The sequence below is a fragment of the Pirellulales bacterium genome (genome assembly GCA_019636335.1).
Classification (GTDB): domain Bacteria; phylum Planctomycetota; class Planctomycetia; order Pirellulales; family JAEUIK01; genus JAHBXR01.
The window spans coordinates 1-115,343 of sequence record JAHBXR010000020.1; the positions used below are offsets into that span (position 1 = coordinate 1).

General features: G+C 63.8%; 89 protein-coding genes and 1 CRISPR repeat array (1 of these 90 running past the window's edge). Of the genes, 45 read left to right on the plus strand and 44 right to left on the minus strand.

Annotated features, from left to right (window positions below; all coding sequences use genetic code 11):
* Window positions 1-8: 8 nt before the first annotated feature.
* From KF708_18075 to KF708_18095, 5 genes are all read right to left on the minus strand, one after another.
* Window positions 9-1,262 carry a tetratricopeptide repeat protein gene (locus KF708_18075; protein ID MBX3414600.1) on the minus strand — a complete coding sequence of 418 codons (1,254 nt, stop codon included), beginning with the start codon at window positions 1,260-1,262 and terminating at the stop codon, window positions 9-11.
* Window positions 1,263-1,317: 55 nt separating this feature from the next.
* Complete coding sequence (locus KF708_18080) at window positions 1,318-2,613, minus strand: tetratricopeptide repeat protein (protein MBX3414601.1); 1,296 nt, start codon at window positions 2,611-2,613, stop codon at window positions 1,318-1,320.
* The gene (locus tag KF708_18085) at window positions 2,610-3,953 is read right to left on the minus strand and encodes an AAA family ATPase (GenBank protein MBX3414602.1); all 1,344 of its coding nucleotides are present in this window, start codon (window positions 3,951-3,953) and stop codon (window positions 2,610-2,612) included. Before KF708_18085 ends, KF708_18080 begins: the two co-directional genes overlap by 4 nt.
* A gap of 296 nt (window positions 3,954-4,249) precedes the next feature.
* Window positions 4,250-5,170 carry a carbon-nitrogen hydrolase family protein gene (locus KF708_18090; protein ID MBX3414603.1) on the minus strand — a complete coding sequence of 307 codons (921 nt, stop codon included), beginning with the start codon at window positions 5,168-5,170 and terminating at the stop codon, window positions 4,250-4,252.
* Complete coding sequence (locus KF708_18095; GenBank protein ID MBX3414604.1) at window positions 5,170-7,167, minus strand: hypothetical protein; 1,998 nt, start codon at window positions 7,165-7,167, stop codon at window positions 5,170-5,172. The genes KF708_18090 and KF708_18095 overlap by 1 nt, the downstream gene beginning before the upstream one ends.
* Before the next feature lie 197 nt (window positions 7,168-7,364).
* Here KF708_18095 and KF708_18100 point away from each other — a divergent pair, with 197 nt between their 5' ends.
* From KF708_18100 to KF708_18125, 6 genes are all read left to right on the plus strand, one after another.
* The gene (locus KF708_18100; GenBank protein MBX3414605.1) at window positions 7,365-8,165 is read left to right on the plus strand and encodes a dienelactone hydrolase family protein; all 801 of its coding nucleotides are present in this window, start codon (window positions 7,365-7,367) and stop codon (window positions 8,163-8,165) included.
* Complete coding sequence (locus tag KF708_18105; protein ID MBX3414606.1) at window positions 8,162-9,244, plus strand: saccharopine dehydrogenase NADP-binding domain-containing protein; 1,083 nt, start codon at window positions 8,162-8,164, stop codon at window positions 9,242-9,244. The genes KF708_18100 and KF708_18105 overlap by 4 nt, the downstream gene beginning before the upstream one ends.
* A 51-nt stretch (window positions 9,245-9,295) precedes the next feature.
* Complete coding sequence (locus KF708_18110) at window positions 9,296-10,480, plus strand: exo-alpha-sialidase (protein ID MBX3414607.1); 1,185 nt, start codon at window positions 9,296-9,298, stop codon at window positions 10,478-10,480.
* 10 nt (window positions 10,481-10,490) lie between these two features.
* Complete coding sequence (locus KF708_18115; protein MBX3414608.1) at window positions 10,491-11,780, plus strand: polysaccharide pyruvyl transferase family protein; 1,290 nt, start codon at window positions 10,491-10,493, stop codon at window positions 11,778-11,780.
* Window positions 11,777-12,766: a hypothetical protein gene (locus KF708_18120; protein ID MBX3414609.1), complete on the plus strand. Its 990-nt coding sequence runs from the start codon at window positions 11,777-11,779 to the stop codon at window positions 12,764-12,766. The genes KF708_18115 and KF708_18120 overlap by 4 nt, the downstream gene beginning before the upstream one ends.
* A 243-nt stretch (window positions 12,767-13,009) precedes the next feature.
* Window positions 13,010-14,200, plus strand: a complete 1,191-nt coding sequence (locus tag KF708_18125) for an acyl-CoA dehydrogenase family protein (protein MBX3414610.1) — start codon at window positions 13,010-13,012, stop codon at window positions 14,198-14,200.
* A 213-nt stretch (window positions 14,201-14,413) separates the two neighbouring features.
* Here the strand turns inward: KF708_18125 and KF708_18130 are convergent, their stop codons facing one another.
* Window positions 14,414-15,157 (minus strand): hypothetical protein, encoded by a 744-nt coding sequence (locus KF708_18130; GenBank protein MBX3414611.1) that lies wholly within the window; start codon window positions 15,155-15,157, stop codon window positions 14,414-14,416.
* A gap of 573 nt (window positions 15,158-15,730) precedes the next feature.
* Complete coding sequence (locus tag KF708_18135) at window positions 15,731-16,186, minus strand: hemerythrin domain-containing protein (GenBank protein ID MBX3414612.1); 456 nt, start codon at window positions 16,184-16,186, stop codon at window positions 15,731-15,733.
* A 285-nt stretch (window positions 16,187-16,471) separates the two neighbouring features.
* On the opposite strand from KF708_18135, the gene rpsR reads away from it, so the two are divergent.
* The 3 genes from rpsR to KF708_18150 all read left to right on the plus strand — a co-directional run bounded on the left by rpsR (window position 16,472) and on the right by KF708_18150 (window position 18,656).
* A complete protein-coding gene (gene rpsR / locus KF708_18140) occupies window positions 16,472-16,747 on the plus strand; it encodes a 30S ribosomal protein S18 (GenBank protein ID MBX3414613.1) in 276 nt (91 codons plus the stop codon).
* A 249-nt stretch (window positions 16,748-16,996) separates the two neighbouring features.
* Entirely contained in the window at window positions 16,997-18,079 is a 1,083-nt protein-coding gene (prfB, locus tag KF708_18145) for a peptide chain release factor 2 (protein ID MBX3414614.1), read from the plus strand.
* A gap of 4 nt (window positions 18,080-18,083) precedes the next feature.
* On the plus strand, window positions 18,084-18,656 hold the full coding sequence (locus tag KF708_18150) for a hypothetical protein (GenBank protein MBX3414615.1): 573 nt from the start codon (window positions 18,084-18,086) through the stop codon (window positions 18,654-18,656).
* A 37-nt stretch (window positions 18,657-18,693) separates the two neighbouring features.
* On the opposite strand, the gene KF708_18155 is transcribed toward KF708_18150, so the two are convergent.
* Window positions 18,694-18,918 carry a hypothetical protein gene (locus tag KF708_18155; protein ID MBX3414616.1) on the minus strand — a complete coding sequence of 75 codons (225 nt, stop codon included), beginning with the start codon at window positions 18,916-18,918 and terminating at the stop codon, window positions 18,694-18,696.
* 366 nt (window positions 18,919-19,284) lie between these two features.
* Between KF708_18155 and KF708_18160 the strand changes: the two genes are divergently transcribed.
* Window positions 19,285-21,012, plus strand: coding sequence for a glycosyltransferase family 39 protein (locus KF708_18160; GenBank protein MBX3414617.1), 1,728 nt, complete (start codon window positions 19,285-19,287; stop codon window positions 21,010-21,012).
* 377 nt (window positions 21,013-21,389) lie between these two features.
* Window positions 21,390-22,286 (plus strand): DUF1559 domain-containing protein, encoded by an 897-nt coding sequence (locus KF708_18165; protein MBX3414618.1) that lies wholly within the window; start codon window positions 21,390-21,392, stop codon window positions 22,284-22,286.
* A 57-nt stretch (window positions 22,287-22,343) separates the two neighbouring features.
* Here KF708_18165 and KF708_18170 read toward each other — a convergent pair whose 3' ends face one another.
* The 4 genes from KF708_18170 to KF708_18185 form a co-directional block, all read right to left on the minus strand.
* A complete protein-coding gene (locus KF708_18170; protein ID MBX3414619.1) occupies window positions 22,344-23,774 on the minus strand; it encodes a sulfatase in 1,431 nt (476 codons plus the stop codon).
* 70 nt (window positions 23,775-23,844) lie between these two features.
* The gene (locus KF708_18175) at window positions 23,845-24,351 is read right to left on the minus strand and encodes a hypothetical protein (GenBank protein MBX3414620.1); all 507 of its coding nucleotides are present in this window, start codon (window positions 24,349-24,351) and stop codon (window positions 23,845-23,847) included.
* Between the two features lie 150 nt (window positions 24,352-24,501).
* Window positions 24,502-24,888, minus strand: a complete 387-nt coding sequence (locus tag KF708_18180) for a hypothetical protein (protein MBX3414621.1) — start codon at window positions 24,886-24,888, stop codon at window positions 24,502-24,504.
* Between the two features lie 93 nt (window positions 24,889-24,981).
* Window positions 24,982-26,409, minus strand: a complete 1,428-nt coding sequence (locus KF708_18185; GenBank protein ID MBX3414622.1) for a DUF1501 domain-containing protein — start codon at window positions 26,407-26,409, stop codon at window positions 24,982-24,984.
* A gap of 310 nt (window positions 26,410-26,719) precedes the next feature.
* On the opposite strand from KF708_18185, the gene KF708_18190 reads away from it, so the two are divergent.
* Window positions 26,720-27,082: a response regulator gene (locus KF708_18190; protein ID MBX3414623.1), complete on the plus strand. Its 363-nt coding sequence runs from the start codon at window positions 26,720-26,722 to the stop codon at window positions 27,080-27,082.
* A 107-nt stretch (window positions 27,083-27,189) separates the two neighbouring features.
* Here the strand turns inward: KF708_18190 and KF708_18195 are convergent, their stop codons facing one another.
* Entirely contained in the window at window positions 27,190-27,891 is a 702-nt protein-coding gene (locus KF708_18195) for a hypothetical protein (GenBank protein ID MBX3414624.1), read from the minus strand.
* Between the two features lie 414 nt (window positions 27,892-28,305).
* On the opposite strand from KF708_18195, the gene KF708_18200 reads away from it, so the two are divergent.
* Window positions 28,306-28,935, plus strand: a complete 630-nt coding sequence (locus KF708_18200) for a tetratricopeptide repeat protein (GenBank protein MBX3414625.1) — start codon at window positions 28,306-28,308, stop codon at window positions 28,933-28,935.
* Between the two features lie 73 nt (window positions 28,936-29,008).
* Here KF708_18200 and KF708_18205 read toward each other — a convergent pair whose 3' ends face one another.
* From KF708_18205 to ispG, 4 genes are all read right to left on the minus strand, one after another.
* A complete protein-coding gene (locus tag KF708_18205; protein ID MBX3414626.1) occupies window positions 29,009-29,377 on the minus strand; it encodes a helix-turn-helix transcriptional regulator in 369 nt (122 codons plus the stop codon).
* A 149-nt stretch (window positions 29,378-29,526) separates the two neighbouring features.
* On the minus strand, window positions 29,527-29,997 hold the full coding sequence (locus KF708_18210) for a hypothetical protein (GenBank protein ID MBX3414627.1): 471 nt from the start codon (window positions 29,995-29,997) through the stop codon (window positions 29,527-29,529).
* Window positions 29,998-30,174: 177 nt separating this feature from the next.
* The gene (locus KF708_18215) at window positions 30,175-31,977 is read right to left on the minus strand and encodes a hypothetical protein (GenBank protein MBX3414628.1); all 1,803 of its coding nucleotides are present in this window, start codon (window positions 31,975-31,977) and stop codon (window positions 30,175-30,177) included.
* A 298-nt stretch (window positions 31,978-32,275) separates the two neighbouring features.
* Entirely contained in the window at window positions 32,276-33,424 is a 1,149-nt protein-coding gene (gene ispG / locus KF708_18220) for a (E)-4-hydroxy-3-methylbut-2-enyl-diphosphate synthase (GenBank protein MBX3414629.1), read from the minus strand.
* Between the two features lie 311 nt (window positions 33,425-33,735).
* On the opposite strand from ispG, the gene KF708_18225 reads away from it, so the two are divergent.
* The gene (locus tag KF708_18225) at window positions 33,736-37,209 is read left to right on the plus strand and encodes a HEAT repeat domain-containing protein (GenBank protein ID MBX3414630.1); all 3,474 of its coding nucleotides are present in this window, start codon (window positions 33,736-33,738) and stop codon (window positions 37,207-37,209) included.
* Between the two features lie 144 nt (window positions 37,210-37,353).
* On the opposite strand, the gene bioD is transcribed toward KF708_18225, so the two are convergent.
* The gene (gene bioD / locus KF708_18230) at window positions 37,354-38,052 is read right to left on the minus strand and encodes a dethiobiotin synthase (protein MBX3414631.1); all 699 of its coding nucleotides are present in this window, start codon (window positions 38,050-38,052) and stop codon (window positions 37,354-37,356) included.
* 132 nt (window positions 38,053-38,184) lie between these two features.
* On the opposite strand from bioD, the gene KF708_18235 reads away from it, so the two are divergent.
* The 3 genes from KF708_18235 (at window position 38,185) to KF708_18245 (ending at window position 40,756) form a co-directional block, all read left to right on the plus strand.
* The gene (locus tag KF708_18235; protein ID MBX3414632.1) at window positions 38,185-39,093 is read left to right on the plus strand and encodes a carbon-nitrogen hydrolase; all 909 of its coding nucleotides are present in this window, start codon (window positions 38,185-38,187) and stop codon (window positions 39,091-39,093) included.
* A 9-nt stretch (window positions 39,094-39,102) separates the two neighbouring features.
* Window positions 39,103-40,137 (plus strand): agmatine deiminase family protein, encoded by a 1,035-nt coding sequence (locus tag KF708_18240; GenBank protein MBX3414633.1) that lies wholly within the window; start codon window positions 39,103-39,105, stop codon window positions 40,135-40,137.
* A gap of 313 nt (window positions 40,138-40,450) precedes the next feature.
* Complete coding sequence (locus KF708_18245) at window positions 40,451-40,756, plus strand: hypothetical protein (GenBank protein MBX3414634.1); 306 nt, start codon at window positions 40,451-40,453, stop codon at window positions 40,754-40,756.
* Between the two features lie 289 nt (window positions 40,757-41,045).
* Here KF708_18245 and KF708_18250 read toward each other — a convergent pair whose 3' ends face one another.
* From KF708_18250 to ispH, 3 genes are all read right to left on the minus strand, one after another.
* Window positions 41,046-42,842, minus strand: a complete 1,797-nt coding sequence (locus KF708_18250) for a 50S ribosome-binding GTPase (protein MBX3414635.1) — start codon at window positions 42,840-42,842, stop codon at window positions 41,046-41,048.
* A gap of 118 nt (window positions 42,843-42,960) precedes the next feature.
* A complete protein-coding gene (locus KF708_18255; protein MBX3414636.1) occupies window positions 42,961-44,094 on the minus strand; it encodes a mandelate racemase/muconate lactonizing enzyme family protein in 1,134 nt (377 codons plus the stop codon).
* 7 nt (window positions 44,095-44,101) lie between these two features.
* The gene (gene ispH / locus KF708_18260; protein MBX3414637.1) at window positions 44,102-45,040 is read right to left on the minus strand and encodes a 4-hydroxy-3-methylbut-2-enyl diphosphate reductase; all 939 of its coding nucleotides are present in this window, start codon (window positions 45,038-45,040) and stop codon (window positions 44,102-44,104) included.
* 447 nt (window positions 45,041-45,487) lie between these two features.
* On the opposite strand from ispH, the gene KF708_18265 reads away from it, so the two are divergent.
* Entirely contained in the window at window positions 45,488-46,084 is a 597-nt protein-coding gene (locus KF708_18265) for a HupE/UreJ family protein (protein MBX3414638.1), read from the plus strand.
* Window positions 46,085-46,167: 83 nt separating this feature from the next.
* Here KF708_18265 and KF708_18270 read toward each other — a convergent pair whose 3' ends face one another.
* Together KF708_18270 and KF708_18275 are read right to left on the minus strand one after the other, a co-directional pair.
* Window positions 46,168-47,019: a hypothetical protein gene (locus KF708_18270; GenBank protein MBX3414639.1), complete on the minus strand. Its 852-nt coding sequence runs from the start codon at window positions 47,017-47,019 to the stop codon at window positions 46,168-46,170.
* A 223-nt stretch (window positions 47,020-47,242) separates the two neighbouring features.
* Window positions 47,243-49,450, minus strand: a complete 2,208-nt coding sequence (locus tag KF708_18275) for a glycosyltransferase family 39 protein (protein ID MBX3414640.1) — start codon at window positions 49,448-49,450, stop codon at window positions 47,243-47,245.
* Between the two features lie 177 nt (window positions 49,451-49,627).
* Between KF708_18275 and KF708_18280 the strand changes: the two genes are divergently transcribed.
* Window positions 49,628-50,647, plus strand: coding sequence for a dihydrodipicolinate synthase family protein (locus tag KF708_18280; protein MBX3414641.1), 1,020 nt, complete (start codon window positions 49,628-49,630; stop codon window positions 50,645-50,647).
* A gap of 251 nt (window positions 50,648-50,898) precedes the next feature.
* Here KF708_18280 and KF708_18285 read toward each other — a convergent pair whose 3' ends face one another.
* The 5 genes from KF708_18285 to KF708_18305 form a co-directional block, all read right to left on the minus strand.
* Window positions 50,899-52,347: a hypothetical protein gene (locus tag KF708_18285; GenBank protein MBX3414642.1), complete on the minus strand. Its 1,449-nt coding sequence runs from the start codon at window positions 52,345-52,347 to the stop codon at window positions 50,899-50,901.
* 117 nt (window positions 52,348-52,464) lie between these two features.
* Window positions 52,465-53,046: a response regulator gene (locus KF708_18290; GenBank protein ID MBX3414643.1), complete on the minus strand. Its 582-nt coding sequence runs from the start codon at window positions 53,044-53,046 to the stop codon at window positions 52,465-52,467.
* A gap of 464 nt (window positions 53,047-53,510) precedes the next feature.
* A complete protein-coding gene (gene mnmG / locus KF708_18295) occupies window positions 53,511-55,334 on the minus strand; it encodes a tRNA uridine-5-carboxymethylaminomethyl(34) synthesis enzyme MnmG (protein ID MBX3414644.1) in 1,824 nt (607 codons plus the stop codon).
* 216 nt (window positions 55,335-55,550) lie between these two features.
* Entirely contained in the window at window positions 55,551-57,350 is a 1,800-nt protein-coding gene (locus tag KF708_18300) for a DEAD/DEAH box helicase (protein ID MBX3414645.1), read from the minus strand.
* Complete coding sequence (locus KF708_18305; protein MBX3414646.1) at window positions 57,350-57,880, minus strand: hypothetical protein; 531 nt, start codon at window positions 57,878-57,880, stop codon at window positions 57,350-57,352. The genes KF708_18300 and KF708_18305 overlap by 1 nt, the downstream gene beginning before the upstream one ends.
* A gap of 364 nt (window positions 57,881-58,244) precedes the next feature.
* Between KF708_18305 and KF708_18310 the strand changes: the two genes are divergently transcribed.
* From KF708_18310 to KF708_18345, 8 genes are all read left to right on the plus strand, one after another.
* On the plus strand, window positions 58,245-58,715 hold the full coding sequence (locus KF708_18310) for a hypothetical protein (GenBank protein MBX3414647.1): 471 nt from the start codon (window positions 58,245-58,247) through the stop codon (window positions 58,713-58,715).
* Window positions 58,716-59,083: 368 nt separating this feature from the next.
* Window positions 59,084-60,550, plus strand: coding sequence for a PQQ-binding-like beta-propeller repeat protein (locus tag KF708_18315; GenBank protein ID MBX3414648.1), 1,467 nt, complete (start codon window positions 59,084-59,086; stop codon window positions 60,548-60,550).
* 111 nt (window positions 60,551-60,661) lie between these two features.
* A complete protein-coding gene (locus tag KF708_18320) occupies window positions 60,662-61,582 on the plus strand; it encodes an alpha/beta fold hydrolase (protein MBX3414649.1) in 921 nt (306 codons plus the stop codon).
* 344 nt (window positions 61,583-61,926) lie between these two features.
* Entirely contained in the window at window positions 61,927-63,351 is a 1,425-nt protein-coding gene (locus tag KF708_18325; protein ID MBX3414650.1) for a hypothetical protein, read from the plus strand.
* 45 nt (window positions 63,352-63,396) lie between these two features.
* The gene (locus KF708_18330) at window positions 63,397-64,098 is read left to right on the plus strand and encodes a hypothetical protein (GenBank protein ID MBX3414651.1); all 702 of its coding nucleotides are present in this window, start codon (window positions 63,397-63,399) and stop codon (window positions 64,096-64,098) included.
* A gap of 586 nt (window positions 64,099-64,684) precedes the next feature.
* Complete coding sequence (locus tag KF708_18335; protein MBX3414652.1) at window positions 64,685-65,236, plus strand: hypothetical protein; 552 nt, start codon at window positions 64,685-64,687, stop codon at window positions 65,234-65,236.
* A 227-nt stretch (window positions 65,237-65,463) separates the two neighbouring features.
* Window positions 65,464-67,365 (plus strand): M48 family metalloprotease, encoded by a 1,902-nt coding sequence (locus KF708_18340; protein MBX3414653.1) that lies wholly within the window; start codon window positions 65,464-65,466, stop codon window positions 67,363-67,365.
* Between the two features lie 96 nt (window positions 67,366-67,461).
* The gene (locus KF708_18345; GenBank protein ID MBX3414654.1) at window positions 67,462-68,022 is read left to right on the plus strand and encodes a hypothetical protein; all 561 of its coding nucleotides are present in this window, start codon (window positions 67,462-67,464) and stop codon (window positions 68,020-68,022) included.
* A 329-nt stretch (window positions 68,023-68,351) separates the two neighbouring features.
* Window positions 68,352-71,350: direct repeats of the CRISPR family, unit length 36 nt; unit sequence GTTGCGGATTGGTCGCAGGCCGGGATCAGGTACACT.
* 49 nt (window positions 71,351-71,399) lie between these two features.
* Here the strand turns inward: KF708_18345 and cas2 are convergent.
* The 5 genes from cas2 to KF708_18370 all read right to left on the minus strand — a co-directional run bounded on the left by cas2 (window position 71,400) and on the right by KF708_18370 (window position 77,991).
* Window positions 71,400-71,705 carry a CRISPR-associated endonuclease Cas2 gene (gene cas2 / locus KF708_18350; protein ID MBX3414655.1) on the minus strand — a complete coding sequence of 102 codons (306 nt, stop codon included), beginning with the start codon at window positions 71,703-71,705 and terminating at the stop codon, window positions 71,400-71,402.
* A gap of 14 nt (window positions 71,706-71,719) precedes the next feature.
* A complete protein-coding gene (gene cas1, locus KF708_18355; GenBank protein ID MBX3414656.1) occupies window positions 71,720-72,640 on the minus strand; it encodes a type II CRISPR-associated endonuclease Cas1 in 921 nt (306 codons plus the stop codon).
* Between the two features lie 97 nt (window positions 72,641-72,737).
* Entirely contained in the window at window positions 72,738-75,899 is a 3,162-nt protein-coding gene (cas9, locus tag KF708_18360) for a type II CRISPR RNA-guided endonuclease Cas9 (GenBank protein MBX3414657.1), read from the minus strand.
* Between the two features lie 205 nt (window positions 75,900-76,104).
* A complete protein-coding gene (locus tag KF708_18365) occupies window positions 76,105-76,938 on the minus strand; it encodes a helix-turn-helix transcriptional regulator (GenBank protein MBX3414658.1) in 834 nt (277 codons plus the stop codon).
* Between the two features lie 495 nt (window positions 76,939-77,433).
* The gene (locus KF708_18370; GenBank protein ID MBX3414659.1) at window positions 77,434-77,991 is read right to left on the minus strand and encodes a hypothetical protein; all 558 of its coding nucleotides are present in this window, start codon (window positions 77,989-77,991) and stop codon (window positions 77,434-77,436) included.
* Window positions 77,992-78,333: 342 nt separating this feature from the next.
* Here KF708_18370 and KF708_18375 point away from each other — a divergent pair, with 342 nt between their 5' ends.
* On the plus strand, window positions 78,334-83,853 hold the full coding sequence (locus KF708_18375; protein ID MBX3414660.1) for a CHAT domain-containing protein: 5,520 nt from the start codon (window positions 78,334-78,336) through the stop codon (window positions 83,851-83,853).
* An 80-nt stretch (window positions 83,854-83,933) separates the two neighbouring features.
* On the opposite strand, the gene KF708_18380 is transcribed toward KF708_18375, so the two are convergent.
* From KF708_18380 to KF708_18390, 3 genes are read right to left on the minus strand one after another with little or no spacing between them, the layout of a single operon-like run.
* The gene (locus KF708_18380; protein ID MBX3414661.1) at window positions 83,934-84,647 is read right to left on the minus strand and encodes a pyridoxine 5'-phosphate synthase; all 714 of its coding nucleotides are present in this window, start codon (window positions 84,645-84,647) and stop codon (window positions 83,934-83,936) included.
* Window positions 84,583-85,842, minus strand: coding sequence for an amidohydrolase family protein (locus KF708_18385; protein ID MBX3414662.1), 1,260 nt, complete (start codon window positions 85,840-85,842; stop codon window positions 84,583-84,585). The genes KF708_18380 and KF708_18385 overlap by 65 nt, the downstream gene beginning before the upstream one ends.
* 16 nt (window positions 85,843-85,858) lie before the next feature.
* Complete coding sequence (locus KF708_18390) at window positions 85,859-86,350, minus strand: DUF1569 domain-containing protein (protein ID MBX3414663.1); 492 nt, start codon at window positions 86,348-86,350, stop codon at window positions 85,859-85,861.
* 325 nt (window positions 86,351-86,675) lie between these two features.
* On the opposite strand from KF708_18390, the gene KF708_18395 reads away from it, so the two are divergent.
* Window positions 86,676-87,002 carry a calmodulin-binding protein gene (locus KF708_18395; GenBank protein ID MBX3414664.1) on the plus strand — a complete coding sequence of 109 codons (327 nt, stop codon included), beginning with the start codon at window positions 86,676-86,678 and terminating at the stop codon, window positions 87,000-87,002.
* Between the two features lie 63 nt (window positions 87,003-87,065).
* Here KF708_18395 and KF708_18400 read toward each other — a convergent pair whose 3' ends face one another.
* Window positions 87,066-88,259, minus strand: a complete 1,194-nt coding sequence (locus tag KF708_18400) for a M20 family metallopeptidase (GenBank protein MBX3414665.1) — start codon at window positions 88,257-88,259, stop codon at window positions 87,066-87,068.
* A 777-nt stretch (window positions 88,260-89,036) separates the two neighbouring features.
* On the opposite strand from KF708_18400, the gene KF708_18405 reads away from it, so the two are divergent.
* Complete coding sequence (locus KF708_18405; GenBank protein ID MBX3414666.1) at window positions 89,037-89,687, plus strand: hypothetical protein; 651 nt, start codon at window positions 89,037-89,039, stop codon at window positions 89,685-89,687.
* Between the two features lie 120 nt (window positions 89,688-89,807).
* On the opposite strand, the gene KF708_18410 is transcribed toward KF708_18405, so the two are convergent.
* Window positions 89,808-92,300, minus strand: coding sequence for a DUF1549 domain-containing protein (locus KF708_18410; protein ID MBX3414667.1), 2,493 nt, complete (start codon window positions 92,298-92,300; stop codon window positions 89,808-89,810).
* 35 nt (window positions 92,301-92,335) lie between these two features.
* On the minus strand, window positions 92,336-93,787 hold the full coding sequence (locus KF708_18415; GenBank protein MBX3414668.1) for a PD40 domain-containing protein: 1,452 nt from the start codon (window positions 93,785-93,787) through the stop codon (window positions 92,336-92,338).
* 469 nt (window positions 93,788-94,256) lie between these two features.
* On the opposite strand from KF708_18415, the gene KF708_18420 reads away from it, so the two are divergent.
* From KF708_18420 to KF708_18430, 3 genes are all read left to right on the plus strand, one after another.
* Window positions 94,257-94,646 (plus strand): hypothetical protein, encoded by a 390-nt coding sequence (locus KF708_18420; GenBank protein ID MBX3414669.1) that lies wholly within the window; start codon window positions 94,257-94,259, stop codon window positions 94,644-94,646.
* 288 nt (window positions 94,647-94,934) lie between these two features.
* A complete protein-coding gene (locus KF708_18425) occupies window positions 94,935-96,179 on the plus strand; it encodes a hypothetical protein (GenBank protein ID MBX3414670.1) in 1,245 nt (414 codons plus the stop codon).
* A 189-nt stretch (window positions 96,180-96,368) separates the two neighbouring features.
* A complete protein-coding gene (locus KF708_18430; protein ID MBX3414671.1) occupies window positions 96,369-98,225 on the plus strand; it encodes a redoxin domain-containing protein in 1,857 nt (618 codons plus the stop codon).
* A 121-nt stretch (window positions 98,226-98,346) separates the two neighbouring features.
* On the opposite strand, the gene KF708_18435 is transcribed toward KF708_18430, so the two are convergent.
* Window positions 98,347-98,712, minus strand: coding sequence for a hypothetical protein (locus tag KF708_18435; GenBank protein ID MBX3414672.1), 366 nt, complete (start codon window positions 98,710-98,712; stop codon window positions 98,347-98,349).
* Between the two features lie 126 nt (window positions 98,713-98,838).
* On the opposite strand from KF708_18435, the gene KF708_18440 reads away from it, so the two are divergent.
* Window positions 98,839-99,897 (plus strand): 3-isopropylmalate dehydrogenase, encoded by a 1,059-nt coding sequence (locus KF708_18440; GenBank protein ID MBX3414673.1) that lies wholly within the window; start codon window positions 98,839-98,841, stop codon window positions 99,895-99,897.
* 307 nt (window positions 99,898-100,204) lie between these two features.
* On the opposite strand, the gene KF708_18445 is transcribed toward KF708_18440, so the two are convergent.
* Both KF708_18445 and KF708_18450 read right to left on the minus strand, forming a co-directional pair.
* On the minus strand, window positions 100,205-100,831 hold the full coding sequence (locus KF708_18445; protein ID MBX3414674.1) for an HAD family phosphatase: 627 nt from the start codon (window positions 100,829-100,831) through the stop codon (window positions 100,205-100,207).
* Window positions 100,832-100,960: 129 nt separating this feature from the next.
* A complete protein-coding gene (locus tag KF708_18450; GenBank protein MBX3414675.1) occupies window positions 100,961-102,889 on the minus strand; it encodes a VCBS repeat-containing protein in 1,929 nt (642 codons plus the stop codon).
* A gap of 343 nt (window positions 102,890-103,232) precedes the next feature.
* On the opposite strand from KF708_18450, the gene KF708_18455 reads away from it, so the two are divergent.
* The gene (locus KF708_18455; GenBank protein MBX3414676.1) at window positions 103,233-103,475 is read left to right on the plus strand and encodes a hypothetical protein; all 243 of its coding nucleotides are present in this window, start codon (window positions 103,233-103,235) and stop codon (window positions 103,473-103,475) included.
* A gap of 394 nt (window positions 103,476-103,869) precedes the next feature.
* Here KF708_18455 and KF708_18460 read toward each other — a convergent pair whose 3' ends face one another.
* Both KF708_18460 and KF708_18465 read right to left on the minus strand, forming a co-directional pair.
* Entirely contained in the window at window positions 103,870-104,163 is a 294-nt protein-coding gene (locus tag KF708_18460) for a hypothetical protein (GenBank protein ID MBX3414677.1), read from the minus strand.
* A gap of 287 nt (window positions 104,164-104,450) precedes the next feature.
* Window positions 104,451-104,693: a carbon storage regulator gene (locus KF708_18465; protein ID MBX3414678.1), complete on the minus strand. Its 243-nt coding sequence runs from the start codon at window positions 104,691-104,693 to the stop codon at window positions 104,451-104,453.
* Between the two features lie 358 nt (window positions 104,694-105,051).
* On the opposite strand from KF708_18465, the gene KF708_18470 reads away from it, so the two are divergent.
* From KF708_18470 to KF708_18515, 10 genes are all read left to right on the plus strand, one after another.
* Window positions 105,052-106,695: a Do family serine endopeptidase gene (locus tag KF708_18470; protein MBX3414679.1), complete on the plus strand. Its 1,644-nt coding sequence runs from the start codon at window positions 105,052-105,054 to the stop codon at window positions 106,693-106,695.
* Between the two features lie 456 nt (window positions 106,696-107,151).
* Window positions 107,152-107,571: a PIN domain-containing protein gene (locus tag KF708_18475; GenBank protein MBX3414680.1), complete on the plus strand. Its 420-nt coding sequence runs from the start codon at window positions 107,152-107,154 to the stop codon at window positions 107,569-107,571.
* Between the two features lie 459 nt (window positions 107,572-108,030).
* Window positions 108,031-109,008, plus strand: a complete 978-nt coding sequence (gene gnd, locus KF708_18480; protein MBX3414681.1) for a decarboxylating 6-phosphogluconate dehydrogenase — start codon at window positions 108,031-108,033, stop codon at window positions 109,006-109,008.
* A 90-nt stretch (window positions 109,009-109,098) separates the two neighbouring features.
* Window positions 109,099-110,655 (plus strand): glucose-6-phosphate dehydrogenase, encoded by a 1,557-nt coding sequence (zwf, locus tag KF708_18485; protein MBX3414682.1) that lies wholly within the window; start codon window positions 109,099-109,101, stop codon window positions 110,653-110,655.
* Between the two features lie 92 nt (window positions 110,656-110,747).
* Window positions 110,748-112,022 carry an RNA polymerase sigma factor gene (locus KF708_18490; GenBank protein ID MBX3414683.1) on the plus strand — a complete coding sequence of 425 codons (1,275 nt, stop codon included), beginning with the start codon at window positions 110,748-110,750 and terminating at the stop codon, window positions 112,020-112,022.
* A 226-nt stretch (window positions 112,023-112,248) separates the two neighbouring features.
* Complete coding sequence (locus KF708_18495) at window positions 112,249-113,016, plus strand: hypothetical protein (GenBank protein MBX3414684.1); 768 nt, start codon at window positions 112,249-112,251, stop codon at window positions 113,014-113,016.
* Window positions 113,017-113,124: 108 nt separating this feature from the next.
* Window positions 113,125-113,559, plus strand: a complete 435-nt coding sequence (locus KF708_18500) for a VOC family protein (protein MBX3414685.1) — start codon at window positions 113,125-113,127, stop codon at window positions 113,557-113,559.
* 47 nt (window positions 113,560-113,606) lie between these two features.
* Complete coding sequence (locus KF708_18505) at window positions 113,607-113,996, plus strand: DoxX family protein (GenBank protein MBX3414686.1); 390 nt, start codon at window positions 113,607-113,609, stop codon at window positions 113,994-113,996.
* Between the two features lie 37 nt (window positions 113,997-114,033).
* Window positions 114,034-114,918 (plus strand): GyrI-like domain-containing protein, encoded by an 885-nt coding sequence (locus KF708_18510; GenBank protein ID MBX3414687.1) that lies wholly within the window; start codon window positions 114,034-114,036, stop codon window positions 114,916-114,918.
* A gap of 383 nt (window positions 114,919-115,301) precedes the next feature.
* Window positions 115,302-115,343, plus strand: the start of a protein-coding gene (locus KF708_18515) for a glycosyltransferase (GenBank protein MBX3414688.1). It continues 2,028 nt past the right edge of the window; 42 of the gene's 2,070 nt are visible here — the first part of the coding sequence; the start codon lies at window positions 115,302-115,304; its stop codon lies off the right edge, out of view.

Here is a 115,343-nt window from a genome sequence, read left to right on the forward strand (position 1 = left end):
ATGAAGATTTACCGCTTGATACGCGGACTACTCCCCAGAATTGCCAAGAAAAACAGCCCCATCATACTGAGCTTGAGCAGATTGAAACTTGCCTCCTGTACGTCCTTGCGTTCTTGCGGTGACATTTCCACGGTTGGCGCGATGCCTTCGACCACGATGCTGGCGACAGCGAACAAGGAAAGCAACGCCGTCGCAACGGCAAGGTCACCGCGGCGCGACTTCGGCTGAATTCGATATACAGCCTTTGCGTTGATCACGAGCATAAGAAACAGAAGCATTGACATCGCGCACAACGCTAAACCGGTGAGCATGCCGAAGATAGCCGAGAGCAGCGCGCCGCCGAGGAAGAACGCCGCCCAATTTGACATCGCGAATTCATCCGGCGAGAGGACCAGTCGGCCATCCGGATGAAAGCGAAGAAACAAGTTTGAAATGGGCTCGCCCGCCCAGGCAAGGTAAAGACCAACCACCGCCACAACGGCTGCGTACACTCCAAAGTCTTGCCAATCTGTGAAGCCCACCACGACCAAGCAAATGATGGCAAACAAGAGAGGCAAAGCTGCCGCAATCAGGCCGCGTCGACTTGGCTTCGCACGACTTGCGTGATGTTGGAATATTAACAATGCTCGGTAGGGCCAGTGTTTGGCTTTGAGCGATTCTACAATCCCTTGACGAGCGTTGTCGTTCATGGGATCGAGCCGTAGAGCCTCGCGAAAATGGACGAGTGCTTCGTCGTCGTGTCCTTCGAGCAACTGCGCCCAACCGCGTACGCTGTGCGCGACCGAACTGTCTGGCGCGTAAGTGAGAGTCTCACGTGTCGCATCGCTCGCGCCAGTGACATCTCCAAGTTGTGTCAGACATGCAGCGCGTAGGTTTGCACATTCTTTGTTGTGCGGATCGCACTCCAAACCTCGCTCAGCAGCGTTCAATGCGTCCTGCCAGTTTCCGCGGTTGATATCGATCATGGCAGCCAGGCCGTAATTCATCGCGTTCGTGGGATCGAGTCGTAAGGCCTCGCGCAGAGACGGTATGGCCTCCTGAAACCTTCCCTGCTCGCAGAGTACGAACGACACCATAAAATGCGCGTAAGGAAAGTCGGGCGCCAACTGTACCGCCGATTTTGCCATTTCGTTCGCTTGGACGAATGCTTCGCGCTTCGTCAGGCACAACGCGAGCAGTGCGTGCGCCAGCGGATCGTCTGGGACATCTGCCAGCGCGAGCGCGAGTTGCTCTTCCGCCAACGTAAAACGCTGGCGAGACATGAGTATGTGCGCGCGCTCGAGGTATGTGCCCGTCATAAGTCACCCGCTGGCTCGCCTAGCGCCGCTCCTCCGTCGAGGCACTGACGTTGGCGACCCAGGTGAAGCCCAGCACACCGAAGCCCCCCAGGGTTGCCAGCACGATCGCGATCTTCTCGAAGCCTTCGGCCGCTTGGGGCGAGATCGCCGCGAATTCGGCCGTCAGCTCCGCTGCCGCGGCGCCGAGGCCCACGATCGCCAGGGCGAACGCCACGCTTCCCATCAGCCAGCGGCGGATGCCGGTGGCCGTCAGGTAGACCATCGACACCACCAGCACGAGGGCCAGGCACACGCCGGTCAGGATCAGAAACCCGATCGACCAGCACGCCAACGCCGCGAGGCCGGAAAGGACCGCGCCGACGAGAAAGGCCGCCACCCAGTTCGAGGCGACCGTCTCATCGCGCGAAAGCGCGTAGCGGCCGTAGCGGTTGAACCGTAGAAAAACATTCGACAACGGAATTCCCGTCCAGGTGAAGTACACGACGAGCGCGTAGGCGACGCCGAGCAAAACGCCCAGCGGCGCCAGGCCGGGAATCGATTCGGCGGCAGAGCGCACGATGCGCACGCCCACGACCAGTCCGATCACGAAGACCCAGCGTAGCGCCTTCGTCATGCGTCCCATGTGATAGTAGTAATTGAGCAACAGGCGATAGGGCCAGTAGCGCGCCTTCATGGCATGCACCATGCCTGCTCGTGCGGAGTCGCTCGTCGGATCGAGGCGCAGCGCCTCGCGAAAGTGCTCGAGCGCCTCTTTGTGATAGCCTTGCGTCAGCAGCGTCCAGCCGCGCGTGGCGTGGGTAATCGCGCTGTCGGGCGATTGATGCAGGGCCGCTCCTGTCGCGGCGGCCGCCTGATCGAACTTGCCCAACTGCACGAGCGACATCGAGCGCAGGCTCGCGCATTGTTCGTGGTGGGGATCGCAGGCCAGCCCCCGCTCGGCTGCTTCGAGAGCCCCTTGCCAACGGTCGAGGTGATATTCAATGGCGGCGTGCAGACCGTGGAACTCGGCCGCAGTGGGATCGAGACGTTGCGCCTCGGCCAGGGGCGCCAGGGCCTCCTTGTAGCGCCGGCGCTCGTAGAGCACGAGGGCCTGGATATAGTGCGTATACGCGATATCCGGACCCAGGTGGACGGCCGTGCGCGCCAACTGCGTGGCCTCTTTGTAGTCCTCTCGCTTAAGGACGCACAGCGCCAGTAGCGCCTGCGCAATGGCATCGCTGGGCGTTTCGGCCAGCGCCAGCCGCAACTGTTCTTCCGCCAGAGCGTAGCGGTCCTGCCCCAAGAGCAGCGTGGCTCGTTCGCGATGGATGCTCATAACTTCAGGTACTTGAGAATGTCGTCGTAAATGCCTCCCTGGTTCGAGTAGAGGGCATAGTTCCGCGCCGTGGCGAACCACTCCGCCGTGCTGGGGCGCACCCGTTTGGCGGCGGCGAGCAGGTCTTTCGTCGAGAGTGGCCGCGGCGCGCCGCCGCGCACGGCTGCGTGCAGAATCTCTTCGATCGCCAGATCGAGCGTGTTCTTGAGATCGGCGCCCGAGAAACCGTCGGTCTTGCGAGCGACGGCATCGTAGTCGATATCGCCCAGCGGCTTGCCGCGGCACAGCACGCGCAAGATACCGGCCCGCGCCGCGGCATCGGGAGGAGGCACGAAGACGATCCGGTCGAAGCGTCCCGGCCGGCGAAAGGCATTGTCGAGGTGCCAGGGGGCGTTCGTCGCGCCGAGAATCAACACGCCGTCATTCGACGAATCGACGCCATCCAACTCAGCGAGAAACTGGTTGATGAGTTGCCGGCCCGCGCTTTGCCGCATATCGGTGCGGCTGGCTCCCAGGGCGTCGATCTCGTCGAAGAAAAGGACGCAGGGCTGCTGGCGACGCGCGCGCTCGAACAACTCGTGCAGGTTGCGTTCGCTATTGCCGAACCACATCTCGAGCACGTCGTTGATACCAACGGCGAGAAATTCGGCCTTGATCTCTCCCGCCGTCGCGCGGGCCAGGTATGTCTTTCCACAGCCCGGCGGTCCGTACATCAAGATGCCGCCGCCGACGGGCTTGCCATAGGCGCGGAACATCTCGGCATGTTCGATCGGGTAGATGATCTTCAGCCGGATCTCTTCCTTCAGGGGCTCCATGCCACCGACGTCGTTGAAATTGATCTGCGGACGCTCGGCTACCCGCTCGATCGACGACGCGGCGTCGGTGTCGCGCCCCAGGCGAATGCGGCCGTCGGCGAGTTCATCCTCGGGCTGGGCATCGATGCCGAGCTGCGCGGCGAGCTCTTCATCACGCGCGGTCGGGTCGACCTGTTGCGCCTGGCGGTAGTGCGTCACGGCGCGCTGAACATCCCCTTCGCTCAAGAGGAACCGGGCATAGAGCAGGTGCGCCGCGGCGGGGGGCTGCGGCAGCTTCAGCAAGTCTTCGACGATGACCAGCGCGTGCGAGTGCTTGCCTTGCTGATTGAATGCCCGGGCCAGCCCCAGCTTGAGCCCGGCATCGTTCGGCGAGGTTCCGAGCGCGGCGCGATACTCGACCTCGGCCTCATCGCCGCGCCCCAGGCCCAGCAAGCTTTCAGCAAGATGCTGCCGGAGCGGGACATTATCGGGCGAAACACTCACCGCCGCGCGCAAGGCACGAATCGCATCGTCGGACGTGGCCATCGTTTACCCCATTTTCGCGACGCGTGGCTCAGGCGAGTTACGCGTCGCGGCTCGTTGGTGCCAAACAGAGTTGAGCCATCATTCTCGGCGAGCAACAAGGTGGGGGCAAGTTTTTTGCCGGGGCCTGCTCGAAGGGCCTGCACGTCGAAGAGGCGATGGGCACCAAAGCAAAGTCCACAGATCCTCTTGTTGCTGCGCAACACCGACGATGGTGCGACTTGTTGTCCTATCAGTGTCAGATCGCGCCGCACCATCGTCGCTGCTACCCCACCCGGTGTGGACGACTTGTAATCTGCTTACTCTTCGATGATGCGGACGCGCTCGATTCCCGCGCGCCACCAGTCGGCGAGCGTGCCGCGGTCGAGGCTTAATCGCGCTTGTTTGCCCGTTGCTCTTTCGAGTTCGAGCGTGCCGAGGAGGACGTCTTCGCCGAAGAGGCTCGCCTCGCCGATCAGATTGCCATCCGGGGCGATGAGGCGGCTTTGCCCGTGCGAGCCGGTGGCGTCCTCGTTGGCCGGCGCGTTGGCGTGGACGATGTAGACCGTGTTCTCGACGGCGCGAGCCTGAATCTGCGCGCGATACGGGGCGAGCTTCGACTCCTGCTTCAAGCCTGATTCGTGCGACAGGTAGAACACGACGCGCGAGCCCGCCAGCACCGGCAGACGCACGAGCTCGGGATAACGCTCGTCGTGGCAGATGATGATCGAGGCTGGAATGCCGTCGATCTTGAAGACCGAGAGGTGATCGCCCGCCGTGGGCCACGACTCGGCAAGCTGCAGCTTGTGGTAGCGCTCGATCACCTTACCCGTGGGAGCGAGGACGACGGCGGAGTTGTAGAGCTTATCGCCGTCGCGCCAGGGCGTACCGATGATGGCGTAGATCTCGTGCCTGCGGCAGGACTCGGCCACCTGGCGTTCGGCATCAGCGAGTTGTTCGGGAGTAAAGGCCCGCATCGTCTGGGCGTCGAAGTAGCCGGTCAGTGCGCACTCGGGAAAGACCGCGACGCGGGCGCCCGCCTTGGCCGCGCGGGCGAGATAACCATCGATCGCGCGCAGGTTGGCTGCCAGGTCGCGCGAAGAGCGCATCTGCACGGCGGCCACGCGGAGTGTTGTCGGCATCGTCGCCGCTACCGCAGCAGGTTCTTCACCCCGTAACCGTGGCGTCCAGGTGGCGACGACGATCAAAAGCAACACAATCGGTCGGAGTCGATGGCTCATCAGTCACCCGCCTCGAGCGCCGTGGGCGAAGTGGACTTGCGATAGATTACCTGGCACGGCTTGGCCAGCTCGATGAAGTCGTGGATGTCGCCTTGCGCGAAGAGGCCGAAGCAGAAGAGCTCAGGATATTTATCGACCGACCAGTTGTTGTCGATGATTTCGCGCAGGCTGACGAGCGCCGTGGAGAGCTCGAGTTGCTTCGGCCGTTCGCTTTCGTCGCCGGCGGCCACGGCCACGACGGCGCTCAGACCGATCCGCGGACCGACGGTGATGAGACGCTCGACCGGCGCGCCAAACTTCTGGCTCGCCCAGCGCGAGACCGCCTGGAGCTGATCGGCCTGCACGCCCAGGGGGCGCGAGCCGACCGACGAGACGAGCAGCGCGAAGAGGAAACCGCGGTCTTCGATCTTCGACTCGCCGAGATAAAACGGGTCGACCGCCAGGACACGCTGGTCGTCGTCGAGCAGACGATGGATCTGGTCGGTCATTTCCGCGCGACCTGTGTCGGCGGCGACGAGCGCGGTGCTCTTCGGCTCGCCGCGCGAGAGCTCGACCACCGGCACGGTCCAGTCCTCGGCCAGCACGATGCGCCAGAACCGAGCCTGCGTTGTGCCCAGCGTTTGCTCGCCGACCAGTTCAGCCTGGGGCATGTAGTCGTTCAGACGAGCCGTGCGCGCGAGCGTTGCCGGGGTGAGCTTGGGTTGCACCGGACCATCGCTGAACGGATCCTCGATCCCTTCCATCAAGTTCTTGGCCAGCTTGTGGAAGTCGAGATTCTCTTCGGGCAAGGACACGGCCAATTCTTCAGCGGACTTTACTTCGCTCTCGGAATCGATCTCCGCAGCGTTGAACGCAGGGTCGCCCGCGTAAAAATGATCGCCGAGCATCTGGTAGAAGGCCTCACGGTTCTCGCGCTCGAAGTTGTGCGTGCCGGGCACATGGTTCACGTGCGAGCGCAATCGCGAGCCGACCCCCGCCCGTTCGAAGATCGGGCTGGCCGATTCCAACAGCGGCGGCAGCGCGTGCCCCGAGGCAAAGCAGCAATCGTCCTTCGCGTTGAAGGTGAGCAGCGTCGGCCGCGGCGCACGCAGGGCCGTCAGATGGGTGTAATCGGCCAATTGAGCAAGATCGGTGGGCGTTTGTTCCGAATCGCCCAGGTCGGAAAAGAACTGCACGCGTGTCTTGTAGCTCGAGTAGCCGGCGACTGGATTCGAGAGCGTGACGCGGCGATCGAGCGCGCTGAAGAGGATGGTCTGCCAGCCGCCGCCCGAGAGGCCCGCCATCGCCACGCGATCGACGTCGGCATGCGGATGATCGAGGAGTAGATCGAGGGCGCGTTCGATGGCGAGGTAGAAGGGAGCAAGTCCGCTCACGCCGCAGAGGTCGAGCTGATTCATGCGGTAGTGAACGAAGCCCTCGCCCTGGAGCTGCCCCATGTTCAGCCATTCGACGTTCAGCGCGAGCATGCCACGCTGGGCCAGGTTGATGCAGCGGATTTGTTTATAGGGGGCGGCTTTGCCTTTGCTGTCGTGGCCGTTCACGTTGAGCACGACCGGCACGCGCCCCGTCAGGTTTTCCGGCTCGTAGAGCAAGGCGGGAATCCACAGGCCGGGCAAGGCCTCGTAACGCAGCTTGCGAATCTTGTAGCCGGGGCCGCCGGCGATCGTGTCGAACCATTCGATCTTGCGCGCGGGACTGCGCCAGTCGGCGGGGACCCCTCGAAAGACGATCTCGGCCAGCACGCGCTCGCGCAGCGTTTCAGCCTCGCGCTGCCAGTTGCTCCACGAGGTCTGGGGCGGCAAGGTGGCGATGCGCCGCTCGCAGTACCTCTGCACCTCGCGCAGCGATTGATCCTCGTCGAGGATCGGCCGCGCGAGCAGGGTCCGCACGTCGGTAGCGGGATCGGCAGGCTCATCGGCCACGACCCAGGCGCTGGCAGAGAACAACAAAGAAAACACGATCGGGGCGAAACGATAACGCCACGAGAATTGGTACATCGTTTGTTCCTCAAGTGCCATGTGCGAAGGCCGGCCGGGTCGAAGGCCACCATCGCCGGAAAACAAGCTCGGTTCAAGTGCCGGCTACCGGAAATCCAGACACTGGCACTAGGCCTCGCGGTGGCACACAATATTCCGCAGGCAAAGCGGCCCACCAATTACGAATCCAGTCACATGCTCGCACGAGGAGTCCGACGGTGGTGAACTATCTGGCCTGGGGTCTATTGGCGCTCGTCGTGGGGGCGGATCCCACGGAGGAGGCCGTTGCGCGGTTCGAAGAGCGCGAGATCAAGTTCACCGGAGGCGAGTATACCGACGAGGTGTTTCGCTATCGCGTGCTGAAGCCCGAGCGGATCGAGCCGGGCAAAAAGTATCCCGTGGTGCTCTTTCTCCACGGGGCGGGAGAACGGGGAAGCGACAATCGCAAGCAATTGGCGTATCTGCCTGAGTGGATGTCGGACGAGGAGCATCGCGAGAAGTATCCTTGCTTCCTCGTCGCGCCGCAATGTCGCACGAATCGATGGTGGATCAACCCGAATCAATTTCTCTCCACCAAGGGGGAGATCGTCCCGCTGAGCACTCAACTCGAGGCGGCCTTGACGGCGTTCAAGCAGGTGCTGGCCGACGAGCCGATCGATCGGGAGCGCATTTACCTGACGGGCATCTCGATGGGAGGGTTTGGCTCGTGGGCCGTCGCGGGCGAGTATCCGCGGAGCTTTGCCGCCGTAGCGCCGATCTGCGGCGGCGGGCGAACGCAACAGGCCGAGAAGCTGGTCGGTGTGCCGCTGTGGGCCTTCCACGGCGATGCCGACCCCGTGGTGCCGGTCGCGAGAACGCGGATGTTGATCGAAGCGCTGCGCGCGGCGGGAGGAGATCCGAAATACACGGAGTTCCCCGGTGTGGCGCACGACAGTTGGACGCCGGCCTATACTGACCCGACGGGGCTGATCCCCTGGATGTTCGAGCAGAAGAGCGACAAGCTGGAACCGTTGCCGTGAATAAAACACAACCGATGATCTACGGCGCCTCGGGATATACGGGGCGGTTGATTGCGCGCGAGGCGGTGCGGCGCGGGCTGCGGCCGATTCTTGCCGGGCGTAGCCTCGAGTCGTTCGCGGCGCTGGCGAAGGAACTCGATTGCCCGACCCGCGTCTTTTCGCTCGACCGGCCGGAGGAGATCGCCGGCGCGCTGGGCGATGTGGCGGCGGTGGCCCACTGCGCGGGGCCCTTCAGCGCGACGGCCCGCCCGATGATGGACGCCTGCATCGCCTCGCAAACCCATTACCTCGACATCACCGGCGAGATCGACGTGATCGAAGCGGGGCACGAACTGCACGAGCGCGCCGCCGCGGCCGGCATCGCCCTGATGCCCGCCGTCGGCTTCGATGTCGTGCCGAGCGATTGCCTGGCCGCCACGCTGGCGGCCGAATTGCCGAATGCCACGTTGCTGCAGCTCGCGTTCACTGGCACAGGGGGCTTCAGTCCCGGCACGGCCAAGACGATGGTCGAAGGGTTGCCCCACGGAGGCAAGGCACGCATTAACGGCAAGCTCGAGCGTGTGCCGCCGGCCTGGAAGACGCGCGAGATTCCCTTCCGCACCGGCACGCAGACGGGCGTGACGATTCCCTGGGGGGATGTCGCGTCGGCCTACTATTCGACCGGCATTCCGAACATCGAGGTGTACCTGTCCGATCCTGGGTTCAAGCCGAAGCATATGCACCGGCTGCGCTGGCTGATGCCCTTGTTGGGGATCGGGCTCGTGCAGCGTTTCTTGAAGCGCTTCATCGAGAAGCGCGTGCCGGGGCCGTCGGACCGCGCGCGGGAAAACAGTCGCTCGTCCCTCTGGGGGCGCGTGGAAGATGCCCAAGGCAAGGCCGTCGAGGCGACGCTCGAGACGCTCGGGGGCTATCCGCTGACCGTGCTGACCACCGTGACGGTGTTGGAGAAGGTGCTCGCCGGCGAAGGCCCGCGCGGGTATGCGACGCCGGCGATGGCCTTTGGCAAGGATTTTATTCTGACGATGCCGGCGACCGATCTCCGCATCGAGCGGGCAGCTCAGGCGACGGCTCATCCCTGATTCGCTCGCACGTTCATTCACCGAAACCATCAACTCGATCAGATAATTACCATGCAAAGTCCGCGCTGCTTGTTCTTCTTGTTCTTCATTTCATTCGTTGGCGCCACCGGGCAGGGGGACGAGCCGATCTACCGCGACGAGATGATCTTTCCGCTCCATCCGAAGCACAACCACGCGCCCGGCATCGTGGAATATCCGAACGGCGATTTGTTGGTTTCGTGGTATCGCGGTTCGGGAGAGCGCTCGGCCGACGACGTGGCGGTGTATGGTTCGCGGTTGAAGCAGGGAGAGAGCACCTGGAGCGAGGCGGAGTTGCTCGTCGATACGCCGAACTTTCCCGACTGCAATACGGCCATGATGATCGACCGCGAGAAGCGGTTGTGGCTCGTCTGGCCGGTGGTGATCGCCAACACCTGGGAGACGTGCCTGACGCAGGTGCTGCTGTCGAGCGACTACGAAGGGCCGGGCATGCCGAAGTGGGACGAGCGCAGCTCGGTCTTTCTGAGCCCGCCGAATTTCAAGGAGCGGATGCTGGCGCGACTCGAAGAGCGCCTGGCCGAGAGCGAAAAGCCGAGCGAGCACGAAACGCTCTTCGCCAACCACGTGCGCAAGACGCTGGAAGATAAGGTCACCCACCGCCTGGGCTGGCAGCCGCGCTGCAAACCGGTCGAGCTGGCGAGCGGACGGATTCTGCTGCCGCTGTACACCGATACCTACTCGGTGTCGCTCATGGCGATCAGCGACGACCATGGAAAGACCTGGTATGCCAGCGAGCCGTTGGCCGGCTTCGGCAACATTCAGCCCGCGGTCTTGCAGCGCCACGACGGCACACTGGTGGCCTACATGCGCGAAAACGGCCCGCTCAATAAGATCCGCGTCTGCGAGTCGCCGGATGAAGGGCTCACGTGGGGGCCGGTAGGGACGATCGACCTGCCGAATCCCGGCTCGGGGCTCGATGCCGTGCGGCTGGCGAACGGACATTGGCTGCTGATCTACAACGACACGGTCGAGGGGCGCTCGAGCTTGGCGGTGTCGATCTCGGACGACGAGGGAAAGACGTGGCGTTGGACGCGGCATCTCGAGCAGCAAGAGGCGGGCTCGTACCACTATCCGGCGGTCATTCAGGGAGCCGACGGCATGATCCATTTCGTCTACAGCTATTTCGCCGGGAAGGATGCCGGCAAGACCATGAAGCACGTGGCGGCCAACGAGGCCTGGGTGCAAGCTGGAGATTGAGAACAGGCACATGAGCAATACACGAGCGCGGTGGGCGATTCCCCGGCGGACGTTTCTGGGAGCGGCCTGCGCGGCGGCCTTGAGCTCGCGCGCCTGGGCCCGCAACGCGCGCACGCCACGCATCCTGCTGCGCTCGTCGTGGCAAACGGTCAACATCGGCGACATCGCGCATACGCCGGGGGTACTCGCGCTTATCGAGAAGCACCTGCCCGAGGCCGAGGTGCGTCTCTGGCCGAGCAAGCTGGACAACGGCGTCGACCAGTTGCTGCTCGAACGTTTTCCGCGCTTGCAGATCGTGGCCAGCGCCGACGATCTGAAAGCCGCCTTCGACGAGTGCGACTTGCTGTTGCACGGCTCGGGACCGTTTCTGGTGGCCGAGCGTGACGTGGTGCGCTGGTCGGAAGGGACGGGCAAGCCGTATGGCGTCTTCGGTATCACGTTTTCCGAACGCAATTACACGACGAAGCCGCTGGCTCCGGAGGCGATCGCCAAGACGATCGACGTGCTGAGCGCGGCGCGCTTCGTGTACTTCCGCGATTCGGTATCGCTCGAACTGGCCAAGGAAAAAGGCTGCACGTCGCCGGTCATGGAGTTCGGGCCGGATGGCGCCTTTGCGACCGATCTCCGCGACGATCGGCGCGCCGACGAGTTTCTGCGGCAGCACGAGTTGGAGCGGGGCAAGTTTCTCTGCTGCATTCCCCGGCTGCGGTATACGCCGTACTGGACGATTCCCAGCCGCAAGACTTCCTTCGACGAAGTGAAGCACGCGCACAACGAGGAATACAAGGAGCGCGATCACGCGCCACTGCGCGAGGCGATCGTGGCCGTCGTGCGCGAGACCGACATGAAGGTGTTGCTCTGCCCTGAAGACCAGACGCAAATGTCGATCGGCAAGGAACTGCTGCTCGATCGTCTGCCGGCCGACGTGCAGGCGCGCGTCGCCTGGCGCCCCGACTATTGGCTGACGGCCGAGGCCCGCAGCACCTTCCTCCGGAGCGCAGGCCTCTTCGGTCACGAGATGCACAGCCCGATCATGTGTATCGGGGGGGGCGTGCCGGCGATCGTCTGCCGCTGGAGCGAGCAGACGAGCAAGGGCATCATGTGGCGCGACATCGGCCTGGGGGACTGGCTGTTCGACATGGATCAGCCGGACGAGGTGGCGCGTATCGTGCCCACGGTTCTATCGTTGGCCAAGGATCCGGCCGCGGCGCGGGAGAAAGCGGCTCGTGCCCAGGCATTTGTCGAAACGCGCCAACGGGCGATGACCGATACGTTGGCCCAACAGTTGAGTTCCGCGTGACGACCTCTCGACGTTGGTTACGTACGTTTGCGGCGGCGCTGGTATTCTTGACGCCGATGACGAATGTCTCGCGTTGTAGCGCTATGGAAGAGGCGATCCGCTCTGTGGCGGAGACGCCCGGGCTGGTCGCGTTCTGGACCTTCGGCGAACCGGCGGGAGAGCCGCGATTGTCGACGGGAACGGCGCAGGCTCATCCGCTCGAAGAGGTGCATGGGCCCATCGCTCGCGTCGCCGGAGGGCCCTATTCCGGCTATGCGGCCGAGCTCAACGGCAAGCAGTATTTGCGCATTCCCTACGCCGAGACGGGAATGCTCAATATCTCGGGCCCTCGGGCGCAGGTCAGCATGTTTGCCGTGGTGCGCATCGTGAACCTGCGCCAGAGTCGGACCATCGCCGGCATGTGGAGCGAGGGGGAAGGCGCTCACGACGACACCGGCACGCGACAATACGCGATGTTGATGAACATGCCGACCTATGGTGGTCGCGAACAGCTTACGCCGCACATCTCGAGCGAGGGAGGCGTCACGCGGCGAGCCGATGGCAGCGCCTTCCCCTGGTGCGCCGACTACGCCGCTACTCGAGAGAAGGTGCCGACGGACCAGTGGTGTACGCTCGGCATGACGTACGACTCGAAGTACATCCGCGCTTACATCAACGGCAAGCTCGACGTCCGGCCGCTCGACGCCCGGGCCGACCGGCGCGAGGATCGCTACTTCACGCACGAAGGACCCGACGGAGGCGACCGCGGCATGAATCCCTATTACCACGGCCGGGGCATCTTTCGGTACGATCCCGCGCGCCACGCACGGACGAAACCACAGGGTGGATCCGACTTTATCGTGGGGGCTCGCTACGCCGTGGGGAGCATGACGCGCGAGGCGACCCAGGGACGCTTCGGCGGATTGGCGGTCTTCGATCGTGCCCTCTCGGACGACCAGATGCGGCGCCTGCACGAGGCGGCCGATCTCTCCTCGCTCGAAAAGTAATCGGACGAGTTGGACGCCGAGGAGGGTTGGGCTGGCGTCCACTCAAAATGCCTCCCTGCTCTGCCGTTCGGCGGCTGGACAGGAGTGGTCCCGGCGACATGTTTCACCGTGGTTAGAGCCGCGGAAATCGTTCGCCCGCGAACCAAATCCGCGTTATGATGAGCCGTCGCGCAGGTGCTTTGTGGGCTGGCGCGATCGAGCGCTCAACCCGACACGATTCTCTTTTGCCGACGGATTACTCTCATGCTTCAGCAGGCGGGTCCTTCCTCTTCGTCTCCCTTTACCGCCGAACATCAGGCCTTTCGCCAGTCGTTGCGGAAGTTCATCGACCAGGAGATCAATCCCCACGTCGACCAGTGGGAGAAGGCCGAGATCTTTCCGGCCCACGAGGTCTTCAAGAAGATGGGAGACCTGGGCTTCCTCGGCGTGAGTTTTCCCGAGGAGTACGGCGGCCAGGGACTCGACTACTGGTACAACGTCGTGCTCTGCGAGGAGTTGGCCGGCATCCACTGCGGCGGCATTCCCATGGCGATTGCCGTGCAGAGCGACATGTCGACGCCGGCGCTCAACGATTTCGGCTCGCACGAGCTGAAGAAGAAGTTTCTCGAGCCGGCGCTGCGGGGTGAGATGGTCACCTCGATTGCCGTCACCGAGCCGGGATCCGGCTCGGACGTGGCCTCGATCAAGACGCGGGCCGAATCGGACGGCGACGACTACGTCATCAACGGCAGCAAGCTCTACATCACCAACGGCACTCAGGCCGACTGGGTCTGTCTGCTCGCGCGGACCGAGCCGGGCACCAGTTATCGCGGCATGTCGCTGATTATCGTCGAGACGAATCGGCCCGGCTTCGTGGTCAGCCGCAAGCTCGAAAAGATGGGCAACCACTCGAGCGACACGGCCGAACTGGCCTTCGATAACGTCCGGGTGCCGAAGAGCAATCGCATCGGCGACGAGGGAATGGGCTTCATCTATCAGATGCTGCAATTCCAGAAGGAACGCCTGGTCAGCGCCATCATGGCGTATCGTGGAGCCGAGCGCATCATCCACATGACCATCGACTACTGCCGCGAGCGGCAAACCTTTGGCCGCCCGCTGATCGACAACCAGTGGATCCACTTCAAATTGTCGGAATTGATTACCGAGGTGGAGCACCTGCGGCAGATGAGCCACCATTGCGTTCGCAAATTGATGGCGGGCGAAGATTTCACCCGCGAGGCCTCGATGGCCAAGCTCAAGGCCGGGCGGCTGGTCCGCGAAACGGCCGATACCTGCATGCAGTTCCACGGCGGCATGGGCTACATGGAAGAGTATCCCATGGCGCGCTACTACCGCGACTCGCGACTGATCTCGATCGGCGGCGGCGCGGACGAGGTAATGCTGGGCATCATCGCCAAGTACGAAGGCATCCTGCCGGGCAAGAAACGGGACTGAGCTTGCGAGAGACGAGGATGAGCGGCGCGCGAGGACGCCCGCTCTCACCGGTTATTGCTTTCTGACGGGCAACGCCAGCATGTATCGTAGGCGGCGTGTGTCACGTCTCATTGTCCGCGTGAGACAGCGTGGTGATTCAACGAACAAGGCCACGGCGGAAGGACCGCCGTGGCCTTGATTGATTTGAAACCAGCCAAGCCGGCTGCATCGGTCTTAGACAGCCGATGGCTTACGGCAGCGGCGCGAGACGAACAGGCCGACGACGGCCGCCATGCCCCACACCAGGAACGACGCCGGTTCGGGGACGCCCGAGGTCGTGCCGATGAAGTCGATGCGGAAGTCGTGCGCGAGCTGAGCATCGAAGAAGAAGTTCAACGAATCGATACTCGACATGTCCACGCCGCCGATGCCGGCAAAGCCCGGGAAGCCGAAGAACACCGACTGAGCACCGGGGGACGTGAGCAACTGCGTCAGCGAGGCGACGTTCGAGCCATCGCTGAGCGTGACGGTGACGGGCAAATCGACGCCACCGGCGTGATCGAAGAGCAGGAAGTCGATCGTGATGCCGGTTTCGGCGCTGAAGTTGGCATTCAGTCCGCCGGGGATGCCGCCAGCGTTATAGAGCAGGTTCAGGCTGCCATCGGCACCGGCCGACGAGGCATAGTCGAGCAGGCTGGGCGGAGTGGGAACGACAGTCGTTGTGACCGTATCAAGACCCGGGACGGCGAACGAGTCCCCCGTCACTGTGGTATTACGCACGCCACCGATGGTGTTCGTCGTGGGAATGCCGAGTTCGTTGTTGACCGTGCTGCCGACCGTGGTGCGGGTGACCGGCCAGACGCCCGTCACGACATCGAAATCGTCGATGATGACGGCGGCCTGAGCAGAGGAAACCCCTAGGATTCCTGCGAGAAGCAGCAGTGCTGCGAAGATCGGAAAACGGGCGCTAGTACGCATGGTGTGAGCCCTGCCTTGTTGAGCGTGTGAGGTAGGCCGTCCGTCTGCCACGGAGGGAATCTGTTCCGGGGTTGGCGTTCAATGAACACCGGTGAGCGACAGACTGCTACTCCGTTGCAAGTCGTGTGCCGCGGGGCGGTCGAAGGCCTCTTCCAAACCGCCCTATCGGGTACTGCCCAGGTATAGCAACGCTGTACCGATTCGTCCACCCTAAATGTAGACGTAATTGCGTGCCCAACTCGGCGCAAGCCTAGGAGTTGCCGACAATTATTCACCCGCGTGGTAAAAGGCCGCAAAAAACCGCTTTTTTTGATTAGTAACGTGAACAGGTGCAAAGTGCATGTAAATGAAAGTGAACAATGCTGGTGCGTCGTGCTAGCTGAAGTCTGCTCGGCGGCCCACCACGGATCGAGTCGAGCCGATCTTTTTCGTCCAAGAACAAACAACAAATTTCGCGAAAAAAACTTGGCGCGGAGCTGCGCCTTTTAGCGGGCCTTGCCCAGGGACCGGGCAGGTAAGATCCCTAGATGACCGGTGCAATTTCTCTCGGCGCACGAGAGTTCCACGCCGCGATCAGCCTTCGCCCCCGAGGTCTTCGGTAAAGACCTCCATCAGCAGGTCGATTTCTTTCTGGTCGTGCTCATCGAGCAGGGCGAGAAGTACGGCGAGGCGTTCGCAGACGTCGGTGAAACGATCCGAATCGTGGGCGTCCTCTCCTTCGAGCGACGGCATCACCTCGGCCAACCGGCGACGAATTTGGGCATGATCCTCGGCCAGGCCTTCGACCTTGGTGGTCCAGTTGGGCTTTTGCTCGCGCACGGCGTCCATGTAGCCCCCGTCCTCCTCGAGCCCCATCATCCGCTCGAGATGCCGCTGGAGCGATTGGGCCGTAAAGCGGACGCTGGAGATCTTGCGGTTCAGCCCGACTTCGCTGGCCTGCCAATCGAGGCACAGGCGGAGCGCCGCCTTCACATGTTGCAGGATGCGGTGTTCGACGAGGGCCTGTTCGGCGATCGAGATGGCGTCCATGGCGACGGCTCCTGGCAAGCAGGTGGCGGCACTCCTGCCCGAGAATTCAGGCGATCGAAGGTACCGCGGCCCGGCGGGGCTTCCAGTTCAATTCTAGCTGCGCGGCGGGGTAAGGCCCGGAGAAAACGCACTGGCCTGAGAAGCGGACCATTTGGCCACGGGGCGCTTGGCCCCCGTGGCGCCATTTGCTATGCTGAGGGGCCCTCTACTTGTCGCGAGGGTTCTAGTAGTTCGAGACCATTTGCTTGCCGTGCGATCGCACGATCGGCCGGCGGAAGGACACTGATGGCATTCCGAAAACCGACCAAGTCGGTCGCCAAGAAGCGTTCGCGCAACGCGGCGCGTAGCAAGAAGAAGGACCCGGTCTTTGTCGATGGCGTACGTCCCCGGCCGATGTACGTGGACTACAAGGATCTCGAGTTGCTGGGCAAGCTGACCAGCCGTCATGGCCGCTTGGTGAGCCGCCGCAAGAGCGGTTGCACCGCCGTGAGCCAGAACGCGGTCGCCAAGGCGATCAAGCGGGCACGCTTCATGGCCCTCTTGCCGTACGTGGCCGATTGAGCCGCCGCACGCCTTCGAAAAGCATTCCATGCCCATGCTCGCTTTGCGCGGTGTGGGCATTGTTTGTTTTGATCCGCGGGGTTGGCCACGCTACGTGGGTGGCGCGACCGATGCTAACTATAAAGTTCAACGCGGCGATGCCCCTGTCGTGGTGTTGCCTTCGCCTGTTTGTCTTTGGGCCGGTTCGCCACGCTGCGAACGTCTCGGGCCCACCGATGGAGTATCCCGACATGGATAAGGAATTGAGCGATCGTTCCGAAGCGATCCAGCAGCGGATCCTCCAGCTTCGAGACTCTCTTTGACTACGCGGGCAAGCAATCCGCGGCGGCCACGATCGAAGCGCAGATGACGGTGGCGGGGTTTTGGGATAATCCCGAGCGTGCCCAGGAGGTCGTCGGCCAGCTCAAGGCGGTGAACGCCATCCTCAAGCCGCTCGCCAAGCTCGTGAGCAGCGCCGAGGATTTGCAGGTGCTGGCCGAGATGGCCGAGGAAGATCAAGGGGCCGCTGGCGAGCTCGCCAGCGAATTGGATCGCCTCGAGCTCGAGGTCGACGATCTCGAGCTCAAGTCGTTGCTCAACGGTCCGCACGACGCCAACAACGCGATCATGACGATCAACGCCCGCGACGGTGGCACCGACGCCAACGACTGGGCCGAGATGCTGCTGCGAATGTACATCCAGTGGGCGGAAGACGCCGGCTACACCGTCGAGATTCTCGATCGTCAGGATAACGACGAGGCGGGCATCAACAGCGCCAGCCTGGCGATTCGTGGCCCCATGGCCTATGGCTATCTCAAGGGAGAGACGGGCATGCACCGGCTGGTGCGGATCAGCCCCTTCAACGCCGAAGGCAAGCGGCAGACCAGCTTCTCGGCCGTCGACGTTTCGCCCGAGGTGGCGGAGTCGGGCGAGATCGAGATCCGCGACGATGACATCCGCGAGGATGTCTTCCGCGCCAGCGGCGCCGGTGGCCAGCACGTCAACAAGACGTCGAGCGCCGTGCGTTTGACCCACCTGCCGACCGGCATCGTCGTGCAGTGTCAGAACGAGCGCAGCCAACATAAGAATCGCGCCATGGCGCTCAAGATGTTGCGAGCACGGTTGGCACGCATTGAAGAAGAAAAGCGCGAGGCCGAGCAGGCGGCGAAGTACAACGAACGTCCGAAAATTGGCTTTGGCTCGCAGATTCGGGACTATTTCCAGCATCCCGATCAGCGGATCAAGGACAAACGGACGAATTTCGCCGCGACAAACTTCCAGGATGTGATGGATGGTCACATTCAGGGGTTTCTCGATGCGTTTCTCCGTTGGCGGCTGCATGGCGAAGGATAGCGCGGTGAACGGAGAAACGGTGCTCACGGCCGGTCGCTGGCAGGTCGCCTTCATGCGCCGGGGCGATCGCTTCGGGCACGAGATACGCTGGCTCGCCCCCCCCGCTGCGCCACGCGTGCTGTTGGTATCTCGCGAAGGGGCTGCCGAGGAGGATTGGCCCGCGAGCCCACCGCTGCAAGAGCTGCATCTCGAACAGCGCGGCGATGATCTGAGCGTCGCGCTGTTGGTGGGCATGGCGGGGACCAGCCATTGGTCGCTCGTCGTCGAGGCCCACGCCCGCGAGGAACGCCTGGTGTTCGACGCCGCCTGTCGCTTGCGCGCCGCGCCGGCGCACCTCGGCTCGCACTACCGGCTGTCTGCGGACCAAGAGCTTGCCGCGCGGGTCCACGGCCGGGAATTTCGGCTCTCGGGCGGGGGGCCAGCCTGGTCGCTGGTGAGCGAACCGCTCCACGACGCCCCCGAAGTGTCGCTCGTCTACGACGAGGCGCGGCGCGAGTTGGCGCTACCGCTGGCAGGTGGAGAAATCGCCCGGCCGCAAACGTGGTGCTGGCGTTATCGGCTGCAATTGCACGCTTGAAACCAGAGCCTCCGTCACACGTGGCACGCCGGCGCGATTAGCGTGTACGGGCCTGTTCCTGTTGCCGCCGCATTTCCTCACCGAATTCGCGCTGCTCTTTGAGCATCGCTTCGAAGCGACGTTCGCGGTTCTTGGCGCGCTCTTCCTTCAGTTCGGCAGCGCGTTCTTTCTCCTTCCGCTTGCGGATCTCGGCGGCGGTTTCTTGCGGCGCGCAGCCGGCAAAAGTCACCACGCACAGAAGCAGCCAAAGGAGATTTCGCATGGTTGTCTGCACATCCGTTCCAGGGTTCGAGATCGTGGGTAGCGCCTCGTCTGGCCGTCGGGCGCCGCTTCAAAACTGCTAGCACGACTGCGGCGCGAGCAAGCCGGCCTCGCAGGCTGCCGTAGCGAGCAGCCAGGGCCATAGTCTTTTCAGTGTAGTTGCCTCTTGCAGGGGCCGCAAATGAGCGCGGACCGGCCTTTCGGCGCGGAATGCTAGCGGACAAACGGCCCCCCCCCGACGCCGCGGGTCGATTGATCTTGACCCCTGCGGGGTGGCTTGCGACCATCCGCCGCGCGAAATCTCGGGCGACGTAAGTCGCTTTCCACGCGGGCGCTTGCCGCATCTCTTGGGGAGCTTTTCAGGGCTATGAAGTCGAGCGTTGATGGCATGGCGGACGTTGCCGGCGGAGGGCGCTGGTGGGGCGAGTTGGAATTCGGCCTGCTCCTGCTGCTGGTCGTGGCGATCTACTTCACGCGCATCTCCGACCTGAGCGTGCGAGGCGAAGAGCCGCGCCGCGCGCGGGTCGCCGTCGAGATGCTCGAGTCGGGAGACTGGCTCATCCCGCGCCAACAGGGACTCCCCTTCTTGAGCCGTCCGCCGCTGGGAAGTTGGGTCATCGCCTGGGCCGGCATGCTGCACGGCGAGATCGATACGTTTGCCACACGCTTTCCAAGCCTTTTGGCGACCCTGCTAACCGCCTGCCTGGTGTACTGGTATGGTCGCACGTTCATGTCGGCCACGGGCGCGCTCGCCTCGGGAGTAGCGTACGCCACCTTTGGACAGATCCTGCAGATCGGCCGCCTGGCCGAGACCGAGGCCACGTTCACGCTGCTCGTCGCGATGTCGATGTTGATCTGGCACTACGGTTACATGCGCGGCTGGAACTCGGCGCTGGCGTTTAGCGCCGGGTATGTACTGGCAGCGCTCGGGGCCTTGGCGAAAGGGCCCCAGGCGCCGGTCTACTTCGCCGGCTCGGTCGTGATCTACCTGCTCGTCGTGCGGCGCGACTGGCGCACGCTGCTGGGCTGGGGGCACTTTGTCGGCCTCGGAGCGTTCGCCGTCGTGCTGGGCGCGTGGCAGGTTCCGATGTGGCGCGAGCTGGGGACCGACGCTGTGTGGGCCGTGTGGAATGGCGACGTGAAGATGCGCTTCGCCGATATGAGCTGGACGACGATCGTCCTGCACCTGGTGACCTATCCGCTCGAGATCCTCGGCTGCACGGCCCCCTGGTCGGTCTTCTTGCTGGTCTATACGAAGCGCTCGTTCCGCGGCAACCTGGGCCCGGCGCTGCCCTCTGTGTTGTTCCTCGTGACGTGCCTGGCGGTGACGTTCCCCAGTTGCTGGCTGACGCCCGGCGCGCGCGGACGGTACTTCATGCCGATGTACCCCTGCCTGGCGCTGCTCTGCGGGCTTGCCGTCGAGCGCTGCGCCGCCGTGGCCCGCGACTACGAATGGCAGCGCCTGTGGAAGGTTTTCCTGGGGGGCTTCGCGGGTTTGATGGTGCTGGGGGCGCTCGTCATCGCCGGCGCGTCGCTCTTCGGCACGTCGAACGAGACCCCGCTCGCGCAGCCGGCGGCGTGGGCCGTGGTATTTGTGGTGGCATCTCTGTCTACGGCGGTCGTTTGTATCGTGGCACTACGACGCCACGACGCGATGAGTGGCCGGCAAGGCATTGTTGCCGTCGGGCTTTATGTAGGGCTCATATTCACGATCGTCGTGCTGAACGAGGCGATCGTAGCGAGCGAGGATACCGCGGGCTCGGTGGCGCGACTGAAGCACGAGTTGCCCGGCGACGTCGAGCTGGTGAGCCTGGGGCAGATTCACCACAACTTTGCCTTTCACTACCGCCAGCGGATCCCGGTCGTCTCGCGGCCGGAGACGAGTGCCGACGTGCCGGCCGAGGTCGATTTCTTCTGCATCAATCAGAACGGCGGCGAGCAAATCGAATTGCCCTTTGCCTGGGAGCCAGTGGCAACCATCGTCTGCGACCGCCGCCGCCGCGACGATCCGCAAGAGCTGGTGATCGTGGGACGCCGCATGGCTAGCGAACGGGCCGAGGTAGAAACGGCCACGCGGCCGACGAATGCACGATGATTTCGTCGTGACTTCCCGTATCAACTCGCGAAGCCCCACAGGGGCGGTATAAGACAGCCCTGGGGAATGTTGGCGAGTGGACCAATCATCAAGCCCTGAAAGGGCGTGACAAAACCACACTGCGTGTGGCGCCGACGTTCGTTCTGTGGCCCCCTTTCTGGACTCGGGTATGGGGTTGGTGTTTGCGTGAATGGGCTCCCCCGGGCGTTGCCCGGGACTTGCTTGTTTGGCCCCTGCGCGGCGGTTTTCTGCCGTCGTCGCGTTACCTTGTTCGACGCAGTACGTCGGCGGACTCCTTCCAGCTAGGATGGAGATCGAGAGGGCGCATTCGTCGCCCTGCGATGCGTCGAGGCCGCAAGTGATCGTGGGTGGCCATCATGAGCAACGACGATTTCAAGTCGCCGGCACCGCGACGCCGCATCCAGTTCGGCCTGTGGGAGCTATTCGTGGCCGTCTCGGCGGTGGCCGTGTTTCTCGCACTTTGGAATCAAGTCGGCTGGCTGGCCCCCTGGTTCGCGCCGGCGCTGGCGTGCTGTGCCGCGGCGTTTTTGTTCCGGCGCGCATGGGTACATTGGTTGTTGGCTGCATTCGCATCTCTGTTTCTAGGGGTGCTGTTTCTTCCAGCGGTACAAAGTCGCGGTCCAGCTCCGATGTCGATGTGCAGGAACAATCTCAAGCAATTGGGCCTTGCGCTGTACAACTATCACGAGCATTTCGGATGCTATCCGCCCGCGTATGTCGCCGATGCGCAAGGCCGCCCCATGCATAGCTGGCGGGCCTTGTTGCTGCCGTTTTTTGAAGGGGGCGATTTGGCGACGAAGTATCGTTTCGATGAACCCTGGGATGGGCCCAACAATCGACGACTGCACCACACGGTGCCCATCCTGCTGCAATGTCCCTCGCGCACCGATCGCCGAAACACCTCCGACTACTTGGCGGTCATGGGTCCGGGCACGATGTGGCCCGGCAGCGAGCCGTTTCGAGCCGAGCAGATCACCGACGACCCCTCGCAGACGATCATGCTCGTCGAGGTGGCAAACTCGGATGTGATCTGGTGCGAGCCGCGAGACTTGCACATCAGCCAGATGTCGCCACGTGTCAATCCGCGGCAGGGGCAAGGAATCTCGAGCCACCATGCCGAAAGGGCACTGGTCGTTATGTCGGACGCATCCGCCGTAACGCTGTACGACACCATCACTCCGGAAAACCTTCGCGCGCTGCTCTCACCCAGCGGCGGAGAAGCAATCGATTGGCACGGAATGGATCAGCCATGAGGGCGTTCGAGAACTCCCTGCATGGCTTGTCGTCTCATCATCCGCGAAAAGCTTGCGTTACTTGCTTTTGCCGTTCTCGCGCGTCTCGGCCAGCAATACCTTCAATTCGCTCACCGTCGCCGCGTGCTCGGGATTCTCGGCCAGATTGTCATTCTCGCCGGGGTCGCTTTCGTGGTCGTACAGTTCGCGACCCGCGCGGCCTTCGTCCCATTCGATGTAGCGCCAGCGATCCGTGCGGATGCTGTAGCCCAACACGTCCGGTCGCTGAGGCTCGCGTCTGCTCGTCCGTCCGTGCGTGACTTGCGTGAGCGCCGCTTTACGCGCGGGGAGTTGCGGATCGTCGAGCTGCGCACGCACGCTGCGGCCGTCGACTTTCTTCGGCGCGGGCAATCCGCACAATTCGGCCAGTGTCGGATAGAGATCGACCAACTCGACGAGCGCCGTCGAAGGCGTGCCCCGCACCTTCGTGCCCGGCGCCGCGATGATAAACGGCACGCGAGCCGATTGCTCGAACAGCGACCTCTTTTGCCACAGGCCGTGTTCTCCCAGATGGTAGCCGTGGTCGGCCATGAAGACGATCACCGTGTTCTCGGCCAGGCCCAAGCGATCGACGGCGTCGAGCACCTTGCCCACCTGGGCATCCATGAAGGTGGTGGCGGCATGATAGGCCTGAATCGCATGTCGGCGCTGGTCGTCGGTCATGGCAGCCTCCTCGCGTTTGATCGTCAGCGCCGCGGGAGGCACGTCGGCGCGATCCTCTTCGGTGTTCACCGGTAGCTCGATGTCGGACGTGGGATACATCTCGAAGTAGCGATGCGGCGCGACGTAGGGCGTGTGGGGACGATAGAAACCCATCGCGAGAAAGAACGGCTCGTCCCGGTGCGCTTCGAGTTCCTTCACCATCGCGGCGGCGCCGATGGCGTCGGTCTGCTCCTCGTCCGTCCCGTCGGCCGAAAGCCAGCTCAGCGTGCCGCCGAACTGCCCCGGGACAAGGGTGAAGATCTGATCCTCATCGTCCCGATCGCGGCCGCGCGGATTGGTCACCTTTTCCCAAGAAGGAGGATCGTCGAGACCATCGGTGCCGATCTGCGTCGGCACGCCGTAGTGGTAGAGCTTGCCCACCCGGGCCACGTAGTAGCCGTGGTGGCGAAAGTGCTGCGGCAGCGTGACCAGGTCGGGATCGACCTGGCGGAAATGCGTTTGATTCTCGCGCACGCCCGTGTGATCGGGCCGACGGCCGGTGAGGAACGAAGCCCGGCTCGGGTTGCAGAGCGGGTATTGGCAGTACGCGCGGTCGAAACGTACGCCGCGCGCCGCCAGCCGATCGATGTTCGGCGACTTCACCAGCGGATCGCCGTAGCACCCCAGCCTGGTGTTCAGGTCGTCCGAGACGATCAACAGCACGTTGAGCTTGGGCTTTTCATCGGCGGCGCCCGCGAAGGACGCGAGATTCACGAGTAAAAGCGTCGACCAAAATGCGTATCGCATGCTGCACTTTTTTTGAAGGGGATGCCGTTTCGTAAAGATGTTTCCGCTCGTCACGCACGGGGTGCGCCACCTACTTGTCCTGGCGCCCCTCGGCATCGATCGCTTTGCGGGCCGCGATGATCGGCGCGGGATCGACGCGCCAGGCGCCTTTCACCAGGTAGATGCGCTGCGCCAGCGGATCGCCTTTCATGCGCAGCACGGCGCGGTCTTCGCCGATCCAGTCTTCCGCCACGACGATCTGCTTGCCATCAGGCGTTTGGAATTCGTCTCCCGGCTTCAGCCGCTCGATGGGAAAACCCTCGATATCCTTGCGCAGCATCGGCAGCACTTCGGGAGGAACCTGGCTCCCCAAGAGCCAGCGGAATTCGTCGGGCTTCGTTTCGAGCGTGACCTGCTTCAGTTCGTCCGCATTGCTGGTCATCACCCCCAGCATGAAGCGCCGCAGTGCCTCCTCGGCAGTCTTGGCCCCCTTCGCAGCAGAAGCGGGCCTGGGCGGGTCAACGGCAATCAACGTGCGGTCGGCGAATGCGAACAAGAGATAAGCGCAAGCAAAAGCGATGCGAGAGAAGTAAGGCATCCGTTCCTTCCGTTTCGTTGAGCGAGCGTTGTGCCCGTCGTGTCGTCGTGGTTCCTTCCACCGAATTCTCACCACGACGGCACTACGACACGACGTGTGGTCGAAGATCGTCACGCAAGGAGTGCGTGAACTACAAGATGCAAAGCAGAATCAATCAGTCGTAACGAAACCGGTCGCTCGAGTGTACCACGAGCGCCCCTCGCGCACCCATCGTTCTTGAAACTCTATAGTCTTGCCCGACCTCACGTGGCAGACGCTTTTGCCGATCGAGAAGTCTCGATCCTCGTAGAGCGGGCTAGGCTCGTTCTCGTGACTTTCGACATCGACTGACAGCAGATCTAGCCTGCCACTCTTTTCACGGAATCGTTTGGCGGAATCAATATATTGCAGCAGCGTGACCGAAGTGGCGCGGTCACGGATCCGCGGATCGATCATTTGATAGCACTTCTCGAACTGCTCATCATTCAGCAGGTCAAAGAAACGCCGAATGCGTCGCTCGACGGCAGCGGCAGTGTTGCTTGACGGCTTCGTGCTCATGGTCGTGAGGAGCGATGCGGATTGAACCATTTCCCAAAGAAAGATTGGCACTTGCTTGCCCCAAGCAGTCCAAGACGGTCGAGTTGTACCAACCTACCCCACCAACTCCGCGATCGGCATGCCCCCTTCGGTCACGATCGGCGTGGGCCTTCCTTGCGGGCTCATCCAGTGGCCATTGAGGTCGATGTCGAGGAAGCGGAAGACCGTGGCTGCCAGATCTTGCGGCGTAATAAGGCGCTCGATGATGCCGTAACCGCGGGCGTCGGTCGCGCCCACGACCTGGCCGTGCGGCAGGCCACCCCCGGCGGCGAGCATCGACATGCAGTTGGTCCAATGGCCGCGGCCGGCGGTCTTCGTCATCACCGGTGTGCGACCGAACTCCCCCAGCATGAGCACGAGCGTGCTGTCGAGCAGTCCGCGCTCTTCGAGATCCGTGATCAGCGCGTAGAGCGTCTGGTCGATCGTGGGCAACAGCGGCTTGAGCCCCTTCTCGATGCCTCCCCATTTCACTTCGTCGCCGTGGTGATCGAAGTAACCCCACGCGCCGCTCACAAGCGTAAAGGTGACGCCCGCCTCGACCATGCGCCGTGCGAGCAGCGCCTTTTCGCCCACGCTCGTGCGGCCGTAGGCGTCGCGCAGCTCGTTCTTTTCCTCGTCGAGGTTGAAAGCCTTCTGCACCTTGCCCGACAGGACCATGTCGAACGCCTGCTGATGGTAGTCGTCGAGGCGCTCGAGCGTGTGCTGCGTATCGAGATCGCGCCGTAGGCGATCGAGCTGCACGCGCAGATCATGACGATTCTGCAAACGCTCGACGGTGGCACCCTTGGGCAGGTTGAAGCGCCCGGCAAGCTCGGTGCCTTTCACCGGTTCATAGCGCGAGCCCATGTGCCCGGCGCCCCACACGTCGGCAACCCAGGAATCGGCCAGGCCGACGAACGGTGGCATACTGGGATCGTTCGCGCCGCGGAACTTCGCCACGATCGAACCCATCGAGGGGTATCCATCGCCATCGCGACCGTCGTCGGTGCGGCGCGCGAGCGGGTTGCCCGCCTGCATGGTGATCGGCGTATGGTTGCTGGCGCTGCAGTCGATCGAGCGGAGCACGGTCAGCTTGTCGGCGATGCTCGCCTGCAGGGGCAGATGCTCGCTGAAGCGCACGCCGGGCAGCTTCGTGGGAATGGTGCCGAAGGGCCCGCGGATCTCGGCCGGGGCATCGGGCTTGGGGTCCCACATATCGAGATGGCTCGGCCCGCCCGAGAGCCAGAACATGATGACCGAAGTTTTTTGAGTCGCGCGCGTGGCAGAACTCGCACCTTGCAAGGCACTTTCGGGCGAAGCGGCCCATGCGCGGCCGCGCAACACGTCGGCCAGAGACAATCCCGCGATACCCGCCAGCCCCGTCTGCAAGAACCAGCGTCGCGAACCGACGCGGATCAGGTCATTCGCCCGTGGGGCGAAGAGGGACGTGAGGCCATGGCATGCGTGTTCGCTCGTGTGCGTGTCTCGATCGGGACCGGCCATCGTCAAGGTTCCTCACCAAAGCTGGGCAGACATATCGACCTTCGCCGATGGGTTCTGATTCTAGACGATTTCCCGTGGCCCGGGCAAACCGAAACCGCCGGCCGATCCACCTTGAAAAGTCAACGTGGCACAGGCTGACGTTACGCTTGCCTCGGGTGATTCCTGCCTGATCGGACTCGCGAGCGTGCTGTTTGAACCGCGGATTTGTGGCCAATTTGACACGTCGTCACCGCGACCTAGGGTTCTGCTGAAGTCGGCCAGTGCCGCGGGCCAAAGCGCCTGCCGCGCCGCCATCCTCGAGATCGCACCCATGAGCAAGAAGGCCCTCGTCGCCGACGATTCGATCACGATGCAGAAGATTCTCATCCGCTCGCTACAGTCGATCGGCGTGCCTGCGGCCGTCGAAGCGGCCGATGGCAACGAAGCCGTCGCCCTCTTCAAGCCGGGCGAGTTCGACATGGTGCTCACCGACTGGAATATGCCGGGTAAATCCGGGCTCGAAGTCATTCAGGAGATTCGCGCCCAGGACAAGCACGTTCCCATCATCATGGTCACCACCGAGGCCGAAAAAGGCCGCGTGCTCAAGGCCATCGAGGCGGGCGTCTCCGACTATCTCGTACAACCATTCACGGCCGATACTCTGCGAGAAAAACTCGCCAGGCATGGCTGCTGACGTCCGAGCGCGCCGCATGGGAGGCGGCCGTTCGGTGACCCAAGGACGGGTGAGAACAAGCCCACAGGCCGTGCGGAGTCGAACGACCCGCGCGGCCTGTGGCATTTCTAACGCAGTGAATTCGCCGGCGCGGCAACCGGCTCTACTGCAAGCGGCACGATCTCGATGCCGCGTCCTTCGTCGATAGAGCGCCAAGTGAGATCGAACGGCGCCAAGAGCAGCGTCAATCGCTCGGCCAGGAGGAGCGGGGGAAGTTCGACGGCGGGCCAGAGATCGTGCGGAACGTTTTCTCCTCCGGCGAGAGAAATTTTTTCGCGACCCGCTAACTCGGCCAAGACCGTACGGGGCTCCGCCAACTCGGGCCAGACGAGCGTCATCCGGCGCGACCACGCCCGGGCCTGGGGAGGCCTCAGTCGTCGGGCGGCCGCCACCTGGCGTCCCAATTCAGCCTCGACGCGTTCCGCCGTCGCGGGGGGTACGATGTAAAGTACCGGCCCCACGTTGACCACCTCGAGGCCAAGCTCCCGCGCCACGTCGGCGACGATCTCTCCCGGCTTGGCCCCCTCTCGTGTCAGCGTAACAGATCGCTCGGGATCGATGCGTCGATCGAGCACGATCGCCTCGCCGCTGCTCTGCGAGAGCCCCTGCATGGCGCGGCGCAACGGAACTCCTGACCACTGCACGTTCAGACGCACTTCGCCGCCGCGCGACCCCGCCGCGCTCCGTGTCGTGGCGGCGCTGCGTTGCGCCGCGGGGGGCACCGCCACGATGGGCCGCGACCCTTCCATCACGCTTGCCACCAGTACCATCGCCAGCACGATCCTCGTCGCTGAAACGCGCCGCAATGTGATTTGTACGACGCGGTGACAGCACCTCGACTGAGCGCCTGTAAAGAGGACTTTACGCGCGGGAGGTGACGCCAGTTCGTGTGAGTCTGTCGAGCGATTTCTCAGAAAATTCACGCTTTGTTGTTGTCTTGCGCGGCGTGCTGCGCTGAATGCCGATTCGTGTGCTGCGCGGGTATACGATCGCGCGGGATCAAATGTTTGATTCGCGCGATTTTTCATTTGCCGACCTCGCAAGTCTGGTTAAACTCGTACCTATGCTCGTCAGGTCGAAGCAATCGTGCGGTTTCTGCCGCCGTGGGGGATCGACCTGAACATCTCTTGTTTCCGCTTCCTGGAGCTACGAGCGTGAGTGTTTCTCGTCGCAGGCCGGTCTTGGTGTCTCTCTACCAAGCGTACCTGAAGGATCAGGATTCCGCAGCCTTCATCAAACGCGTGGCCGAGCGTTATACGGTCGGTTCGCTTTCGCGCCTGGCGTCGCATTCGCGCCGCTCGGTCCGTCGAGCGGCGGTGTTGGCGCTCGGCTTTCTGGGAGATTGGGAAGTCAACAGCGTGCTGGGCGCGGCGTTGCGCGATCGCGATCGCATGGTGCGCTATCTCGCGGCGAACAGCATCCGCTCGGTCTGGCGTCGCCAGGGGAGCGAGGTGCAACGCCAGCAATTGCGGATCGTCGTGCGGTTGAACAGCTCGCGCCAGTATGCCGAAGCGATCGCCCGCGCGACGGAGCTCCTGCGTTCCGCCCCCTGGATGGCCGAAGCGTGGAATCAGCGCGCCATCGCCGCCTATCAAACGGGCCGCTACGTCGACGCCCTGCGCGATTGCCACGAAGCGCTCGAGCTGAATCCTTACCATTTCGACGCCGCTACCGGCATGGCGCAGTGCTACCTGCGCATGGGCATGCAACAAGAGGCCCTCACGTCCTTGTCGCGCGCCTTGAAGCTCAACCCCGATCTCGAAGCGGTCCGTCAAGGCATCGCGCGCCTGAAACGCGCCCTCGAACGCGGCTAATGCTGCGTCACAGCCAAGATTGCGGATAGCTCGAGAGGCGGCGGCTCCACCAGGTATTCCGACTGGGCAGGTGTCATTGTTGCGCGACGACGGCGATTTCGATGCGGTGACCAATGGCCTCGGCATAGCGCCGGAGCGTCTCGATCGTGGGATTGGGTCCGTCCATGTTTTCCAGGCGCGACAGGTTACCGCGAGTCATGCCGGTTCTGTCGGCTACGACCGACAGCGGAATGCCGAGCCGCTGTCGCAGTTCCTTGAGGTGGCCGACGATCTGACTTAGCTCGCGCCGCTCGCGCAGGGCGATCAGGCCCAACGCACGATTCGCCGCCATGCCCGCTTTTTCCTCCTCGATCGCGCGGCGCAAATATCGACGACTCTCCTCCGTGGCCGGGCGAACGATCCGCCCCCCCCGCCCCTCCTGCAGAGTTCGCTTCTTGGCCATGTCAATCCTCCAGGACGTAAGCGGTGACGGGATACACGGTCACTTCGTCGATCCACTCGTCCCCCTCGAAACGAGGGACGGCAGCTCCACCTGATCGACCTGAGCTCGTTCGTCGGCGAGTCGCCGATGTCGTCAGCCGCGAACGAGGGCTATTTCAACGCCGGGGGAGGCGACGGGGCGGGGCTGCCCTCCGGTTCCACGGCAGGCGCCGCGGCGGGCAGGGCCGGTATCTTCTGGCAATCCTGGCAGCAGCGATCGCAACGGTACTCGACCGTCCACTCGATCTTTGGCACCTTGCGCTTCACTTCTTTCTTCACCGGCACGTGCCGCGTCTTCACCTTGGCACAGGTCGGCTGCCAGAGGTCGAAGCTGTAGCAGCCGCATTCATCCTTGCCGCACTTCGTGCAGCATTTCTTGCTGGGGCCGGGAATACAGATGTCTTCGCACTTGCAGTCCCAACAGACCTTGGTGATCTCCTTCTCGACCACCTTGGGGACACACACACGACGCACACAGCAGCTCGCGCCGCAGTGATCGCAGCACCCGTCGCCGGCCAGCACGTGCGAGATGGAAGGAACGATCATCGCGATAACAATCGCGGCAGTAGTGATGGCGCGCATGGGTCCTTCCTGCTGATTCCATCCAAGACGGGCGGGGCCGGCCTATGTTCTGTTTCGACCAAACGCTCGCGACGGGCCGGTCTGGCAGCCTCGAAAACGCTTCCTGCTCCACTTTACGGCCGTACGCGATCGCTACAGTTGTTGCACTTTCACACCGGACGCCCCCCGCGACGCGTATTAGAACTCGACCTGGAACCGTGCCGCAAAGATATCGAACGGCGCCACACCCACGGTCGGGTAGTCGGGCATGCTGTGAATCCAGTTGAACTGCACGCGCGTGAAACGGTTCCACCACCAGTTGAGACCGATGGTACTCTCGTTCACGATGCCGGGATTCGGCGACGGCGGTGGACCGACGCTGTTCGAGAGCTGATTGACCGGTAGGATCTTGCCGGTTTCCAGATCCAGGTACGACCAGCGGAACGTGACTTCCCACGCGCCCCAGCCACACATCCGCGCGTGGCGGCCGAGTCCGAAGAAATCGGTGTAGGGCGTGACGTTGTAATCCAGCACGCCCGCCTGCTTCAGATAACGGACGCTCTCTCCGGTAAGGAAGTAACCGCACTGGAAATAGGCGCCGTGATAGAAAATGGCCGATCCGGTGAGCTGATCGACAACCGATCCCTGCCACTCCGTTTGGAAGTGGGCAGGCCCGTAGTTCCCCGCGAGCTCGGTGTGGAACATGTTGTAATTGTTCGCCCGGATGCGGCCTGAATCGACGATGAAGGGAGTTCCCGCCGCGGTCAAACCACCCCCCGCGGGATCGCCCACGAAGAACTCGGGAATGGCACGGGCCTGGTAGGTGCTGGCGTTGGAGCCGGTGCCGTTGTTGCCTCCCAACTCGCTGAAGTTGTAACCGCCGCCGACGTGCAACAGGTAACGACCTTCGGACGGTTCGTCGTAATACAGCAAATGGGTCACGCGGCCGACGACCGAGATACCACCACGGTCGCCGATCTGCGTGCCGAAACGCGTGTCCCCCAGCGTGCTGTACGTTGTGTCGGTGCCATTCCAGAAAGTGAGGCCCGTGCCGTAGACGCTATACGCCCAGGAGGTAAGCTCGTCGTCGCTCATGGCGTAGGCCATGATGCCCACGCGACGGAACGGATCGAGCGCCTGGAAACCGACCGATCGCTCGAGAAAATCCAAGTGTCGAATACTGGTCCAGCATTCCATGCTCGTCGGCTGGCGGAATTGACCAATGCGCACCGTGCCCAAGAAAGGCACTTCGCTCTGCTCTCCCCAAATGTCCACGAGACTCGGGCGTCCCAAGGCACCGAAGTCGACTTCGATCGTGTAGCCGGTGAAGTCCGTCAGTTGGCCCAATGCCAAGAGACGCGCACGACGAAAGCCCAAACCGTCTTGCATGTCGCCCAGCTCGGCGCGGCTGGCGGCGCTTTGGCTGAACAACCCTTCGTCGAGCTGCATGAAGCCACTCAACTTGATCAAGGGGAGCAGGTCGTTTGGCTTGCCCCCCATCGCCTCGAGCTGCTTTTCAGCCTGCCGCAAGCGCAGTTCGAGGTTACCCGCCTGCACGGGGTCGTAAATCGGCGTGGGCAGGCTCGAGTCGCTGCCAGAGTCGTCGATGTCTTCCGGTGGGGGCGGGGCCGAGAAACCGCTCGGGGGCGAAGCCGCCACGCCGGGCGCGGGCTGAAACACCGCCATCTGCATAGAACTCGGCGCGCCGGTCGTTCCCGGTGCCTGTCCTGCCAGGCCAGGCACCGGGGGAACGACGGCCACAGGTTGGCGGCTCGACGTCTCTTCCGCCTGGGGCAGATGAGCCATCGGCGCCGATGGCGGCACCCATGCCTGATGGACCCGGCCCGGAGCCACGCTCCCGGAGGGCAACGGCGAGGCCGCCGTGGGCTGCCCCAGCACCGCTGTCGGCGTTTGTTGGGCCACCGCCACGTTCGGCAAGCCGGCCGCGATCAGGACCCAGGCAAGGCGTCGTACGACCGAATTCTTAAAATGGACTCGCATTGGAGTATCTGGCTGCTCCCAGAGAGTGCGACGATCGGGCGACGGCGCTGTTACAGCTAGCATGACGCTCATCTACGGCGCAATCGTTCAGGCTCCGATTACCCTTCTTATCGGCAGTCCACGCCCAACCGACACGACCCCTACCGCTAAATAATGCGTAAGGATTCCCCCCTGAACGGAAATCGATCAGCGGGCGCCGGCGCGCGTCCGCCCGCTGGGGGTGTCAACACCAGGGAACAGGCGACAACCACGTCTCGAGCCGCGGCAAGCCAGGCACGCGTAGCGGGAGATCGCGAAATCAGACCGCCGAGCGCTCGGCGATCAACGAGTCGAGCTCGCTGCGCAAGCGAGGCAGAATCGCGTCGTAGGGAAACGCGCCGAGCTCCTCGCTACCCCGTTTGAGATTCACAAAGTTCGGGCCGCACCAAAGCCCGAGATCGGCGTCGTCGGTTTCGCCCGGCCCATTCACGCGGCAACCCATCACGGCGATCGTGATGGCATGATCGGCGGCGTAACGGGTCATTTCCTTGACCTGTTGCGCCAGTTCGACGAAAGCCTCGTTCTCGACGCGCGAGCAACTGGGGCAACTGATGATGTTGAGCGTCGAGAGGCCATAATCGACCACGCTGCGCACGCGGCCCAGGGCGATATCGGCCAGGATCTGCCGCCCCGCGGCGATCTCTTCTCCCTTGCGAGCATTGGGCACGGTGAGCGAGACGCGAATCGTGTCGCCAATGCCGCGCGAGATCAACTGCTCGAAGGCGATGCGCGTCTTGAGGATGCCGTCGGGCGGCATGCCCGCCTCGGTCACGCCCAGGTGCAAAGGGATGTCGGGACGCGTTTCGGCAAAACGCCGGTTCGCTTCGACCACCTTCCTGGGATCGGAATCTTTGAGCGAGACGCAGTAGCGCGTGAAGCCGATCTCGTCGAGCAGCGTGCAATGAGCCCAGGCACTCTCGAGCATCGGCGAGATGGAATCCTCGGCCGGAAACTTTTCCTTCATCGCCGGATCGACCGACCCGCAATTCACCCCCACGCGAATCGAGCAATCGTGCTGCGCGGCGATATCGGCCAGGTAGCGCACCTTGTCCTGCCACGGCTTCTCGCGCTCGTGGTGATAGAGGTGTCCCGGGTTGTAGCGAATCTTGTCGACGTGCGGAGCCACCAGCTCCGCCATGCGGTAGTTCTCTTGCAGATCGACCGAAAGATTGGCCGACGTGCGGGCACGAATGCCGGTCAGCGCCGCGGCGTCCTTCGGGTTGTCGACCGCGATGCGCACCACGTCGGCGCCCGCCGCGACGAGATCCGCCACCTGAGCGGCCGTGGCCTCCACGTCGCGCGTGGGGGTGGCGGTCATGCTCTGCACGGCAACGGGATACCCCGCGCCAACCGTGACGGTGCCAATCTTCACGGCGCGCGTCGGATTACGAGGCAGATCGACCAAGATCTTAGCTCCCGGAGAACTTCACCATCGGAACGCTTGTGTCCTATTCTTGGCGACCGGCCAGTCTTTGACAACGGCACCTCGCAGGCCGAACGTAGAGCCGCCCCCGCGTTCAGTTTACAATCGCACCCAACAAGTGGCCCCGGCTGCTACCCCACCGCTTGAGCACTTTTCCCTGCAGAGTAGCGTCTATACCACGAACCGCAATCGGTGCGGCCCAGATCACACGTCACAATCAAGATGGCGAAATTCCCCACTAGCCCACGACCGAGAGCAAACCGCGCATGCCCATGATCTCGTCTCGACACCGACTCGTGACTCTCGTCTCTCTGGCCGTCGCGTGCCTGGCGTCAACTGCCCAGGCCCAACTTCCGCCAGAAGAAGAATTGGCCGCTCTCCGGCCTGCCGCGGGCTTGGAAGTCACCCTTTTCGCCTCCGAACCGTTGCTGACGAATCCCTCGGCGATCGACATCGATACTGAGGGACGCGTCTGGGTGGCCGAGATCGAATTCTATCGCAAGGACGCCAAGACCCCTCCGGCCGACAAAATCAAGGTCATCGAGGATACCGATGGCGACGGCCGCGCCGATCGAGCCACCATCTTCGCCGAAGGCCTCTTCTGCCCCATGAGCATCTGCGTCGCCGGTCCGCGCGTCTTCGTCGCCACCAGCCCCGACCTGTGGATGTACGAGGATCTCGACGGCGACCTCAAGGCCGACGGTCCGCCCAAGAAACTCCTCACCGGCTTTGGTGGCAGAAACCACGATCACGGCGCGCACAGTCTCGTGCTGGGACCCGATCACAAGTGGTGGATGTCGCACGGCGACGAAGGTTTCGATGTCACGGGCACGGATGGCTCGCACATCAAGTTCCCATGGGGGGCCGTCCTGCGCGGCGAGCTCGACGGCTCGCAGCTCGAAACCGTGGCCGTGAATTTTCGCAATCCGTACGAAGTCTGCGTCAGCTCGTTCGGCGAAGCGTACTTGAGCGATAACGACAACGACGGCAACTTCAGCACCCGCATCTGCTGGATCCTCGACGGCGGCGACTACGGCTGGTTCGGCAAGCCGCCGGAGCGCGTGCCGGCCGAGATCCCTTTTTCTTCCGGCTGGCATTTTCGCGCCTTTCAACCGGGTTTCGTGCCGGGCACGATCGTCACTGGCTTCGGCTCCCCCTGCGGCATTTGCTTCTACGAGGGAGACGCCTTCGGCGCGTCGTTGAAGAACGCCCCGCTGCATGCCGACGCCGGCCCGCGCGAGGTTCGCCGCTATCCGCACGAACCGCAAGGCTACGGACAGCGCGGTTCGACCGAGTTGCTGCTGACGAGCCAGGGAGACGATTACTTCCGCCCCGACGACGTGTGCGCGGCCCCCGACGGCAGCCTGTATGTCTCCGACTGGTACGACGGCGGCGTCGGCGGGCATGCCTACAACGATCCGCACCGCGGACGCATCTTTCGCCTGACACCCCAGGGTGCGAAGCCGGCGCGGCGCGAGAAGCCCGGTCCCTACCACAACTGCGCCGAGGCCCTCGTCGCGCTCGCCAGCCCCAACCTGGCGACGCAGTTCCTGGCGCGCGAGCGTCTGTTGGCCGAACCCGAAGCGAGCGTGCCGTTGCTCGCGGAGCTGTCCAAGAATGCGGAAGACCCCAACGTGCGTGCGCGTGCGCTGTGGATGCTCGATCGCATTGGGGGCTCGGCGCGTGGCGTCGTGCTCGCCCATCTGACGAACGAGGATCCCTCGTTTCGCGCCCTGGCCGTGCGCATCTTGCGACGTCACGGCGCCGAGTACGCCGCACAGATTCTGCCACTGGCCAACGATGCTTCGCCGCAAGCAAAGCGTGAAGTGCTGCTGGCGATCGCGAACATCGACACGTCCGCCGCGCTCGAGGCGCTCGCCACCCTCGCCGAAGAATACGACGGTGGGGACCGTTATCTGCTCGAGGCGATCCATATCGCGGCGAAGGATCGCAAACGTGCGCTCTACGACGAACTGGTGCGCCGCCAGGCGACCTCGGTCGATCGGATGCCTCTCTTCGCCTTGCTCGATCCCGTGGCAACCGGCGAGCTGCAGGCGCGGCAACTGGCCGACGCCGGACTGTCGCGTGCCGACCGGCAGCGCGTGTTGCAGGCGCTCGGCACGAACGCCTCGCTCGATAGCGCCCGTAGCGTGCTGCGGTTCGTGGCCGATCGTGCGGCCGATGCCGAACTGCGCCGGCTGGCACTCGCGCTGGTCGCCGCGAACCTGGGGGGCATCTGGCGCGACCTGGCCGAAGACGACGAACTGCCCCACCAATTGGCGCCCCTCGTGGCGGACGCCGAGCTGCAGGAATCGGCCCTGGCGCTGGTCGAGGCGCGCTCGCTCGCCTCGCTCGCCCCCCAAGTGCTGACACTGGCCGCGGACGCCGACGCCCCCTCCCGCGCGCGAAGCCGGGCCATCGAAATCCTCGCCCGCTTGCGCCCCGAGGGCGTGGCCCCCTCGCTCGCACCACTCGTCGACGACCGCGATGCGGACGTGCGTCGCGCGGCCGTCGTGGCGCTGGTCGACCTGCAAGATTGGGCAACCATCGAGAAGCTGCTGTCGGCCAATACGACCGATGAATCCTCCACCGATGCCATCGCGCGTGAGGCCGCCGTCCAGCGGCTGACCTCTTCCACCGGGGGCGCCTTGTGGTTGCTGCGTGCGATCGACGCCCACAAGCTCGACGCCAAACTTCAAACGCAGGCGATTGCCCGCGCCATCGATCACCCCGACGCGAACGTCCGCGTCCTCTTCGAGCGTTTCCTGCCCGAGGGAGAGCGACCGCAGCGCTTGGGCGAGGCGATCCGCGCGCAGGATATCCTGGCGCTGGCGGGGCATGCCGAGCGCGGTCGCGACATTTTCTTCCAGAGCACCGCCGCCCGCTGCAAGGATTGCCATACCGTGCGAGGGCAAGGGGGCTCGCTGGGGCCCGACCTGAGCCAGATCGGGCGCAAGTATGAGCGTGCCACCTTGCTCGAAACGATCCTCGATCCCTCCAAGGCGATCGCGCCGGAGTACGTCCCGCACGTCGTCGAGACCTCGGGGGGGCAACTGTATGCAGGCTTCGTCGTCGAGCGATCCGACAAGCAAGTCGTGCTCAAGGATGCCGAAGATCGGCTGGTACGCATTGCGGCCAAAGAAGTCGAAGCGATCGAGCCGCAATCGAAGTCGGTGATGCCCGAGTTGATCTTGCGCGACGTCACGGCACAAGACGCCGCCGATTTACTCGCGTTTCTCACCAGTTTGAAAGACGCCGTGCAGGAAGTATCTCGCTTTCGACAACTCGGTCCCTTCCCGCGCGGGCAGGGGAGCGCGCAGGATCACGATTTCGGACCCGAGTCGTCGCTGGCGGCGCCCGATCTCGCCGCGAGCTATTCCGGCGTCAACAAGCAGCCCGTCGCCTGGGAGGTCGTTTCGGCCGAGCCCCTCGAGGGCCATCTGGCGTTCGACCAGGTGAAGCATGCCGCCGCCCACGGCAAGCGCGGCACGCGGGTCGTGAACTACTATCTCGTCTTCGCCGATAGCCCTGTCGAGCAAGAGGTAAAGCTGCTCTTGGGCAGCGACGATAGTTGTCGCTGCTGGGTCGGCGGGCGCGAAGTGCATCGCCACGACGGCTCCCGCGCCCTCACGCCAGCACAAGACGAAGTGACGACCAAACTCGCCCAGGGCCGCAACGCCATCGTGGTCAAAGTCGAGAACGTCGACGGACCAGGAGGAGTATCGCTGGCTATCGCAGCACCGCAACCGGTGGAACTGCGCACGGAATGACGTCCTACTCCGCTCCGCTAACGACCTCAGGGCGCCCAACGGAAGCCCGGAAAACGTGGTAGCATCCGACGGGACACGGCTGCTTGTCGAGAAGTACGACGTACTGTTGTCGCACCGTAAAGCTGAGTGGCAACGCGATTCGGTTTACCGCGCCACGCCAGCCAGCCCAGCCCAGTCGACTTCGCGGTCGAACTCGTTGGCGCCGAATTGCACCTCGGCCAGGATGGGAGGTACCGCCCGCGCGGCCAGCTCCTTGGCGTTCGTCTCGACGCTGCGATCGCCAGCACCGTTACCGGTACGGTTGAGCACGATCCCCGCCACCTCGAGTCCCTCGCGGTAGGTCGCCGCGGCGATCAAGGTCTGCAGCGTCTGGTTGATTGTGCCCAGGCAGTTCTTCGCCACCACGATGAGCGGAAAGCCGAAGTCGTTCGCCAGATCGGCCACATAGTCGGAGTCGGAGAGAGGGGACATCAGCCCGCCTGCTCCCTCGACGACCACCACGTCGTACCCGTCACGCCAGGGATCGAGCCCCGAGCGCAGCAAGTCGGTGTCGATCTCCTGCCCCGCGGCCCGCGCGGCGATGTGGGGGGCCAAAGGCTCGGTGAAGCATTGCGGGCAGACCTGTTCGAGCCGACCTGGCCGGCCGGCGGCCTCCCACAGCGCGATCGCGTCATCGGCCAGCAGTTGGCTCCCCTCGGCGCGGCAGCCGCTAGCGGCCGGCTTGTAGACGCCGACGGAATAGCCCGCTTCGAACAAGCACCGCGCGATCATCGCCGCGACGTAGGTCTTGCCGACGGCGGTATCGGTGCCGGTGACGAAAAGTCCTCGAACTGGCTTGGTCATCGTGCCGCTTCTCCCTTCCGCGTCACCCGTGAGCCGAGGGCGCCACAGGGAGGCCCGGATGAAAATGCTGGCGCTGCCAACCAGAGAGGCTCATTGTCCGCGCGGACGGCAATAAGGTAGCATCAGCTTCGTATGACGACAAAAGAAAAACAACCTGCCCCGCGTCCTGCCGTGTCCGGCGATAAAGTCACGGTAGCGCTCGTGCAGATGACCTGTGTCGAGGCGAAGCAGCCCAACATTGACAAGGCCGTGCGCCGCATCGTCGAGGCTGCCGCCGCCGGCGCGAATATCGTCTGCCTGCAAGAACTTTTCGCCGGGCAGTACCCCTGCCAGACCGAAGACCATCGCCGCTTCGACGAGGCCGAAACCATTCCCGGCCCGCAGACCGAGGCCCTCTCGGCCGCGGCCCGCGACGCCGGAGTCGTCGTCGTCGGTTCGATCTTCGAGCGGCGCGCGCCCGGCCTGTTCCACAACACGGCCGTCGTCTTCAATGCCGATGGCTCGCAGGCCGGCGTCTATCGCAAAATGCACATTCCCGACGATCCCCTTTACTACGAGAAGTTCTACTTCACGCCGGGCGATCTCGGGTTCCGCAGCTTCGACACCCACTACGGCCGCCTGGGAGTCTGCGTCTGCTGGGATCAATGGTATCCCGAAGGAGCCCGGCTTACGGCCATGACCGGCGCGCAGATCTTGTTCTATCCCACCGCCATCGGCTGGCACCCCAGCGAGAAAGCCGAGTTCGGCGCCAGCCAGCACTCGGCCTGGGAAACCATGATGCGTAGCCACGCCATTGCCAACGGCGTCTTCGTCGCAGCGCCGAATCGCACCGGCATCGAAGGGAACATCGAATTCTGGGGCGCCTCGTTCGTGGCCGATCCGAACGGCAACGTGCTGGCCCGCGCCTCGCACGACGCCGAGGAGACGTTGCTCGTCGAGTGCAACCTGGCGCAGATCGAGGTGGTGCGCACGCATTGGCCCTTCCTGCGCGATCGGCGCATCGACGCCTACGGCGATCTCACGCGGCGCTATCTCGACTGAGGATTCTCGATGAGCGACGCTACGCCCGCCGCGCTCGGCTACCGCATGCCCGCCGAATGGGAGCCGCACGCCGCGACCTGGCTTTCGTGGCCCCACAACCGCGAGAGCTGGCCCGGCAAGTTCGATCCGGTGCCGCCGATCTGGGGGCAACTCGTCCGCGCGCTCGCCCCCGGCGAGCACGTCCACATCCTCGCCGGCCGCCCCGACGTCATGGCCGACGCCCGCCAGCATGTAGGCGATATCTCCAACGTCACGCTGCACGACATCAAAACCAACGATGCCTGGATGCGCGATCACGGGCCGACCTTTCTCGTTGGCCCGACTGGTTCGCCCCCCGCGCTTGTCGATTGGGAGTACAACGCCTGGGGGGGCAAGTATCCCCCCTTCGACGACGACAACCGCGTTCCGCGCCAGATCGCCGAGATCACCGGTCGCCGCCGCTACGCCCCGGGCATCATCCTCGAAGGGGGCGCCATCGACGTCGATGGCCGCGGCACGCTGCTGACCACCGAGCAATGCCTGCTGAATCCGAATCGCAATCCGCACCTTTCGCGGCAAGAGATCGAGCAGTACCTGGCCGACTATCTCGCGGTGCGGCGCGTGCTGTGGCTGGCCGGGGGCATTGCCGGCGACGACACCGACGGCCACATCGACGAGTTGGCCCGCTTCGTGAAGCCGGGTGTGGTGGTCGCCGCCTACGAAGCGGACAAATCGAGCGACAACTATCAGGCGCTGGCCGACAACTGGGAACGACTGCAAACGTTCGAGGACGTCGACGGAAAAAAACTCGAGGTGCTTCCCCTCCAGCAACCCGCGCCGGCCTACTACAACGATCAACGCCTGCCCGGCAGCTACTGCAACTTCTACATCGGCAACCGCGTGGTGGTGGTGCCGCAGTACGACGACCCCGCCGACGCCCCGGCGCTTGAAACGCTAAGCCGGCTCTTCCCCGACCGCCAGGTACTCGGCATCCGCGCGGTCGATCTCGTCTGGGGACTCGGTGCGTTCCACTGCATCACGCAGCAAGAACCGCGACTGCCCTAGATTCAACTCGTCAACAAGCAGCATGGCGCTTCTCGGCAGAAGGAGCGTCACAGACGTATGTCATAGATTGCTTCGAGTTTCTTCAGCGAGGTCGTTCGTCGCAACTGGCATCGCCACAATGGCATGCAACAACCAGGAGCGACGTAACTCGCTGTTGTCGATTGACTTACGCCACTGTGACAGATAACATTTTGACACAAGTCAAGTTTCTCTTGATATGGAGTCGAGGAGTCCGCTAGGACTCCGATTCTTTTTTCACGTTCCGACAAGGTCGGCGACCATTCACTAGTCCGGCTCGCGCACAATGGCTGACATGAATGAAATTCGCTTGGACTTGAACGTAATCGTCTATTGGGAAGACGAGTGGTGGATCGCCCATTGCCTTGAACTGGATCTTCCAGCAGAAGGCTCTAGCCCTGAAGAGGCAATGGAATCTCTGATGGGACTGATCATGCTGCAAGTCACGACCGCGCTTGCTGAAGGAAATATAGAATCGGTATATGCGCCTGCTCCAGCCGAGCTTTGGCGTATGTTTTCGATCGCGCGCGACATGAATATTTCCTTGACTCCATCGCAGCCGATTCACCGAGTAAACGCCCGCGAGTTGACGCTGGCATAGTCGGTTATGGACAAGACGCTTCGATACCGAGACCTGCTTGCAATTCTCAAGCGCTATGGGGTCCAGGAGTCTGCCTCCCGAGGCAAGGGTTCTGAGCGAATGCTGAGCCGCATGGTATCTGGACAAAAGCGCAGCATTCCCACCAAATGCCACAATGAATCCGATCAGAAGCCCAAGGCGGTGATAAAGGCGATCCGCCGACGCCTCGGATTAACTGCCGCGGACGGGGTGTCTGATAAGGATTTCTACGGCGATTAGCCGTCTTGACATCAACACATCACGCCGTGTGTTAGGCAATCTTATGTCCCAATCGCTCCGTGGGCTCGGCCACTTTGGCGCGCAGCGCCCCCACGCGGGCCTCCAGGCGTTCGAGTTCGTGGCTGAAGTGTGCCGCGGCGCGGCATGGGTCGTCGTAGTCGGCGAAGAGGGCCGACATCGCGCCGGCCGACATCCATTTCTCCGCCAGCTCGTTCACCGCCCCTTTCAAACCGCGCCGCAGGCGGCTCGTGTAGGCCCACAACAGCAGGGCGCACCACAGCACGAGCCACAACCCCGACGCCATGAGAAAATCGATGCCGAAGACCGGCACTGGCTCCGGCGCGAGCCACGAGTCATAGAAGAAATTTCGTCCCAGCCGGTACAAGAGCACGCCGAGCATGGCCAGCAGCAACAGCTCGTACCTTGCCCGCGTGAACCAGCCGATGTGCTTGTTCGCCAGGCGGCGCACCGTTTCCTGCAAATCGTTCGAGGCCCGCGCGGCGAACGATTCACCCGCCACGACCGCTTCGCGCGCCAGCCGGTCGCTCGACTCGTGTCGCACGGTGAGCTCCGCCTCGGCCGCATAACCGTCGAGAATGATCGACGCCGTGCGCAGTTCCCCGGAGCACCACTCCCAAGCCGCGGCACGGCGCACCGCCTCGTTCGCGCGTTTCGAGCTTTGAAGCTGGCGCAGCGCCTGCGCGCCGGCCACCGTGCCCCATAGCGCCATCTGCGCCGGCGTTCGCGCGCGCATCAATACAGCCCCCGAGATCAGCCCTCCCAGTCCTTGATACGCCCGCAGCAGAAGCGAGAAGGGACTGTACCCCCAGCGCGACGTCACCTCGGCCAGCAGGCGGTTCTCCCACTGGCGCCGGCTCGACAGCAGCTCGTCGCGCATCCGCGCGGAGAGAACCGCCGCCAGTCGTCCGCGCTGCTCGACGAGCGCCTCTTCCACGGCGCCGAGCGCCGGCCGTGCCGCCTCGAGCCGCGCGCGACAGGTGGAGAGCGTCTCGTGCGTGAGATCGAGAAAGTTCGCCCGGCGGATGCGATTCCCCGCCGCGCCGGCAAGCTGCCGCGTCAGCAGATCGACCAGCCGCGCGAACTCGCCGCGCGGCGCGATCCCCCCCTGTGCGTCGGCCAGCGCCTGTGGCGAATCGACGAAGAAGATCTCCCCCGTCTCGTAGTCCTTCGCCAGCAGTTGCCGCAGATCGTCGCGCACGTCGGCGTCGGTATCGGCGTGCGTCACGACGAACACGAGCCTTGCCCCCGGCGCCGCCGCGGCCAGCTCTTCGAGCACCCGCGCGCTGCGATACTTCTGCTGCGTCGTCGTCACCAACAGCACGTCGCAGTGGGGCAGGATCTCGCGCAGCCGCGCCAGATTCGTCCCGCGCGATTCGGCGTCTTCGGTCGTGTCGGGATCGGGACAATCCACCACCACGAGATCCCGCAGCGCGGGTAGGTCGCGCGTCACGACATCGACCGAGGCCGGATCGATCCCCAACAGCTCGGGCCGCAGATCGTTGCGGCAGACCAGCGTCGGACGGCGCGTCGTCGGGCGCTCGCGTCCCGCGCGCACCACCTCGGCCCCCACCAGCGCGTTGACCAGCGTGCTCTTGCCGGTCCCCGTGCCGCCGAGCGTGGCTACCACCAGCGGGGCCTCGAGCCGCAATCGCAACGAGCTCGCCCGTTCCGACAATCGCGCCACCAGCGCCGCCGAGCGCCGCGCCGGCCCCCAGGCCGGCGCCCCTTCTCCCCACTGGCGCAGCTCCGCCGCCAGCGAGTCGATCTCGGCCAAGAGCTCCAGATGTGCCAGTTCGCCGTCGTGCATGGGGCAGTGGTTAGTGGTCAGGGGACAGTGACTAGCCTAGCAACAACCGTTCAATGAGTCGGCGGTGAAAACGAACAACTGGCCACTGACCCCTGCCCCTAGCCACTGCCACTCTACCTCACCCCAGCGACCACCGTTCGAGCTTGTCGCGATCGACCGAAATGCCCAACCCCGGCCGCAGCGGCACGGTCATCATCCCGTCGACCGTTTCGAGTGGCTCGGCGAGCAAGTCGTTGCCGCCGGAACGGTAAGCCGATTCGTTGCCGATCACGAACGACGGGGTCGCGGCGGCCAATTGCAGCGACGCGGCCAGGGCAATACCTCCGCGCGAACCCACGGCCAGCGACGCCGCGAGCCCCGCCGCCTCGGCCACGGCCGCCGCGCGCCGCGCGGCAAGCAGGCCCCCCATGCGATCGGCGCACACGACGATCCCGTCGATCGCCGAGCCGCACACCAGGTCGTGTACCTGCCGCGAGCCCCCGGCGCCGATCGTGGCCGCCAAAGGAAGCGACACCTGGGCGCGCAATTCCACCAGCGATTCGACCGTGCCGTCAGCCAGCGGATCGAGACAATAGCGCGCTCCGGCACTGGCGAGCGCCGCGCACAATTCGCTGGCACGCGCGATGTCGTAGCCCTCTTCGGCATCGAAACGCCATTCGAGGCGATCTCCCGCCGACGAACGCATCGCCGCGATGCTGGCCAGATCTTCTTCCAGCACGCCAGACGAGGTCACGATCTGCACGTGGAACCCCTGATCGGCCAGCTCGCGCGAAAGCTGCGCCGTTCGCTCCGGTGGACCCATGGGCAATCGCGCCGCCAGCGGCACTCGACCCCGATACACGCCCCCCCACAGGTGCGCGAGGGGTTGTCCCGCCGCCTGCCCCACCAGATCCCACGAGGCGATTTCGACCGCGGCCCGCAAGGCGGGGCTGTCGAGCGTATCGAGCTCCACCAGCGAAGCGATGTCGAAGATGCTTCGCCCGGCCAGGATCGGCAGCAAGGCGTCGCGCCGCGAAGCGAGTTCTCCCGCGCGCCAGGGGAGCACCGCCTCTCCCCAGCCTTCCTGCCCGGCATCGCACGCCAGCCGCACCACTACCGCACGGCTGGCGGGCGCCAGTCCGAAGGCGGGCAACTCGACGAGAAAGAAATCGAGATCGGCCAGACGGATCTCGCGCGTCCGTTCCGGCCAGGTGTTCCAATGCGCCGCCACGCGACGTCCTCCCGACGAATGTGGCGGTTGCTGCGCGGTCACGTCCGCCTCATGCCGAAGGCAACGCCGTTCGCAACTCGCGCGGAAGCTGGAAATGCACGCTTTCTTCGCGCACGCTGCGAGTCTCGATCGTCGCGCCGAATCGTTTTCGCAAGAACTCGAGGCAATCTTCCACCACGATCTCCGGCGCGCTCGCACCGGCGGTCACTAGCACCGTCTCGTCGCCGCGGAACCACGCCAGATCGATATCGGCCGCGCCATCCACCAGGTACGCCGGCACCCCCGACTCGCGCGCCAGCTCGGCCAATCGCTGGCTGTTCGAGCTGTTCTGACTGCCGACGACAATCACCACCTGCGCTTCCCGCGCCAGCAGCCGCACCGCCTCTTGCCGGTTCTGCGTGGCGTAGCAAATGTCTTCCTTCGGTGGACCGACAATCTGCGGAAAACGTTCGCGCAATCGATCGATGATGCGATTCGCGTCATCGATCGACAACGTCGTCTGCGTCAGGTAGGCCAGCTTCGGGCAATCCTCCAACTCGAGCCGATCCACGTCCGCGGGCGATTCGACCAGCAGGATCGCCTCCGGCGCTTCGCCCATCGTGCCGATCACCTCGTCGTGCCCCTCGTGACCGATCAGCAATATCGTGTAACCATCGCGCGCGAAACGCAGCGCCTCGTGATGCACCTTGGTCACCAGCGGGCACGTGGCGTCGATCGTGCGCAGGTTGCGCTCGGCGGCTACTTCCCGAATCTGGGGCGACACGCCATGCGCCGAATAGAGCAACCGCGCCCCGTGCGGCACCTCGCTCAAAGCGTTCACGAACGTCACTCCCTCGCGCAGAAATCGATCCACCACGTACTTGTTATGCACGATCTCGTGATAGACATAGAGCGGCGTGCCGAAAAGCCGCAGCGCCAACTCCAGGCTCTCGATCGCCATGTTCACCCCAGCGCAAAAGCCCCGGGGAGCCGCCAGCAAAACTCTCATCGACGCCACGCGGGGCGGATTCGTGGTAGGTGCGGCGTGTGCCACGGAATGTTCCTCGGACGAGTGGCCAAACTCCGCCAACAGACGACCCCCCGTCACGTCGGCAGAACCCGCGGGCAGACCGCCTAGCGCGGCCGGCGAATCTTCTCCAGGCATCATAAGGGCTCGCGCCGGTGGGGGGTAGCCACAGGCCCGTTCGCCCAGCATCGAAGGGGTGCGAATCTCGTGGTTCGGCATGTTCATAAGGCAAGCTGGCCAAACGTTAAAAACGGCGGCCCCTCTCTCCCCTTAACCGCTGATGGGCAAACCGCATAACCGCTTCTCTGGCTCCGTTCCAACCAGCTCTCGCCCCTGTCGTGCAAAGCTGAAAACGGGCCGCTATACTGCCGGGTATAGTTGTAGTAACAGCCAACCTGCCCGACCGCCTCCCACACGGAGACCGCCGCGATGTCCGCTCGTACCTTGCTGGCCCTGCCGCTTGTCGCCCTGCTGTTCCTGGTCGCTCTGTCGCAGCCGGCGCTGGCCCATCCCGGTCACGCGGGACATGAGTTCGCCGATGGCTGGTGGCACCCGCTGCTGGGCGCCGATCACCTGCTGGCGATGGTCGCCGTCGGCCTGCTGGCGGTACGCTTGGGTGGCCCCGGCCTGTGGCTCATGCCGGCCGCCTTCCTGGCCAGTATGCTTGCCGGCGGACTGTTGGCCAGCGCCGGCGTCTCCATCCCCGGCATCGAGTGGGGCATCATGGCCTCGGTCCTCGTGCTCGGCCTGCTCGTCGCGGCCACGCGAGCCGTGCCGCTGTGGATCGGCGCCCTGCTGGTCGGCCTCTTTGCCGCCTGCCACGGTTATGCCCATGCCGCCGAAATGGTCGAAGGGGGCTCCCTCGGCTCCTACGCCGCCGGGTTCCTGCTCGCCACCGCCACGCTGCACGCGGCCGGAATCGTCGTCGGCATGCTGATGGCCAAGAAGATCAATCTCGGCGCCGTCCGCTGGTCGGGCGCCGCCATCGCCGCCGCCAGCGTCGCCCTCATCTTCGGCCTCCTGTAGGTCAGGTACGCCGTACCTGACAATCTACCGAGTTGGCCACGTCGAACATTGTCAGGTACGCGCGTACCTGACCTACAGGCCGATCAAAACTCCACTAGCTGTGCCACCAACCCTGTAAGAAACTTCGCCAAACGGTCGGCCGCGGTGAGCGAGCGTTCCTGCCAGGCGAACATCTCTTTCACCGAACCTGGGCGATTCCACACGGCTCCAACCAGCCCTCCCGCGCGACGCACGCCTCCCTGCGTGCGGCTCAACCGCAGCAGTTCGTCGGGCAGACGATCCTCCACCTCGTCGAGCACCACGCGCACGGCGAGAAACTTCGTCCCCGCCGCGCGGCACGCCTCCCCCACGGCGTACGTCTCGCAATCGACCGATAGCGCCTGATGCCGCTCGCCGAGCGTGCGCTTCTCGGCCGGCGTGTCGGCGATGCGATCGATCGTCAGCATGCGCCCCCGCTGCGCCTTGCGCCCCGTCAGCCATTCCGCCATGCCGGCCGGCAGTTCAATCGTCAGCATTCCCCCCGCTTCGTCGACCACGCTTTCGGCCACGACGAGGTCGCCGCGCTGCAGCTCCGCTACGAGTCCGCCGGAGAGCCCCGCCGAAACGATCCACTCCGGCCGATGCCCCGCGATCAACAACTCCGTCGCACGTCGGGCCCGCTCCATGCCCATGCCCGAGTCGACGAGCATCACATGCCGCCCGCGCAAGCCACCTTGCCGCGCGACCAGTCCGGCCGATTCGATCCGCACGACACCGTCGAGCCGATCTTCCATGGCGCCGCGCTCGACCGGCAGCGCAAAGACGAGGCCCACATCGCAAGCGCGTTCGCGCGGCAGGCCGTCGTCCTGTGCTCCCTGCGTGCGCGCCACCTCCTCGTACAGCCGCTCTTTCGCGGTCTTGACGATCCAGTTGCGCACCATCGATTGCCAGAACATGAAAGATCCACGCTGGTCAGGCACGCGCGTGCCCGACAAAAACGGAGTGCGTTATAACGAAACGGCCCTACGACGGACAAATCCAATCACAACCCGAAGCGTCAGCGAGGGAATTCCTGGAAAGAATATCGAGCAAAGTGCTCCCTCGCCGACGCTTCGGGTTAGGATTCCACGAAAAGCGCAACTTCAACAAGCATCCGAGGGGGAATCACTTCACCGACTTTCACCGAGAAGTCGCCCCCTTCCGACGTTCGCCAGGCAACGGCCGCACCGGGTAGATCCCCACGCCCGACTCGCTGAACTCCTTTACCGGTGTCCCCAAGATCCCGCGTGCGATGAGAAACTCGAATACCGCCGGCTCGACGAACTCGCTGTAACCATAGTTACCCGGCGAGCGGTAGCGCGCGATCTCGTTCCAGTTCACATAGATGAAAGCGAACTTCGCCGCCAGTTCCTTGTGCAGCCGTTCAAGCTCCTCTTCCGACCGCGACTCGTATGCTGCGCGGGCCAGCGTCTCCCAGGCATTGTCGTCGAACGCCGTGTTGTAAACCACCGACGGCGCGAGATCGAACACGGCGGCATCCCCCACCGAAAGCACCCCTTGGCCCGGCTGGCGCTGCTCGTTGACGTACGCGATCCACGGCGGCACGCGTTGCGGATCGACGCGCAGCTCCGCCAGCGGCGCGAAGTAGCGATTGTCGCCACACGCGCCCGAGGTAATCACCACGAAGTTCGCCACCAGTCCCATCGCCAGCAAGAGAGCGATCGAACGTCGCCACAACACCGATCCATTCCAGGTCCCCCCCGCGCCAGCCAAAAGTGCCGCCACCGGCAACGCCGGCAGCCAGAACCGATCGATCCGGTGCGTCCAGAGCCACCACGCCGCCAAGACAAATGCCAGGTACATCGCCAGCGGCGCGACCGGCCACTCTCGACGCCGCCACACCAGCGCCGCCACCACCAGCGGCAATACCAGCGGGCTCAACCACGTGCTGCGCAGCGCGAGGTCTCCCGCGCGGGCAACCACATCGTTCGGCGCAAAGTTCGGCGGATCGTGCGCCTCGCTCCACTGACGATCCTTGTCCTCCGTCCGTGTCGCGCCGCCGAAGACTCGATAGAGCAGGGGATAAGTGGGATTGCCCGCCAGCACCCAATTCTTCGCCAACCAGGGTCCACACGCCACCGCCGCCGCCAGGGCGAACAGCAAGAGGGGCCGCCAGCAACGCGCGCGTTCCGCCAGCACGATCCACACCGTCAACGGCGCCACCACGAACAACATCGCCGGGTACTTCACCGCCACGGCGCTGCCGGCCAGAAAGCCGGCCAACAATATCCAGCAAGAAACTTCCGCCCCCGGTTGCGACTCGGCGCGCGCCTGGCGCCACCGCAGCGTCGCATCGATGGCCAGCAACCAGAAGAATGCCGATGCCCCTTCGATCAATCCACTGGTCGAGACAAGCGCGATCCAGGGAGTCGAAAGAAACACCAACGCCGCCACGATGCCGGCGCCGGTCGAAAACCAACGTCGCCCCAAGGCCACCAGCGCCAGCGCCGTCAGGGGCGTATAGAGCGCGATGGCGGTCTTCCCCACCAGCCCCCCCTGGTACCAGTCATCGGTCACCACCATGCCGACGAGCGCCAGCATCTCGCTTCCCAGCGGCATGTTCGCATATACGTTGTGCGGCAGGAACGAGACACGCTGCGACAAGTAAAACTCTTTGACCGCTTCGAGATGGTACTCACGCACGTCGAACTCGACCGGCGGTAGCATCCCCCCCCAGACGATCACCCCAACAAACGGCACGGCGCACCACAACCAACGCGCGCGAGGCCACGAAGTGCGCGAAACGGGTTGCCTGTCGGTACTCGCACGACCTTGCCGCCACGCAACGACCGCCGCTGCCAGCACGACCGCCACGGCCGGCGCGACGAACAGCAACCCGCGCGCGGCCAAGCCTCCGGCCAGCCCCACGCACAGCGTGTAGAGCGAGACCAGGCTCGCGCCCACCCCCAGCGAGTACACGGCCAACTCCAGCGCGTCGAGCCGCGCCGCCATCCTCACCGCACGCAACGCCAGCCATCCCACCGCGCCCGCCACCAACCAGATCGACAGCGCCAAGGACAACACGCTCACGCGATCCGCCAGTCGCCACGCCCCTTCCTCCCCCAGCCAGCTTCCCCACCACAACTCGGGCACCAACAAGAGCTGCAGAAACTGATACCGCTGCCAGGGCGTTCCAGTCTGGGCCGAAAGCTCCGGCAGTTCCACACCGTAGAAGGCCAGCAGGTAAAGGGCCGTGCAGGCCAGAAAGATCCACACGCCCACCCCCGCCGTCAGGGTCGTCGGCGCCCCATCGTCCCCCTGTCCGCTTCCCGCGCGCGAGCCATCCCCCGCACCGGCCCGTCGTTCGCGAGAAGTCGCTCGTTTCACGCTGTCCTGCTCGTCCAAGGCCGCTATTTTGCACTGCGAGGGTAGAAGTCCCGCCCCCCACGGCGGGGCGGTACAAGCTATGTTATCCTGACGGCTTGCGCCGGCGTCGCGTTCCGACCACGCGCCGGCCCAGCCCTGACAAACCACCACCATAACGCAAACCGAACGCAACAGGCGATGGCCGAACGAGACAAGCTCCGCGGGATCTTCACCCCCAACCTCGTGCCGCTCGACCGGCGCGGCGACATCAACGAGCCCGAGCTGCGCCGCTATACCGATTGGCTCATCGAGCGCGGCGTCCACGGCCTCTACCCGAACGGCTCGACCGGCGAGTTCACCCGCTTTACGCCCGAAGAACGCCGCCGCATCATCGCCATCATGGCCGATCAGAATCGGGGCCGCGTGCCGATCCTGGCCGGCGCCGCCGAAGCCAACGTCCGCGAGACCCTCGCGGCCTGCGAATACTACCACAGCCTCGGCGTGCGCGCGGTCGCCATCGTTTCGCCCTTCTACTACCGGCTCAGCCCCGAGGGGGTCTACGCCTACTTCAAAGAGATCGGCGACCACACCCCGATCGACGTCACGCTCTACAACATTCCCATGTTCGCCTCCCCCATCGACGTCCCCACCGTGCGGCGACTGGCCGAGGAATGCCCCAAGATCGTGGCCATCAAAGACTCCTCGGGCGACCTGCCGCACATGATCCGCATGATCCAGGCGGTGCGCCCCATCCGACCCGAGTTCAGCTTCCTCACCGGCTGGGACGCCGCCCTCATGCCGATGCTGCTCGTCGGCTGCGACGGCGGCACGAACGCCACCAGCGGCATCGTCCCCGAGATCACCCGCAAGCTTTACGAGCTGACCCTCGCGCTAAAGCTCGACCAGGCCCGCGAACTGCAGTATCGCCTCGTAACCCTCTTCGACGCGATGCTCTACTCGGCTGACTTCCCCGAAGGCTTCCGCGCGGCGCTGCGGCTGCGGGGCTTCGACACCGGCGAAGGACGCCAGCCACTCTCCTCCTCGCAGCAGATCGATCTCAACCTGCTCGCCCGCACGCTGCAATGCCTGCTCGCCGAGCAAGGCTACACCGACGAGCCGATTGGCGGCTGCTCACCCCTGACGGCCGGCGTCGACGCCGCCCAAGTCGGCCGCATCGTCCGCGAAGTCCTCGCCGAGCTCGAACGCCGCCGCGGGTAGCGCCACCCAACCCCCACCCGATCGACAACCGTCGCAGCCGGGTAGCACCGATCATTTTGCGGTGCGAGTTCGCCCACTTGATCGACAACCGTCGCAAAATGGTCGGTGTTGCGCAGCAATAAGAGGATCAGTGTTGTACGGCGCTCGGTAACCTCAACGGCGACACGGTCCTCTTGTCGCCGCGCGACACGGACGATTTTCCGACTACAAATCGGCCCAAGTGGCGGCCTGCTCGCCGAAAATCATCCGTGTCACCCCCTGGGAATGACTCCGGTTTGCCGCACAGGCAGCGTCAGGCGGACGATCGTGCCCGCACCCGGCGCGCTCTCCACGTCAACGCGGCCGCCGTGGTTCGTCACGATCCGCCAACATTTCGACAGCCCCAGTCCGAGCCCGCGTCCGGCGCCTCGGCCCGAATAAAACGGATCGAACAGGTGCCGCCGCACCTCGGGCGTAAGGCCTGGTCCGTCGTCGCGCACGACGATCTCGAGCGATGCCTCCCCCGCCTCCGATCGCGCGGCGCATTGCACCTCGATACGCCCCTCCGAGCCGATCGCCTCCAGCGCGTTCGTCACCACGGCCCGCACGGCCACCTGCACCTGCGTGGCGTCGACCTCGGCGAAGAGCTCGTCGTCGCTGGCCGAAAAATCGAGCGTAATGCGCCGCTCGTCGGCCAACGTCTGCAAACCAGAGATCGCCTCGCGCACCAGGGCCACCACGTCACAGTCGGCCGGGCGCGGTTGGGCAGGCCGGGCAAAGTGCATCAAGTCGGCGATCATCTCGTGGACGCGCAGCGCCTGCCGATTGATCACCGCCAGTTCGCGGCGCCGCTCGGCGTCGTGTTCCTCGCGCAAAAAGAGCTGCGCGCGCCCCGAGATCACCGCCAGCGGCGGATTGAACTCGTGCCCGGCGCCGGCCGCCAGTTCCGCCAGCGCCTCGAGCTTCTCCGTTTCCAGCATCTCGGCGAAACGCGCCTCCAGCGCGGCCAGACGCGCCACGCGATCGGCCACGCTCGCCAACCGCGCGGCCTCGGCGGCACTCGCCAACCGCCAGCGTTTGGAGTTCCGACCCGCGGTCGTCCGATGCGCGGCGTTGCTCGCGCGTGCCTCGACCAGCGCACGCCGCACGAGCCCCACCAGCGGCGCTTCGTCGCTGGAATTCGCTTCGCGCTCACTCAGCCCGACGACGAGCTGCCGCAGCCAGGCGGGCAGCGCCGCACACGTGCGAGCCTCGCGCCCGGCTCCGCACAAGGTAAACCAGGTCTCCGTACCCGACAGCAGTCCCGCCAAACGTGCCTGCTCGCCACGAGTTCCGTCAATCTTTCTAGCCAGACGCAACGAGTGTTCCGCCACGTGCGATGCCCGCTCTGCCAGTCGCGCCATCCGACGCGCGATCGTTCGCTCGATCTCGGTCGCCGCGGCAGCGTAGTCCTCTGATGGCAACAGTGCCGGCAGTCTCGGCGCAAGCCACGCGGCCAGGGCCTCGGCGGTCGTTAGATCATCGCTGCCGGCCCGGGCCGCTTGGCAGCAGACCCACAGTGCCAGCGGCGCCTCGCACCGCAAAACAGATACCAACCCCTCCGCGCGAGCTTCCATCGCTTCGACGAGCAGCGCATCGACCAACCCCGTGGCGGCCTGCTGCGAAAGAGGCAGCCGCACCCGAGCACCGGCCAGTTCGATCGGAGGAAGCACGTGCATCACGGCGATGGTTTCTCTAACAGCCCGACTCAAGAAAAAAGGCGGCATCGGGTCAGCCGCTTGTCGCGCCGACCCGATGCCGCCTTGGCAACTTTTTTCATCAGTTACTCGCGACGCGAGCTAGCTGGCCGAGAAGGTCTCGACCTCGAGCAACTGGCAGATCCGATCGACCAGCGTCTCGACCTCGAACGGCTTCGGCAGGAAATCGTTCGCGCCAGATGCCTTGAGCTCGTCGATCTTGTCTTCCTCGACCATGCCCGAGATGCAGATGATCCGCACGTCGTCCATCGTCTTGTCGCTGCGGACGCGCTGGCAGACTTCCTTGCCGTTGATATCCGGCAGCATCACGTCGAGCACGAGCAGGTCGGGATGATAGTCCTTGACCATCATGCCGGCGTCGAAGCCGTTGTTCACGCTGCGCACCTCGAAACGGCCGTCCCGCTCCAGCACGTCGACGATCAGTTCGACCAGCTCTTCGTCGTCGTCGACGATCAGAATCTTGCGCTTCCCGCTTTCCAACGCGTCGGTCGGAATGCCGTTGTCGCGCATGAACAGAAACAACTGGTCACGCGGAATGCGGCGGAAACGACTCCCCGGGACGCGAAATCCCTTCAACTGCCCCGAGTCGAAACAGCGGATAATCGTTTGTTGGCTGACTTTGCAGATCTTGGCTGCTTCGCCCGTGGTGAAGACGGTCTTCATGGTTCCTAACCACCCCTCTCCCTAGCCGATGGCAAGGTTCGAGTTTGCGGGACCGCGGGTCGGCTCTCTCCGCAAGAGCACGCTGCCGGTCGCCAGAATCCTCCGTGTCGCTTGCGGGCCTGTCCTATCCCGCAACGCCCCTTGTCCGTAAACCTTTCACTCCCCGAACGTTTTGCATTCGGTAGGCATATCCGGTTCTTCCAAAATTACCGAACTTGCCATCGCGAGGAATTATAGCCATCCCCAACCTTGAGTCAAGATTAGTATTTTCGCCGCAAAACAAAACTATTTAACGACTTGCGGCATTCCGACACAACCGTGCGACCGCCCACCCAAAAATTCTTCCAGAGGCACCAAGAACGCTCGAATTCCCTATTTTTTCCCGGCTTAGGGTGTCAACATCCTTTTGCGCCGGCCCCCGAAAGAGGTTTGCGCCTGGCGCAAGCCTCCCCTACGCTCGACAATCACTTACCGTCGAGGTGTACCATGAGCAGGGCCAGATCGGCCGGGGTGATGCCGCTGATGCGCCCCGCCTGCGCCATGTCGCGCGGCCGCACGCGCGAAAGCTTCTCCCGCGCTTCCGCCCGCAGTTGACCCAGCTTCGCATAGTCGAGCGACTCTGGAATCCGCCGCGCCGCCAACCGGCGCTGCCGCTCGATATCGACCTCCTGACGCGCCACGTAGCCGGCGTACTTCACGTCGTAGGTCACCTGCCTTGCCACGTCGGCCGGCACGCGCGCCAACTCGGGCAGCCACGCCACGAGATCCTCCCAGGCGATCTCCTGCCGCCGCAGCCAGCGCTCGAGCGGCACCTGTTCGTGCCGCGAGGTTGCCAACAATTCCCTGATCGGGCCGATCTGCGCCTCCTTCGCCACCAGCCGCTCCCAGCGTTCCACCTCGACCAGCCCCAGCCGCTGGCCGAGCGGCGTCAAACGGCGATCGGCATTGTCCTGCCGCAACAAGAGGCGGTATTCAGCGCGACTGGTGAACATGCGGTAGGGCTCGTCGACGCCGCGCGTCACGAGGTCGTCGATCAACACGCCGATGTACGCCTCGTCGCGCGACAACACAAAGGGCTCGCCTCCGCCGAGCTTGAGCGCGGCGTTCGCTCCCGCCATCAAACCTTGCGCGCCCGCCTCCTCATAACCCGTCGTGCCGTTGATCTGACCGGCCAGGTACAGCCCCTCGACCCCCTTCGCCTCGAGCGTCGGCCAAAGCTGCTCGGGCGGGGCGAAGTCGTATTCCACCGCATAGCCGTAACGCATGATCTCGGCACGCTCGAGCCCCGGCACCAGGCGAATGATCGTGTCTTGCACGTCGCGCGGCAGGCTCGTCGAGATGCCGTTGACGTACACCTCGTGCGTGGCGCGTCCCTCCGGCTCGAGAAACAACTGGTGCCGGTCCTTCTCCGCGAACCGCACCACCTTGTCTTCGATCGAAGGGCAATAGCGCGGACCGCTCGAGCGAATCTGCCCGCTATACATCGGCGCCCGCGCCAGGTTGGCGCGAATCACCTCGTGGACCGCTTCGTTCGTAAAAGTGATCCAGCAGGGCATCTGCTCCTGCTCGATCGCGCGGGTCATGAACGAGAACGGCTCGGGCCGCTCGTCCCCCGGCTGAATCTCCGTGCGGCTGTAGTCGATCGTGCGCCCGTTCAAACGCGGCGGCGTCCCCGTCTTGAAGCGCGCGAGCTGAAAGCCCAACCGCACGAGCGCCCCACTCAAGCCGGCGCTCGTCCCTTCCCCCGCGCGTCCCCCCGGTGTCTTCGCCTCCCCCGTGTGCATCAGCGCCTGCAAGAACGTGCCCGTCGTCAGTACGACGGCTCGTGCCCCATACACGGCATCCCCCCGCACGCGCACGCCCGTGATTCGCGGCCGCGCGCCGGGCAACTCCTCGACGAGCAGATCCTCGGCTAACTCTTGCCGCAGCACGAGCCCCGGCTGCGACTCGACGATCCGCTTAATCTCTTGCTGATAGGCCTTCTTGTCCGCCTGCGCCCGCGGACTGTGCATCGCCGGTCCCTTGCTCTCGTTGAGCATGCGGAACTGGATGCCGGTGGCGTCGATCGCGCGCCCCATGGCGCCGCCGAGCGCGTCGATCTCGCGCACGATCTGCCCCTTCGCCACGCCGCCGATGGCCGGATTGCAGCTCATCTGGCCGACCGTGTCGCAGTTGGTCGTCAGCAGGGCAACCTTCGCCCCCAACCGCGCAGCAGCCAGCGCCGCCTCAACCCCGGCATGACCGGCGCCGATCACAATCACGTCGAATTCGTAGCGCGAAGGGACCATGCCGCCATGATAGAAGTGCCGCGAGCAGCTCGCCAAGCCCCAATGAGTGGCCGGAAAAGGCTTTTAACGCCAAGACGCAGAGACGCCAAGAATCCAGGCACAGTTAGAAGCGCCAACTATGCGACCGTTGGGAGCACGCCAGCGCGAGCACTCTGCTCTGCGCCTTGGCGTCTCCGCGTCATTGCGTTGAAAAAGGCGCTAATGCAGTCTTCCGCATCACGCTGCGTCGGGCACGACGGGCGCCGGGGAGACTTCGCCACCCGGGCAGCGCAGGCGGAAGAGGCCGAAGATTTCCTGGCGGTTCATGCCCATTTCGGTCTGCGGTCCGGTTTCCGAGAAGAGCGTGTCGAAGATCTCCCGCTTCTGCCGCAGGATCTGATCGATCCGCTCTTCGATCGTCGCCAGCGTCAAAAACCGGCTCACCGTCACCTGCCCCGCCACGCCGATGCGATGCGCGCGGTTGATCGCCTGATCTTCCACGGCCGGATTCCACCAACGGTCGAACAGGAACACGTAGTTGCAGAACTGCAGGTTCAAACCGACGCCGCCGGCGCCATAGCTGAGCAGCAACACATGCCGGCGCGGATCGTTGCGGAACTCCTCGAGAATGCCCTCTCGCTTCGCCGACGGCACGCGCCCATGAAACTGCAAGGGATGGAAACGCTTGAGCCGCTCGGCGAGCGTCTCGAGCACGCTCACCCACTGGCTGAAGACGATCGCCTTCTGTCCACTCGCCGCCACCTCCTCGAGATCGGCCGACAACCGCTCGAGCTTCGCGCTGTCCCCCGTGGCCGGGTCGAAGTTGCAGATCTGCTTCAAACGCAGAATCAGCTCCAACACGTGCTGGATCGAGGCGCTCTCCCCCATCTCGGTGAGACGCACGATCCCCTCTTCTTCCGCCAGCCGATACGACTCGCGCTGCGCGGGACTCAGTTCCAGCTCCGCGTCGCGGAACAACTTCGGCGGCAGATCCTTGAGCACCTGATCCTTCGTGCGGCGCAACACGTAGTCGCGCGCCAACCGCCCCATCCGCCGCAGCTTCATCCCATCCGACAGGTAGCCGGGCGAAAGAAACTCGAAGATGCCCACCAGGTCTTCGGCGCTGTTCTCGACCGGCGTGCCGGTCAGCGCCCAGCTTCGTCGCCGCGGAATCGCCCGCACGGTCTGCGCCGTGCTGCTCGAACGGTTCTTAATCCGCTGCGATTCGTCGAGCACGACGAGATCGAAGTGCAGGTTGCCCGAGGTGACGAGCTCCTCGTCGCGCAGCAGCAGTTCGTAGTTGGCGATCTTGATCGGCGTATCGTTCAAGCGCCATTGCCAGTGCCGGCGATGCCGGTCCCCCGACACCACCACCAGCGGCAACTCGGGCGCCCACAGCTTGAACTCACGCTGCCAGTTCGCCACCAGCGGCTTGGGGCAGACGAGCAGGATGTTGTTCACCTCCCCCGAGTGCAGCAGCAGCCGCATCGCCGTGATCGACTGCATCGTCTTGCCCAACCCCATCTCGTCGGCCAGCACCGCCGTGTAGCGCGGGTAGAGAAAGGCGATCCCTTCGAGCTGATAAGGAAACGGCGGAAACGGCAGCTCGAGTGCGTGCCGCTGCATCCACACCTCGAGCGGCGGCTGCAGCAGGTAGTGCAGTCGATCCTCGAGCTTCACCAGGTCCCCCGGCGGACGCACGCGCGTGTAGGGCCCGCGCGCGGAAAGGGGCTCACCGGCCTCCAGCGGCGCCGCCGGAGTCGCAAAGCTGGGAAGCACCCCCGACTTGTTCTCCGCCGGCACGGCGAACTGAAAGCTCGACAATTGCAGACGCGGTGCGCCCAGCGGCAGGCTGATGACCGTCGGGCGCGGCGCCGAGAAAATCCCACGCATGCGCTCCGCGGCGCCGTGCGCGGTGATCGACGTCACGACCTGCGCCGACCCCGTCAACTTCTGCGAGAACACCTCGAGACCCGCCGGCGCGGCGCGCCAACTCGAAACCACCACGCCCGGGTCGCTCGTTTCGCCGTACGACATCAGGCGGCTCGCTTCGCTTCGAGAAGCGCCTCGCGAATGCGGGCAAACGGTTCGACGAGATCGAACTGCTCGGCCAGCGGCTCGAGCCGCGCGGCGAGCTGCGCCGCGTCGTCGCGGCCGTGCAGACGGCACGTCCGCAAGCGATGACGCCCGAATCGTACGACGCCCGATGCCGCCTCCTGCTCCCGGGCGGGCGCGTCGTTCGTGAACTCGACGAGCGCGACGGGCACCGAGGTGAATTCCCGCACCGCCAACATCGGCTCGGCATCGGTGCAGATGAGTAGCACCTCGGTGGTTGCCTTGCGCACCAGTGCTTGGCCGATCTGTTCGCCATAGAGATAAGGAGCCAGCGTCGGGCCGTACAGAATCTGCTGCGCGCGGTTCGGCTTGATCGGCGCCGTGCAATGAAATTCCAAGGGACGCCCGACCGCGTTCAGAACCAGGTAGCCGCCGAACAACCCCTGCTCGTCGTCCGCGACGACGGTCAGAAATCCAAGACCGGCCGGCCGAGTCGCGGCGCTCGTCGTCATGTGTACTTTGGTTCCCAGGTGCGAAAGCGGGCGAGAAGGGCCGTGGTGCCGGATCGTCCCCAGCACGCGGCCACTCCCTTGGCCGCCGGCGCCCGTTCCCAAGTAGCATCGGGCATCGCAGTTAGCGACTTGAACCGGCCGGCCTGAGGAACCACCGCTAGCATTGCCCGCACGACAGCAGACGGCAGCGCTAAGTCGTTATCCGACACCGCACGAGGCCGCCTGCCGCCGCCGCCCCTTCTACCGGTCCCCCATTTTCAAGGCGCGATTGCTGGACAGCGGCGCGCGCAAGTGCCTATACTGAAGGTCTATCTGGCAGGTGCCGGAAAGCTGAAAACGGCTAGCAGGCTGGGATTCTAAGAAGATGGCGTCGAATCAGAATTCGCCCGTTTCGTTGTTCACGCAGGTCGACATCACCCCCACCAGTCAGTCGGGGCATACCGCTCCCTTCGAGACCGAGGCCGTCCCCCTGCTGCGTCAGCTTCTCGAGGCCCAAGACCGCCAGAACGAGTTGCTCGAAGAGCTCGTGCAGCAACTCAGTTCGGCCCAGCGCCAGCGCAATGCCGAGCTGAACCAGTGGAAGCAGGCCAATCCGCGCCTGGCGCGCGATTGCCGCTTGGCCGCCGACACGCTTAGCCGCGTGCAGACCGAGTTCCTGGCCACCATGACCGACGAGATCAAGCAGAACGCCGACGCCCTGCTCGAAGGGGAGTTCATGCTCAACGAGTTCGTCGATCGCTTCGGACCGCGTCTCGCCCACCTGAACGGCGCCCTGCAGGTCCTCACGCAACTCAGCAGCGCCCCCAACCAGCCCGAGCAAACCGACCGCTCGTAGCGTCGTGGCTGGTTGTCGTTTCACTTCCCACGACGCCATCTCCATGCGCCGCAGACCAGGCAACTGGCAAAAGTGGCACAGGCCGCCGGCCCGTGCAGGAAGCCAACATCCAGCGCTGCTGCCTTAGAGCAATTCAACATCGATCAGCTCCCGTAGGTCAGGTACGCCGTACCTGACACTCCTCGACGTAGCCAACTCGGTAGATTGTCAGGTACGCGCGTACCTGACGTACATCTGTTGGCCCGCGCCATGGAATACAATAGTGGCACGGCGCACGCTCGCGCAACGGCAATTCGATTCTGGAATCATCACGTGATCGCATGTATCGCTGTTTGACTCGGCAGCTCGTTGAACGATTCGCTTTCGCTGTGCTATTGCTCGCGGCATCGGTTTCGACCGGTGCCAGTGCCGACGAACTTCTCTCCCACGCCTGGCCCATGTGGGGCGGCACCCCCGCGCGCAACATGGCGAGCCCCTCGGCGCACGATCTCCCCACGCAGTGGGACACCAGCTCCGGCGAGAACATCCGCTGGACGACCGATCTCGGCTCCTTCTCCTATGGCAATCCCGTCGTCGCCGGCGAGCGGATCTTCGTCGGCACGAACAACGCCAGGCCGCGCGATCCCGAGATCCAGGGAGATCGCGGCGTCCTGATGTGCTTCAGCACCGCGGACGGCAAGTTCCTCTGGCAGGCCACCTACGAGAAGCTTGCCACGGGCGAGGCACAGGACTGGCCCCTGCAGGGGCTCTGCTCGAGCCCGGCCGTCGATGGCGAGCTCGTCTACTATGTCACGAACCGCGCCGAGGTCGTCGCCGCCGACGTCGCCGGATTCACCGACGGCGAGAATGACGGTCCGATCACTGACGAAGCGCGGCAGGGCCCCCACGATGCCGACATCGTCTGGCGCTACGACATGATCGCCGAGTTGGGCGTCAGCCCCCGCTTCATGGCCTCGTCGAATCCGCTCGTCGTCGGCGATCTCGTCTACGTCGGCACGTCGAACGGTTTCAGCGGCGACCGCGCCGAGGCCGACGCGCCGGAAGCACCCAGCTTTCTCGCGCTCGACAAGCGCACGGGCAAGTTCGTCTGGGGCGAAGGCGCCCTCGAGGGTCCCGCCAGCCGCGTCGCGCAGACCGCGATCCTCGAAGGACAATGGTCGAGTCCCGCACTCGGCACGCTGTCGACCAGCGCGGGCGTTCTCGCGCCGCAGGTCTACTTCGGCGGTGGCGATGGCTGGCTCTACGCGCTCGATCCCGCCAGCGGCGCGCTCGCCTGGAAATTCGACGGCAACCCCCAGGATGCCCGTTGGCAACCCGGCGGCAGCGGCACGCGCAACTACATCGTCGGCACGCCGGTATTCCATGCGGGACGCGTCTACGTCGCGATGGGGATCGATCCCGAGCATGGCGGCGGGCCCGGTGCCCTGCACGCCATCGACGCCGGCGGCTCGGGCGACGTCACCGCGCAAGGCGCCGTGTGGAGTCTCGGCCCCAAGCAGTTTGGCCGTTCCATCTCGACCGTGGCCATTCATGACGACATCGTCTACGCCGCCGATCTCGACGGCTTTCTCCACGCGCTCGATCTCGCCACCGGCGAAGAGCTATGGCAGCACGACATGCTGGCCGGCGTGTGGGGCTCGCCCTATGTGGCCGACGGCCACGTCTATCTCGGCGACGAAGATGGTGAAATCGCCGTGCTGAAAGCCGCCCGCAAGCTGGAAGTCGTCGCCGAAAACACCCTCGAAGACTCTGTCTACGGCACGCCGATCGCCATCGGCAAGACCATGTACATCACCACCCGCAGCCGCCTCTACGCCCTCGAGAGGCAAAAGTAGGTCAGGTACCCCGTACCTGACAAAGTCAGATCATGCGGCCCTGTAGTCACCACGCGCGCAGAAGAGCGCGTTAAAAACTCCGCCCCGTTTCCGCGCGAGCGAATTCGAGCCATGCAAGTCGATCTCGTCCACATCACCACCGCCGACGGCCTGCGACTTGCCGGCGCGCTCCAGGTTCCACCCCCGATCAGCGATGCCGCGCCGCCGACACGACCCGCGCTCGATGCCATCGTCTGCGTCCACGGCACGGGCAGCAACTTCTACGCCTCGACCCTCATGGAGACGATCGCCGCGCGCCTCGTCGAGCTGGGCATCGCTGCGCTGCGCGTCAACACGCGCGGCCACGACGGCATCAGCACCACCAGTGGCCGCACCGGCCCCGTCCGCGGCGGCGCCGCCTACGAACGCGTCGCCGATTGCCGCTTCGATCTCGCCGCCTGGGTCGCGCTCCTGGTCGAGCGCGGCTACGAGCGCGTCGGCCTGCTGGGGCACAGCCTGGGCGGACTCAAGTGCATCTACGCGCTCGCGCAGTCCGCGAACGACGATCGCCAGAACTCGAACGATCGCTCTCCGCTCGACGACGTGCGCGCGCTCGTGGCCATTTCGCCGCCGCGTTTATCGCACTCCGTTTTCCGCGCGAGCGCGCACGGCACAGAATTTTCCGCCGCGTTCGATGCCGCGCAGGCGCTCGTCGATGCCGGACGTGGCGACACGTTGATCGAGTCGACCTTCCCGCTGCCGTATGTCGTCTCGGCCGCCGGCTATGTCGACAAGTACGGTCCTCACGAACGTTACCAGATACTCCATCTGCTGGCCGGCGTGAGCTTGCCGACGTTGATCCTCTACGGCAGCGAAGAGGTCGCGCGGAACATCGCCTTCGCCGGCGTGCCCGAGGCCATCGAGGCCCTGCCACCTCCGCACGATCACCGCCAGGTGGGCGTCATCGCCGGGGGAGACCATTTCTACGCCGGCGTCCGTAGCGAATTGCTCGGCCGGCTCGAACGCTGGCTCCGCCGTCTGTCGCTCCCATGAGGTCGGGGCTACCACCCCTGCCATTCTCGGCATGCCACCCTACACCGTGAACCCTTTGATATTGCGGTCAAGCAGCGGGGGTAGCAGACGATTTTCCGGGGCGGCGCTGCCAACAGACCGGGCCCGAGTCGGAAAATCGTCCGTGTCGCGCAGCGACAAGAGGATCAAGGATCGGCAGGCTACTTCTCTCCCTCGTTCGCGCCGCACCCAGCGCATCGCGATGCGTGGCAAGTTACCATGACGCTATCCTGCCTCGCCCCCGACCCGCCCCCCCGGCGCGGACCCACCCCAGGAGGATTCTCATGCGTTGGCTCCTAACGGCCGCACTCGCGCTCGCGTGCCAGATGTCGGTCGGCTTCGCGCCCCTCACGGCACGAGCTGCTGACGATACGCTTTCGCTCGGCACGCGCCGCGAGCTCTTCGTCGATGCTTCGCGCATCGAGCGGCTCGACCGTGTGGCACTCAAGCTGCACGAGCCCTGTCACGCCGGCGCGGCCCTCGCCTTCGACCATCCCTGGGAAGGTCCCTTCTGCGGCTACGTCACCCTCTTTCGCGATGGCGACAAGTTCCGCATGTACTACCGCGGCATGCACGAGGCAGACGCCGATGGCTCGCCGGGCGAAACCACCTGTTACGCCGAAAGCACCGACGGCATCCATTGGGAAAAACCCAACCTCGGCCTCTTCGAAGTGCAAGGCACCCGCGAGAACAACGTCGTGCTGGCCGACGCCGCGCCGGCCACACATAACTTCGCCCCCTTTCTCGATACCCGGCCCGACGTACCCGCCGACGAGCGTTACAAGGCGCTGGGGGGCACCGCGCAGAGCGGCCTGATCGCCTACGTCTCGGCCGACGGTCTGCGCTGGCGCCCCCTCCAGGCCGATCCCGTCTTCCAAGACAGCGGTTGGGTCTTCGACTCGCAGAACAACGCCTGCTGGTCCGAGGCCGAGCAGTGCTACGTCCTCTACTATCGCAAGTCGCCCGAAAAAGTCCGCTCGATCGCCCGCGCCACGAGTCCCGATTTTCGTTCCTGGACCGCCGGCGAGATGATGGACTTCGGCCCCGCGCCGGTCGAGCATCTCTACACGAACCAGACGCAGCCCTACCACCGGGCGCCGCAATACTACATCGGCGTGGCGGCCCGCTTCCTGCCCGGCCGGCAGGTAATCACCGCCGAAGAGGCCCAGCAGATCGGCGTCAACCCGAAGTACTTCGGCGATGTCTCCGACGCCGTGCTCCTCACCAGCCGCGGCGGGCTGCGGTACGACCGCGCCTTCGCCGAAGCGTTCGTCCGACCTGGCCCCGGCCTCGAGAATTGGGTCTCGCGCACCAACTACCCGGCGCGGGGCATCCTCGACACCGGCCCCCACGAAATGTCCCTCTACGTGCAAAAGAACTACGGTCAGCCCACCGCCCGACTCGACCGCTACACGCTTCGACCCGACGGTTTTATCTCGGCCCATGCCCCCTACGCGGGCGGCGAGCTGGTGACCAAACCTTTCACGTTCGGCGGGACGGACGAGATCCAAGCCTTGCGTCTGAACTTCGCCACGTCGGCCGCCGGGGGGATCAAGGTCGAACTGCAAGATGCCGCCGGCAAGCCGATTCCTGGCTTCACCCTCGACGAATCGATCGAGCTGGTGGGCGACGACCTCGACCGCGCGGTAAGCTGGAAATCGAGCCCGCAGCTCCACAAGCTCGCCGGCCAACCGGTCCGCCTGCGATTCGTCATGCACGACGCCGACCTGTACGCGTTCCAGTTCCGCTAGAGTGGCCAGTGCAATGCTCCCTAACCCCTGACCACTATTCCCTGAATGCAACCTCTCACCTGCCAGTACTGCCGCCAGCGTTTCACCCCCACGCCGTGGGAAGAGCCGGTGACGTGCCCGCACTGTGGCGAGGAGCTCACGAGCGAGGCGGCCACCGACACCATGCGCACGGTGGCGCGCGTCTCGAATCTCGCCGAGGTGGGATACTTCGAAGAAGTGCTGCAGGCGGCCGGCATCGAGACCAAGATTCTCGAGCACGACGACTACAACGCCGTCAGTGGCGACTGGAGCCGTACCTACGTCTTGCGCGTCGACCAGCAGCGGGCCGATGAGGCGGTCACGCTGCTCGAACGCGCGCTCGCGGCAACCACCGACGTGGACGACACCGAACGCATCCGGCCGGCCAACACACCAGGCCGTTTCACCTCGGCCGGCATCATCGCCCTGCTCGGCGGGGCCTTCCTGGTGCTCCTCTATATCGGCGCGGACCACCGCCGCGATCTGCTCGAAGGGGTGCGACTCCCCGAAGAACAAGCCGCCGGCCCGCGCCCCGCCCTCTGGCGTGCGCTCGCCGAAGAGCAAACGCCCCTCAGTTCCCCCCTCGACGGCAAGCGTCCCCGCCGACGAATCTACTACGACCAGGAAGGGGACATCATCCTGCTCGAAGAAGATCGCGACGGCGACGGCCGCATCGATCGCACCCGCGGCTTCCGCGGCGCCGGAGTCGTCTTCGACCGAGACTGGTAAAAGCACGTCCGTATGCTCGGCGAACTTTCGTCGCCCTCAGCGCCTGCGAGATGGGGCTCGGCGATCTGCGCATCGGCGAGCGCGTCACCTACCGCTACGCCGGACGCGACTTCCGCCTGACCGACGTCGCCAGGCGCCTTTTGACCCCCGTCCTTGCATGATCGTCATGCTCGGACCTCTCCCGACCCCGAAAATCCCCCCAATCCGGGCCGCGGCCTCGCTGACTCCGCTCCGCGCTGCTAACGACCCCAGGGCGCCCAGCGGAAGCCCGGAAAACGTGGTAGCATCATCCCTGAACCAGGCTCTTTAGCCGCGCGGACAGCAATAAATGCTGGAAAATCCACCCGCCGCGTCGTAACCTCTGGAAGTGGGGGTCCTTCCCCCGTACCGCACAATCGGCAGCCTCGAAACCGGCAGACAGCCCGCTGCCAGACCTCCGCGGCCCGTGCGCCCCCCGTCGCGCCCGAGCCCCGTAGGAATCGCGGAAGCGTGGAACTTTTTGCGCCCCGTCGTCGTCCCAAACTGGCGAAGGCGACGACGTTCGGCGCCAGCATCGCAGTCAGAACTACACGTGGAGAACTGGAAGATGCCTAACAAAAAGAAACAACGCCTGTCGACCGTCGTGCTCCTGGCGAGCACGCTGGGCGCCCTGCCCGCCCTCGCGGACGAACCGGTCCCAACCAGTTTCACGCTCGAGGAAATCGTCGTCGAACCGCGCGAAAACCCCACCGTCGAACAGCCCGCCAACCGTGCCGAGCTCGGCCGCCGCGGACAGGGAGACAAGGTCAACCGGCTCAAGATCAGCGGCGCGCCCAAGGCGGCCCTCGCCCCCCCCAGCGCCGCTTTCAACAAGCAGGCCCTCGCCGCCGGTGCTCGCGTCGAACCCCTCAACACCGAAAACAAATCGAGCATCGCCGCCGGCGCTGCCGACGGCCGCACGACCAAGGTGCAAAACCTGAACGCCAACCGCAAGACGGCCCTCACCGACAAAGACGCCGGCAAGATCAACAAGCTCAACACGAAGAAGCTCCAAAGCCGCCTCCTCTCGGACAGGTCCCCTGAGAAGTCGGCCGAACTCGCCCCCAACGAAGCGGCCGCCGTACGCGATAATCCCGCTCAGGCCACCGCCAAACAGTAACCAAAAGCTGTAACTCAGTGGCACAGGCCGCCCGCCTGTGCGGACAGATGATCTCGGGTGGCACCGACGATTTCGCGTGGGCAGACTCTCCGCCAGCAAAACGATCAGAGTCGCGAAATCGTCGGCGTTGCCACCCAACGGCAGGGCACGTGCCGAGCCAGCGGCACGCCGACCCCCCAGCAACGGCTTCCACGCAAACAACGCCCGATCGATCGAGGAACCCTTCGATGTCCGCCCTACGCAACAACCTTATGCTCGCGCGAACGCTCGCCGCCGCCACGGTGCTGTGCGGCCTGCTCCTCGTGGCCCCTCCGGCCCGCGCCGAAATCAGTGAGTCCGATCAGAAGCTGGTCCAGGATGTCTGGGCCCGCCTGCTCGCCGTGGCCGAGCCCCCCGAAGGCTTCGCCTGGCCCCCCACGATCGAAATCGTCGAGAACAAAGATTGCAACGCCTACGCGACGATTCGCCCATCGAAAGAAGGGGACGACCCCAACCTCCGCTATCCGATTTCCGTGGTCTTCACCGGCATGCTCGATCAGATCATCCAGGGGGACCCCGATCGGCTCGCCTTCATCCTCGGTCACGAGCTTTCGCACATCACGTGCGGCCACGTCGTCACCCCCAGCACAGGCAAGCCCAAGTTCATCGAGATCGTCTACACCCGCATCGACGAGAACGAGGCCGACGTCGAAGGGGCCAAGCTCATGGTCAAGGCCGGCTACTCCCTGCCCAGGGGGATCAAGGGCATTCAGCGCATCATCGAGCTTGGCTTGGAGTACACCTCCTTCGAAGGTCTCAGCGTCGACCACCCCTCGTGGAAAGACCGCCTCGTCCTCATCGACGGCGAACAGTCGAAGATCTGGAAGAGCATGAGCGCCTTCGAGAATGGCAATATCTTCCTCGCCACCGAAAACTATCCCATGGCCGAGTCCTGTTTCCGCTTCGTTATCAAGGATTTTCCCAACTGCTACGAAGCCTGGGCCAATCTCGGCTACGCACTCCTCATGCAATACTGCGATGGCCTCGAGGAAGAAGACCTCCGCAGCTTCGCCGTCGGCCAGATTCTTGTCGGTGGCTTTTACTCACGTCCCAATTCTCTCTCTGCCGGTCTGCGCGGACCCGACTCGGAAGTCTGGTTCGAGGCCATCGGCGCCCTGCGAGAAGCCCTCCGTCTCAAGCCCGACCTCACGCTCGCCAAGGCCAACCTGGGCGTCGCCTACCTCGTCTGCCCCGATGGCAAGGATGTCGGCAACGCCACCCGCTTCCTCACCGAGGCCGCCAGCGACGCCATGAAGGACGACTCGCTCGATCCCCTCATGCGGGCCGCCATCCTGCTCAACGCCGGCGTCGTCGATCTCGCCGGCGGCAACGCCACCGACGGCGAATCGAAGTTCACCGAAGTCGAAAAGCTGGGCAAGGAGCTTCCCGGAGGCAGGCCCGCCACCACCACGGCGCTGGCCACCGCGCTGCAATACAACCGCGCCACCATGCTCATGGCCTCCCCCAACGTCGATCAGCGCCGCCGCGCCCTCGACGAGTGGGAGCTGTACCTCCGCTCGGCCACCCCCGCCTCGGCCTGGTGGGCCCTGGGTTACGACAGCTACGCCAAGCTCTGCAAGGAACTGAACGCCACTCCCAAGACCAAGGACGAACTGCAAAAGGCCGGCAAGGAAAGCTTCCGCCTCGTCGTCTCCGTGCCGCTCGCCTCGGGCGAAACGATCGACCTCGGCAATCCGGTCCAAGCCGAACTCGCCAAGCTCGGCGAACCAGAAACCCTCCCCATCGCCCCGCGCCGTGGCAAGCTCATGCGATATCGCTACAACGATCTCGGCCTCGAGGTGCTCGGGCTCGAAGACGTCATCGCCGTGCGACTCAGCGGCCCGAACGCCCCCGAGCTGCCCCTGCGTGGCTCCGGCCTCACCGGCGGCAAAAAGTCGATCAAGATCGGCATGACCAAAGACGATCTCGAAAAGCTTCTCGCCGGCCAGGACTACGACTTCCGCGAGCTCGACGATCCCGAAAAATCCTACCGCTTTTATCGGAACCTGGGGCTCGCCGTCCGCATCGAAGGAGGCAAGGTGGTCGAGCTCGTCGTCGCCCAGATTCCCCAGCGCGATCGCCAGACCTGATCCCCCCAGCCCACGTACGTTCGAGAACGATCCATCGATCCCATCACCAGATTTGTTGACTCCCGTTCAACACCATCCGCAGAAGGAACACGAACCATGTCTCGCTTCATCCGTCGCAGCTTGCTCGCCCTGACCGCCGTCGCCCTGTTGAGCACCGCCGGGCTGTCGGTCGCCCAGGCTCAACCCAAGAACCCCAACGACGCCGCCGCCCCGGCCGCCTCGGCCGGTCCGTCGCTCGAGCAACTGCTCGACGCCGCCGGCTTCGCCTACTCGAAGCAAACCTTCGACGACGGCAACGTCGCCTACCGCATCACGGTCGAGGCCAACGGCGAAGTCTCCATCGTGGTCGCCAGCGAGCGCACCATGGGCTGGAAAGATTCCAAGGGGAACGACGTGAAGCTCGTCTACATCTGGACCACCATCACGCCGGTGGCCGACGGGGTCGAGCTGCCCGCTTCCATGCTCAAGCGCATCGCCGAGCTGAACGATCAGTACCTCATCGGCGGCGTCAGCGCCCCGAAGGGAGGCGTCTACTACTGCAACTCGTTCTGGCTCCGCACGGCCGACCCCGAAATCCTCGCCGACGAACTCGTCCTGGCCCACAACTCCCGCCTCAGCCTCCGCAAGGAACTCCTCCCCTACATGAGCGAGAACTAGTAGCCGTAGTGACAATAAAGTAGGTCAGGTACGCCGTACCTGGCAAACAACCAGGCAAAGTCCACCAAACGCCCGGGCACGAAAAAAATCGCCCCGGGCGTTTGCCTGCGCGTAGGCAATTTGAACAACACCGCGGACGAGTAGCCGGGTAGCACCGATCACCTTGCGGAAAAAGTCCTCCCTCGGAAACCACCCCCAGTCGCAAGAGGGTCGGTGTCGCGCAGCGACCAGAGGAACGCGGGACTGCTTGATCGAACGTTCGACAGAACGCGTAGGTCACGCACCCATGTGCGTGACAATGTAAACGATTGCTCGTGGTAGAGGGATTGGTTGCGGATTGGTCGCAGGCCGGGATCAGGTACACTCCGTGCCCCAGCTCGTGGCACGCCACGGCGTTGCGGATTGGTCGCAGGCCGGGATCAGGTACACTTCGAAGGAGGTTGGAGAAAAACTACTTGACGTTGCGGATTGGTCGCAGGCCGGGATCAGGTACACTTGGGCGAATCTGGTCCGCAAACCCAACCACGTTGCGGATTGGTCGCAGGCCGGGATCAGGTACACTGCATGCCGCCGAAACGGCAGCCGGTCCTACGTTGCGGATTGGTCGCAGGCCGGGATCAGGTACACTCCCGCGGCTCGGTCCCCGCCGATGAGTTGTGTTGCGGATTGGTCGCAGGCCGGGATCAGGTACACTCTTTAGCCTGGCTGGGACAGTTGATTGAAGTTGCGGATTGGTCGCAGGCCGGGATCAGGTACACTCTGTAACAACAATTGCGCTGGGTTTAACGGGTTGCGGATTGGTCGCAGGCCGGGATCAGGTACACTTGGTCTGCATATCCAAGAGTGCATCGATGTGTTGCGGATTGGTCGCAGGCCGGGATCAGGTACACTATCGGCTTGATTCCGTTCGTCCTGCTGCTGGTTGCGGATTGGTCGCAGGCCGGGATCAGGTACACTCGTGAACGTGAAGTTCGACGTCCACGCATCGTTGCGGATTGGTCGCAGGCCGGGATCAGGTACACTTACCCCTGGCTGTGGTGTTCGTAGGGTTCTGTTGCGGATTGGTCGCAGGCCGGGATCAGGTACACTCGACCTTTTTTGATCCAGTCAGCACTTTGAGTTGCGGATTGGTCGCAGGCCGGGATCAGGTACACTGCCGAGCGCGACGAGGATCACCCCCGACAGGTTGCGGATTGGTCGCAGGCCGGGATCAGGTACACTGCTCTCCGGAGTAGGTCATTGGTGGGAGGAGTTGCGGATTGGTCGCAGGCCGGGATCAGGTACACTCGTGTAGGTACACTCCCCCTCCTCGCTGCCGTTGCGGATTGGTCGCAGGCCGGGATCAGGTACACTGAAGAGGTTGGCGAAGATGCCACAGGCTCTGTTGCGGATTGGTCGCAGGCCGGGATCAGGTACACTATCGCCGGTCGCGCCGATCCATAGTCGAAGGTTGCGGATTGGTCGCAGGCCGGGATCAGGTACACTGCAGCAGCCAGACGCTGTCTCAAGTCGCTGTTGCGGATTGGTCGCAGGCCGGGATCAGGTACACTTGGATGGTGCCGTCGCAGACGATCATTTGAGTTGCGGATTGGTCGCAGGCCGGGATCAGGTACACTACAGCGAGTATGGCGGCATGTTGACGGTAGGTTGCGGATTGGTCGCAGGCCGGGATCAGGTACACTCGAGTCGGCCGGCGCGCACGAACACGGCCGGTTGCGGATTGGTCGCAGGCCGGGATCAGGTACACTGAAGACGACCCTCTTCCGCCGGCTGCTCACGTTGCGGATTGGTCGCAGGCCGGGATCAGGTACACTTTGCTGCCGCCAAGGTGCGCCGCGACTTGGGTTGCGGATTGGTCGCAGGCCGGGATCAGGTACACTCCAGGGCAGCAGCTTCACGTCGCAGGTCGGTTGCGGATTGGTCGCAGGCCGGGATCAGGTACACTCGACCTGTTTGCCGACCATGTCGCGGGCAGGTTGCGGATTGGTCGCAGGCCGGGATCAGGTACACTGAGTGCCACAAAACACACACCGGGTCCGTGGTTGCGGATTGGTCGCAGGCCGGGATCAGGTACACTACACCGCTCCAGCAGGCTGCTATCCGTCTGTTGCGGATTGGTCGCAGGCCGGGATCAGGTACACTCGGCGTCGCCTCGAGCGTGCGCGCCGGCCTGTTGCGGATTGGTCGCAGGCCGGGATCAGGTACACTCTTAGGCATACGTCCAAGCAACTGCCTAGCGTTGCGGATTGGTCGCAGGCCGGGATCAGGTACACTTTCCGCCAGAAAATTGACTTACAATAGAAGGTTGCGGATTGGTCGCAGGCCGGGATCAGGTACACTCTTGTCGACGATACGCTCGCCATTTACCACGTTGCGGATTGGTCGCAGGCCGGGATCAGGTACACTGCGGAGTGCCCGGCATGGTGACGGTCGGCGTTGCGGATTGGTCGCAGGCCGGGATCAGGTACACTCGATCTGGCCAACCTGCGGGTGCTTGTTGGTTGCGGATTGGTCGCAGGCCGGGATCAGGTACACTCAAGCGATCATCGCGGGTACGTCAAGTTCGGTTGCGGATTGGTCGCAGGCCGGGATCAGGTACACTCCGCCCGATTCCACGTGCGTCGTGGGAGAGGTTGCGGATTGGTCGCAGGCCGGGATCAGGTACACTGAAACGCGGGTCACGGTCGTGACCTTGTGTGTTGCGGATTGGTCGCAGGCCGGGATCAGGTACACTGATTGCCCTGCTCAAGGGCTTCGGCGTGCCGTTGCGGATTGGTCGCAGGCCGGGATCAGGTACACTTCCGTGCCTCTCATGTCGCTGTTTGCCGTGGTTGCGGATTGGTCGCAGGCCGGGATCAGGTACACTGTATGTCTTGGCCCGCATTCTTGGCCTCCTGTTGCGGATTGGTCGCAGGCCGGGATCAGGTACACTGCGCTGGCCGTGCGGGGCCGTCACGCCGCGGTTGCGGATTGGTCGCAGGCCGGGATCAGGTACACTACGCCGAATAAATCGAAGAACTCCTCCTCGGTTGCGGATTGGTCGCAGGCCGGGATCAGGTACACTGGATCGTCGGCAGCGTGTGGCTCGTCCACTGTTGCGGATTGGTCGCAGGCCGGGATCAGGTACACTGGTGAAGATCGAGGCGGGGGTGCCACTCAGGTTGCGGATTGGTCGCAGGCCGGGATCAGGTACACTACAGCGGCGAAGCCGCGCCATCCGTCTCGTGTTGCGGATTGGTCGCAGGCCGGGATCAGGTACACTTCCGTGCCTCTCATGTCGCTGTTTGCCGTGGTTGCGGATTGGTCGCAGGCCGGGATCAGGTACACTCCTTGTCCTGCAAACACCATGACAGCCACGAGTTGCGATCGTTCGGCCGTCAGAAAAGCTGCAACTGAGCGGGCGCAGTCTCGGGCGCACGGCGGATTTTCCCCCAGAAAATCCGCATCCGCTCAAACTGCTTGTCCGTGATGGTGAGAATCCGTACCTCGCCGTCCGGGGGCACTCGACGCTCGACTCGGTACGTATGCACATCCGCATTCTCCTGGCTTGCGCAATGCCGCAAGTAAATTGAGTATTGCATCTGTGTGAACCCGTCTTCAAGCAGATCCTTCCGAAAGCGCGCGTAATTCCGCCGCGCCTTCTTCGTATCGACAGGCAGATCGAACATCACCACCAACCACATGCAACGATATCCGCTTATTCGCACGCGCGCGGAATCTCCAACTGGAGCGATTTCGATTCGTACGACCGCACTAGCGAACCAACATAACGGTGCAGCGCCACCATGAGTGGCCCCTCGACTCCCGCCGACGACGACATCGGCAGCGTCAACAGTTCCAAAAGCGCTGCCTTGGTGGGTTGGTCCAATTCATTCTGACCTGCCCAGTACAACTCGCGGACGCGCTCGTCCACGATCGGTCGTAGCGGCTCGATCAAGTCGTCTGCTAGGCAGAAGGCGTTCGCGCGGTGGCGATGTTGAATCCCCAGCGCCGGCAACAATCCCGCCGCCACGAGCGCGCGTGCTAGCGCGGCGCGCAGGATGGCATAGCCATAGTTCAGCAGGGCATTCGGCGAAGCTCCGTCGCGGAGGCGCCGAAATCGTTCGTCCGTCACCCGGGCCTGCGGATCCTCGCTCAAGAGCCAGTGTTGCCAATACACACGCGCGGCCTGCGCCTCACGCAGCGTGCCATCGCCTGAACGCACTTCATCGGCGAACGCCAGTAACTTGCGTTGTGCGATCGGCGTGCCGGCAAGATTCTCCGCCTGCGCGCGAATCTTCGCCGCGACGATCTGCTGCCAGAGACGCTTCTTCAGGGGGCGACTGACCGAGACCTGCAAATCGACACGCCACACGACCTCGGCGTGATCCGCCAAGGGTAACAGAATGCCGGCGGGCAAGTGGTCGTGCCCGCAAATCACGACGGCTGCGTCCGACTCCATGAGCGCCCGCAATGCGCCGTGCGAGTACGTCGTGGCGGGATGGTCTACCACCACCACGCCGACGTCCTCGCACGCCACGCGCCCAACGACTTCACCGTCGCGCTTGAGCAGCAATTGACGATGCTCCGTCGCGAGGTGGACCGGAGCCGAGGATATTTCGATCGTGTGCTTGATCACCGCCGGCGCCCCTCAAGAGAGAAGGAACGCCTCCGTGCAGAGTAGATCCAAAATGTCTACCCATAAAGTATACGTTGTGACGATCTCATGTGCCACTTTAATCGTTGGCCCAACGAATCTGCCCCCGTGGATCCACGATCACTTTTCTTGCCCCTTGTAAGCTATTGGCTGTCTTGCCGATATCCTTTCGCTTTGCGCCTGGCCGAGCGTCCATTGCATCCACCACGTGAATACGCTTCTGCGTCGTAACCATTGTGGTTACGAGGACGAGTCTTTTCTTTCCCAAGAACTCAGTCAACATCAAGTCACCTTTGCAGAGGGACATGACGAAACGCGATTGAGGGTTTTCTGGATCATGGCGTTGGACAAGTGCTTCATGACGCCTGATACGGCGCGCGGCATCAAGCATAGTTACGTATTTAGCGTACCATCGTATCTTTTTGCCGGTCACATCCTCGAAGATGCATACATGATGCACGCTTCCGGGTTTGACGAGCTTTTTTCCTGCGATGAGTGGGACCATTGATTCGTCGCGCTTCGTAAGTCGCACACGCCGAACAGGGATGCGCTTCTCAGCGTTTAACCAAAGCGGTTCGCGCCAAACATCAGCAGGGATCTTGTCTCCTCCCCGACCTGGAACGACTCCGAATTGTGCTAGGCGTTCGACAATCCGTTGCTGGACTATCGGATCACGAATGTCTGCGATCATAGAGGCAGTTAGGGCTGTAAGATCTTTGCGCACGGAGACCTCACCCGGTTTGGCCGTCGGTCCATAGATCGTGTCCTCGTGCAACACGCCAGCCACCTTACGCCGCACCCGATGCGAGACGTTAACGTCTCGGACTGCCTGCTCGACACTGCGCCGAAACTGCGGCCAGGGCTCCATGCCCACCGACCCCGGCTGTGCTTCGTCCGTCCCGAGATACGACGCCAATTGTTGCAACCGCGAACGGTTCATCAGCGCAATTACCACGGCGTCGATGGCATGATGCCGGTGGTCCAGACGATTTTTCTCGCCGGGTGGTAGCTCCAGGGCTTCGTGCCACGCGGGGCTGTCCTCCATCTCTCGCAGAATCGTGTCGAGCCCCCACAGTCGGCGGAGTGTGGCCGTGTGTTGCCCCTTGGGACAAATTACATCCGCTCCCAACGGTCGCACGTACTCCGCAACCTGCGAAGTAATGTACGTCGTGTCGACGTACTGTCGCGCAAAGAAATCCTCCAAGTCGAGATCCCGCTGTGTAAAACGCTTGAACTTCGGATACGGGAGCTTCTTGGCACGCTGCTCTACCTGCTCGAACTTTTCAGGGTTGCTCGCGGCGAGCCATTCGTACGGCGTGCGATTGCCTTTCGCATCGCGATGCACCCCCTGACTGTTTTCCGCGCGGAAGCAGACCACTTTGTTCATCAACGAGTTATCGAGACTTCGTTGACGAGGCAAGATATGATCGATATCGATCTCGCCGCCGAATAGCTGCGAGACGCTGATCAAGCGACCGCTGTAGATACAGACCTTGTCTTGCTCCTCCCACAGCAAATAGCGATCAATGGCATCTCGCGTCGGCTTGTAACCCAGCTCGCGAATGCGCTCCGCGGCTCCATCGCGCAGCTTCTCACGGTCACGCATCTCCTTCGTTCGCTCCTGTCGCTGCCGTGCCGTGCCGCGCACCTCGCGCGCCAGCTCAACGTGAATTCTCGTAAGCCGATGCCCACGCCGGTAAACGAGATCTCGTAGGATCGCATTCACCACCTTGCGCACCTCGTGGAGCGCCTGTCGCACCAACGGATTCGTAATATTAGGTGGATGAGGGAGTTCTGCCTGCTTCTGCTGCGCTCGATCCCAGGGCATGAGGTAGCCAGCCTCGCGCAACGCACACGGTTCGTTCTCATCGCGCGACGAGAGCGGCAATCCTCGTTCGACGTGCGGCAATAGTCGCTTAATAGCGTGCAAGCTATAGCTGGCGTAACCCTCGGGCAGCGCCACGTCGAGCAGGTCGGCTGCTTTGACCGGATCCAGGTCACCTTGGCGCAGAAGATGTCGCAAGCGATCCTCGTCGGCATCGATGATCGCGGCCACGATACGATCTTTCAGGCCTTCGTCGAGCTTTTGCCAGGTCTTCCCCAGCGCCTTGGGCTTCGACAATGCATCGTCCGACTGCATTCCCAATAGCTTCGACCGTCCGCCTCGCTCGAGATTGAAGAAAATCGATTCCGGTTGATCGAAGAGTTTCTTGCGAATCGCGTCGAAGCTGCGCTCCTTCGCGCTCGACAGATACTTGACTAATTGCGCGCGTTCCTCCGTGCTCAGCGCCCGCTCGAGCCCCGTACTAGCGTCGAGAATTCGCAAGTTGTTCACTTCCAGGTACAGCCGAAACCGCTGCGCGCGCCGATCCGCGCGCGCACAGCGCGGGAGCCTCCCCGTCTCGTCCAGCTCGCAGCGGCCGATCAGGCTCGGAGACGGCTTGTGCAGGGGGCGTTGGAAGAAAATCGCTCGCTGCACTTTCTCACGCAAGACGTCCGTCAGCAGATCAGAGTAGTACGCTGATTGCGCCTGCCAAATGGCCTTGAACTCTCGCTCATACATGTCACGCCGTGTATGCCGGCCGCGCAAACGCACTTGATGCTGCTGCCCTGCGTTCGTCCCACGTAGGTCGTGCAGATACTGTCCCAATGTCTTTCCGTCTAGTTCAGCCTCGAGATCGCTGATCTCCTTCAGCATGTCGGACGTTTCTTTGGCACGCTCTTTATCGGCCTTCCGATTCGAGAGAAATCCTCGGCGCTGCGCCAGGTGCAATAATACTCGCCCGAGTTCATCGTGCGTCAGACGTTCGGAAAGGGCCTTCGCTCGCAGAAAGTACGGGTCCGCTGCTTGGAAGGCCTGCTGCTCCCATGCAACTCGATCCATATGCTCGCGAGGGTAGATGGCGCTTAGTGGCAGCAATCCAGCAGCCACAAGCAATCGACGTAGTAGCCGCTTGCGTCGCGCTCGTCGCGCAATCTGTCTGCGAGCTGCTCGCGCAAGACGTCGTTGTGCGTTCTTGGAAAGCTCGGTGCCTTTGGTGTCGCGATCAACACCTTCGGGGAAAACGCGGACACCGCAACCGTGAATCTCTCCCCCTTGCTCGTCGATCAGCGCCCAACCTACCGACGTCGGTCCCAAATCCAATCCAAGCGTGAGATCGCTCATTTGCCCCTCCAAAATGCACTCAAAGTCGTGATGATGAAAAATGCCGCCCTGTAGCTTGAAACATGATCGTACCACAGCTAAACTCGTTGACAGTGTACCTGATCTCGGCCTGCGATTCTTTTCGCAACAAAGATGACTCGCCTTCGGGCGGGAACATTCGCAGGCAACGCCCCACGGGGCGACCGCCGTAGCTCGTGTCAACGATCTGCGGCTTTTTTTGTTGCGCTATCTTGTAACGTGAGTAGTGTGCCACGCTCTGGAAATAGTATTGTCCCCCACCTCAAAACTTCCCAATCCACCCCCAGCGCAGCCGCTCCAACCTCGTCCCATCCAGATAACACTGCCCGCGCCGCCCACGGCGCCGCTCCGACCTCACCAGTCCCGCACGCTCCAGCACCGCCACGTGCTTTCGCACCGTCTCGTGACCGCGCCCCACGGCTCGGGCTAACTGCGCCACCGTCTGCCCTCGCTCCTCATACAAAGCATCCAGCATCCGCCGCCGCGTCCTGCTCGCCAGCGCCAGGAACACCTCATCCAGTTCCCGCTCCCATCGCTCCTCCCCCTCTGCCCCCTCGGCTTCTCTCCCCTCTGGCTCCGCGACGTCACTCTCCTCCCGCTCCTCGGCCTCTGGCTCCTCAGCACCGGAATCCCAGGTCTCCTCCCCCGCGCTGCGATCCTCGTACGCAGCACGTTTCCCCTTCCTCTTTCTTCGGCGCCGCCCCACAACATCCCCCGTCGCATTCCTCTCCCTCTCCTCCTCACCTGATCTCCCGCTCACCTCTCTCGCGCCAAGCGCGCCGCTCTCCGCTCGGTCAGCCCGGACGTGCCGCATCAAGAGATCCCAAGTCGATTCCTCGACAGGGCCATCACCCCCAGCAGGGCGCTCCCCCACCCGCTTCTGCTGCTCAACCGACCTCCTGCTCTCCTCTCTCGCGCCGCGCGCGCCCTCCGCCTCATGTGCCCCGGCATTCTTTCGCGCCAGCCTGCGTTCCACCAAGAGCCGTCGCTCACGATCGTCGAGCGCTGCGAACTTCTTGAACGCCCGCATCAGCAACCGCGTGAACCGACGATCCGCGCGATTCCGCTCGTCCGCCTCGCGCTCTGCCGGCGTCATCGCCGCTAGTTCGGCCTTGCGTTTCGCACGCCGCTCTCGCCGCCGCTCGTTGATCGCCCGATCCCGCGCCAATTCCTCCCGCGTGGGTGGACCCCAACGCTTATTGAGACTGAACCTGGGCATTTGTTTCGCCATGAACGCACCATATCCACCCGCGCGGCTGGATTGCCAGCGCATCTTTGCGCGACCGTCGCGACTCGGCAGGGGGATGTTTAAGGTACGCATCGTACGTCACTTACACCCCGCGCAAAAAAGAATCGGCCACCCACGCACCACCTCAGCAACCGACGAACCACCCTTCCAAAAACGCGGAATTGAAAAAGACCATCTTGAGACGTTCCGCGCACAAAAAAAATTCCACGCCCCACAAACGACCACAGCCCCAACGATCACCTCGGTGACCGCGGGGCCGTGTCGGGAGCCGCCTCATATTGCTTTCGCTCGGGGGAGCGTGGGCCTCGTTTCCCTCTCCCCGCCCGACGATTCGCTCCGCTCTTAACCCTGCAGCTTCTTCATCAGACCGCCAATCTGCTCCAAGGCTCCCAGCGCGTCGTTCGCCGTCAGGTAGACCTCGTCCGTCAGGCTCTCCGCGTCGGCACGTCGCAGGAAGAACGTGTTGCACAGGTACACGCCATAATCGTTCACCACCACGCGGCCGATATAGCGGACATCGTTCAATTGATTGATCGCCGCCAGCAACTCCTCGGGACGATGCTCACCCTGCGGAAGATCGCCCAACCAACGGTACAGATACACCAGCTTCACGTCGTTGCCGGCCGAATCCTTCCAGCCCATCGTCACCTCGCGGGCAATCACCACCGACACCGTGCCGCTCAACTCGACCGTGATGCGGTAGCTGCCGTCCTCGATCTTGCGATAGGCGAAGCCGCTCTCGGCGAGCAGGCTTTCGAGCGTGGGCAGAGAGCTGGTTACCGCGGGGGCCGTCTCGGGCGTCGTGATCGGGGTCTTGTCTTGCCCCTTGGCCGTGCCCGCCAGGCAAACCGCCAAAGCCGCCAGCACATACAGCAGATCGTTCTTGAAGATGCGAGCCATGACACAAACTCCCTGAGCAGAATCTTGAGGCGGGACCACGAGGTTGTTTTTGGTCGCGGAGAGTCCCGGTAATCCGCGTTCTGGTCATCACTTAGGCCGCCGGTTCGTCGTCTCGTCGGCCACGCGAATGAGACGCCGCGCCGCGCGGCAAAGTTCCTCGCCCGGCAAAAAATTTCACGCCTACCGGCGCTGAGAGGAAACGCGCCACGCGGTCCCCGCGTCGTAAGTCGTGTGGGGCTGTCGCACGCCCCGACCGAGCCTGAAACAAGGGAGGCTCGGCTCGGAAACGGCCCGTCCCAGGTGCTAGAATTCATAGATTCGCCACTTTCCGGGAGGAGTTTGATGCCCCATCCCAGTGACCGCCTCGGCGCGGATCGTGCCGTACCGCCGGCCGCCAGCGTAGCGCGCCTCGGCGGCCGGTTCGTGCTCGCCGCGATGCTCTGTCTCGGCGGATTTCGTGCGGCGCTGTGGGCCGATCCGCCTGTTCCCGGCCGCCAGGGCCCCCCCGATGCCACGGCCGCGGCGCGACCGACTCTCGATCCGCGCTATCTCGAGCTAGAACGCCTCGAAGCGGACGTGCAGCGTCTGGAGCGCGAAGACCAGCTCGACGAGGCCCTCGAAGTGGCGCTAAAATTGCTCGCGCTCGGTCGCGAGATCCATCAGGGCAAGCCCCACCGCGAGATTGCCGCCTCGTGCGATTATCTCGTGCGGCTGTACGAGCAGACTGGCGACTTCGACCACGCCCGGCGCTACGCCGACGAACAGATCAAGCTCGTCGAAGCCATCTACGGCCGCCAAGGCTGGCGCTTGGCCGAAGCGCGCCGCCGCCGGGCATTGGTCGATCGCCGCGCCGCGATGGACCCCGACGAGCGTTGGCAGCTCTTCAACGCCCGGCGCCAGGCCGACCGGCTCGCCAAAGAAGATCGCTTCAACGAGGCGCTCCCCTTGGCCCGCCAGGCCGCCGAGATCGAGATCCAGCGCCTGAAAGAAGGCGACTATTACGCCATCCTCGCCCTGCGGCGCACGGCCGAGCTCAGCTTGCAGGCCGGACAACTCGAGCAGGTCGAGCGGACGCTAAAAGCATGCCTGCGCGATCTCGAGCGCCTCGTGGGCCGCGATCACCCGTCGATCGGCGACACCCTCGATCTGCTGGCCGGCTACCACCGGGCACAGCGCGACTACGAAGCGGCACTCCCCCTGCATCGCGAGGCCGCCGAGAACTTCCGCCGCGTTTACGACGCCGACGATCCGCAAATGGCCGTGGCGCTCAATAACCTGGCCGTCTCGTACGACGAGTTGCAGTTCTACGACGAGGCCGTGCCCCGCTACCGCGAGGCACTACGCATCATGCGGCTGCGCCACGCCGACAATTACCACGACGTGCGCTCCATACGCGAGAATCTCGCCCGCGTCCTCGTCAACCAGGGAGACGTCGCCTTCGCCGAAGAAGACTATACCGCGGCGATCAAGCTCTTCTCCGAGGCCGAGCAGGAACGCTCCTTATGCGCCGGGCCCGACCACTGGCAAACCATCGACGCGCGTCGCGCCGTCCTGCGGGCCAGGCGCCTCTTGGCGATGAGCGAAAAGCAACGCGCACAATACCGAGCGGCCGTCGAAGCGTACGACCAGGCCTCGCTGCTCGGGAGCGAAGGAAAACCGGCCGAGGCGCTGGCCGCCGCCGAAAAAGCCCTCGAGAGCTTCCGCGAGCTCTTCGGCGAGGAAGATCGCTGGATTCCCAACTGCCTCAACGAGATGGCCAACCACCTCTCCTCGCTCGAACGCTACGACGAATCACGCGCGCGATACGACGAAGCCGGCATTCTCATTCGTCGCCTGCTGGGAGAAAACCACTTCGAGATCGGCATCAACCTGTACAACATGGGCAACCTGCTGGAGCGGATGGGCCAGAACGATCAGGCCATCGAAAAATACCGCGAGGTCGTCGACCTGCAGGCCAAAATTCTCGGCAAGACCGATCCCGAGTACGCCGATTCCCTCCGCGTGCTGGGCTACTCGTACCGCGATCGGGGAGACTACCAACTGGCCGAGCCGCTGCTGCAAGAAGCGGTCGACATCCTGCGTCCCGCGCAGGCCGAGTATCCCGCCTACTATACGAACGCTGTCTACGACCTGGCCGCCCTCTACCGTCTGCGGGGCGAATACGGCCGGGCCGAACCCCTGCTGCGCGAGGCGATGCTGAACTCCGTTCAGGTCTTCGGCGAAGAAAGTCACGAAACGGCGCTGTACACCAATCAGTTGGCCATCATCTACGACGAACAGCAAAAGCATGCCGAGGCGAGCGAGCTGTACCAGCGCGCCATCGAACTGCACACGGCGCTCGAAGGACGCGACAGCTCGAATGTCGCCACGACGCTCGACAATCTCGGCCGGCTTTATGCCGAAGACAGGAAGTACGAGCTGGCCGAGCCCCTGCTGGCCGAGGCCCTGGCCATCCGCGTTCGCCTGCTCGGCCGCAATCACGCCGACGTCCACGCGAGCCTGGCCCACCTGGCGGGGCTCTACCTCGATCAGCAAAACTATCAGGATGCCGAGCCCTTGTTGGTCGAAGCGGCCGAAGTCTGCCGCAAAACCAATGGGCCGACCAGCCCTCTCTATGCCGAGCGCCTGATCGCGCTGGCCAGCCTCTACGACTCCACCTCGCGCGCCGCACTGGCAGCGCAACAACGCCAGGGGGCCCTCGACGCAATCGAGCAGGGCCTCGCCGACGAAGACAAGCAACGCCTGCAGCGACATCTAAACGACTTTGTCTCCACGCTCGACAATCTTGCCAATCAATTCCAGCAACACGACGACTTTACCCCCGCCATTCGCGCGCGACGCCTGCGCTGGGATGCGGTCGAACGTCTCTTCGGCCAGGATCACTGGCGAACGACGAACGCGCGGTTCGATCTGGCCGAATTGCAGCAGACGGCGGACATGCCGGCGGCCGACCGCACCGAACTGACCGAGGCCTCGAACCTGATGACCGCCGCGTCCGACGCGGAAAGCAAGGGACAGTTTCAAGAAGCCGCCGAGCTGACCACCCAGGCGCTAGAAATCCGCCGCCGCCTGCTGGGGGACGACAATCGTTACACGATCGTCTCCCTGAGCTCGTTGGGATCGCTCCACCGCAAGCTCGGCGACTACGAGCACGCCCGTGCCGAGGCCGAAGAGGCGCTCGCGCGGCGTCGCAAGCTCTTGGGCGAAGGGCATCCCGACGTCACGATCGACATGTCGTTCCTGGGTATCCTCTGCCGCAAGATGGGGGACTTCGAGCGGACCAAGGAGCTCTATCACGCCGTCCTCGAGCGCGATCTCGCGACTCATGGCGAGACGAGCACGCAGGTCGCCAGCGACATGAACAACCTGGCCGTGCTGTACGAGGACATGGGACGCCCCTCGCAAGCCTTGCCCTTCGCCCGGCACTCGGTCGAGATCCACACTCAGCTCAACGGCGAGCAGCACGTCGACACGCTCAATGCCATCAACACCCTGGCCGCGGTCTATTTGGCCATGGGAGATACCGAGCGTGCCGTGCCCCTCTTCGGCCGCATCATGCGGCTCTATCGCGAATTGTTGGGACCGGAGCATCCCGACTATCTCGAGAGCTTGAACACGGCCGCGATCGTCTGCTCGGATAATAGCGCTTACGACATGGCGGAAGATTTCTTTCGCCAGGCGCTCGAGGGGCGCGCCAAGGTGCTGGGCAAAGATCATCCCGACTACGCCAGCACCCTGAATGGGTTCGCCAATATGCATTGGCGCCAAAACAAGCTCGACCAGGCGGCCGCCGAGCACGCCGAGGTGCTCGCGATCCGCCAGCGTCGGCTCGGCCCCCGACACACCCTGACCGCGCAAACGCAGAGCAGCCTGGCCCGCGTCTACATCGAGATGGCGCGTTATGACGAAGCCGAGAAGTTGCTCCAGGCCGCACTCGAGACTCGCCGCGCCGTCCTCGAACCGACGAGCCCACACATCGCCAGCACGCTCTACGGACTGGCCATCCTCTACCTGACCACCGATCGCCCTCAGGAGGCACTCGCCGCGCTGGAAGAGAGCATCTCGCTCGACCAGCGACAACTCGAAGGGATCGCCGCATTCGCCTCGGAACCGTCGCTGCGCGAGTTCTTGCGGTCGATCGGATACAAGTACGATCGCCTGATGGCGCTCGCGGCGACGCGCCCCGACGACCCCGCCATGACCCGCGCCGCCCTGACGTGGACGCTGCGTCGCAAGTCGGTCATTCTCGACACGCTCTGCGAATACCGGGCCGCGGAAAGCGTCTTCCGTCACGACCCGCGCATCGCCGGCCAGCTCGATCAGGTGAAGCAACTCCGGCAGCAGGCGACCGATCTGGCCCTCTCGCCGCCGCCCGGTATGACGCTGGACGAGGTGAGCAAGAAACAGCTCGCGCTCCGCGACCAGGCGCGCGACATCGAGGAGAACATTCGCGAGGAGCTAAATCGCCGCCGCCTGCACCAGGAAAAAACCGAGGTCACGATCCAATCGGTGAGGGCCAGCCTCCCCCCAGGCTCGGCCCTCGTCGAGTACATTCGCTTTCCGACCTACGTCTACCAGGGTCCAAGCGCGAACCGCGAATTGGGCGATCATTACGGCGCCTTCGTGATCGCCCCCGGCTCGACCGACGCGCAATTCGTCGATCTTGGACCCGCCGAGGCCATCGACGAAGCCGTGAGCCGCATGCGGCAGAGCATCGAGGATGCGCCGCGCGAGCTGCAACTCTCGTCCGAAGCCGACCTCGAAGCCGACTATGCAGAGGTCGGACGACACCTGGCAGAACTCATCTTCGACCCGTTGCGCCCCGCGCTCGGCAAGGCCCAAGAGATCTTCATCGCGCCCGATCGCGAGCTGAATCGAGTCCCGTTCGCGGCGCTCGTTGCCGACAGCGGGCAGTACCTGCTCGAGAATTTCGACATCGCTTATCTCTCCTGCGGACGCGATCTGCTGCGCGATTTTCCGCGCTCGGGCGAAGGCACGCTCGTCTTTGCCGGACCCGACTACGATCTGGCGACCCCCGCTCGTAAAGAACGGGCCGAAGAGGTGCTGGCCGCGGTCGACGAACCCCTCGAGATTCAACTGGCCGAACGTTCGGCCCCCGTCGACGTCGATCTGCGCGCGCTGCGCTGGAATCGACTGCCGGGAGCCGAGGGAGAAGCCAACGACGTCGACACCGCGCTCGTGGGAAGCACCTACGCGCCGGTCTCCCTCTACGTCGGCCCGAACGCGCTGGAAGATGTCTTCAAGGCGGTCCATTCCCCCCGCATCCTGCACATCGCCACGCACGGCTTCTTTCTGACCGCCTCGGAGCAAGGACCCGGCAGCATCGAGCGCGGGCCGGGTGAATCGGCCGAGATCGGCGCCGGCGCGGCAGGGGGTATCGCCCGCCTGCGACTCAATGCGAATCCACTCTTGCGCTCGGGCATCGTGCTGGCCGGCGCCAACGATCTGGCCACCGATCCCGCCGCGGCCGCTTCGATCGAAGATGGCTGGGTCACTGCCGAAGAGATCTCTCTACTCGACTTCCGTGGCACGGAGCTCGTCGTGCTCAGCGCCTGCGAAAGCGGTCTGGGGGACATCGACACGCGCGACGGCGTGTATGGGCTGCGTCGCGCCTTCTTCCACGCCGGAGCGCACAACCTGCTGACGAGCCTGTTCAAAGTACCCGACGTGGAAACGCGGCGCCTGATGGCGGCCTTCTACCGCAGCCTGGCCCAGGGACAAACCAAGCTCGCAGCCCTGCACGCCGCGCAGCGGAAGATCCTGGCCGATCGACGCGCCGAAGGCCAAGCGGCGCATCCGTTCTTCTGGGCCAGCTTCATCCTGGTCGGCGAAGGAGAGTAGGACGCGTACCGAGCCGTGAGCAGCTTCGCGGCGAACTTCTCGAAGCGGAAAGAAGCCACGCTGGCATTCTTTCCAGGCCGCTAGGAAATGAGCGCCTTCATCTCGCGGACGGCATCGCGCAGACCGACCATGATGGCGCGCGCGATGATGCTGTGCCCGATGTTCAGCTCGCCCATGCCGGGAATCGCCGCGATCGGCTTCACGTTGCGGTACGTCAAGCCATGCCCGGCGTGCAACGTCAGGCCGGCATCGAGGATCGCCTTGGCCGCCGTCTGCAGGGCTGCCAGTTCTTCTTGCTGCGCCGCTCCAGGTGGCGCGAGCGCGTAGGCGCCCGTGTGCAACTCGACGGCATCGGCCCCGACGGCGCGGGCCGCTTCAATCTGCTTCAGATCGGGATCGAGAAACAAGCTGGCTTCGATGCCCGCGTCGCGCAAGCGCCCCACCGCGCGCTCGACCCGCGCCCGCTGGCCGACCACGTCGAGCCCCCCCTCGGTGGTCACCTCTTCGCGGCGCTCGGGCACCAGCGTGGCCTGCGGCGGCACGAACTGGCAGGCGATCCCCACGATCTCATCGTCGCAGGCCAGCTCGAGATTCAACTTCACGGCCACCGTTTCGCGCAGCAGCCGCAGGTCACGATCCAAGATGTGCCGGCGATCTTCGCGCAGGTGAATGGTGATGCCGTCGGCTCCCCCCAGTTCGGCCAGTGCCGCGGCCCAGACCGGATCCGGCTCATTGGTGCGGCGCGCCTGGCGCACCGTCGCCACGTGATCGATATTCACACCCAACAGTGCCATGCCGTGCGCTTTCTCCGTTAGTCGTCGATTTGCCGTAGACGAGCTCACCCCCGCGAAGCGTCCCCCGTACTTCAAGTTTCGCTGGCTCGCTCGACTCCCCCCGCTCGTCGAAATCGAACAGCACGAGATCGGCCGGGGCCCCCGCTTCGAGTTTTCCCTGCCACAGCCCCAGCAAGCGAGCCGGGTGCGTGGTGGCCATGTCGACCGCCGTCGCCAACGAGACACCGGCAAAGCGGATCACGTTCGCGATTCCCACGCCCAACGGCGCCGAGGCCCCCGCCAGCAGTTGATCCTGGCCGGCGATCACGAGCTTGCCATCGGGCAGGATCTCCAGCTCGCAACCGCTGGAAGGATATCGCCCCGGGGGCAAACCGGCGAGCCCCGACTCGTCGCTCACCAGGATGATGCGCTCGGGGGTCTTCGCCCTGACCATCGACTTCACCACCTCGGCGGGAAGATGATGCCCGTCGACGATCAGGCTGGCCGACAGGCGATCTTCGGCCATTTGATCCCAGAGGTAGTTGGGATGCCGCCGCAACTGGCGATGCGCGCCGTTGCCCAAGTGAGTCGACAGGGTTGCTCCGGCATCGACCGCGGCGCGAATTTGCGTCGAGTCGGCCCCCGTGTGCCCGATCGAGATCACCACGCCGCTAGCCACCGCCCGACGAATGAACTCCGGCGCCTCTTCATACTCGGGCGACAACGTGAGCAGGCGAATGCGTCCGCCGGCGGCCTCCTGCAGTCGAGAGAATTCATCCCAGCAGGGGGGCCGGCAATGCGCCAGCGGATGCGCCCCGCGCGGACCATCCTCGCGCGCGATGTAGGGTCCCTCGACGTGAATGCCCGGCACGCTCGCGGCGATGGCCGCGTCGGCCTCGCAAGCAGCGGCGATCGTCCGCAGGCCGTGCGCAAGCACGTCGAAGCCTTCGGTGGTCAGCGTGGGACAAAGCCGCGTCACGCCGAATTCATAGTGACGCCGCACGATGCGCGCGACCAACGCGGGCGTGAGGGCCAGCGAGCTGAACTCCTGGCCGTCGTAACCGTTCACTTGGATGTCGACCCAACCTGGCGACACCCAGGGGGGAATCGTGGTGTTCGCCGGCACGCGGCTCTCCGACACCTCGGCAATCTTGCCCTCTTCGAGACGCAAGCGTACGAGTTGTCCGTTGTCGAAACGTCGAGCCAGCAATTCCATCGCAGCCATCACCCTCTCACTCCGGCACGAAGAAGCTCAGATGCAGCTCGGCGTGCCGCAGATGAAACGTGTTCCACTGGTCGACGGAGAGTTTGCCGATGAGCGGGTGTGGGATGCGGTGATCGGTCTCGGCCAGTCGCGCCAGGCCGGCCCGCAGGCGCTGCATCCCTTCGTCGAACGAGAGCTCTTCCTGCGGCACGAGCTTGGCTTCGGCCCGCCGCGGCAACTTGAAGCCGGAGGGAAATTCTCGCAACAGGCGTCGCCGGAAGTACACCCGGCCGGCGAGTCGCATCCACCAAGGAACGAAGAAGGGGGTGCCATCGACGCAGCCGATCATGGCCTGGCCCAGGTGTCCCACCGCACGCGGCAGCGTCCAGTTGCCCAAAGTCTGGTACGTGCCAGCATTCAACCGCTCGGCCTCGGCAAGCACCTCGTCAAAGCTGTTGAAGTGCAACTTGCGCCGCGCGACGACCGGCTTGTCCGCGGCCCTATGAGGAGCTGTCGCCATGCCGAACTTCTCCAGGCGCAAAAGGAACCCACCAGACACCACTCACGACACGGCTGGCAGCATAGCCGAGGGGCAATGGAGAGTCCAAATCCCATTGCAGGCCGCAAAGTTTGCGCAGAATGCCAGCGCCGTGTCGCAATCTGTGAAACTCCGTCGATTGCGGTCAGTTTAGCGGTTTTGCCGCAGGTGCCGAATGTGACGAACATTCCCTCAACGCCGGCCTTGCCGCTTGCCGATGGGAAGCTTGGGGGGCGAGGACCTCGCTCACCGACAGACTCGTCTCGTGCCGGACGCCCCGCGCGTCCCCTCTGGGGGGAATATTAAAATGAATCGCCGGACCTTTCTCGCCGCGTGCGGCGCCCTGCTCATCGCCGGGGTCTTCAGCGTCTCGTCGGCCCAGGCTCAAAACGCCTACGGCCGCACGTGGAGTCGCACCTACAACACCCAGGACTGGCAGCGCTTCTACCACTACCCGTACGTCTACTATCCCCAGAACTTCTGGGGACCGGACTACTACAAGAGCTCCGACGACTTGTACTACCGCTATCCGCAAGAAATGCGGATCCCGGTCTACAACAAGCAGTGGCACAACGAGTATCCGCAGGCGCGGCGCTACCACACCGGCCACCACTTCATTCTCGATACGTACTAAACCGAGCCTGACGTAGCCTCACGAACCGCAGCCGGGCGAGGACCTCGACCGGCTGCTACGCTGCTACAGCCCGCGGCGACCAAACTGGTAGAGCACCTCGCTCGCGCGGGCCACCTCGTCCAGCTCGACCCACTCGTCGCACGTGTGGGCCTGATCGATCGAACCAGGCCCGAACACGACCGACGGCACACCCGCCGCCGCCAGCTTCGAGGCATCGGTGCCATACGGCACGCCGATGCGATCGCCGGCGCCGAAATGTTCGCGGGCCACGGCCGACAGCGCCACGGCGAGCCGCTCGTTCGCCCCCTCGGAGAGCGTGGCGCCATCCATGAAGGGCGGATCGTGCCGCACCTCGAAATCGACCCCCGGATAATTGGCGATGAAATCGATCACGTGTTGCCGCGCCTGACGACTGTCGTCTCCCGGCACAAGGCGTCGATCGAGCTCGATCGTGCAGGCGTCGGGCACCGTGTTCACGCTCAGCCCACCACGGATCGTACCGACACTCAACGTCACTCCGCCGCACAATGGATGCCGCGCGAGCGTCGGCGTCACGTCGCGGGCGTAGGTCTCGAGCGCGGCGATGACCTTGCTCATGCGGTAGATGGCATTCTCGCCCAGTTGCGGTTGCGAGCTGTGCGCCGCGCGCCCCGCGGTGTGGCACCTCCAGCGCAGCGTCCCCTTGTGCGCGACCACCACTTTCAAGTTGGTCGGTTCCGCCACAACCGCGGCATCGGGTTGGCGCGGAATGATCGACTTGGCGCCATCCTTCCACAGCCGCGCCAAGTCGACCGCGCCACTGTAGCCGTGCTCTTCGTTCACCGAGCAAGCCATGAGAATCGTCGGTCGGCCGGCGGGCGATTCCTCGGCCAGCCGCGAGACCGCCACCAGCATCGCCGCCATGCCTCCCTTGATATCGCACGACCCACGCCCATACAGGCGACCATCACGAACCGTGGGGGTCCAAGGTTCGATCGTCATCCCATCGACGGGCACCGTGTCCTGGTGCGCCTCGAACATGATGAGCTGTCCCCCCTGCTCGGGCGGAATCTCGCCGTCGAGCCGGGCGATGATGTTCTCGCGCTTCGGCTCCAGCGGCTGCCGTTCCCAGCGCAGCCCCAAACGGTCGAAGAGCCGCTCCAGGTAATCGGTCATCTGGTACTCGAAGAACTCGGGGCCCGAGACCGGCCGCCCCATCGGATTGACGCTCGGCGTGGCGACCAGTTCGGACAGCGTTTGCACCAGATCAAGAGGCATGGCGTACGCACCAATTCAAACGAGGAACGAGACAACTCGACGCAGTGGAGCCGAGAAAGCCGCCTATTGTAGCGGGCGAATCCGCAGGATACTGCCCACGAACCCCTGACCACGGATCTCAGTCCACGAACCCTTCCACGGATTGGCCCAACAGCGGGGTAGTCGTTTTTCTACCTCAGGGCGATGATTGTTTTCGAGGACGTCAAACTCCTCACCCCATTGCCCTCTGTAGGTTCCTGCCCCGCCTACGGAGGGTTTTTTATTGCGCCGAAATACCGGCACGCTCGACTACTCTTGCAGGCGCCTTTCAGATCTCGGTGAGGCAAGCTCAGACTTGCAAGCGACGTTACGCAAGATCGAGCAGCTCGAATACTCGTACAAAAAAGTTGCGTCCGAGGTGCGCGCCCTGGAGGTCGAACTGAAGGCGCCGCCGCGAGTCGAATTGATTCAGAAGGCAATTTGATACGGCGCGAATCGACGCTCACCAGCGGCGCGCCACACGGTTTTGATCTAGCGCTAGCGCCGCTAGCACCGACCGAACGCGCGCTTCGGCATGCGCGCTGGCGGCAGGTCACCTTGACCGTGCGCGGCTGGCATCTTCATAATCCCGCCCCGCTTGCGCGTGGCTGGCATGATGCCGGTCGCGTGCGACGTCGTGTCTGCATGTTCGCTCGCCGGTTGTTCGCCTGCCTCCCGCGCTGGGCGAGTGGCCGATTTGTCACGTCGCTGCCGAATCTGCGCTTTATCCACCACGACCCGCTACGAAGGACGCGCGCGATGGAACGCCGCACTTTGCTCCTGCATGCCTTGTGCCTGGCCTCGGCGACGCTGGCCGCCGGCTGTTATTCTCCCTACCATGCCGATCGCGGCGCGCTGTTTGGCGGTCTCACGGGCGCGGGCGTCGGCGCGCTCGTCGGAAACGCCGTGGGACACACCGGCGCCGGCGCGGCCATCGGCGCTGGCGTGGGGGCGCTCTCCGGCGCGGCCATCGGCAGTGGCATGGACGAGATCGAAGCCCGCAACGCGGCGCACATCGACGCCGCCATGGCCGCACAGATGCCGACCGGCAGCGTGACGATCGACGACGTGCTGTCGATGACCAAGGCGGGGGTCGATCCCGAGCTCATCGCCAGCCACATCCGCACGAATGGCACGTTGCAGCCCTTGAACGCGAGCGATCTGATTCTGCTGCAGCAGCAGGGGGTCGCGACGTCGGTCATCCAGGCGATGCAATCGAGCTCTGGCCCCCGCGTCGTGGCGGGGGGACCGCCGATCGTGGCTGCGGCCCCACCGGTGATCGTCGAAGAGTATTACTACCCACCGCCGCCGCCACCCTACTGGTATGGTCCCGGTTGCTACCGACCCTATCGTCACCACCATCATCACCCTCGACCCGGCGTGAGTTGGGGCGTCTCGGTGAGCAATTGAGACGCGAGTTGTTTCGCGTCGAGTGCGGCACTTTGTAGGTCAGGCTCGCCGTACCTGACAATTGCTCGACGGGGCGAACTCGAAGGAGTGTCAGGTACGGGGTACCTGACCTACGCCGCGCTAGTGGTTGAACAAGAACGCCGGGCTGTTGATGAGTGCCCAGGCCAGATCCTGCGCGCCGGTGAGTCGATCTTCCGCCTCGCGAATGGCCTCGGTGCCGGTGGCGATTTCCGCCTCGGTCGGCGGACGGCAGAGGATCGCCAGGAACAGCTCTTCGACGAGCCGCGTGTTCTCCGGCTCGCTCGCCACGAGTCGCGAGATACGGTTTTCCTGGCTCGCGATCGCATCGGCCACCGTGGGCCCATTCACCAGGTTCAACGCCTGCCCCAGCACGACGCCGCTCGAGCGTTCGCACTCGCAGGCGCTTTCTCGCGGGGGGCGGCCGAAGAGGTCGAGGAAGCCCCCCGGCAGCGAAACGTGCGAGTCGGGGAGTTGCGTGGCAAGCTGGCCGGCGGGCAGGCCCGGCAGCTTGATCGGCGCGCCCGTGGCGCGCTGCACGGTGTCGTACAACGTCTCGGCCGGCAGCCGCCTTGCCATGGCGTGCGAGTAGTTGATCTTGTCGTCGTCGTTCCAGCGATTCGTGGCCAGCGAATGCTGATAAACGCGCGACTTGGTGATCGTCTTCAGCAGGTGCTGGGTGTCGAAGCCGCTGGTGATGAAGTCGTCGGTCAGTTGCTCGAGCAGCGCGGGATTCGTCGGCGGATTGCCCGCGCGAATGTCATCCACCGGCTCGATGATGCCGATACCCAGCAGGTAGCTGAACAGTCGGTTCACGTAGCTCGTGGCGAAGTAGGGGTTCTCTATCGACGTGGCCCAATAGGCGAACTGCTCGCGGCGCGGCAGCCCATCGGGCGCTACGTCGGCATGCGCGTAGGGAAACTGCGGTGCGACGGGCTGCCCGGTGCGCGGATGCATCTCCTCGCCCCCCTGCATATCGAAGATCACCTCATCGCCGGGCACCAGCCCCGGCTTGCGCCCCACCTGCACGAAGTAAGCCGCCAGATCGTAATACTGATCCTGCGTCCAACGCTCGAAGGGATGGTCGTGGCACTTGTTGCAGTTGAAGCGCACGCCGAGAAACAACTGCGTCGAATTCTCCATCGCCAGCTCCGGCTCGCGCAGCACGCGCATGTAGCTGGCGGCCGGATTCTCGAACGTCGAGCCGCTCGCCGTGAGCACCGTCTTGGCGAACTGGTCGTAGGGCATGTTGTGCGCCACGGCGCGGCGGATCCAGTCGCGCAGGGCCCAGGCCCCCTTCTCCGTGAGGAAGGTGCGGTTCACCTGCAACAGGTCGGACCATTTGTTCGACCAGTGGGCCACAAACTCGGGGCTGCCGACGAGGCGGTCGATCACCGCGTCGCGCTTCTCGCGCGTGGGACGGCTGTCGGCCAGAAAGGCACGAATCTCGGCCGGCTCTGGCGCCAAACCCATCAGGTCGAGATACACCCGCCGCAGAAACTCCGCGTCGGTGCAAAGTTCGCTCGGTTGAATCTTGACCCGCTTCAACTTCTCGTAGACGCGCGTATCGACGTAGTTGTGTTCGGGCACCTCTTGCCAGACGAATCCGGTGCGGTCTCCCATCACCGTGACGGTTGTGGCGGCATAGCGTCCTTCGTAGCGGGCCAACAGGGCCGCCTCGCCCCGACGCACCGCCGTGGCCAAACCTTGCTTGTCCACTTCAACGACTTCCCCCAAACTGGTTTCGACGAAGGCCTCGGCCGAGACGTCACGCGTCGTGCCGTCGCTGTAGGTGGCCACGACCGCCATCTGCTGGCGCATGCCGGGAAGGGGCAGTTGCGGATCCTGCGGACGAATCTCGATTGACGTCACGCGCGGACTATCGAGATCGAGCGTCACGCCATCGGCGATCCACTGCCGCAGCAATTCGTAGGCGGGCTCGCCCGGCTTCGTCAATACGCCCCCCTGATGCGGCACGCCCCCCGATGGCTTGAGCAACATCAGGCTTTGATCGGGCGCCACGCGGTTGAAGCGGCGGCCGGCCAGATCGTCGACCAGCGCGCGATGATCGAACAACGGGTCGTACCCGCGGAGCGAAAGCTTGAAGCCGTTCTTCCCCTTGTCGGCGCCGTGGCAGGTGCCCATGTTGCAGCCGAGCTTCGACATCTGCGGCATCACGTGTCGCACGAAGCTGGGATGAAACTCGTCGGCCTGGCCCGACACGGTCACCGGCACCTGGGCGGTCAAGCCGCCGACGGCGACCGTGAGCTCTCCTGCGCCGTCGGCCTGCGGACGTGCCAGACCGCGCGCGTCGATCGCCAGCAAATCGGAGGAGGACGTGAACGTGGCCATCCTCGTGGCGTCGACCGCTTCGCCCGTCTCGAGCCGCCCCGTCACCAACAATTGCGCGTAGGCGAAGGGATGGGCCAGATCGATCCGTTCGGGCCATACCTCGAGCGAGACGATCTTCATCCCCTCGGACAGCTTCTCCGGCTCGTCGGCGCGCGACGACGAGACCAACGCAAGGCCCAGCAGGGCCGCAGCGCCGATCGCGACGGCGGCTACCCACGTACGGCGTCCTCGGTGTCGGGACATCGGGCGCGACATCGTTGTTCGATCCTTCCTGACAGTTACGGAGCGCTCACGCTCGCCACGGGCTCGGTCGAAATCGGAACGGGCACAAACTCGGACACCAGCGATCCCGTCGCGGGATCGTTGAAACGCACCAGGCCATCGAAGCCGGCTGAGGCCACGGCGGCGCCGTCGGGGCGAAACGCCACGGCGTAGACCGGTCCCCGGATGCCGGCAAAGCGCGACACGACCGCCCCGTCGTCGGTCTGGTGGACGCGGACCTCGCCCGTGCCGTCGCTGCTGCTGCCGACAGCAAAGCGGCTGCCATCGGCGTTGAACGCCACGGCGTAGATACGTCCCGGCATGCTTTCGTAGTTGCGCAGCAGATTGAAATCGTCGCCGATGACGCGCTTCTCGGTGCGGTACATCTTGTAAAGCTTCGGCTGGCCGTCCGATCCCCCGGTGAGCAACTCGTCCTGGCCGGGGCGGCGATCGACCGAGATCAAGCCACCCTTGAGCGCCCCAGGCGTGATGCTCGTGATATTGTCTACGAAGCGCTCCGTCACCACTTCGGTGAGCTTCATCGCACCGTCGCGACTGACGGAGACGACGTGCGAGGCGTCGGTCGAGAAAGCGGTATCGAGCGCCCAATCGGTGTGAGCCCCTTGATACAACACCTGCGCGCCGGTCGTCGAATCGATCGCGCGGATGGCGTTATCGGTACAGGCGAACGCCAAGAGCTTGCCGTCGGGTGACCAGCTACAGCCGGCGAGCGTATCGAAGGTGTAATTGACGGCTAACAACAGCTTGCGCGACTCGACGTCCCAGATCTGCACCTCGCCGAAGCGGGCCGGCGAGCCACCTGTCACCGCCAGTCGCTTGCCGTCCGGCGAAAATTTTACTGATTCGATGCGTTCCGAAAGACCGACCAGCCGCGCGACCAGTTCCGAACCATCGGCCTTGTGCAGCAAGACCTCGTGATGTCCGGAGACGGCCAACAGCGAGCCGTCGGGCGAGTAGTCGAGCGACGTGACGACCGGCGCCTTCTGATACTGCGGCGGATGCGCGGCGTCGATCGTGTCGCGAACCGAGTCGGGCGTGTCGTCCACGCCCCCTTCGGCGATCCAGCGGCGGACCAACTCGATCTGATCGGCACGCAGTGGCGGCTTGCCCTTCGGCATCAGCGCCATGCCATCCGTCGGAATGATCTGCACCAGCAGCAGGCTTTCGTCCGGCGTCTCGACGTTGATGGCCGGCTCTTCGCTGTCGCCTCCTTTGAGCATGCCGGCGACGCCCGTCAGGACGAGCCCACCCTCGGGGCGCGCCGGCTGATGGCAGCCCTGGCAGTTTTCGACCAGGATGGGCCGCACCTCGCGGTAATAGCTGACCTTGGGTGGTGCCTCGGCGGCAGGCTGAGCCGGGGCGGGGGCGTCTTCGGCCAGGACCGAAACGGCGCCGGCCAAGGCGATGATCAGCGTGCAAAGGGGGCCGCGGAAGGCAGTGCAAGGCATCGGCAGAACCTCGGGCGAAACAGAGCCGGTCGGACCAGCGACACGGCCATTCAGCAACCAGCCAGGCGGGAACGTGCGGGCAGGAAAACAACGGGCGGCCATCCCCTGCGGCCAACCGCTCAGAGTAGCACGAATTGGGGGCCGGGAAAAGAATTTTGATCGGTCGCGGAACGACCACCGGCCTTAAAATGCCGGGATGGCCGGAAACGATCCACAGAAGCACGCAGATGGACGCAGATAAGGACAGAGTTTGCTGCTTGCCTGCGTCGTGCCGTGGTGTCGTCGTGGTTCAATTTGATTGAGCATGTATTTACCACAACGGCACCACGGCACGACGTAGGTCAAGCACTGATTGCTCAACATCCATTGCCACTGATGCGTTCGGTATCTTGCGAATTCGACTCGCGCCCTCGTTGTTGCGGCCGATTACGATGACTCGTGGGGCCACGGCCGCCGCGGAGGGTATTTCATGTTCGCCAGGCACGCCTCGCATCGTCTCTGTCTCGTTGTCCTCTTCGCGATCGCACTTGGCTGCGGACCGAATACGCGGCGCGATGACACGCTTTCACTCCATGACATGATCGGCCACGAGGTCTCCCTCTCCGGCACGCTCCGAGGACCGGGCGAGTTTGGCACTATCCTCAACACGCCCCTGGGGCAGGTCTATCTCGTCGGCGACGCCGGCATCGCGCGCTGGACCGCCGATCGCAATCTCGACAAGACGATCTACACCGTCACCGGCATCTTGCTGCTCCATCGTGCCGGAGAGCCGACCGATTCGCCCACCGCCACCGCCGCCGACTACTATTACTTCGAAGGTCCCACCACTAAAGTCGAAGTCGCCGAAGGCGTGCGGTAAATACCCAACCAATGTCAAGTTGTCCGTTGCGATGAAACGACCATCAAAACCCAGGCAGCTTCCTCTCCAAACTGCCCGACGTTGGCGCGAGATCGATTTCGAACCGCGACAGTACATTCGCTCGGGCAGGTCGTCGCCTGCTCCGTTTTGGAAATGGCTAACCATCTCAGTGTTGGTGCTAGTTCTCGTCGCCTGCTCGCTCTTGGTAGGGGTGCAATACATCGCGGCGCAGTTGCTCCTACATTAACAATGACCAGAAGTTCGCTCGCTACTGGGTTGGCCTCGACCATGATTCGTCGGTTAGGCATTTCACTGGTCTGCTTTCTGCTGCTAGCCTGCACAAGTTCGGGTGGTGACCCCATCCCTTCAGTGCGACAGATCACGCACGGGCCCGCGCATCATTTCTTTGGCTACATCGGCCACGTGCGTACCATTCCCTGGAACGCGAGCGGGCGCTACATCCTTGCGCTGCGGGCGGCGTTTCAAGATCGCATGCCGGGTGGCGATGATGCGGCCGAGATTGTTTTGCTCGACAGCGAGCACGATTACGCCGAGCGCGTCGTCAATCGGACCCGGGCGTGGAACTTCCAGCAGGGGACGATGTTCTACTGGAATCCGGAGGCGCCCGAGACGCAGTTCTTCTTCAACGATCGCGATCCCAAGACGCAACAGATCTTCTGCGTGCTGTTCGATCTCTCGCGCGGCGAGCAGGGCGAGCGGATCGCCGAATACCGTTACGCCGACACGCCGGTGGGGAATAGTGGTGTCGCACAGACGGGGGGCGCGTTCGCGGCGATCAACTACGGGCGTCTCGCGCGGTTGCGGCCTGTGACGGGTTACCCAACGGCGTACGACTGGACCGTCGATGAAAGGCATCCAAGCGATGATGGGGTGTTTCGCATCGACGTGGCGACTCGCGAGAAGCGGCTATTGGTCTCGTTCGAGCAACTGGCCGCGGCACTGCGGCCCACGCGACCCGACGTCGACGAGAAGGCGCTCTTCATCAATCACACGCTGTGGAGTCGAGGCGACGAGCGGATCTTCTTTTTCGTGCGGGGCGATTTCGACGATGGCAAGCGGCGGCTCGACGTGCCGTTCACGATGCGCGCCGACGGCACCGATCTGCGTATGATCGCCACGCACTTCGGCGGCCATCCCGAGTGGCTAACCGATCGCCGGCTGATCGGCTCGCATGACGATCGGCAGATTATCTACGACCTCGACGAGCAGAAGATCGTCGGCACGCTGGGCAACGAGGAGCTGATTCCCGAGCCAGGGGGCGACGTGGCCCTTTCGCCCGACGGGACGCGCTTCGTCAACGGCTACAGCCGGGGCGGGGAGAATCTTTACACGATCCTCAACCTGGTGGACGACACGGCCACGCGCGCTAGTGGCATCGTGCGCGGCAAGTACCGCGCGGGGGAACTGCGCATCGATCCTTCGCCTTGCTGGAATCGAGCGGGCACGCAGCTACTGGTGGGCGGGCTGGCCGAAGACGGCACGCGGCAGATGTTTTTGATCGACCTGCGTTGAATGAGCCGCCAGCTCCCCCAGCCTCCCTTTGCCCCGCCCCCTGAAACCTGTTAGCCTGCAAACGGGTAATCAAGATAGGACCCCAGGCTGTCGGTGTGTCGATAGATTCGAAATAACCGCTGCCTCCTTCCGAATCAGATGCCAGGCGGCATGGGCCGTTTCTGCTGCAAGTTACAAGGAATGAACGAGATGCGACTTCAGGGATTGCGTTACCTCGCGGTGGCTGCCGCGCTGCTGGCAGTGCTGGCAGTGCTGGCGGGGACCACGGCGACCGCTCGTGCCGCCGAGGAAACCCGGATCGGTACCGAGATCAAGGATTTCAAGCTCGACGACTTCCACGGCAACGAACACATCCTGTCCGATTTCGATGACAGCAAGCTGCTGGTCGTCGCTTTCGTCGGGGTGGAGTGCCCGTTGGCCAAGCTCTATGCCCCGCGTCTCGAAGAGCTCTCCAAGGAGTTCTCGGACAAGGGGGTGGCCTTCGTGATGATCGACTCGAATCAGCAAGATTCGATCACCGAGCTATCGGCCTTCGCTCGCATCCACGGTGTGACGTTCCCGGTGCTCAAGGATCTCGACAACGTGGTGGCCGATCAGTTCGGCGCCGTCCGCACGCCCGAAGTGTTCGTGCTCGATGAAAACCGGGCGATCCGTTACCGCGGCCGCGTCGACGATCAATATGGTCTCGGCTCGAGCAGCGGTTATGCCCGACCGGAAGTAAAGCGCCGCGACCTGGGCATCGCGATCGAGGAGTTGCTCGAGGGTCGCGCCGTGAGCGAGCCGGTGACCGAGGCGGTGGGCTGCTTCATCGGCCGCGTCTCGCGCGTCACGCCGCACGGCGACGTCACGTATGCGAATCAGATCGCGCGGATCTTCCAGAACCGTTGCATCGAATGCCATCGCGAGGGGGAAGTCGCCCCCTTCACGCTGAAAGACTATGACGAGATCGTCGGCTGGGCCCCCACGATCCGCGAGGTGGTGAGCGACGGCCGCATGCCGCCGTGGTTCGCCGACCCCGCGCACGGCGAGTTCAAGAACGACGCACGCCTCACTGACGAGGAGAAGCAGCAGATCTTCACCTGGATCGACAACGGCTGCCCCGAGGGAGACAAGGCCGACTTGCCCGAGCCGCGTCACTTCACAGACGGCTGGAAAATTCCCGAGCCCGATGCCGTGTTCTACATGGCGGACGAGGCCTACGACGTGCCGGCCGAAGGAGTGGTCGAGTATCAATATTTCGAGGTCGATCTGGGCTTCACCGAAGACAAGTGGATCCGCGTCGCCGAGGCCCGGCCGGGCAATCGCGCCGTGGTCCACCACATCATCTGTTTCGTGCAGCCCCCGGGGGGCAAGGCCAGCGGCTTCAGCGAGAACCGTAGCGGTCTGGCCGGCTATGCTCCCGGCATGCCACCGGCGAGCTTCCCCGAGGGAGTGGCGATGTTCGTGAAGGCGGGCTCGAAGCTCATCTTCCAATTGCACTACACCCCCAACGGCAGCCCGCAACAGGATCGCAGCTACGTCGGCATGTGCTTCATCGATGCGAAGGATGTGAAGAAAAAAGCTTCTGGCGGCGTGGCGGGCAACCTGGGCTTCAAGATTCCGCCCGGCGACAACAACTACGAGGTCAAGGCGAAGCGGAAGTTCCGCCGCGATACGCTGCTCGTGAGCATGACCCCCCACATGCACCTGCGTGGCAAGTCGTTCCGCTACGAGGCCACCTATCCGGACGGCACGACCGAAGTCCTGCTCGACGTGCCCAAGTACGATTTCAACTGGCAACTGCGCTACGACCTGACCCAACCGAAGTTGCTGCCGCAGGGGACGGTCGTTCACACGACGGCCCACTTCGACAACTCGGAAGAAAACCTGGCGAATCCTGATCCCACGGCGGAAGTCCGCTTCGGCGATCAAACGTGGGAAGAAATGATGTTCGGCTTCATGACGACGCTCGATCCGAACCAGGATCTGCAAAAGGAGCCCCTTTCGGCCGAGAGTGAAGACGACGCCGAGGCGACGCGCCTCGACGACCAGGCTGCGGTGAACTGAGTCGCACCGACGGTGAGGCTTGCATCATCCGCCGCGTCAATGTCAGCTCCACCAGGCCCGGAAGTGAAACTCCGGGCCTGGTTTTTAACGCGTGGTCCGTGTGGCGTGCGCGGTTTTACCGTCAGGATTCTCGATTGCTGTGCGCGTACTGGCGCCATTTCATGCACAGTAGCGCGGCGATGCCGCTGGAGCCTGCTGCAACGATAAATCCGAGCGAGCAATTCCGCAGAAATGTGGAGAACTCGATGAACTCGCCGCCGTTGAAGCTGACAAACGTCGTATTGGTCGTCGTACTCGCGTAGAGACATGCCACCGACGCGACGAGACAACCGGTCGCCGCTACTCCGAACAGCGCGCTCAGCCAAAAGGGCGGTACAAACCGCCGGTTGGCGGTGACTTTGGCGACCGGCGCCTCGTAGGGATTCTGAACCATCTCGCTATTGTAGTTTTGCGCGCTACCCGGTCCACTTTCGCGGCCTGCTGCCATGCCGTAAAATCGGGCCTTTCTCTCTCGGCCGCGGATGTGCCGAGGTGCGAGCGCTCCGTCCCTGTGTGCCGCCCCGAGGCGGCGCCAACCGCCGCGAGGAATACTGCCTTGAGTTCGCAACAGACGATGAAGATCGCCGTCATTGGTGGCGATGGCACCGGTCCCGAAGTCGCCCGCGAAGGGCTCAAGGTCTTGGAAGCAGTCGCGCCGCTCGAAGGCTTCAAGTTCGAGACCACCGATTTCGATTTCGGCGGCGAACGCTACCTGCGCACGGGCGAGACGCTGCCGGCCGGCGCCGTCGACGAGCTGCGCAAGTTCGACGCCATCTTCCTGGGCGCGGTCGGCCACCCCGACGTCGCCCCGGGCATTCTCGAAAAGGGCTTGCTCCTCGAGCTCCGCTTTCAACTCGACCAGTACATCAACCTGCGCCCGGTCAAGCTCTTCCCCGGCGTCGAGACTCCGCTCGCCGGCAAGAAGCCCGAGGATATCGACTTCGTCGTCGTCCGCGAGAACACCGAGGACATGTACTGCGGCACCGGCGGCTGGTTGAAGAAGAACACCGCCGACGAAGTCGCCACGCAGACCGCCGTCTATACGCGCAAGGGGTGCGAACGCTGCATTCGTTGGGCCTTCGAATACACGCGCAAGCGAAACAATCCGAAGAAGATGCTCACCCTGGTGGCCAAGACGAACGTGCTCACCTACGGGCACGATCTCTGGTGGCGCACGTTCCAGGATGTCGCCCGCGACTATCCCGACATCAAGGCCGACTACAACCACGTCGACGCCTGCTGCATGTGGATGGTCAAGAACCCCGAATACTACGACGTGATCGTGACGACGAACATGTTCGGCGACATCATCACCGATCTCGGTGGCATCGTGCAGGGTGGCATGGGCGTGGCCGCCGGCGGCAATATCAACCCGGACAAGGGGGGCACCAGCATGTACGAGCCGATGGGGGGCAGCGCGCCCAAGTACACCGGCAAGAACGTGATCAACCCCATCGCCGCCATCAATGCCATGGCCATGCTGCTCGAGCACACGGGCCAGGAAAAAGCGGGCCAGCGCATCTTGAAGGCGGTACAGGAAGTCACAGGCACGAAGATGAAGAGTCAGGCCGCCGGCAAAATGGGCTACTCCACCACCGAAGTCGGCGACCTGGTCTGCAAGGCCCTCGGGTAGCTGCGCCCCTCGAACAACACCACGTAGCGACAGGGGTATCGGTAGGGGTAGCAGCGATCATCTTGCGCAAAAAACTCCCCTTCTAAAACCACCCCCGAGTCGCAAGATGGTCGGTGTCGCGCAGCGACCAGAGGATAAGTAAAATCCCCACCAGCTCCTCCACGACCCCAAACGCAACTCCGCGTCTCCTCCTCACTCTGCGGCTCCCCGTGAGCTCAGTGCGAGTACCGGGTATTAGCAACCCGAGGGACAAGCAACCTGCGAAGTGACCTTCGATGCCTGCCAAGAATCAAGGTCTGACACAGCGCTAGTAATTCAGCCGCACGCCGCGGGCGCGGAGGTCTTTGGCCAACTGATGGGCCGTCGTGTATTGCACGGCGTCGAAGCCGAACTCTCGCGCTCCTGCGACATGGTCGGCAATGTCGTCGACGAAGAAGATCTCTTGCGGCTCGACCCCTGCCAACTCGGCCGCCGCCTGGTAAATCTCCGCGTCGGGTTTCATGGCCTTGATGCGAAAGCTCAGGGCAAGCACCTCGAACGTGCCGGGCACGATCGGGTAGCGCCCGGACGCGAAGTAGTTGAAGTGCGACTCGCTCGTGTTCGAGAGCAGCCCGAGCCGATAGCGGGCCTGCCACAACTGCGCGACGATCGACGCCACCGGCGCATTCAGCTCGAAGATCGCGCTGCCTGCCCGTTCCAACTGGTCGTAGTCCGCGCGCGTGCCGGTCTCGCGGCAGAACGTCTCGTAGAACTCCTCGTTCGAGAGCGTGCCCTGTTCGAGACGCCGTTCGAGGTCGGTATCGAAGAGCAATTGCCAGACGCGCTCGGTGGTGGCGCCGGCCACTTCGGCCATTTGCCGGCACATGAGCTGATGACTGAAGTAAAGCAGGACGTTGCCCAGGTCGAAGTAGAAAAATTTGGGAGTCTTTATCACGGGCTAGCGCCTTCTTCGATTGGCGTCGTGCCGTTGTGGTAAACCCTTCGGCCAGCGAAATGGATCATAACCTCGACGACACCACGCACGATGTTGCGATCCGTTGTTGGTCCCGATGAGACGCGATTTTTACTCGCGAGATTGATTTCGCAGGTAGTAGAGCCGGCCGTCTTCGGCGCCGACCAAGAGGTCGGGTACCTGATCGTTGTTCCAGTCGACCGTCGTGGGGCTGGTGGTGTGTCCGGCGAGAGGACGCTTGTCGAGGTTGCCCATCGAGCGGAAGCTATACTTGCCGTCTCGCTGCTCGACCTGCCGATACCAGGCGGCGTTCAGGCCATCGACGAGCAGGTCGAGCTTCCCGTCGCCGTCCCAATCGACGAGCTCCAGTTGCCGGCGGCCACTCTTGCCAGCGATCTTGTCGTTCAGATGCAAGGGGGCCCCCTGCTCGTCGACAAAGATGCGCGCGCCCGGTTTCAGACGCTGGTCCCCCTCGCTGCCCAGCCGCTCGAAGAAGGCCAGGTAGCCTTCGTGATCGAGCATGACCAGATCGTTGCGCGAGTCGCCGTTGAGATCGAGCACGAGGGGCTTGGTGCGCCATTGCGTCACCAACTCGTGCGGGGCGGGGTTCCACCAGTTCCAGGCGGGTTTCGGGGGCGTTCCTTCCCAGGCGACTTCGACGGGTTGCTCGGCCGCGAAACTCGGTTCCTGCCGCGTGCCGGTATTGCGATACCAGACCACGCGACCCCAGATCGAGTTGAGCACCAGATCGAACAGTCCGTCGCCGTCCCAATCGGCCACGGTCGGCGTGGTGTAACCCCATTTCGCTTCGCAGGGACCTTGAATCGAACCGTTGGGGCCCGCCTGGATATGGATCGGCTTGCCCTGGGCCAGAATCTCTTGCGGCGCCGACCAGCTCGGTCGTTCGACGCCCGGGCCACTCTCGTTCTTGAACAGCAGCACCCGGCCCGCGGTATTGCCGCAGACGATGTCGAGATCGCCATCGGCATCCCAATCGATGGTGACCGGGGTCGCCAGCGCGCCGCACTTCACGTCGGCGGCCTGCTGCTGGAAATAGACGGGAGGCAGGAATTGCGGCACGCCCTCGTCGATCTTGCCCGTGTGTTCCATCAGCGCCACGCCGCCATCTTCGTCACCAACGATAAGATCCTGATCGCCGTCTCCATCCCAATCGATGGCCACGGGCACGATCATCTGCACGTCCATCGCCAACGGCTGGCCGTCGTGCGACAGCCGTACGCCAGCGGCGTACTGGGGTGCGGTGCGCGTGCCAGTGTTCTGGAAGTAGGTGAACCCGTCGAGGAATTCTCCACACACCAGGTCGAGATCGCCGTCGCCGTCGAAGTCGGCGAAGTTGGGAGAGGGCATGCCGAACGTGTCGATCGGCTTTCCGTCCGCTTCGAGCTTGCGCGGCTCGTCGTACTTGGGAGCGCTGGTAGTGCCCGAGTTGCGCAGCAGGTAGACGTAGCCATGCAACGGGCCGTTCGTCCAGCGGCCCGAGGCATCGTAGGCATTGTCCCAGCCGTACTCGGTCCAGTCTTCGACGCCGACGACGAGATCGAGCGCCCCGTCGCCGTCGAAATCGACGTACTTCCAGACGTTCGCGCGGACCTTGTTGGGGTGGATGTTTTCTGCCAGCGGCAGCTTCGCCGGCTGTCCGAGTCCGACAGAGCGGAACTGGGGATGCTCGCGCGCGGGGCTCAGGATACGCACTCCCCCGTCGACGTACGAAGGGGAGACGTTGGACAATCCCTGGCTGATGCGCTTGCCTGCTTTGAAGACCGGCAGCTTGACTTTTCCCTCGACGTTCTCGAACAGCCAGGCGCCGTTCGAGGGTTTGTCGGGGCAGACGACCACGAGGTCGAGATCGCCATCTTCGTCGAAGTCGATCGGCACCGGCCAGGCCCAGAGTCCGGCCCCCAGCTTGACCGTCAGACCGGGATGGTTGTACGCGATCGGTTCAAGCTCATCGGCCGGTGCGGGCCAAGGCAGCAAGAGCAGCAAGGCGACGAGCGGCAACGAGAGTCGCGGAGACGACATGGCATTCCTTCCGGCGGGCAAGAATGGGCGGGCAAGCAGGGCAAAAGCGGCCTGTAGGTTCGCTAACAGGATAACGGCACGGTTCGGTCTGCGCAACCCAGGCAGAGTGCGCGGCTCGTGTCCCCGGCGCCTCGCCATGACGGCCGCTAGCATGGCGGTGCTGTCGCCGCTTTCAATCGCTATTTCCGTGATTTTTTGTCAAACCCGCACCACGGTTGCTGCCGATATTTTCCAACGATGCACAGGGTGGGTGTATGCGGCGACAGATGCGCCGCGTGGGCATTGCGTTCGGCCAGCGGGCCGGCGCGGCCACGATTACGACCGCACGTAAGGAAGCGTTGCGATGACACCAAGCCGGCTTCGCGTCTACTACGGCCCCGAAGAGAACTGTGCCACCGTTACGGAATCGAAGGTCGACGAGCATCGCGTGACGGTGCCGTTGAGCGAGATCATTCCGCTCCTGGCCGACGCGGTGGAAAGCCGCCGCACCTGGCTGCGCGACTTCGAGGACGACGAAATCACGATCTCGGCCGATCTCTACGGCGTGATCCTGGCCTACCAGCACTGCCGACGACCGGTGGCCTAGCTCTCGTCGACAATCCGTCAAATCAACAACAAAGCCCTGGCGATCGAGTTCGATCGCCAGGGCTTTGCTCGTTTTCCTCCTAATCCCGTAGGAGGAGGCGCGGAGTTAAGCATTGAGCAGATAATATTCCGGAGCGGCGCCGGTTAGCGTGATAAGGCCGGAGTCGGAAAATCGTTCGTGTCGCGCAGCGACCAGAAGATCGGTGGGCGGCCCATTTTGCTGGGTGGTGAGATTTGGAGCGTTTCCACTCATCCTCTTGTCGCTGCGCGACACCGACCATCTTGCGACTGGGGCTTGTTTCCTGGAGAGAGCTTTTTCCGCAAGATGATCGGTGCTACCCCGTCTGCTCACTTGTCACGGCGCGCGGGGGAGCTATCAGAGGGTGTTTCCCGCGTCAGGTCTTCTTGGGTGCTGGCGAGATCGTGCTGCTGGCGCGGTCGCGTAGAAACTGGCACAACCGCACGAGCCCAGGATGCGTCGGCACGCGTGGCGTTGCGGCGGGGCTGCTATCGGACTCCGGACGCACCACGCGCGGCGCCGGCGGCAGGGCCGCAGAAGAGGGTTGCGGCAACGCTGCCGGCAGACCGGTGATCCGATTGACGGGAGCAGGCGCATCGGCAGCGCGAGCGTGTTTGCGCGCCGGTTTCGCTTCGGACTTCCTGTGACTGGCTTTGTGCTTCTTCCCCATAACCCACCTCGTGTGTGTGCCCAACGAGGGCGTTCGTTCCTGTTGTTCGGCTGAGCGACTCATGGCGGAACATCCGACGACGAGACACGAGGTCTTCCACTGCTGGAATTGTACGCGGCTCGCCAAGGGCGCGCGGAAACCTGCCTGATATTCCGTCGCGGAGGACGCGACCTTTGTTCGCACGTGCCGCACAAATCGCGGGTGTGCTCAAACGGATCGCGCGGAAGTGCTGGCGCGACCTTTTCCCCCGACAGACGGGCCGGCGCCCGTCGCACAGTACGAGACGTTCAGACCGTGCCGTGGTTGTGCTCGAGGCCAGAGGCGCTCGGCAGCGTTTCGACCACTGGGGCGGGAATGTCTGTCTCGCCCCGCTCGGCCTTGCGCCGCCGCAGTTCCATGCGCTCGATCAGCACATCGCCCGGCGCACTGATTCCTAGCCGTACCCGTTTGCCCGAGATGCCCAGCACGGTGATACAGATATTTTCACCGATCAGAATGTGTTCGTTTTCTCGCCGCGATAGAACCAGCATGGTGCCTCCTCTCTCCACTCCCTGTCACGCGTCACGGCCTGCCGATTACTACTACGACAACCGCGCCAAGTTGTTTTTCAGAATCTTTTCGAGGCACGAAGAGTCTTGTTTTTGGCCACAATTTGAACACATGCCGGACAGTTGGTGGCCACGCTGAAAACAAATCGCGCAGCGCACCACGACAAGGAGCCCGCGGTCTGCTGGAACGTGTGAATCCTTTCACAAGCTCGAACGTTTCGGCCTATAGCGCTCGTAGAGATGGTACCGGGCTTGCGTGCGCACGACGTGATAAGGTGGCACGGCCCGTTCGAGCACCATCCATTCAAGACGAATCGTTATGAGGAGGAGGCATTCGCCCATGCAGGAAAGGAACCCTACTCGCAGTCAGAAATTCGCCGTCGCGTTGGCGGCCGTCGTGACCGTGGCCAGTGCCGCCATCGCGACCTCGTTGCCGTCGATCGCCGCCCCCGACCAGCCGAGGCCGGGTAAGCTCGCGGCGCCCCCATTGAACTCTTCTCCCACGACGAGAGCCGCCAATAGCGCGAACAGTCCGGCGCAGGATCCCGTCGCGGCGGCCGAGACGAATTATGCGCGGAGCCTGTCGCGGGCCTTCCGTCATGCCGCGGAGCAGGTGTTGCCGGCGGTGGTGATGATTCAGACCACCCCGCACGAAGAACATGTCAGTCGGGGAAGCGACCAGTCGAACGAAGCTGAAAGGCCGGCACAAGGAGATAACCCCTCAAGCGAGCGTTTTCGCCAGCAGCATCCCGAGCTGGCTCCCTTCTTCCGGCAACAGCCCGAGCACCCGCAACCGCACGGGCAGGTCGGTCTGGGCTCGGGAGTGATTATCGACCCGGCGGGTGTGATCCTCACGAATAACCACGTCGTTGCGGGGGGCGGCCGTGTACGCGTCCGTTTACACGACGGGCGCGAATATATCGCCACCGACGTGAAGACCGATCCCAAGACCGACATGGCCATCGTCCGGATCGAAGCGGGGGAGCACCTGCCCTTCGCACGCACCGGCGATAGCGAACAGATGCAGGTGGGCGATTGGGTCTTGGCGCTCGGGCAGCCTTTCGGCCTGGAGGGGACCGTCACCTCGGGCATCATCAGTGCCAAGGGACGAGGCATCGGCATCACGGCCCGCGAAAACTTCCTGCAGACCGATGCGGCCATCAATCCCGGCAATTCGGGTGGTCCGCTCGTGAATCTCGATGGCGAGGTGATCGGCATCAACACGGCCATCTCGTCGCGTACGGGCAGCAACAGCGGCGTTGGCTTTGCCGTGCCGATGAACCTGGCGCGTTGGGTCAGCGATCAGCTCGTGAAGACCGGCTCGGTGCGACGTGCCTATCTCGGCGTGGCGATTCAACCCGTCTCGCACGACCTGGCCATGCAGTTCGGCGTGAAGACGCGCGAAGGCGTGCTGGTCACCGATGTGTTTCCGAACACGCCGGCCGCCGACGCAGGCCTGAACGCCGGAGACGTGATCCTGCACTTCGCGGGACACCCGGTGAGCGAGCCTCGTGAGTTGCAGGGATTTGTCGAGCAGGCCGAGATCGGTTCGCGCCAGCCGCTGTTGGTGTATCGCGGCAAGGAGCGCATCACGCTCCAGATGACGATGCGCGAACAGCCGGGTGACTTTGGCCAGGTGGCCCTGGCGACCGGCGAAGAGGAACAGCCCGCGCAGCCGAAGGTCGATTCGGCCGAGTTCGAGCAGTTCGGCTTCGAGGTCGGCACGCTGACGCCGGAGGTCGCCAAAAAGCTGAAGGTGGCGGTAGGTACCGGCGTGGTGGTGACGAACGTCACGCCGGGTAGTGCCGCCGCCGAAGTTGGGATCGAGCCCGGCATGGTGATCGGCGAAGTGAATCGCACCGCGGTGCATTCGCTCGACCACTTCCGTACCGCGGTCAAGGCCAATGACAATCGCGACGAAGTCTTGCTGCTCGTGCGCACGCAGGGTGGCTCGCGCTTCGTGGTGTTGAAGCAGGCCCGGTAAGTTGGACTATTTTCTAGGTGCGAGCTTCGCACCAGCATGAACCTCCTCCGTCGCGCCACGAGGTATCACCTCGGCCGGATGCCGGCGTCGGGAACCCCACCCGTCGCCGGCGTCCGGACGCGATTTTCTACTCTCGTCGAGCGTATTTCTCGAGTGCAGCGGGTCCTCGAACGCCGTCGATGCGGGCGTGAAAATCGACATCGTGCCTGGGCCGATGTTAGACTAAGGATATGACCCAACTCGAATGGCAAAAGCTGGAAGAGCTTGTCTTGCACATGACGCCCGAGGAAAAGGCGCGTCTTGTGGCATTGGTTCAAGCCGCACCAGCCGCTCCCTTGTCAGATCGAAAGAAGAGCCGACTCGTAGGGTTGATGGCAGATGCTCCCGAGCTCATGGATGCCGTGGTAGAGTCTGCGAATTCCGCTCGAGAGAAGCATCCTCTCCGGCTTCCCACCGATGAATAAGGTGCTCCTCGATACGGACATCCTGTCCGAAATCTTGAAGGACCGTAATCGCCAAGTCGCGCAGCGAGCCGAGCTCTATCATCAACAGTTCGGGAGATTCACATTCTCCAGCATTACCGTTATGGAAGTCATCAAGGGCTTCCGTCAAGCAAGACAGTCCGATCGCATCTTCCGTTTCCTCACGAACCTGGTCGACGATGAAGTGCTCGCTTTTGACGTAGACGCCGCGAGCATTGCCGGAGAAATCTACGGCGAACTGGAGCGTACAGGTCAATCGATCGGTCGGGCCGATCCCATGATCGCCGCGATCGCCTTGCAGCACGATTTGGTGCTCGCCACGGCTAATACAAAGCACTTTCAGCGGATTGCAGATCTGGGCTACTCTCTTTCGCTTGAAAATTGGCGCGAATAGTCGCGTCGGCCGGCAACTCCGCTCCATCCCTCTTGGGCCCTAGTGCGAAAAAGCGGCAGCGGGCGAGCTTGATATCCATCCGCAATCTCATTGGTCGCATGGTTCGATTTCCTTGCGGAGCGCGCGCAAGGTGGCTCTAACCAAATCGAAGTCCGGTGTAACGTTCTGCCAATACGGCCAATTGTCAAACAGCACCTGGCCTACCCGTTCCTGGATAGATTCAAAGCCCGGAAGTGCAGCCAATTCAAGAACGGTGTCGTTGATGTCAGGCGGATATACCCCGCCCCCATGTACGAGTATGTCTGTAAGTGGATGATCGCTGTATTTTCCATTTGGCATTTTCTCATCATAGCCGAAAAATCGCTCTTCCTGCTGCGGTCGCCCTCCAGCGCGTTATATTTCTGAAACGCCGGATTTGCCGGTGGACGTGACGCGACCGCTTTCGAGAGGAGCTTGCGCATGCAATTGGGCATGATCGGTTTGGGGCGGATGGGGGCGAACATGGTTCGCCGACTGATCGCCGGTGGCCACGAGTGTGTCGTCTTCGACCTCAGCCCCGACGCGGTCAAAAAGGTCGCGGCAGAAACCGGGGCCACGGGCGCGACGAGCCTGGAAGATCTCGTCGCCAAGCTGAAGGCCCCTCGAGCCGTGTGGGTCATGGTGCCCGCCGGCGGCCCCACCGAAAGCACCGTGCAGGCGCTGGCCAAGCTCCTCGCGAAGGGAGACGCCATCATCGACGGTGGCAACTCGTTCTATCAGGACGACGTCCGCCGCTCGGAGCTGCTCGCTCCGCTGGGTATCGACTATCTCGACGCCGGCACCAGCGGAGGCGTGTGGGGGTACGAACGCGGTTACTGCCTGATGATCGGCGGGCCGAAGGGGGCCGTGGCGCGGATCGAGCCGATCTTCGCCACGCTGGCGCCGGGCCAGGGGGATATCCCACTCACGCCGGGGCGCGATCCGAAGGAGAGCACCGCCGAGAAGGGCTACCTGCACTGCGGTCCCGCAGGAGCCGGCCACTTTGTCAAAATGGTTCACAACGGCATCGAGTATGGCGTCATGCAGGCCTACGCCGAAGGCTTCGACATCATGCGCAACGTGTTGCAGGAGGCCATTCCGGCGAATCGCCGCTACGAACTGAACCTGGCCGACATCGCCGAAGTCTGGCGCCGCGGCAGCGTGATCGGTTCGTGGCTGCTCGATCTCACCGCGATGGCGTTGGCAGAAGACGAACAACTCAAGGAATTCACCGGCTACGTACACGACTCGGGCGAAGGGCGCTGGACGATCGCCGCAGCGCTGGAAGAAGCCGTGCCCGCCGAAGTCCTCTCGGCGGCGCTCTACACGCGCTTCCGCTCCCGAGAAGAGCACAGCTTTGCCGAGAAGGTGCTCTCCGCGATGCGGAACAAGTTTGGCGGGCATGTCGAGGCGCACTAGCGCTCGCAGAAAGGGCGTTCGCCATGCACAGGCTGCCAGCCTGTGCAGATCGATGACCGAGCGAAGCATGATCCTCAACAGGAGTTTCCCATGACGGACGGCCAGGCCGTGCCGCAGGTCGATGCGAACAGTCCAGCTCCGGCCGGTCCCTGCCTCTTTGTCGTCTTCGGGGCGACCGGCGACCTGACGAAGCGCAAGCTGATGCCCTCGCTCTACAATCTGGCGCAGGGGGGGCATCTCAGCGAAAACTTCGCCGTGATCGGCGTGGCCTTCGACGAGCTGTCGACCGACGAGTTCCGCCGTCGTATGACCGAAGAGGACGTGCAGTACCAGTCGAACAAGATCGACCCCGCGGTCTTGGAACGATTTGCCTCGCGGATGCATTACGTGAAGGGGGACTTTCACGATCCCGATCTGTATCGCCGACTGGGCGAGACCATCTCGCAGGTCGATCACGAGTGCCAGACCGGGGGCAACTGCCTGTTCTACCTGGCGATCTCGCCGACGCTGTTCGGCGAGGTGGTGCGACAATTGGGCGCTGCCGGCCTGACGCGCGAAGGGGCGCCTCCCGCTGGCTCGGCAGCCACCGATATGCCGGCTCACGGCTGGCGCCGAGTCATTGTGGAGAAACCGTTCGGGCGCGATCTGGAATCGGCCGCGGCGCTGAATCGCGAGCTGGGCTCCGTGCTCGACGAGAGCCAGATCTATCGCATCGATCACTATCTCGGCAAAGAAACGGTCCAGAACATCCTCGTCTTCCGCTTTGCCAACGGTATCTTCGAGCCGATCTGGAACCACCGTTACATCGACCACGTGCGCATCACCGTGGCCGAAAGCCTGGGCGTGGAAGAACGGGGCGGATACTACGATCATTCGGGCGCGCTACGCGATATGATCCCCAACCACCTGTTCCAACTGGTGGCGATGGTGGGCATGGAGTCTCCCATCTCGTTCGATGCCGATGCCGTGCGCGATGAAAAGGCGAAGGTGCTCCGTGCCATTCATCCGCTCGCCCCAGAGGACGTGCTACAGAATGCCGTCCGTGGGCAATACGGCGCGGGGAAGATCGGCGACCGCCAGATCATCCCCTATCGCTCGGCGCCCCAGGTCGCGCCCGACTCGCACACCGAGACGTTCGTCGCCCTGCGCCTGATGATCGACAACTGGCGTTGGGCCGGCGTGCCGTTCTATCTGCGCACGGGCAAATGCCTGCCCGAGCGAGTTACCGAGGTGGTGATCCAGTTCAAGCGGGCGCCGTTCTCGCTGTTTCGGGGCACGCCGGTCGAACATCTGGCGGCGAATCAGCTCGTGCTGCGCATCCAGCCCGACGAAGGGATCTCGCTGCGCTTCGCGGCGAAGCTGCCAGGGCTCGAGGTGCGCACCGGCGGCGTAAACATGGATTTTTCGTACGAGGATTACTTCGGCGGCACGACGATGACCGGTTACGAGACGCTGATCTACGACTGCATGATCGGCGACGCGACCCTCTTCCAACGCGACGACTTCGTCATGGCGGGCTGGTCGGTGGTGCAGCCGGTGATCGACGTGTGGCAATCGCTCCCGCCGCGCGACTTCCCCAACTACACGGCCGGCACGTGGGGCCCCCCCGCGGCAGAAAAACTCTGGGCCGCTGGGCGGAATTTCTAAAAGCCGGGTAGTGACGGCATATACTCTGTGTGGCACTACAAGCTTGCCCGAGACTGTCCGGAAGTTGGTGTTAGCCCCGAAGTGGCGAACACATGAGCAGTGTTGACGCCGCACACGTTCGCCAGACGCTGGACGAGAGTTACCGCACCGATTCGCGGCGAGTGTTTGCGACGCTGGTGCGGTTGCTGGGCGACTTCGATCTCGCCGAGGAGGCCTTGAGCGACGCCTACGCCTCGGCCGCCCAGCAGTGGCCCCGCGAAGGCGTGCCGGCAAATCCCCGAGCGTGGCTCGTCTCGGCCGGTCGCTTCAAGGCGATCGATGCGGTGCGGCGGCGGGCACGCTTCGACGCTTCACTCGAAACAATCTCGCGCCGGCTCGACAAAGCCACGAGCAGCGGCCAGGATTTCGACGACGAGAAGATCGAAGACGATCGTCTGCGGCTGATCTTCACCTGCTGCCATCCGGCGATCGACCCGAAGGTGCAAGTGCCGCTGACGCTGCGCGAGGTGTGCGGCCTGACGACCGAAGAGATCGCCAGCGCCTTCCTGACGGCTCCGGCCACGATGGCGCAGCGCATCGTGCGCGGCAAGGCGAAGATCCGCGACGCGGGCATTCCGTTTGCTATTCCCCGCGCTGCCGACTTTCCGGAACGAGTCGCCTCGGTGTTGGGGGTGATCTACCTGGTGTTCAACGAGGGATACGCCGCCTCGTCGGGCGATACGCTGACGCGTCCCGATGTCTCGCAGGAGGCGATCCGGTTGGGTCGTTTGCTGAGCGAGTTGCTGCCCGACCCTGAGGTTAAAGGACTGCTGGCTCTGATGCTGTTGCAGGAGTCTCGCCGCGAGGCGCGTGCCACGGCCGAGGGAGATATCATCCTGCTCGAGCAGCAAGACCGGACGAAGTGGGATGCGAGCCTGATCGCCGAGGGTTTGGAACTGGTCGAGCGGGCAATCGCGAGCCGGCAGTTTGGCGCCTATACGGTTCAGGCGGCGATCGCGGCGGTACATGCCAGCGCCAAAAACGCCGCTGATACGAACTGGCCGCAGATCGTCGCGCTGTACGATGCGCTGCTGGCGATCCATCCTTCGCCGGTGGTCGAATTGAATCGCGCGGTGGCCGTCGCCCTGAGCTCCGGTCCCGAGGCGGGGCTCGCCCTGATCGAGGCGATTCTCGAACGGGGCGATCTGGCGGAGTATCATCTTGCCCACGCGGCCGCGGGCAAGTTCAACTCGCAACTGGGCCGGCGCGAAGCTGCCCGAACCGCGTACGAACGGGCCCTGGCTCTCGCCCGGCAGGAGCCCGAGCGGCGATTTCTGCGGCAATGTCTGCACGAGCTGGCCGAGCCAGGCGCCGGCCAGCCGTCGTAAGGCGTTTCGCGCCAGCGTGTTGCCGTGGCCCCCTCCCCCTGCTTGCGGCTGGCGGAGAAAATCTTGGCGAAGATTTGCCCGGCGGATGTCGATTCGTGGCGGCGGCGCTCGACTACTGGTTGAAAGACAAATTCGACATCCAGAAGCTCCAAGAAGCGTACGACGGCAAGTGATCGTGCAGGGCCGGACGACATTCGACGAGAGAAACCTCGCAGAGGAGATCGCGATGAAATACATGCTGTTGATCTACAGCCCGGAGCAAGCCTGGACCTCCGACGAATGGAACCAATGCGTGGGGACCTCGCTGGAGATTTGCCAGGAGTTGGCCGCAAAGGGGCAACTCATCGGGGCCTCGCCGCTCCATCCGGTGGCGACGGGGGCCACGGTGCGCGTCCGCGAGCAGAAGCCACTCGTCACCGCCGGGCCCTTTGCCGAGACCGTCGAACAACTCGGGGGCTATTACCTCTTGGATGTCGAGAACCTGGACGAGGCCATCGCCATCGCCAGTCGGCTTCCTCCAGCCAAGAAGGGGACCGTCGAGATCCGGCCCATCATGCCACTCGAGGGATTGCCCAGCGAAAAGCTGAAAGCCGAGCCTTCGGGCGCCGCATCGCAACTCAAGAAGTTCATGTTCCTGTGCTACGACGACGAAGAGTATTGGAACAACGCAGGCCCCGAGGCCCTGCGTGCGGCGATGGACGAGGCCGCCGCGCTGGCGCATCGTATCGACGCGAAAGGCCAGTATCTGAGCGCCTCGCCATTGCATCCGACTTCGACCGCCACTAGCGTGCGCGTGCGCGATGGCGTGAAGTCGGTGACCGACGGTCCCTTTGCCGAGACGCGCGAAGTCTTGGGGGGCTTCTATCTGATTCTGGCCAGGGACCAGGACGAGGCGCTCGACTATGCAGCCCAGCACTCGGGGGCAAGAGTGGGTGCGGTCGAGGTGCGCCAAGTGTACGACCTGCCCGCGCCGGTGCTGACGACAGAAAAATAACTCGCGCTGGTCGATTCGCCTGCGTCGCGCACGACTAATGAACGAAGGGACTTCGAGATCCCAGCCTTGCGAATCCGCCGCCACGGAAAACGACACGCACCAGGAGCAATCATGACGACCGCCATTACCCCCTATCTGTTCTTTTCCGGCCGCTGCGAAGAGGCGCTGGAGTTTTATCGCCAGGCGCTCGACGCCGAGATCGAAATGGTCATGCGGTTCAACGAGAGCCCCGACGCTCCCCCTCCCGGCATGTTGCAGGCAGGCTTCGAGACGAAAGTGATGCATGCCTCGTTCGTCGTGGGAAACTGCCGAGTCATGGCCTCCGACGGCTGCGACGACCAATCGAAGTTCGACGGATTCCGCCTGGCGCTGACCATGGCGGATGAGGCTGCCGCTCACAAAACGTTCAACGCCCTGGCCGACGGCGGCAACGCCGATATGCCGCTCGGCAAGACCTTCTGGTCTCCCTGCTATGGCATGGTCACCGATCGATTCAATGTCGGTTGGATGGTGATGGTGCCGGGCGAAGCGCCACAATCGTAGACAAAAAATCACAGGCAATCCATTTCAGTTCAGGTCAGCACAACACCATGTCCTCGAAAACACCACGCATCATCGGCTGGGTTCTGAGTGTGCTCATCTCGCTGTTCCTGATCGGCGCGAGCGGGGTTCCCAAATTCATCGAGTGGGAAGGCAAAGCCGAGATGTTCGACAAGATGGGAGTCACCAACGACCTGATCATGAAGATCGGCGTCTTGGAGATCGCCCTGGCCCTCTTGTTCCTGGTGCCGCGAGCAGGTTTCGTCGCCGCGATTCTGTTGACGGGCTACCTCGGCGGCGCGGTGATGACACACGTGCGAATCAGCGATCTGTTTTACTTTCCGATCCTCCTGGGCATCGTTATGTGGATCGCCCTGGGCCTGCGGCAACCCGGGATATTCACCTTGGCGCTAGGCAAGCAAGTGGCGCCTCGCGACTAGAACTCACAAGCATCCACAGCACCGGGAGATTCCCCCCATGAAAGTCATGGTCATGGTCAAGGCAACCCAGGATTCGGAAGCGGGCGTGATGCCCAGCGAAGAGCTGCTCAACGAGATGGGCCGCTACAACGAAGAGCTGGTCAAGGCGGGCATCATGCTCGCCGGCGAAGGACTGCACCCCAGCTCGGCCGGCAAACGAGTGCTCTTCTCGGGCAAGAACCGCACGGTCATCGACGGGCCTTTTGCCGAGACGAAAGAGCTGGTCGCCGGCTACTGGATGTGGCAGGTCAAGTCGATGGAAGAGGCCATCGAATGGGTAAAGCGCTGCCCCAACCCGATGCTCACCGATTCGGAGATCGAAATCCGGCCGGTTTACACCCTCGAGGATTTTGGTGAGCATGCCACGCCCGAGATACGCGAGCGCGAGGAACGCCTAGCCGCGGAGATTGAACGCTACAAGCTCGACCCGCCGCGCTTCGAGCGGGGGCGCGAGCGTCTGGTCGCCGGACTGAACGAGACGTACACCTTCGAGACGCGCGTCAACATTCCCACGCAGTGGGAGCGACTCGCGCGGCAACTCGGCAATTCGCCGAGCCAGGTGGGGCAGGCGTCGTACGGCGTCTGCTGGAACTACAAGCCGGGCGTCGGCTTCGACTATCTGGCCGGCATCGAAGTGACCGACACGGGAACGCTGCCGCGGAACTTCACGCAGGTGCAACTGCCCGCCGCGCGTTACGCGGTGTTCACGCATCGCGGACACGTCTCGAAGATCTCCGAGACGCTCGAGGCGATCTGGTCGAAGTGGCTGCCGAACTCGGGGCACACGCCGGCCGAATCCCCCAGCTTCGAGCGCTACAGCGAAGACTTCAACCCACAGACTGGCATGGGGGGCATCGAGATCTGGGTAGCGCTGGCTTCGTAGCGCTTCGTTCGTTTTTCAATCGAGATGGGAAAAGTCTCTGCATCGTGCCGTCGTGCAGCGACAAAAGGACATGCGGGGCAGGGCACTTGCCGGTTGTCTTGTAAAATCGCGCCAATCCTCGGGTTGCTGCGCAACACCGACCATTTTGCGACTCGACGTCGTGTGTAGTCGCCAAGCCCCTTCCGCAAAATGATCGGTGCTACCCGACCTTGGTCGCGCACGCTGAGTTCCAGCATGCGTGCTATCACGCCCTGCTAGCGAAAAGCGCCCTTTGAGCAGTGGCGCAGGCCAATTACACTGCCGCCGCTTCGGTTTCTGCCCAAGCGCCGCCGCGCTTGCGCCTGCGCTCACTGCGAGCGTGCCAGGGAGGAAGGGATTCTGCCATGTCCGGGTTGCCGATTTCGCCACTGCACCGCGCCTTGTCC

Coding starts and splice junctions, on each gene's coding strand:
- KF708_18075 (MBX3414600.1), bottom strand. CDS start 1,262: ATGTCTCGCCAGCGTTTTACGTTGGCGGAAGAGCAACTCGCGCTCGCG.
- KF708_18080 (MBX3414601.1), bottom strand. CDS start 2,613: ATGAGCATCCATCGCGAACGAGCCACGCTGCTCTTGGGGCAGGACCGC.
- KF708_18085 (MBX3414602.1), bottom strand. CDS start 3,953: ATGGCCACGTCCGACGATGCGATTCGTGCCTTGCGCGCGGCGGTGAGT.
- KF708_18090 (MBX3414603.1), bottom strand. CDS start 5,170: ATGAGCCATCGACTCCGACCGATTGTGTTGCTTTTGATCGTCGTCGCC.
- KF708_18095 (MBX3414604.1), bottom strand. CDS start 7,167: ATGTACCAATTCTCGTGGCGTTATCGTTTCGCCCCGATCGTGTTTTCT.
- KF708_18110 (MBX3414607.1), top strand. CDS start 9,296: ATGCAAAGTCCGCGCTGCTTGTTCTTCTTGTTCTTCATTTCATTCGTT.
- KF708_18115 (MBX3414608.1), top strand. CDS start 10,491: ATGAGCAATACACGAGCGCGGTGGGCGATTCCCCGGCGGACGTTTCTG.
- KF708_18125 (MBX3414610.1), top strand. CDS start 13,010: ATGCTTCAGCAGGCGGGTCCTTCCTCTTCGTCTCCCTTTACCGCCGAA.
- KF708_18130 (MBX3414611.1), bottom strand. CDS start 15,157: ATGCGTACTAGCGCCCGTTTTCCGATCTTCGCAGCACTGCTGCTTCTC.
- KF708_18135 (MBX3414612.1), bottom strand. CDS start 16,186: ATGGACGCCATCTCGATCGCCGAACAGGCCCTCGTCGAACACCGCATC.
- rpsR (MBX3414613.1), top strand. CDS start 16,472: ATGGCATTCCGAAAACCGACCAAGTCGGTCGCCAAGAAGCGTTCGCGC.
- KF708_18155 (MBX3414616.1), bottom strand. CDS start 18,918: ATGCGAAATCTCCTTTGGCTGCTTCTGTGCGTGGTGACTTTTGCCGGC.
- KF708_18160 (MBX3414617.1), top strand. CDS start 19,285: ATGAAGTCGAGCGTTGATGGCATGGCGGACGTTGCCGGCGGAGGGCGC.
- KF708_18165 (MBX3414618.1), top strand. CDS start 21,390: ATGAGCAACGACGATTTCAAGTCGCCGGCACCGCGACGCCGCATCCAG.
- KF708_18170 (MBX3414619.1), bottom strand. CDS start 23,774: ATGCGATACGCATTTTGGTCGACGCTTTTACTCGTGAATCTCGCGTCC.
- KF708_18175 (MBX3414620.1), bottom strand. CDS start 24,351: ATGCCTTACTTCTCTCGCATCGCTTTTGCTTGCGCTTATCTCTTGTTC.
- KF708_18180 (MBX3414621.1), bottom strand. CDS start 24,888: ATGAGCACGAAGCCGTCAAGCAACACTGCCGCTGCCGTCGAGCGACGC.
- KF708_18185 (MBX3414622.1), bottom strand. CDS start 26,409: ATGGCCGGTCCCGATCGAGACACGCACACGAGCGAACACGCATGCCAT.
- KF708_18190 (MBX3414623.1), top strand. CDS start 26,720: ATGAGCAAGAAGGCCCTCGTCGCCGACGATTCGATCACGATGCAGAAG.
- KF708_18195 (MBX3414624.1), bottom strand. CDS start 27,891: ATGGTACTGGTGGCAAGCGTGATGGAAGGGTCGCGGCCCATCGTGGCG.
- KF708_18205 (MBX3414626.1), bottom strand. CDS start 29,377: ATGGCCAAGAAGCGAACTCTGCAGGAGGGGCGGGGGGGGCGGATCGTT.
- KF708_18210 (MBX3414627.1), bottom strand. CDS start 29,997: ATGCGCGCCATCACTACTGCCGCGATTGTTATCGCGATGATCGTTCCT.
- KF708_18215 (MBX3414628.1), bottom strand. CDS start 31,977: ATGCGAGTCCATTTTAAGAATTCGGTCGTACGACGCCTTGCCTGGGTC.
- bioD (MBX3414631.1), bottom strand. CDS start 38,052: ATGACCAAGCCAGTTCGAGGACTTTTCGTCACCGGCACCGATACCGCC.
- KF708_18235 (MBX3414632.1), top strand. CDS start 38,185: ATGACGACAAAAGAAAAACAACCTGCCCCGCGTCCTGCCGTGTCCGGC.
- KF708_18240 (MBX3414633.1), top strand. CDS start 39,103: ATGAGCGACGCTACGCCCGCCGCGCTCGGCTACCGCATGCCCGCCGAA.
- KF708_18245 (MBX3414634.1), top strand. CDS start 40,451: ATGAATGAAATTCGCTTGGACTTGAACGTAATCGTCTATTGGGAAGAC.
- KF708_18250 (MBX3414635.1), bottom strand. CDS start 42,842: ATGCACGACGGCGAACTGGCACATCTGGAGCTCTTGGCCGAGATCGAC.
- ispH (MBX3414637.1), bottom strand. CDS start 45,040: ATGAGAGTTTTGCTGGCGGCTCCCCGGGGCTTTTGCGCTGGGGTGAAC.
- KF708_18265 (MBX3414638.1), top strand. CDS start 45,488: ATGTCCGCTCGTACCTTGCTGGCCCTGCCGCTTGTCGCCCTGCTGTTC.
- KF708_18270 (MBX3414639.1), bottom strand. CDS start 47,019: ATGTTCTGGCAATCGATGGTGCGCAACTGGATCGTCAAGACCGCGAAA.
- KF708_18280 (MBX3414641.1), top strand. CDS start 49,628: ATGGCCGAACGAGACAAGCTCCGCGGGATCTTCACCCCCAACCTCGTG.
- KF708_18290 (MBX3414643.1), bottom strand. CDS start 53,046: ATGAAGACCGTCTTCACCACGGGCGAAGCAGCCAAGATCTGCAAAGTC.
- mnmG (MBX3414644.1), bottom strand. CDS start 55,334: ATGGTCCCTTCGCGCTACGAATTCGACGTGATTGTGATCGGCGCCGGT.
- KF708_18300 (MBX3414645.1), bottom strand. CDS start 57,350: ATGTCGTACGGCGAAACGAGCGACCCGGGCGTGGTGGTTTCGAGTTGG.
- KF708_18305 (MBX3414646.1), bottom strand. CDS start 57,880: ATGACGACGAGCGCCGCGACTCGGCCGGCCGGTCTTGGATTTCTGACC.
- KF708_18310 (MBX3414647.1), top strand. CDS start 58,245: ATGGCGTCGAATCAGAATTCGCCCGTTTCGTTGTTCACGCAGGTCGAC.
- KF708_18320 (MBX3414649.1), top strand. CDS start 60,662: ATGCAAGTCGATCTCGTCCACATCACCACCGCCGACGGCCTGCGACTT.
- KF708_18325 (MBX3414650.1), top strand. CDS start 61,927: ATGTCGGTCGGCTTCGCGCCCCTCACGGCACGAGCTGCTGACGATACG.
- KF708_18330 (MBX3414651.1), top strand. CDS start 63,397: ATGCAACCTCTCACCTGCCAGTACTGCCGCCAGCGTTTCACCCCCACG.
- KF708_18335 (MBX3414652.1), top strand. CDS start 64,685: ATGCCTAACAAAAAGAAACAACGCCTGTCGACCGTCGTGCTCCTGGCG.
- KF708_18340 (MBX3414653.1), top strand. CDS start 65,464: ATGTCCGCCCTACGCAACAACCTTATGCTCGCGCGAACGCTCGCCGCC.
- KF708_18345 (MBX3414654.1), top strand. CDS start 67,462: ATGTCTCGCTTCATCCGTCGCAGCTTGCTCGCCCTGACCGCCGTCGCC.
- cas2 (MBX3414655.1), bottom strand. CDS start 71,705: ATGTGGTTGGTGGTGATGTTCGATCTGCCTGTCGATACGAAGAAGGCG.
- KF708_18365 (MBX3414658.1), bottom strand. CDS start 76,938: ATGACGCCGGCAGAGCGCGAGGCGGACGAGCGGAATCGCGCGGATCGT.
- KF708_18370 (MBX3414659.1), bottom strand. CDS start 77,991: ATGGCTCGCATCTTCAAGAACGATCTGCTGTATGTGCTGGCGGCTTTG.
- KF708_18375 (MBX3414660.1), top strand. CDS start 78,334: ATGCCCCATCCCAGTGACCGCCTCGGCGCGGATCGTGCCGTACCGCCG.
- KF708_18380 (MBX3414661.1), bottom strand. CDS start 84,647: ATGGCACTGTTGGGTGTGAATATCGATCACGTGGCGACGGTGCGCCAG.
- KF708_18385 (MBX3414662.1), bottom strand. CDS start 85,842: ATGGAATTGCTGGCTCGACGTTTCGACAACGGACAACTCGTACGCTTG.
- KF708_18390 (MBX3414663.1), bottom strand. CDS start 86,350: ATGGCGACAGCTCCTCATAGGGCCGCGGACAAGCCGGTCGTCGCGCGG.
- KF708_18395 (MBX3414664.1), top strand. CDS start 86,676: ATGAATCGCCGGACCTTTCTCGCCGCGTGCGGCGCCCTGCTCATCGCC.
- KF708_18400 (MBX3414665.1), bottom strand. CDS start 88,259: ATGCCTCTTGATCTGGTGCAAACGCTGTCCGAACTGGTCGCCACGCCG.
- KF708_18405 (MBX3414666.1), top strand. CDS start 89,037: ATGGAACGCCGCACTTTGCTCCTGCATGCCTTGTGCCTGGCCTCGGCG.
- KF708_18410 (MBX3414667.1), bottom strand. CDS start 92,300: ATGTCCCGACACCGAGGACGCCGTACGTGGGTAGCCGCCGTCGCGATC.
- KF708_18415 (MBX3414668.1), bottom strand. CDS start 93,787: ATGCCTTGCACTGCCTTCCGCGGCCCCCTTTGCACGCTGATCATCGCC.
- KF708_18420 (MBX3414669.1), top strand. CDS start 94,257: ATGTTCGCCAGGCACGCCTCGCATCGTCTCTGTCTCGTTGTCCTCTTC.
- KF708_18425 (MBX3414670.1), top strand. CDS start 94,935: ATGATTCGTCGGTTAGGCATTTCACTGGTCTGCTTTCTGCTGCTAGCC.
- KF708_18430 (MBX3414671.1), top strand. CDS start 96,369: ATGCGACTTCAGGGATTGCGTTACCTCGCGGTGGCTGCCGCGCTGCTG.
- KF708_18435 (MBX3414672.1), bottom strand. CDS start 98,712: ATGGCAGCAGGCCGCGAAAGTGGACCGGGTAGCGCGCAAAACTACAAT.
- KF708_18440 (MBX3414673.1), top strand. CDS start 98,839: ATGAAGATCGCCGTCATTGGTGGCGATGGCACCGGTCCCGAAGTCGCC.
- KF708_18450 (MBX3414675.1), bottom strand. CDS start 102,889: ATGTCGTCTCCGCGACTCTCGTTGCCGCTCGTCGCCTTGCTGCTCTTG.
- KF708_18455 (MBX3414676.1), top strand. CDS start 103,233: ATGACACCAAGCCGGCTTCGCGTCTACTACGGCCCCGAAGAGAACTGT.
- KF708_18460 (MBX3414677.1), bottom strand. CDS start 104,163: ATGGGGAAGAAGCACAAAGCCAGTCACAGGAAGTCCGAAGCGAAACCG.
- KF708_18465 (MBX3414678.1), bottom strand. CDS start 104,693: ATGCTGGTTCTATCGCGGCGAGAAAACGAACACATTCTGATCGGTGAA.
- KF708_18470 (MBX3414679.1), top strand. CDS start 105,052: ATGCAGGAAAGGAACCCTACTCGCAGTCAGAAATTCGCCGTCGCGTTG.
- KF708_18475 (MBX3414680.1), top strand. CDS start 107,152: ATGAATAAGGTGCTCCTCGATACGGACATCCTGTCCGAAATCTTGAAG.
- gnd (MBX3414681.1), top strand. CDS start 108,031: ATGCAATTGGGCATGATCGGTTTGGGGCGGATGGGGGCGAACATGGTT.
- zwf (MBX3414682.1), top strand. CDS start 109,099: ATGACGGACGGCCAGGCCGTGCCGCAGGTCGATGCGAACAGTCCAGCT.
- KF708_18490 (MBX3414683.1), top strand. CDS start 110,748: ATGAGCAGTGTTGACGCCGCACACGTTCGCCAGACGCTGGACGAGAGT.
- KF708_18495 (MBX3414684.1), top strand. CDS start 112,249: ATGAAATACATGCTGTTGATCTACAGCCCGGAGCAAGCCTGGACCTCC.
- KF708_18505 (MBX3414686.1), top strand. CDS start 113,607: ATGTCCTCGAAAACACCACGCATCATCGGCTGGGTTCTGAGTGTGCTC.
- KF708_18510 (MBX3414687.1), top strand. CDS start 114,034: ATGAAAGTCATGGTCATGGTCAAGGCAACCCAGGATTCGGAAGCGGGC.